At 71.0% G+C, this 113,160-nt stretch carries 103 protein-coding genes, 1 tRNA gene and 2 pseudogenes (2 of these 106 cut by a window edge); 44 read left to right on the top strand and 62 right to left on the bottom strand.

Annotation, left to right across the window (positions count from 1 at the left end):
• The 8 genes from ACWD0F_RS10920 to ACWD0F_RS10885 all read right to left on the bottom strand — a co-directional run.
• A protein-coding gene (locus ACWD0F_RS10920; RefSeq protein WP_449874102.1) for a GTP-binding protein crosses the window boundary here: on the bottom strand, window positions 1–803 show its start. The gene continues 820 nt to the left of window position 1, outside the view; 803 of the gene's 1,623 nt are visible here — the first part of the coding sequence; its start codon is at window positions 801–803; its stop codon lies off the left edge, out of view.
• Window positions 800–3,181 (bottom strand): dynamin family protein, encoded by a 2,382-nt coding sequence (locus tag ACWD0F_RS10915; RefSeq protein ID WP_449874101.1) that lies wholly within the window; start codon window positions 3,179–3,181, stop codon window positions 800–802. The genes ACWD0F_RS10920 and ACWD0F_RS10915 overlap by 4 nt, the downstream gene beginning before the upstream one ends.
• Window positions 3,182–3,705: 524 nt before the next feature.
• A complete protein-coding gene (gene cobA / locus ACWD0F_RS10910) occupies window positions 3,706–4,938 on the bottom strand; it encodes a uroporphyrinogen-III C-methyltransferase (protein WP_449874099.1) in 1,233 nt (410 codons plus the stop codon).
• A 79-nt stretch (window positions 4,939–5,017) separates the two neighbouring features.
• Window positions 5,018–6,031: an agmatinase gene (speB, locus tag ACWD0F_RS10905; protein WP_449874097.1), complete on the bottom strand. Its 1,014-nt coding sequence runs from the start codon at window positions 6,029–6,031 to the stop codon at window positions 5,018–5,020.
• Window positions 6,032–6,057: 26 nt separating this feature from the next.
• Window positions 6,058–7,179 carry a nicotinate-nucleotide--dimethylbenzimidazole phosphoribosyltransferase gene (gene cobT / locus ACWD0F_RS10900; RefSeq protein ID WP_449874095.1) on the bottom strand — a complete coding sequence of 374 codons (1,122 nt, stop codon included), beginning with the start codon at window positions 7,177–7,179 and terminating at the stop codon, window positions 6,058–6,060.
• A complete protein-coding gene (locus tag ACWD0F_RS10895) occupies window positions 7,151–7,996 on the bottom strand; it encodes a sirohydrochlorin chelatase (protein WP_449874093.1) in 846 nt (281 codons plus the stop codon). The genes cobT and ACWD0F_RS10895 overlap by 29 nt, the downstream gene beginning before the upstream one ends.
• Window positions 7,997–8,066: 70 nt before the next feature.
• Complete coding sequence (locus ACWD0F_RS10890) at window positions 8,067–9,242, bottom strand: bifunctional cobalt-precorrin-7 (C(5))-methyltransferase/cobalt-precorrin-6B (C(15))-methyltransferase (RefSeq protein ID WP_449874091.1); 1,176 nt, start codon at window positions 9,240–9,242, stop codon at window positions 8,067–8,069.
• An 80-nt stretch (window positions 9,243–9,322) separates the two neighbouring features.
• Window positions 9,323–10,402 carry a GNAT family N-acetyltransferase gene (locus ACWD0F_RS10885; RefSeq protein WP_449874089.1) on the bottom strand — a complete coding sequence of 360 codons (1,080 nt, stop codon included), beginning with the start codon at window positions 10,400–10,402 and terminating at the stop codon, window positions 9,323–9,325.
• A 76-nt stretch (window positions 10,403–10,478) separates the two neighbouring features.
• Here ACWD0F_RS10885 and ACWD0F_RS10880 point away from each other — a divergent pair, with 76 nt between their 5' ends.
• Both ACWD0F_RS10880 and ACWD0F_RS10875 read left to right on the top strand, forming a co-directional pair.
• Window positions 10,479–10,886: a DUF2795 domain-containing protein gene (locus ACWD0F_RS10880; RefSeq protein WP_449874087.1), complete on the top strand. Its 408-nt coding sequence runs from the start codon at window positions 10,479–10,481 to the stop codon at window positions 10,884–10,886.
• 3 nt (window positions 10,887–10,889) lie between these two features.
• Window positions 10,890–11,921 carry a baeRF2 domain-containing protein gene (locus ACWD0F_RS10875; RefSeq protein ID WP_449874085.1) on the top strand — a complete coding sequence of 344 codons (1,032 nt, stop codon included), beginning with the start codon at window positions 10,890–10,892 and terminating at the stop codon, window positions 11,919–11,921.
• Here ACWD0F_RS10875 and ACWD0F_RS10870 read toward each other — a convergent pair.
• From ACWD0F_RS10870 to ACWD0F_RS10860, 3 genes are read right to left on the bottom strand one after another with little or no spacing between them, the layout of a single operon-like run.
• Window positions 11,911–12,468, bottom strand: coding sequence for a LutC/YkgG family protein (locus ACWD0F_RS10870; RefSeq protein ID WP_449874083.1), 558 nt, complete (start codon window positions 12,466–12,468; stop codon window positions 11,911–11,913). The two genes, ACWD0F_RS10875 and ACWD0F_RS10870, sit on opposite strands and share 11 nt — an antisense overlap.
• Window positions 12,455–13,846 (bottom strand): lactate utilization protein B, encoded by a 1,392-nt coding sequence (locus tag ACWD0F_RS10865; protein ID WP_449874081.1) that lies wholly within the window; start codon window positions 13,844–13,846, stop codon window positions 12,455–12,457. The genes ACWD0F_RS10870 and ACWD0F_RS10865 overlap by 14 nt, the downstream gene beginning before the upstream one ends.
• A complete protein-coding gene (locus ACWD0F_RS10860) occupies window positions 13,843–14,574 on the bottom strand; it encodes a (Fe-S)-binding protein (protein WP_449874079.1) in 732 nt (243 codons plus the stop codon). The genes ACWD0F_RS10865 and ACWD0F_RS10860 overlap by 4 nt, the downstream gene beginning before the upstream one ends.
• 89 nt (window positions 14,575–14,663) lie before the next feature.
• Between ACWD0F_RS10860 and ACWD0F_RS10855 the strand changes: the two genes are divergently transcribed.
• Window positions 14,664–15,365: a FadR/GntR family transcriptional regulator gene (locus ACWD0F_RS10855; protein WP_449874077.1), complete on the top strand. Its 702-nt coding sequence runs from the start codon at window positions 14,664–14,666 to the stop codon at window positions 15,363–15,365.
• Between the two features lie 9 nt (window positions 15,366–15,374).
• On the opposite strand, the gene ACWD0F_RS10850 is transcribed toward ACWD0F_RS10855, so the two are convergent.
• Entirely contained in the window at window positions 15,375–16,805 is a 1,431-nt protein-coding gene (locus ACWD0F_RS10850) for a sulfatase family protein (protein WP_449874076.1), read from the bottom strand.
• An 82-nt stretch (window positions 16,806–16,887) separates the two neighbouring features.
• On the opposite strand from ACWD0F_RS10850, the gene ACWD0F_RS10845 reads away from it, so the two are divergent.
• Window positions 16,888–17,889, top strand: a complete 1,002-nt coding sequence (locus ACWD0F_RS10845) for an LLM class F420-dependent oxidoreductase (protein WP_449874074.1) — start codon at window positions 16,888–16,890, stop codon at window positions 17,887–17,889.
• Between the two features lie 33 nt (window positions 17,890–17,922).
• On the opposite strand, the gene ACWD0F_RS10840 is transcribed toward ACWD0F_RS10845, so the two are convergent.
• Both ACWD0F_RS10840 and ACWD0F_RS10835 read right to left on the bottom strand, forming a co-directional pair.
• Complete coding sequence (locus tag ACWD0F_RS10840) at window positions 17,923–19,464, bottom strand: FtsX-like permease family protein (protein ID WP_449874073.1); 1,542 nt, start codon at window positions 19,462–19,464, stop codon at window positions 17,923–17,925.
• Window positions 19,461–20,141: an ABC transporter ATP-binding protein gene (locus tag ACWD0F_RS10835; protein WP_449874071.1), complete on the bottom strand. Its 681-nt coding sequence runs from the start codon at window positions 20,139–20,141 to the stop codon at window positions 19,461–19,463. The genes ACWD0F_RS10840 and ACWD0F_RS10835 overlap by 4 nt, the downstream gene beginning before the upstream one ends.
• 338 nt (window positions 20,142–20,479) lie before the next feature.
• Here ACWD0F_RS10835 and ACWD0F_RS10830 point away from each other — a divergent pair, with 338 nt between their 5' ends.
• On the top strand, window positions 20,480–20,686 hold the full coding sequence (locus tag ACWD0F_RS10830) for a hypothetical protein (protein WP_449874069.1): 207 nt from the start codon (window positions 20,480–20,482) through the stop codon (window positions 20,684–20,686).
• A gap of 112 nt (window positions 20,687–20,798) precedes the next feature.
• Here the strand turns inward: ACWD0F_RS10830 and ACWD0F_RS10825 are convergent, their stop codons facing one another.
• Window positions 20,799–21,209, bottom strand: a complete 411-nt coding sequence (locus tag ACWD0F_RS10825; protein ID WP_449874067.1) for an ATP-binding protein — start codon at window positions 21,207–21,209, stop codon at window positions 20,799–20,801.
• Window positions 21,210–21,683: 474 nt separating this feature from the next.
• Between ACWD0F_RS10825 and ACWD0F_RS10820 the strand changes: the two genes are divergently transcribed.
• The 4 genes from ACWD0F_RS10820 (at window position 21,684) to ACWD0F_RS10805 (ending at window position 24,369) form a co-directional block, all read left to right on the top strand.
• Window positions 21,684–22,532 (top strand): helix-turn-helix domain-containing protein, encoded by an 849-nt coding sequence (locus tag ACWD0F_RS10820; protein ID WP_449874065.1) that lies wholly within the window; start codon window positions 21,684–21,686, stop codon window positions 22,530–22,532.
• A gap of 12 nt (window positions 22,533–22,544) precedes the next feature.
• A complete protein-coding gene (locus tag ACWD0F_RS10815; RefSeq protein WP_449874064.1) occupies window positions 22,545–22,754 on the top strand; it encodes a DUF397 domain-containing protein in 210 nt (69 codons plus the stop codon).
• A 171-nt stretch (window positions 22,755–22,925) separates the two neighbouring features.
• Window positions 22,926–23,573 carry a response regulator gene (locus ACWD0F_RS10810; protein ID WP_449874062.1) on the top strand — a complete coding sequence of 216 codons (648 nt, stop codon included), beginning with the start codon at window positions 22,926–22,928 and terminating at the stop codon, window positions 23,571–23,573.
• A gap of 46 nt (window positions 23,574–23,619) precedes the next feature.
• Complete coding sequence (locus tag ACWD0F_RS10805) at window positions 23,620–24,369, top strand: DUF4328 domain-containing protein (RefSeq protein WP_449874060.1); 750 nt, start codon at window positions 23,620–23,622, stop codon at window positions 24,367–24,369.
• A gap of 135 nt (window positions 24,370–24,504) precedes the next feature.
• On the opposite strand, the gene ACWD0F_RS10800 is transcribed toward ACWD0F_RS10805, so the two are convergent.
• From ACWD0F_RS10800 to ACWD0F_RS10775, 6 genes are read right to left on the bottom strand one after another with little or no spacing between them, the layout of a single operon-like run.
• Entirely contained in the window at window positions 24,505–26,142 is a 1,638-nt protein-coding gene (locus tag ACWD0F_RS10800) for a serine/threonine-protein kinase (RefSeq protein ID WP_449874058.1), read from the bottom strand.
• Between the two features lie 11 nt (window positions 26,143–26,153).
• On the bottom strand, window positions 26,154–26,816 hold the full coding sequence (locus tag ACWD0F_RS10795) for an HAD family hydrolase (protein ID WP_449874056.1): 663 nt from the start codon (window positions 26,814–26,816) through the stop codon (window positions 26,154–26,156).
• Window positions 26,806–27,879, bottom strand: a complete 1,074-nt coding sequence (locus tag ACWD0F_RS10790; protein ID WP_449874054.1) for an ABC transporter ATP-binding protein — start codon at window positions 27,877–27,879, stop codon at window positions 26,806–26,808. The genes ACWD0F_RS10795 and ACWD0F_RS10790 overlap by 11 nt, the downstream gene beginning before the upstream one ends.
• Window positions 27,876–28,718, bottom strand: a complete 843-nt coding sequence (locus ACWD0F_RS10785; RefSeq protein ID WP_449874052.1) for an ABC transporter permease — start codon at window positions 28,716–28,718, stop codon at window positions 27,876–27,878. Before ACWD0F_RS10785 ends, ACWD0F_RS10790 begins: the two co-directional genes overlap by 4 nt.
• Window positions 28,706–29,530 (bottom strand): ABC transporter permease, encoded by an 825-nt coding sequence (locus ACWD0F_RS10780; RefSeq protein WP_449874050.1) that lies wholly within the window; start codon window positions 29,528–29,530, stop codon window positions 28,706–28,708. Before ACWD0F_RS10780 ends, ACWD0F_RS10785 begins: the two co-directional genes overlap by 13 nt.
• The gene (locus tag ACWD0F_RS10775; protein ID WP_449874048.1) at window positions 29,527–30,681 is read right to left on the bottom strand and encodes an ABC transporter substrate-binding protein; all 1,155 of its coding nucleotides are present in this window, start codon (window positions 30,679–30,681) and stop codon (window positions 29,527–29,529) included. The genes ACWD0F_RS10780 and ACWD0F_RS10775 overlap by 4 nt, the downstream gene beginning before the upstream one ends.
• Window positions 30,682–30,793: 112 nt before the next feature.
• Here ACWD0F_RS10775 and ACWD0F_RS10770 point away from each other — a divergent pair, with 112 nt between their 5' ends.
• The 5 genes from ACWD0F_RS10770 to ACWD0F_RS10750 all read left to right on the top strand — a co-directional run bounded on the left by ACWD0F_RS10770 (window position 30,794) and on the right by ACWD0F_RS10750 (window position 37,187).
• Window positions 30,794–31,540, top strand: a complete 747-nt coding sequence (locus ACWD0F_RS10770; protein ID WP_449874046.1) for a GntR family transcriptional regulator — start codon at window positions 30,794–30,796, stop codon at window positions 31,538–31,540.
• A gap of 78 nt (window positions 31,541–31,618) precedes the next feature.
• Complete coding sequence (locus ACWD0F_RS10765; protein ID WP_449874044.1) at window positions 31,619–31,885, top strand: DUF6504 family protein; 267 nt, start codon at window positions 31,619–31,621, stop codon at window positions 31,883–31,885.
• Window positions 31,885–35,535 (top strand): DNA polymerase III subunit alpha, encoded by a 3,651-nt coding sequence (locus ACWD0F_RS10760; protein WP_449874042.1) that lies wholly within the window; start codon window positions 31,885–31,887, stop codon window positions 35,533–35,535. The genes ACWD0F_RS10765 and ACWD0F_RS10760 overlap by 1 nt, the downstream gene beginning before the upstream one ends.
• Before the next feature lie 78 nt (window positions 35,536–35,613).
• Window positions 35,614–36,561 carry a quinone oxidoreductase family protein gene (locus tag ACWD0F_RS10755; RefSeq protein ID WP_449874040.1) on the top strand — a complete coding sequence of 316 codons (948 nt, stop codon included), beginning with the start codon at window positions 35,614–35,616 and terminating at the stop codon, window positions 36,559–36,561.
• Window positions 36,562–36,566: 5 nt separating this feature from the next.
• Complete coding sequence (locus tag ACWD0F_RS10750) at window positions 36,567–37,187, top strand: LysE family translocator (protein WP_449874038.1); 621 nt, start codon at window positions 36,567–36,569, stop codon at window positions 37,185–37,187.
• An 8-nt stretch (window positions 37,188–37,195) separates the two neighbouring features.
• Here the strand turns inward: ACWD0F_RS10750 and ACWD0F_RS10745 are convergent, their stop codons facing one another.
• Genes ACWD0F_RS10745 through ACWD0F_RS10735 form a run of 3 tightly spaced genes read right to left on the bottom strand, consistent with a single transcriptional unit; the run spans window position 37,196 to window position 39,895 of the window.
• A complete protein-coding gene (locus ACWD0F_RS10745; protein WP_449874036.1) occupies window positions 37,196–38,215 on the bottom strand; it encodes a PucR family transcriptional regulator in 1,020 nt (339 codons plus the stop codon).
• Window positions 38,215–39,006: an ABC transporter permease subunit gene (locus tag ACWD0F_RS10740; RefSeq protein WP_449874034.1), complete on the bottom strand. Its 792-nt coding sequence runs from the start codon at window positions 39,004–39,006 to the stop codon at window positions 38,215–38,217. The genes ACWD0F_RS10745 and ACWD0F_RS10740 overlap by 1 nt, the downstream gene beginning before the upstream one ends.
• Window positions 38,984–39,895 (bottom strand): ABC transporter ATP-binding protein, encoded by a 912-nt coding sequence (locus ACWD0F_RS10735; RefSeq protein WP_449874032.1) that lies wholly within the window; start codon window positions 39,893–39,895, stop codon window positions 38,984–38,986. The genes ACWD0F_RS10740 and ACWD0F_RS10735 overlap by 23 nt, the downstream gene beginning before the upstream one ends.
• 95 nt (window positions 39,896–39,990) lie before the next feature.
• On the opposite strand from ACWD0F_RS10735, the gene ACWD0F_RS10730 reads away from it, so the two are divergent.
• Both ACWD0F_RS10730 and ACWD0F_RS10725 read left to right on the top strand, forming a co-directional pair.
• Window positions 39,991–40,812 (top strand): patatin-like phospholipase family protein, encoded by an 822-nt coding sequence (locus ACWD0F_RS10730; RefSeq protein WP_449874030.1) that lies wholly within the window; start codon window positions 39,991–39,993, stop codon window positions 40,810–40,812.
• A gap of 24 nt (window positions 40,813–40,836) precedes the next feature.
• Window positions 40,837–41,874, top strand: coding sequence for a 1-acyl-sn-glycerol-3-phosphate acyltransferase (locus ACWD0F_RS10725; protein ID WP_449874028.1), 1,038 nt, complete (start codon window positions 40,837–40,839; stop codon window positions 41,872–41,874).
• Here ACWD0F_RS10725 and ACWD0F_RS10720 read toward each other — a convergent pair.
• Window positions 41,813–43,303: a cobyric acid synthase gene (locus ACWD0F_RS10720; protein WP_449874026.1), complete on the bottom strand. Its 1,491-nt coding sequence runs from the start codon at window positions 43,301–43,303 to the stop codon at window positions 41,813–41,815. The genes ACWD0F_RS10725 and ACWD0F_RS10720 overlap by 62 nt on opposite strands.
• A gap of 135 nt (window positions 43,304–43,438) precedes the next feature.
• On the opposite strand from ACWD0F_RS10720, the gene ACWD0F_RS10715 reads away from it, so the two are divergent.
• Complete coding sequence (locus ACWD0F_RS10715; RefSeq protein WP_449874024.1) at window positions 43,439–44,797, top strand: MFS transporter; 1,359 nt, start codon at window positions 43,439–43,441, stop codon at window positions 44,795–44,797.
• A gap of 170 nt (window positions 44,798–44,967) precedes the next feature.
• Here ACWD0F_RS10715 and ACWD0F_RS10710 read toward each other — a convergent pair whose 3' ends face one another.
• Window positions 44,968–45,216, bottom strand: coding sequence for an antitoxin (locus ACWD0F_RS10710; protein ID WP_449874022.1), 249 nt, complete (start codon window positions 45,214–45,216; stop codon window positions 44,968–44,970).
• Between the two features lie 258 nt (window positions 45,217–45,474).
• Here ACWD0F_RS10710 and ACWD0F_RS10705 point away from each other — a divergent pair, with 258 nt between their 5' ends.
• Window positions 45,475–46,356: a DNA-3-methyladenine glycosylase family protein gene (locus tag ACWD0F_RS10705; protein ID WP_449874020.1), complete on the top strand. Its 882-nt coding sequence runs from the start codon at window positions 45,475–45,477 to the stop codon at window positions 46,354–46,356.
• A gap of 107 nt (window positions 46,357–46,463) precedes the next feature.
• On the opposite strand, the gene ACWD0F_RS10700 is transcribed toward ACWD0F_RS10705, so the two are convergent.
• Window positions 46,464–46,643: a hypothetical protein gene (locus ACWD0F_RS10700; RefSeq protein ID WP_449874019.1), complete on the bottom strand. Its 180-nt coding sequence runs from the start codon at window positions 46,641–46,643 to the stop codon at window positions 46,464–46,466.
• Between the two features lie 37 nt (window positions 46,644–46,680).
• Window positions 46,681–47,067 carry a pyridoxamine 5'-phosphate oxidase family protein gene (locus ACWD0F_RS10695; protein ID WP_449874017.1) on the bottom strand — a complete coding sequence of 129 codons (387 nt, stop codon included), beginning with the start codon at window positions 47,065–47,067 and terminating at the stop codon, window positions 46,681–46,683.
• Window positions 47,068–47,369: 302 nt separating this feature from the next.
• Here ACWD0F_RS10695 and ACWD0F_RS10690 point away from each other — a divergent pair, with 302 nt between their 5' ends.
• A complete protein-coding gene (locus ACWD0F_RS10690) occupies window positions 47,370–48,749 on the top strand; it encodes a glycoside hydrolase family 43 protein (protein WP_449874015.1) in 1,380 nt (459 codons plus the stop codon).
• A gap of 8 nt (window positions 48,750–48,757) precedes the next feature.
• On the opposite strand, the gene ACWD0F_RS10685 is transcribed toward ACWD0F_RS10690, so the two are convergent.
• Entirely contained in the window at window positions 48,758–49,447 is a 690-nt protein-coding gene (locus ACWD0F_RS10685; protein ID WP_449874014.1) for a nucleoside/nucleotide kinase family protein, read from the bottom strand.
• A 138-nt stretch (window positions 49,448–49,585) separates the two neighbouring features.
• On the opposite strand from ACWD0F_RS10685, the gene ACWD0F_RS10680 reads away from it, so the two are divergent.
• On the top strand, window positions 49,586–50,422 hold the full coding sequence (locus ACWD0F_RS10680) for an enoyl-CoA hydratase/isomerase family protein (protein WP_449874012.1): 837 nt from the start codon (window positions 49,586–49,588) through the stop codon (window positions 50,420–50,422).
• A gap of 105 nt (window positions 50,423–50,527) precedes the next feature.
• A complete protein-coding gene (locus ACWD0F_RS10675; protein WP_449874010.1) occupies window positions 50,528–50,911 on the top strand; it encodes a DoxX family protein in 384 nt (127 codons plus the stop codon).
• Between the two features lie 27 nt (window positions 50,912–50,938).
• On the opposite strand, the gene ACWD0F_RS10670 is transcribed toward ACWD0F_RS10675, so the two are convergent.
• The 5 genes from ACWD0F_RS10670 to ACWD0F_RS10650 all read right to left on the bottom strand — a co-directional run bounded on the left by ACWD0F_RS10670 (window position 50,939) and on the right by ACWD0F_RS10650 (window position 57,525).
• A complete protein-coding gene (locus tag ACWD0F_RS10670; RefSeq protein WP_449874009.1) occupies window positions 50,939–52,135 on the bottom strand; it encodes a cytochrome P450 in 1,197 nt (398 codons plus the stop codon).
• Between the two features lie 50 nt (window positions 52,136–52,185).
• Window positions 52,186–53,778: an FAD-dependent oxidoreductase gene (locus ACWD0F_RS10665; RefSeq protein ID WP_449874008.1), complete on the bottom strand. Its 1,593-nt coding sequence runs from the start codon at window positions 53,776–53,778 to the stop codon at window positions 52,186–52,188.
• A 186-nt stretch (window positions 53,779–53,964) separates the two neighbouring features.
• Complete coding sequence (locus ACWD0F_RS10660; protein WP_449874007.1) at window positions 53,965–55,353, bottom strand: M6 family metalloprotease domain-containing protein; 1,389 nt, start codon at window positions 55,351–55,353, stop codon at window positions 53,965–53,967.
• Window positions 55,354–55,444: 91 nt separating this feature from the next.
• The gene (locus ACWD0F_RS10655; RefSeq protein WP_449874006.1) at window positions 55,445–56,809 is read right to left on the bottom strand and encodes a sensor histidine kinase; all 1,365 of its coding nucleotides are present in this window, start codon (window positions 56,807–56,809) and stop codon (window positions 55,445–55,447) included.
• 95 nt (window positions 56,810–56,904) lie between these two features.
• Window positions 56,905–57,525, bottom strand: coding sequence for a TetR/AcrR family transcriptional regulator (locus ACWD0F_RS10650; RefSeq protein ID WP_449874004.1), 621 nt, complete (start codon window positions 57,523–57,525; stop codon window positions 56,905–56,907).
• Window positions 57,526–57,603: 78 nt separating this feature from the next.
• Between ACWD0F_RS10650 and ACWD0F_RS10645 the strand changes: the two genes are divergently transcribed.
• The gene (locus ACWD0F_RS10645) at window positions 57,604–58,806 is read left to right on the top strand and encodes a cytochrome P450 (protein ID WP_449874002.1); all 1,203 of its coding nucleotides are present in this window, start codon (window positions 57,604–57,606) and stop codon (window positions 58,804–58,806) included.
• Here the strand turns inward: ACWD0F_RS10645 and ACWD0F_RS10640 are convergent.
• The 3 genes from ACWD0F_RS10640 to ACWD0F_RS10630 form a co-directional block, all read right to left on the bottom strand.
• The gene (locus tag ACWD0F_RS10640) at window positions 58,801–59,919 is read right to left on the bottom strand and encodes a HupE/UreJ family protein (protein ID WP_449874001.1); all 1,119 of its coding nucleotides are present in this window, start codon (window positions 59,917–59,919) and stop codon (window positions 58,801–58,803) included. The two genes, ACWD0F_RS10645 and ACWD0F_RS10640, sit on opposite strands and share 6 nt — an antisense overlap.
• Before the next feature lie 71 nt (window positions 59,920–59,990).
• A complete protein-coding gene (locus ACWD0F_RS10635) occupies window positions 59,991–63,866 on the bottom strand; it encodes a metallophosphoesterase (RefSeq protein ID WP_449874000.1) in 3,876 nt (1,291 codons plus the stop codon).
• A gap of 319 nt (window positions 63,867–64,185) precedes the next feature.
• Window positions 64,186–64,662, bottom strand: coding sequence for a hypothetical protein (locus ACWD0F_RS10630; RefSeq protein ID WP_449873998.1), 477 nt, complete (start codon window positions 64,660–64,662; stop codon window positions 64,186–64,188).
• Between the two features lie 154 nt (window positions 64,663–64,816).
• Between ACWD0F_RS10630 and ACWD0F_RS10625 the strand changes: the two genes are divergently transcribed.
• A complete protein-coding gene (locus tag ACWD0F_RS10625) occupies window positions 64,817–66,484 on the top strand; it encodes a RecQ family ATP-dependent DNA helicase (RefSeq protein ID WP_449873997.1) in 1,668 nt (555 codons plus the stop codon).
• Here ACWD0F_RS10625 and ACWD0F_RS10620 read toward each other — a convergent pair.
• Entirely contained in the window at window positions 66,474–67,928 is a 1,455-nt protein-coding gene (locus ACWD0F_RS10620; RefSeq protein ID WP_449873996.1) for a PucR family transcriptional regulator, read from the bottom strand. The two genes, ACWD0F_RS10625 and ACWD0F_RS10620, sit on opposite strands and share 11 nt — an antisense overlap.
• A 198-nt stretch (window positions 67,929–68,126) precedes the next feature.
• Here ACWD0F_RS10620 and ACWD0F_RS10615 point away from each other — a divergent pair, with 198 nt between their 5' ends.
• Complete coding sequence (locus ACWD0F_RS10615; RefSeq protein WP_449873994.1) at window positions 68,127–68,852, top strand: dienelactone hydrolase family protein; 726 nt, start codon at window positions 68,127–68,129, stop codon at window positions 68,850–68,852.
• A 190-nt stretch (window positions 68,853–69,042) separates the two neighbouring features.
• Window positions 69,043–69,237 (top strand): CsbD family protein, encoded by a 195-nt coding sequence (locus tag ACWD0F_RS10610; RefSeq protein WP_449873993.1) that lies wholly within the window; start codon window positions 69,043–69,045, stop codon window positions 69,235–69,237.
• A 192-nt stretch (window positions 69,238–69,429) separates the two neighbouring features.
• Here the strand turns inward: ACWD0F_RS10610 and ACWD0F_RS10605 are convergent, their stop codons facing one another.
• Window positions 69,430–70,332, bottom strand: coding sequence for a TIGR03564 family F420-dependent LLM class oxidoreductase (locus tag ACWD0F_RS10605; RefSeq protein WP_449873991.1), 903 nt, complete (start codon window positions 70,330–70,332; stop codon window positions 69,430–69,432).
• Window positions 70,333–70,423: 91 nt separating this feature from the next.
• Here ACWD0F_RS10605 and ACWD0F_RS10600 point away from each other — a divergent pair, with 91 nt between their 5' ends.
• Window positions 70,424–70,954: a TetR/AcrR family transcriptional regulator gene (locus ACWD0F_RS10600; RefSeq protein WP_449873989.1), complete on the top strand. Its 531-nt coding sequence runs from the start codon at window positions 70,424–70,426 to the stop codon at window positions 70,952–70,954.
• Window positions 70,955–70,995: 41 nt separating this feature from the next.
• Here the strand turns inward: ACWD0F_RS10600 and ACWD0F_RS10595 are convergent, their stop codons facing one another.
• From ACWD0F_RS10595 to ACWD0F_RS10575, 5 genes are all read right to left on the bottom strand, one after another.
• Window positions 70,996–71,895: a diacylglycerol/lipid kinase family protein gene (locus ACWD0F_RS10595; RefSeq protein ID WP_449873987.1), complete on the bottom strand. Its 900-nt coding sequence runs from the start codon at window positions 71,893–71,895 to the stop codon at window positions 70,996–70,998.
• A gap of 140 nt (window positions 71,896–72,035) precedes the next feature.
• Entirely contained in the window at window positions 72,036–73,436 is a 1,401-nt protein-coding gene (locus ACWD0F_RS10590; RefSeq protein WP_449873985.1) for an RICIN domain-containing protein, read from the bottom strand.
• Window positions 73,437–73,535: 99 nt separating this feature from the next.
• Window positions 73,536–74,870, bottom strand: a complete 1,335-nt coding sequence (locus ACWD0F_RS10585; protein WP_449873983.1) for an ABC transporter substrate-binding protein — start codon at window positions 74,868–74,870, stop codon at window positions 73,536–73,538.
• Window positions 74,871–74,920: 50 nt separating this feature from the next.
• A complete protein-coding gene (locus ACWD0F_RS10580) occupies window positions 74,921–75,823 on the bottom strand; it encodes a carbohydrate ABC transporter permease (protein WP_449873981.1) in 903 nt (300 codons plus the stop codon).
• Window positions 75,824–75,825: 2 nt separating this feature from the next.
• Window positions 75,826–76,701, bottom strand: a complete 876-nt coding sequence (locus ACWD0F_RS10575) for a carbohydrate ABC transporter permease (RefSeq protein WP_449873979.1) — start codon at window positions 76,699–76,701, stop codon at window positions 75,826–75,828.
• A gap of 181 nt (window positions 76,702–76,882) precedes the next feature.
• On the opposite strand from ACWD0F_RS10575, the gene ACWD0F_RS10570 reads away from it, so the two are divergent.
• The 4 genes from ACWD0F_RS10570 (at window position 76,883) to ACWD0F_RS10555 (ending at window position 81,985) form a co-directional block, all read left to right on the top strand.
• A complete protein-coding gene (locus ACWD0F_RS10570; RefSeq protein ID WP_449873977.1) occupies window positions 76,883–77,980 on the top strand; it encodes a LacI family DNA-binding transcriptional regulator in 1,098 nt (365 codons plus the stop codon).
• Between the two features lie 373 nt (window positions 77,981–78,353).
• The gene (locus tag ACWD0F_RS10565) at window positions 78,354–79,448 is read left to right on the top strand and encodes a HesA/MoeB/ThiF family protein (RefSeq protein WP_449873976.1); all 1,095 of its coding nucleotides are present in this window, start codon (window positions 78,354–78,356) and stop codon (window positions 79,446–79,448) included.
• Window positions 79,445–80,701: a hypothetical protein gene (locus ACWD0F_RS10560; protein ID WP_449873974.1), complete on the top strand. Its 1,257-nt coding sequence runs from the start codon at window positions 79,445–79,447 to the stop codon at window positions 80,699–80,701. Before ACWD0F_RS10565 ends, ACWD0F_RS10560 begins: the two co-directional genes overlap by 4 nt.
• A 105-nt stretch (window positions 80,702–80,806) precedes the next feature.
• Window positions 80,807–81,985, top strand: coding sequence for a low temperature requirement protein A (locus tag ACWD0F_RS10555; RefSeq protein WP_449873972.1), 1,179 nt, complete (start codon window positions 80,807–80,809; stop codon window positions 81,983–81,985).
• Here the strand turns inward: ACWD0F_RS10555 and ACWD0F_RS10550 are convergent, their stop codons facing one another.
• Window positions 81,986–84,640, bottom strand: a complete 2,655-nt coding sequence (locus ACWD0F_RS10550) for an AAA family ATPase (protein WP_449873970.1) — start codon at window positions 84,638–84,640, stop codon at window positions 81,986–81,988.
• Window positions 84,641–84,812: 172 nt separating this feature from the next.
• Between ACWD0F_RS10550 and ACWD0F_RS10545 the strand changes: the two genes are divergently transcribed.
• From ACWD0F_RS10545 to ACWD0F_RS10535, 3 genes are all read left to right on the top strand, one after another.
• Window positions 84,813–85,229, top strand: a complete 417-nt coding sequence (locus ACWD0F_RS10545) for a ribonuclease domain-containing protein (RefSeq protein WP_449873968.1) — start codon at window positions 84,813–84,815, stop codon at window positions 85,227–85,229.
• 8 nt (window positions 85,230–85,237) lie between these two features.
• Window positions 85,238–85,597 carry a barstar family protein gene (locus tag ACWD0F_RS10540; RefSeq protein WP_449873966.1) on the top strand — a complete coding sequence of 120 codons (360 nt, stop codon included), beginning with the start codon at window positions 85,238–85,240 and terminating at the stop codon, window positions 85,595–85,597.
• A 106-nt stretch (window positions 85,598–85,703) separates the two neighbouring features.
• Window positions 85,704–87,089 carry an alpha/beta hydrolase domain-containing protein gene (locus ACWD0F_RS10535; protein ID WP_449873964.1) on the top strand — a complete coding sequence of 462 codons (1,386 nt, stop codon included), beginning with the start codon at window positions 85,704–85,706 and terminating at the stop codon, window positions 87,087–87,089.
• Window positions 87,090–87,099: 10 nt separating this feature from the next.
• Here ACWD0F_RS10535 and ACWD0F_RS10530 read toward each other — a convergent pair whose 3' ends face one another.
• The 4 genes from ACWD0F_RS10530 to ACWD0F_RS10515 all read right to left on the bottom strand — a co-directional run bounded on the left by ACWD0F_RS10530 (window position 87,100) and on the right by ACWD0F_RS10515 (window position 92,491).
• Window positions 87,100–88,485 carry a S28 family serine protease gene (locus tag ACWD0F_RS10530; RefSeq protein WP_449873962.1) on the bottom strand — a complete coding sequence of 462 codons (1,386 nt, stop codon included), beginning with the start codon at window positions 88,483–88,485 and terminating at the stop codon, window positions 87,100–87,102.
• A 66-nt stretch (window positions 88,486–88,551) separates the two neighbouring features.
• Window positions 88,552–90,639 (bottom strand): iron ABC transporter permease, encoded by a 2,088-nt coding sequence (locus ACWD0F_RS10525; protein ID WP_449873960.1) that lies wholly within the window; start codon window positions 90,637–90,639, stop codon window positions 88,552–88,554.
• Window positions 90,636–91,622, bottom strand: a complete 987-nt coding sequence (locus ACWD0F_RS10520; RefSeq protein WP_449873958.1) for an ABC transporter substrate-binding protein — start codon at window positions 91,620–91,622, stop codon at window positions 90,636–90,638. The genes ACWD0F_RS10525 and ACWD0F_RS10520 overlap by 4 nt, the downstream gene beginning before the upstream one ends.
• 14 nt (window positions 91,623–91,636) lie before the next feature.
• Window positions 91,637–92,491 (bottom strand): ABC transporter ATP-binding protein, encoded by an 855-nt coding sequence (locus ACWD0F_RS10515; RefSeq protein WP_449873956.1) that lies wholly within the window; start codon window positions 92,489–92,491, stop codon window positions 91,637–91,639.
• A 142-nt stretch (window positions 92,492–92,633) separates the two neighbouring features.
• Here ACWD0F_RS10515 and ACWD0F_RS10510 point away from each other — a divergent pair, with 142 nt between their 5' ends.
• The gene (locus ACWD0F_RS10510) at window positions 92,634–92,960 is read left to right on the top strand and encodes a hypothetical protein (RefSeq protein ID WP_449873954.1); all 327 of its coding nucleotides are present in this window, start codon (window positions 92,634–92,636) and stop codon (window positions 92,958–92,960) included.
• 61 nt (window positions 92,961–93,021) lie between these two features.
• Here ACWD0F_RS10510 and ACWD0F_RS10505 read toward each other — a convergent pair whose 3' ends face one another.
• Entirely contained in the window at window positions 93,022–94,011 is a 990-nt protein-coding gene (locus ACWD0F_RS10505; RefSeq protein ID WP_449873952.1) for a helix-turn-helix transcriptional regulator, read from the bottom strand.
• Here ACWD0F_RS10505 and ACWD0F_RS10500 point away from each other — a divergent pair.
• The 3 genes from ACWD0F_RS10500 (at window position 94,010) to ACWD0F_RS10490 (ending at window position 97,185) form a co-directional block, all read left to right on the top strand.
• Window positions 94,010–94,774, top strand: coding sequence for an NAD(P)H-dependent oxidoreductase (locus tag ACWD0F_RS10500; protein WP_449873950.1), 765 nt, complete (start codon window positions 94,010–94,012; stop codon window positions 94,772–94,774). The genes ACWD0F_RS10505 and ACWD0F_RS10500 overlap by 2 nt on opposite strands.
• An 864-nt stretch (window positions 94,775–95,638) precedes the next feature.
• A tRNA-Ser gene (locus ACWD0F_RS10495) sits at window positions 95,639–95,709 on the top strand.
• A gap of 621 nt (window positions 95,710–96,330) precedes the next feature.
• A complete protein-coding gene (locus tag ACWD0F_RS10490) occupies window positions 96,331–97,185 on the top strand; it encodes a hypothetical protein (RefSeq protein ID WP_449873949.1) in 855 nt (284 codons plus the stop codon).
• Window positions 97,186–97,243: 58 nt separating this feature from the next.
• On the opposite strand, the gene ACWD0F_RS10485 is transcribed toward ACWD0F_RS10490, so the two are convergent.
• The 4 genes and pseudogenes from ACWD0F_RS10485 to ACWD0F_RS10470 all read right to left on the bottom strand — a co-directional run.
• Window positions 97,244–98,335, bottom strand: a complete 1,092-nt coding sequence (locus ACWD0F_RS10485) for a sulfatase-like hydrolase/transferase (protein ID WP_449873947.1) — start codon at window positions 98,333–98,335, stop codon at window positions 97,244–97,246.
• A gap of 60 nt (window positions 98,336–98,395) precedes the next feature.
• Window positions 98,396–98,932 (bottom strand): annotated as a pseudogene (locus ACWD0F_RS10480) (sulfatase-like hydrolase/transferase); the annotation flags it as partial.
• Between the two features lie 147 nt (window positions 98,933–99,079).
• The gene (locus tag ACWD0F_RS10475) at window positions 99,080–99,664 is read right to left on the bottom strand and encodes a GbsR/MarR family transcriptional regulator (RefSeq protein ID WP_449874285.1); all 585 of its coding nucleotides are present in this window, start codon (window positions 99,662–99,664) and stop codon (window positions 99,080–99,082) included.
• Window positions 99,656–99,799 (bottom strand): annotated as a pseudogene (locus ACWD0F_RS10470) (helix-turn-helix domain-containing protein); the annotation flags it as partial. The gene ACWD0F_RS10475 and the pseudogene ACWD0F_RS10470, both read right to left, overlap by 9 nt.
• Window positions 99,800–99,906: 107 nt before the next feature.
• Between ACWD0F_RS10470 and ACWD0F_RS10465 the strand changes: the two are divergent.
• The 4 genes from ACWD0F_RS10465 to ACWD0F_RS10450 all read left to right on the top strand — a co-directional run bounded on the left by ACWD0F_RS10465 (window position 99,907) and on the right by ACWD0F_RS10450 (window position 103,141).
• Window positions 99,907–100,728, top strand: coding sequence for an oxidoreductase (locus ACWD0F_RS10465; protein WP_449873946.1), 822 nt, complete (start codon window positions 99,907–99,909; stop codon window positions 100,726–100,728).
• A gap of 9 nt (window positions 100,729–100,737) precedes the next feature.
• Window positions 100,738–102,213 (top strand): DHA2 family efflux MFS transporter permease subunit, encoded by a 1,476-nt coding sequence (locus ACWD0F_RS10460; protein WP_449873945.1) that lies wholly within the window; start codon window positions 100,738–100,740, stop codon window positions 102,211–102,213.
• A gap of 73 nt (window positions 102,214–102,286) precedes the next feature.
• A complete protein-coding gene (locus ACWD0F_RS10455; protein WP_449873943.1) occupies window positions 102,287–102,817 on the top strand; it encodes a hypothetical protein in 531 nt (176 codons plus the stop codon).
• A 78-nt stretch (window positions 102,818–102,895) separates the two neighbouring features.
• Entirely contained in the window at window positions 102,896–103,141 is a 246-nt protein-coding gene (locus tag ACWD0F_RS10450) for a DUF397 domain-containing protein (protein WP_449873941.1), read from the top strand.
• Between the two features lie 60 nt (window positions 103,142–103,201).
• On the opposite strand, the gene ACWD0F_RS10445 is transcribed toward ACWD0F_RS10450, so the two are convergent.
• The 4 genes from ACWD0F_RS10445 to ACWD0F_RS10430 all read right to left on the bottom strand — a co-directional run bounded on the left by ACWD0F_RS10445 (window position 103,202) and on the right by ACWD0F_RS10430 (window position 106,149).
• Entirely contained in the window at window positions 103,202–103,678 is a 477-nt protein-coding gene (locus ACWD0F_RS10445; RefSeq protein WP_449873940.1) for a hypothetical protein, read from the bottom strand.
• Between the two features lie 80 nt (window positions 103,679–103,758).
• The gene (locus ACWD0F_RS10440; protein ID WP_449873938.1) at window positions 103,759–104,988 is read right to left on the bottom strand and encodes a hypothetical protein; all 1,230 of its coding nucleotides are present in this window, start codon (window positions 104,986–104,988) and stop codon (window positions 103,759–103,761) included.
• Window positions 104,985–105,653 (bottom strand): ABC transporter ATP-binding protein, encoded by a 669-nt coding sequence (locus ACWD0F_RS10435; RefSeq protein ID WP_449873936.1) that lies wholly within the window; start codon window positions 105,651–105,653, stop codon window positions 104,985–104,987. The genes ACWD0F_RS10440 and ACWD0F_RS10435 overlap by 4 nt, the downstream gene beginning before the upstream one ends.
• On the bottom strand, window positions 105,643–106,149 hold the full coding sequence (locus ACWD0F_RS10430; protein ID WP_449873934.1) for a PadR family transcriptional regulator: 507 nt from the start codon (window positions 106,147–106,149) through the stop codon (window positions 105,643–105,645). Before ACWD0F_RS10430 ends, ACWD0F_RS10435 begins: the two co-directional genes overlap by 11 nt.
• 232 nt (window positions 106,150–106,381) lie before the next feature.
• Between ACWD0F_RS10430 and ACWD0F_RS10425 the strand changes: the two genes are divergently transcribed.
• Complete coding sequence (locus ACWD0F_RS10425; protein ID WP_449873932.1) at window positions 106,382–107,965, top strand: RICIN domain-containing protein; 1,584 nt, start codon at window positions 106,382–106,384, stop codon at window positions 107,963–107,965.
• A gap of 90 nt (window positions 107,966–108,055) precedes the next feature.
• Here ACWD0F_RS10425 and kynU read toward each other — a convergent pair whose 3' ends face one another.
• A complete protein-coding gene (gene kynU / locus ACWD0F_RS10420; protein WP_449873931.1) occupies window positions 108,056–109,258 on the bottom strand; it encodes a kynureninase in 1,203 nt (400 codons plus the stop codon).
• 9 nt (window positions 109,259–109,267) lie between these two features.
• Window positions 109,268–110,134 (bottom strand): tryptophan 2,3-dioxygenase, encoded by an 867-nt coding sequence (locus ACWD0F_RS10415; protein WP_449873929.1) that lies wholly within the window; start codon window positions 110,132–110,134, stop codon window positions 109,268–109,270.
• A 149-nt stretch (window positions 110,135–110,283) separates the two neighbouring features.
• On the opposite strand from ACWD0F_RS10415, the gene ACWD0F_RS10410 reads away from it, so the two are divergent.
• Entirely contained in the window at window positions 110,284–110,721 is a 438-nt protein-coding gene (locus ACWD0F_RS10410; RefSeq protein WP_449874283.1) for an Lrp/AsnC family transcriptional regulator, read from the top strand.
• 96 nt (window positions 110,722–110,817) lie between these two features.
• On the opposite strand, the gene ACWD0F_RS10405 is transcribed toward ACWD0F_RS10410, so the two are convergent.
• Together ACWD0F_RS10405 and ACWD0F_RS10400 are read right to left on the bottom strand one after the other, a co-directional pair.
• The gene (locus tag ACWD0F_RS10405; protein ID WP_449873927.1) at window positions 110,818–111,777 is read right to left on the bottom strand and encodes an ornithine cyclodeaminase family protein; all 960 of its coding nucleotides are present in this window, start codon (window positions 111,775–111,777) and stop codon (window positions 110,818–110,820) included.
• Complete coding sequence (locus ACWD0F_RS10400) at window positions 111,770–112,525, bottom strand: IclR family transcriptional regulator (protein ID WP_449873925.1); 756 nt, start codon at window positions 112,523–112,525, stop codon at window positions 111,770–111,772. The genes ACWD0F_RS10405 and ACWD0F_RS10400 overlap by 8 nt, the downstream gene beginning before the upstream one ends.
• Before the next feature lie 153 nt (window positions 112,526–112,678).
• Here ACWD0F_RS10400 and ACWD0F_RS10395 point away from each other — a divergent pair, with 153 nt between their 5' ends.
• Window positions 112,679–113,160: the start of an amidohydrolase family protein gene (locus ACWD0F_RS10395; RefSeq protein WP_449873924.1), read on the top strand. Its footprint extends 871 nt past the window's final position; only the first 482 of its 1,353 coding nucleotides appear in the window; its start codon is at window positions 112,679–112,681; its stop codon lies beyond the right edge, outside the window.

Genomic DNA, 113,160 nt, shown 5'->3' with positions numbered 1-113,160 from the left:
CGCTGCTCCAGCCGGTGGAGGTCGGCCTCCAGCTTCTGGATGGCGGCCCTGCGGCGGGAGACGGAGGTCGCGATGACACTCTTCAGACTCTCGACGCCCCGCCCCGAGACGGCGGAGGTGGGGACGACGCTGGGGTGTTCGACGCCTTCGCGGCGCAGCAGGTCGTTGAGGTCGATGACCAGCTCGGCCAGCTCTTCGGCGGTCAGCCGGTCGGCCTGGTTGAGCGCGAACACGGTCACCGCGTCATGCCCCGCCAGATCCGTCACATAGCGCCGGTGTGTGGAGGCGTCGGCGTACTTCTGCGGGTCGAGCACCCACACCACCAGGTCGGCCAGCCCGATGAGCCGGTCGGCCTCGGTGTCGGTGAGCGCCCTGATCGAGTCGTGGTCGGGCAGGTCGAGCAGGATCAGCCCGTGAAGCTGACTGTCGCCCTTGTCGAGCGCGCTGGCCCGGGAGAAGCGGTGACGCCACTGGATCTGCAGCCAGTCGAGCAGCGGCCCCGCGCCCTCCAGGCCCCACACGCAGGCGTGGGTACGGGCGGTGGTCGGACGGCGTACGCCGGTGGGCGAGAGCTCCAGCCCGGAAAGGGCGTTGAAGAGCGACGACTTGCCGCTGCCGGTGCCGCCCGCGAGCGCGACGACGGTGTGCTCGGACGACAGCTTGAGCCGGTCTCCGGCCTGCATCAGCAGCGCCCCGGCCTCGCCGAGCAGCTTCTTGTCCAGCCGCCCGGGGCCCAGCTCCACCACTTTGGTGAGCGCGGACAGCCGTGCGGCCAGCCCCGGCCTCGTGGTCGTGGTGGTCATCGGGCCACCTCGAGGTTGTATGACGCCTGGTAAAGCCGGGTTGCTACAGACTCGTCGGGGATGCCCGCCGAGTCGAGCGCTTGCACGTAACGCATGGATTCCTCGTCGAAGAGCATGCCGATCCTGGCGCGAAGGTCGCTGAGCGCCTTGGCGCCGATGCCGCGCAGCGACTCCGCGCCGAGCAGCGCGTTCACCAGCCGATGCGGCACCCCTTCGCCGTTGCTTCCACTGAACATCGCGACCGTGAAAATCAGGGACAGCGAATCCGGGTCGAACGAGACGAGCTTCGACACCGACCGCTTGGCCACACCCTCCGTGCGTACGAGCTCACTCAGGTGCTCCTGCCAGGACGCGATGGCGCGGCCGGTGTAGCGTACGAGATCGTCGGAGGGCCGGCCGAGCCCCTCACCGAGCTTGGCGCCCAGCTCCGAACGGTGCCGCCAGCGCGCCACCACCTCCTCGGACGCCCGGTTGGCGGCGGCGACGATCACCGATTCGAGCCCGGTGCGGATCGCCCCCTTGAACGCCGTGACGCGCTCGGGCGCATGCTTGGCCGCCCGGCCGCGTTTGCGCAGGTGAAGCGAGCGCATGAGGTCACCCGAGCCGGCGAAGTCCTGCCAGCGGGCCAGCACCTCGCCGTGCAGCAGCGAGCCGTTCTTGGACGTCTTGTCGATCTCGGCGAGCGCGCCGAGGAAGGCCGCCTCCACGTCGCTGCGCAGCTCCGCCCTGAACGCCACCTGCCCCTCCAGATGCCTGGCCAGCGCGGGCACGCGGGTGCGGAAGCTGTTGAGCACGCCGTTGAACGTCTCGCGGACGGCCTGGGCTCGGCGCCCTTCGTCGACCGAGAGCTCGGCCAGCCAGAGCCGCAGTTCGGTGACCTCGCTGTCGGGCAGCCGGCCGTCAGCGACCTTCGCCTCGTTGATGATGAACCTGTCGACGTCGCCCAGGCCGTATTCGGTGAGCATGCGGACGAAATGCTTCAGCACGACCTCGGCGGATTTGGGCGGCACCCGTGAGAGCACGATGGCGAGCCGGGCCCCGCGTTCCTTGGCGAGCCGCAGCAGGTTCCAGGCGGGAGCGTCGGCGTAGCGGGCGGCCGTGGTCACGAAGATCCACAGGTCGGCGGCGTCGAGCATCCGGTGAGCGATCTCGTGATGCTCCTCGACGACCGAGTCGATGTCGGGGGTGTCGAGCAGCGCGACGCCCTGCGGGAGCTTCTCGGTCGGGATGACGACCATGCTGCGCATACCGGCCTTGGGGGACGGCTTTTCGAGCCGCTCCAGGCCGCCGAGCAGCTCTCCCTCCATGAACCACTTGCGGTCGTCAGGGTGGCAGGCGAGGACGGGGGTGCCGGTGGTCGGACGGCGTACGCCGGTGCGCGAGACGTTCCGCTCGGCGAGGCTGTTGACCAGGGTGGACTTGCCCGCGCCGGTCGAGCCGGCGATCACGATGAGGGCGGGGGCGGCGCTGGTCCTGACTCTGGGGAGTACGTAGTCCTGCAACTGGGTCAGGAGGTCGGCCTGCGCTTGCCGGGCTTCCTCGGCACCGGGGAGGTCGACGCCGAAGCGCAGGTCGGCGACGCTTTCGCGGAGGGTGTCGAGGGCCGCCATGAGTGCCTTGGCGGCCTCCGCGGGCAGTGCCTCTGTCCTCGTCGGCGGCTTCTGCCGGGATTCCCGCAGCTCACCGGACTCCGCCACGCCGCCAGACTCGTCCGCGCCGGACTCCGCCACGCCGCCGGACTCCGCCGCGCCGCCAGGCTCGTTCGCGTGGGACTCCGCCTGGGTGCCGGGCTCCTCACCGGACTCGTACGCGTCGTCGCCAGACTGGTACGCGTCGTCGCCGGGCTCGTGCGCGACGTCCTCCAGCCCGTCGGCATCTTCGTGGGCCTGGGCAGCTTCGTGAGCCTCGGGCTCCTCGGAGACCGCCGGAGCAGCGGTTTCCACCGGCTCGTCGGCGTCACTCGAATCGGCCGCGTCCTCAGGCTCTTGATCGAGCGGGAGCTCCTCATCCGACGGCTCCCCGGATGAGGGCTGCTCGTCGCCGGTGTCCGCCGCCACATCGTTCCAAGCCGCCGGCTCGGCGGCCTCCTCGGGAGCGGCCTGCTCGGCGGGGGCGGCGACATCGTCCTGCTCGGCACGCGTGGGGGACGTCTGATCGTCATCCTGACCACCGAGCGCGGCCGGCTTGACGAAGAGGGAGGGCCCGTTGAACGTCGGCTGCTCTTCCGGGGCGGCGGCGGGCTGGCGCAGCGCGGCGCGATCCGTGGTGGGGTCCGGCTTCTTTCTGGCCGCGAAGAAGTCCACCGGCCCGGCGGACGCGGAACGGTCCGCATCGGCCGCTGCGGACGGCTCATCGAGCTGCCTCGCCGCAGGAGCCACGGACCGCTCATCGAACAGGCTCGCCTCGGGAGCCGCAGACGGCCTCTCGAACAGGCTCGCCGACGGAGCTGCGGGCGGCTTCTCGAAGAGGCTCGTCTCAGGAGCCGCGGACGGCTTCTCGAACAAGCTCGCCGACGGAGGCGCAGACGGCCTCTCGAAGAGACTCGGCCCAGGAGAAGCCTCGAACAAGCTCGTATCGGGAGCCTCGAACAAGCCCGTCTCAGGAGCCGCAGACCGCTTCTCGAAGAGACTCGGCCCAGGAGGATCCTCATACGAGCTCGGCTCAGGAGCCTCGAACAGGCTCGTCTCAGGGGCCGCAGACGCCCGGCCGCCCGAATACTCCGAGCCCGCATCCTCAGGCCCCTCACGCGACCCCGCGTCTGGCTCGCCGGACGCGGCCGCGGGCCCGTCCCGGTCGAGGGCGTCGTCGTCCCGGACCTCGTCGAGGTCCTCGTCCGTCACCGGGCGGAAGCTCAACGTCTGCTCCCCAGGCGACTCGGGCCACCCGTCATCCATAGCCGTGTTCACGGCAAGCGCTCCGCTCGAACCATCTCGACCTCCTGGCCGACCCTCACGACGTCACCGACGATCACGATCGCCGGCGGCCGTATCCCAGCCGCGGACACGCGGTCGGCCACGGTGGAAAGCGAAGCGGTAACCGCCCGCTGGGTCGGAAGGGTACCGTCCTGTACCACCATTACGGGAGTCTCCGGGGAACGTCCGTCTCGAACGAGTGCCTCGGCCACCTTCGCCAGCCGCTCGACGGCCATCATCAGCACCAGCGTGCCCTGGGAACGGGCCAGGCCGGGCCAGTCGACGGTGGACTTGGGATCGTCGGGCGCCACGTGCACGGAGATCACGTGGAACTCCTGGCTGACGCCTCGATGCGTCACCGGCACCCCGGCGGCGGCGGGCACCGCGACAGCGCTGGTGAGGCCGGGCACCACCAGCACGGGAATGCCGGCCTCCGCGCAGGCGATCATCTCCTCGCCCCCGCGCCCGAACACGAACGAGTCGCCGCCCTTGAGCCGCACCACGAACTTGCCCTGCCGCGCGCGGTCCACCAGCAGCTCGTTGATCGTGTCCTGGGACAACGACCGGCCGTAGGGCACCTTGGCGGCGTCGATGAGCTCGACGTCGGGGGCGAGCTCGTCGAGCAGCGCACGCGGCGCGAGCCGGTCGGCGACCACCACGTCGGCCTGCGCCAGAAGCTGGCGGCCGCGTACGGTGATGAGGCCCGGATCGCCGGGCCCGCCGCCCACCAGCGCCACGCCGACCGGTTTGGTGCGGCTGCGCCGGGCGTCGACCGTGCCGTCGCGCAGCGCGCCGACGACGGCGTCCCTGATGCCCGCGGCCCTGCGCGGATCGCCACCCGCGGTGATGGCCACGCTGATCTCCTCGACCCGCCCGGAAGCCGGCGTCCAGGCGGCGGAGGCGTCCTTGTCGTCGGCTCGCACACACCACACGCGCTTGGCCTCCGCCTCGGCGGCGACCGCCGTGTTGACGGATCTGTCGTCGGTGCAGGCCTGCACGAGCCAGGCGCCGTCGCAGTCGCCGACCTCGTAGGGCCGGGCGTGCCAGGTGACCCGGCCGGTGGCGATCAGGTCATCGAGGGCCGGAGTCACGCCGGGCGAGACCACCGTGACCTCCGCACCGGCCTCTAGCAGCGCGGGCACCCGCCGCTGCGCGACGCGTCCGCCGCCCACGACCAGCACCCGGCGGCCGGAAAGCCGCAGGCCGAGGAGGTAGGGACCCATGAGGGGAATCTCCCGTTCGCGAAGGTTGTGTTAGGAGGTAAACCTACCGGCTTCGCATGCGTCATTTGCTGCGCTCGGGTTAACGCCCGTCAAGAAGAGGCTGCCGGGGATCCCAGCGAGGCCCGCCCTGCTCGTCCTTGCGGCGCCTGGCCATCGCTGACAAGGCCTCCAGGATAACGCGGTTCCCGAGGAACGCGGTGATGTCCGCGTGATCGTACGGCGGCGCCACCTCGACCAGCTCCATGCCCGCCACGGGCAGCTCGTAGCAGATCCGGCGGACGGCGTCGAGCAGTTGCCTGGCGGTGAGCCCGCCGGGCTCGGGTGTTCCGGTGCCGGGCGCGTGGCCGGGGTCGCAGACGTCGATGTCCACGGACAGGAAGATCTGGTCGCAGTCGTCGAGGGCGATCCGGAACGACTCCGTCAGGCATTCCTCCAGCCCGCGCGTCACGATCTCGGTCATCTCGTACGAGCGCATGTTCTGGGCGGCCATCCAGCCCAGCGTCTCCGGCTCCGGCCAGTAGCCGCGCAGCCCGATCTGCAGGAACCTGTCGCCCCGGATGGCGCCCGACTCGATGAGCCGCCGCATCGGCTGGCCGTGGCCGTACAGGTGGCCGAACGCGATGTCGCCGGTGTCGGCGTGCGCGTCGAAGTGGATCATCGACGTGCGGCCGGCCGCGTACGCCCTGGCCGTGCCCCTGGCGTCGGGCAGCGCGACCGTGTGGTCACCGCCGAGCACCAGCGGAACGGCCCCGGAGGCGGCCACCCGGTGCACCGCCTCCTCGATCGCGGCCAGGGAGCCTTCGACGTCGCCCGAGTAGCACTCGACGTCACCCGCGTCCAGCACCCGCAGGTCGCGCAGGGCGTCCACGCGCAGGGCCAGGCTCGGCCTGGAGCCGTCGTGCGGCAGGTAGCACGCCTGGCGCAGCGCCATCGGGCCGAACCTGGCGCCGGGCCGGTTGCTGGTGCCGCCGTCGAAGGGCGCACCGATGATCACCACATCGGCGCCCTCGTAACTGGCGGGATCGCCCACATCGCAACGTTCCACGCCCAGGAACGTGATGTCCGGGCCGAACATGGGGCCGTAACGGGACACTGCCTCACCTCCACGTGCCCCCATCATCACACGGGCTTTTCCGTCACTCCCGCCGAGTCGAACGTGGCCACGTCGTGCATCACGCGGACGGCCGCGCGGACCAGCGGGTGCGCCAGCAGCCCGCCGGTGCCCTCGCCGAGCCGCAGCTCCAGCTCCACCACCGGGCGCAGGCCGAGGTGGGCGAGCGCGGCGGCGTGGCCCGGCTCGGCGGAGCGGTGGCCCGCGACGCAGTGGTCGATCGCGGCCGGGTCGAGCGCGGCGGCCACGAGGGCGGCGGCGCCGGCGATGACGCCGTCGAGGATCACCGGCACGCGGGCGGCCGCGCCGCCCAGGATGAAGCCCGCGATGGCCGCGTGCTCGAACCCGCCGATCGCGGCGAGCGCCCGCAACGCCTCGCTGGGCTGCTGGAACGCGCCGGCGACGTCCTGGAGGGCGTTCACGCGGATGCCCTCGCGGATGATCGCGACCTTCCGCTCGTACGTCTCGTCGTCGATCCCCGTGCCCCTGCCGGTCACGTCGGCCGGGTCCTTGCCGGTGAACACGGAGATCAGCGCGGCGGAGGCGGTGGTGTTGGCGATGCCCATGTCGCCGGTGATCAGGCAGCGCGCCCCGGCCGCCACCAGGTCGCGGGCCACCACGATCCCGGCCTCCAGCGCCCTGACGGCCTGGTCGACGGTCATGGCGGGGCCCTGCGACAGGTCGGCGGTGCCGTACGCGATCTTGTGCTTGAGCAGGGTGGGCGCGTCGGGCAGGTCGGCGGCGACGCCGACGTCCACCACGGTCACGGTGGCCCCGGCCTCGGCGGCGAAGGCGTTGGCGACCGCGCCGCCGGCCAGGAAGTTGGCCACCATCTGCACGGTGACCTCCTGCGGCCAGGGCGTGACGCCCTGGGCGTGCACGCCGTGGTCGGCGGCGAAGATGGCCAGCGCGGCGGGGACCGGCATCGGCGGCGGGCAGAGGCCGGCCGCGCCGGCCAGCCGGATCGCGAGGTCTTCCAGCGCGCCGAGCGAGCCACGGGGTTTGGTGAGGCGATCCTGATGATCTCGGGCCTCGGCGAGTGCCCGCCGGTCGGCGGGTCGGATCGCGGCTAGCGTCTCAGCGAGCACGGCTGACCTCCACTTACGGAACGAGTTGAAGGGCTTCCTCATAGCGGTCGATGACGACGTCCGCCAGGATCTCGCAGTCGCCGATCACCTCGGCGCAGCGGATGTCGAGGTCGGGGTGCCCGGCGCCGTAGGCCAGGGCCTGCGCCCACACGCGCTCCAGCAGGCCGCCCGCGAACAGCAGGTACGGCACCACGATCACGCGCTTGGCCCCCAGGCGGCGGCAACGTTCGAGCCCGCCGGGCACGCCGGGCGGCGTGACCGACACGAAGGCGGTCTCGACGGTCATGAAGTCGTAGGCGTGCGTCTCCCAGAACAGCCGCGAGACCCGGTGGACCTCGGCGTTGGCGGCCGCGTCCGTCGAGCCCTCGCCGACCAGCACGACCGCGGTCTCACCCGGCTCGACGTGCAGCGGGTATTCCTCGACGGGCAGCGCGCCGACGGCGCGCAGCCGGGGCCGGGCGCCGGCGAGCTCCAGCGGGCGCGGCTTGGCCAGCTCCGCGGCGGCCTCGTTGAGCCGCTCGGCCAGCAGCGCGAGCACCCGCGGGTCGGGCCCGAGCGGGCGGCCGTGGTCGTACATCAGCGTGGGATGCCGCAGTTGCTCCACCGCCAGCGCGGCGGAGGACTCCTCGGCCATCCGGCTGAGACTCAGCGGCAGCGCCACGAGGCGGTGGTGCCCCCTGGCGACCAGGGAGGCGACCGAGTCGCTCAGCCGGGGCGTGGCGCGCTCCAGATAGCCGCCGGAGACGTCGGCGCCCGTCTGGTCGAGGCGGCAGCGGAGCCGGTGGACGAATCTGCCGAACTCCGCAGCGTAGGCATCATCCTGTGAGCCCTGCCCGATCAGCAGGAGCGGCGGCTTCATGGTGAGGGATTCTCCGGTGCGCTAGACAAAGTCACGCGAGGATAACCGATGCGCACCGGTAGGGAACAGGTCACCCTGCGTGCGCGGGGGTCGCGTGCACCACGAAAACGGGGTCGGAGGCGGTCAGGCGGTGCGATCCGTCGGGGCCGAGCGTCAGCCTGGAGGCCAGGATCTGGGTGCCTTCGCCGTGGTAGCCCTGCTCACGCAGCAGGTCGAGGACGGCCGTGACCTGCTCGACCTTGCTGAGCGCGCACACCAGCGAACGCGGGCGGCGGGCGACGCACGCGACGACCACGTCGGGGCCGCCGCCACCCACGTAGACGGCGTCGGGGTCGGGCAGCGGCTCCAGCGCCGGAGGGGCCTGTCCCCTGGTCAGAGCCACTTTGACACCGTGCTTGAGCACGTTGGCGCGCAGCTTGGCGCAGGTGTCCTCGTCACGTTCGACCGCCACGACCGCCGCGCCCATCCTGGCGCACTCGACGGCGATCTCGCCGGCCCCGGCGCCCACGTCCCACACCAGGTCGCCGAGCCGGGGCCCCAGCTTGGCCAGGATGAACGCCCTGACCTCCGCGGGCAGCCTGGTCTCGAACGGCAGCGCCCACTCGGCGGGACCGGGCCGGGCGCCCGCCACCCAGCTCGGCTCCTTGGGCTTGTGCAGCGGGTCGACGACGAGCACGACGTCGGGGTCCTTCCACGGCCGGGTGGTGGCCTCGCCCATGCGGCTGTGCGTGATCCGCTCGTCGGGGCCGCCGAGGTCCTCGCAGACGATGAGCGCACGGGGGGTGGTCGGCGCCAGCTCCCTGGCGATCTCTCCGGGACCGACGCCGGGCGCGACGATCAGCGCGACCTTGGGGTGGGCGCGGCAGGCGTTCACGGCGCGGTTGAGCTGCTCCGGGCCCGAAGGGGCGACGACCAGCGCGTCCTCCCAGTTGAGGCCGGCGCAGGCGAAGGCGCGGGTGACCAGCGGGACGGCCGGCAACACGTCCGGTTTGAGGCCGTGGGCCCGTAAGGTGCGGACGACGCCGAAGAATCCGGGATCGCCCTCCGCGATCACGACGGCGGGACCCTCGCCGTGCTCCAGGTGGCCGTCGAGGACGTCGAGCAGCGACCCGTCCGCCGCGGTCTGCGCGGTGAGCCTGAGCCGCCCGATGACGGCGTCGGGCCCCACGACGAGCCCGGCCTCGTGCAGCTTGTCCACCGCTCTGGCCGAGAGCTCGGAACCGTCCCAGCCGACCACCGTGATCATTGCGCCTCACCGTCCTCACCTCAAGGGTGACGGGTGCGGAGGGGTTTCACAAAGGGTACGAGGGTCAGTCCGGTGTGCCCTCAGTCCAGGTCGGACGGGACGAGGCTGTAGACGACGGCGTCACGACCGTCCAGTCCGGCCCGGGCCACGCCCTCCCTGACGAAGCCGGCCTTCTCCGCCACCCGCTGCGAGGCCGCGTTGGTGACCAGCACCTGGAGCTGGAGCCGCCGGAAGCCGTGCTGGTCGAACAGCCAGCGCGCGACCGCCGTCACGGCCTCGCCCGCGTACCCCATGCCGCGCGCCCACGGGGCGATCGCGTAGCCGATCTCGGCCTTCCGGTGCTCCCAGTCGAGGTCGCGGAGATCCAGGTCGCCGGCGTAGCGGCCGGTGCCCGGCTCCTCGATCGTCCAGACGACGCGCGCGCCCTGGATGCGCATCCGTTCGGCGTGGCCGATGTAGGCCCTGGCGTGCCCTTCGGTGTATTCGCGCGGCGTGCCCCAGCCGGCCTGGGTGAGCGGGTCGGCCCACACGGCGGTCAGGTGCGGGGCGTCCGCCGGGACGTGCGGCCGCAGGAGCAGCCGCGGGGTGCGCAGCTCCGTCCTGGGCAGGGCGCTGGAGGGGACGCCGCTGTCCTCGCGCAGCAGCCCGAAGACGACGACGTCGTGCGGGACGTCGCCTTCCATGACCGCGCTCCGCAGCACGCCTTCCCAGGTGAAGCCCGCTTTGTGGGCCACGCGGAGCGAGGCCAGATTGTCCACGTCGGCCGTCAGGTCGATCCTGCGCAGCCCGATCGTCCCGAACGCCCAGCCGGCCAGCCCGCGCACCGCCTCGGTGGCGAAGCCGCGCCCGCGGTAGAGGGGGTGGACGCCGTACCCGACCTCGGCCGTGCCCGTGCTCCACGAGGTCTTGAACAGGCTGATGGAGCCCACGATCAGCCGGTCGGCGTCGATCATGGCCAGGTGCACGCCCTGCCCGGAGCGGCGCAGCTCGTGCACGCCGCGTAACAACCACTGCGCGATGCCGGAGACCCTGGCCGGGGCGCCCGGCGGGAGGAACTGGACGCCGGACTTCACGATGGAACGGATCCGGCGGGCGTCCCGGGGGCCGAAAGGCCGGAGCGTGAGCCGTTCCGTGACGATGTTCACCTCGGGATCGAACACGCTCGGCAGGCTACACAGCCTGGATGTTTGCCCACGAAAGCGGGGGTAGGGCGCAATTGAGAGGAGTGAGGGACATATGGAACGTGGGAGCGACAAGCACAACCCCCGGCTTGACGACCAGCAGAAACACGAAACCGAGGGTCTGATCCGCGGCGGGGGGACCACGCATGCCGAGGAATGGAAGGATCCCGAGGGCATGCCGGCGGCGGGCGAGGGGCCGGCGCAGTCGTACTCCCCGGGTCACGAGCCCGGCACCGCGTCCGGCATCACCGCTCAAGGCGTTGACATTCGCAGCAATCTGGCCAAATGGCTCAGCGACGCGCAGTGGCCCGCTCGCCGGAGCGGGCTGATCCACCACGCCGAACGCGCGGACGCGCCGGACCCGATCGTGGACCTGGTCCGCTCCCTCCCGGAAGGCCGCTACAGCAACGTGGCCGAAGTGGCCGAGGCCCTCGGGCTCGGTGTGGAAAAGCGGAGGTGGTGACCGGTGCGGCTCGACTTCATCCGGCCGCTGTACGAGCGGCGCGGCCCGTACGCGTCGGTGTACCTCGGCGCGCTCACCGGACCGGAGCGAAGGTCGCACTGGCACGGCGTGCGTGACCGGCTCGAAGGTCTGATGGACCTTGACGGCCGGGCAGGCCAGGCGACCCTGGACGCTCTGGAGCCGGAGGCCCTGGCACCCGCGCCGGGGCGGGCGCTGTTCGGCAGGCACGGGGAGGTGGCGCTGGCCGAGACGCTGCCGGGCGTGCCGTACGAGCTGGCGGCGTGGTCCGCGCTGCCGCAGATCACCCCCATGCTCATGCGGCGCGGCGAGAACGTGCCGCATCTGCGGGTGATCGTGGACCACGCGGGGGCCGAGCTGACGGTGTTCGGCGGCGGAGCGCCGCGCACGGCCATCGTCGAGGCCGCCTCGTGGCCGCTGCAGAAGACCGCGCAGGGCGGCTGGTCGCAGAAACGGTATGAGCGGGCGGTCGACGAGACGTGGGAGAAGAACGCGGTCGCCGTCGCCCACGAGGTCGACGAGCAGGTACGCCGGACCGGCGCGGAGCTGATCCTGGTGGCCGGCGAGCCGAAGTCGCGCTCGTACCTGCTGCAGCATCTCGGCACCAAGTCCGCCGACCGGGTGATGATGGTCGAGCACGGCAGCCGCTCCGACCACGGGCAGTTCGAGGAGGACGTGGAGCGGGCCCTCGACGACTGGCTCGACCGCAGGCGCGCCGAGCTGCTGGAGCGGCATCAGGAGTCCTCGGGGCCCGCCGGGCTGGCCCGGGTCGCGCACGCCCTGTGCGAGGGCCGGGTGCAGGCGGTGCTCATGCCCGGTGAGCTGCCGCACCCCATCTGGATCGGCGAGGGCGGCACGCAGCTCGCCACCGACGCCGGCGAGCTGCACCGCTGGGGCGTGGCCGAGCCGGTCCAGGAGCGCGCCGACTCCGCGCTGGTCAGGGCGGCCGCGATGACCGACGCGGAGTTGTGGTTCACCGACGACGTCAAGGACGTGGCCGCGGTGCTCAGGTACTGATGATCACTTCCAGGGTTCGGGGGCCGTGGACGCCCTCGACCCGGTTCAGCTCGATGTCGCTGGTGGCCGACGGGCCGCTGATCCAGGTGAGGGGGCGGGCCGGATCGAGCCTGGCGAGGGCCTCCGGCACCCCGGCCACGATCTGGTCGGCCCTGACCACGCACAGGTGGTAGTCGGGGACCAGCGTCTGCGCGCGGGCGCCCTGGCCGGGGCCGTGGTCGAGGACGATCGTGCCGGTCTCCGCGATGGCCACGGCGCAGCCGGTGATCACGCCGTCGGCCGTGCCGAGGTCGTCCCAGCCGCCTGCGCGGTCGAAGCCGTCGGGGACGATCATGCGGCGTCCGGCGACGCTCGCCTCGATCCTGCCGGGCACCTCCGCGGCCGGCAGCACGTGCACGATCGCCCGGTAGTCGTCCACCCGCTCGGCGAACAACCGCACGAGATCCGTTCCCTCCTGCGTCATGCGGTAGTGGCGGGGAATCTCCACGTCCGCCGCACCGGCGACGGCCCGGCCGATCTTGGCGAGAATCTCCTCACGCGCGCTCATTCCGCTCCCACCAGTCTCTGAAGGATTCTTCCGGAATCTCCGGCACGTCCCTGGTGTCGGTCCACGCCGACAGCGGCCCCGGCAGCCGCTTGGGCACCAGCTTGCGCAGCCGCATGGCCGCGCGCTGGGCCTTGGCCAGCCGTTCGTGGTCGTTGAGTATCCAGCCGGCCACCTTCATGCCGGCGCGCTCCGCCGCCGCGTGCGGGGCCTTGGCCCGCAGGTCCACCAGGACCTCCGGGATGTCGATGGCGACCGGGCAGACGTCGTAGCAGGCCCCGCACAGACTGGACGCGAACGGCAGCGAGGCGTCCAGGTCGGAGGTCATGCCTCTGAGCTGCGGGGTCAGGATCGCGCCGATCGGGCCCGGATAGACCGAGCCGTACGCGTGGCCGCCCGCGCGCTCGTACACGGGGCACACGTTCAGGCAGGCCGAGCAGCGGATGCAGCGCAGCGCCTGGCGGCCGACCTCGTCCGCGAGCACGTCCGTGCGGCCGTTGTCGAGCAGGACCAGGTGGAAGTCCTGACCTTCGACGGCGCCCGTCCACATGCTCGTATAGGGATTCATCCGCTCGCCCGTGGAGCTTCTGGGCAGGAGCTGGAGGAACACCTCCAGGTCCCGCCAGGAGGGCAGAAGCTTCTCGATCCCGACGACGCTGATGAGCGTCTCCGGGAGCGTCAGGCACATGCGGCCGTTGCCCTCCGACTCCAGCACCACGAGCGTGCCGGTCTCGGCCACCATGAAGTTGGCGCCGGAGATGGCGACCTTGCTCCTCAGGAAGCGTTCGCGCAGGTGGAGCCGGGCGGCTTCGGCGAGCGCGGGCGGGTCGTCGGTCAGGCCGGCCGGGACGTCGGGCATCTTGTCCAGGAAGATCTCGCGGATCTCCGACCGGTTGCGGTGGATCGCGGGGACCAGGATGTGGCTGGGGAAGTCGTCGCCGAGCTGGACGATCAGCTCGGCAAGGTCCGTCTCGTACGCGGTGATGCCCTGCTCGGCCAGCGCCTCGTTGAGCTCGATCTCCTGGGTGGCCATCGACTTGACCTTGACCACCTCGGTCTCGCCGGTGGCCTTGACCAGGCCCGCGACGATGCGGTTGGCCTCGGCGGCGTCCCTCGCCCAGTGGACGGTGCCGCCCGCCCCGGTCACGGCCGCTTCGAGCTGGACCAGGTAGCGGTCGAGGTGGCGGAGGGTGTGGTCCTTGATCGCCTTTCCGGCGGCGCGGAGCTCCTGCCAGTCGGGCAGCTCGCCGACGACCGTGGCTCGCTTGCCGCGGATGGTGTGCGTGGCTTTGCGGAGGTTGTAGCGAAGCTGCGAGTTCTGTACGGCTTTCGCGGCGTTCTCCGGGAAATTTCCTGGCATGCCAAGGAAGGTGGCGCTCATTGGGCCTCCTCCGTCGCTGCGAGGATCTCGGCCAGGTGCATGGTCCTGACGCCCGTCTGCTGCCGGCGCAAGGTGCCCCCGATGTGCATCAGGCAGGAGTTGTCCGCCGCGCAGAGCACCTCGGCGCCCGTGTCGAGGATGCCCCTGACCTTGTCGGCGCCCATCGCCGCGGAGACGGCCGGGTTCTTGACCGCGAACGTGCCGCCGAAGCCGCAACACTCCTCGGCGCCCGGCAGCGGCACCAGCTCCAGGCCCCGGACGTTGTTCAGCAGCCGGGTGGGACGGTCGCCCAGGCGGAGCCCGCGAAGCGAGTGGCACGTCGGGTGATAGGTAACCCGGTGCGGGAAATATGCGCCTACGTCGTCTGTCTTCAGGACGTCGATCAGGAACTCGGACAGCTCGTAGACCTTCGGCGTGATCTCCGCGATGGCCGCCGCACCCTTGCTGCCCGGGCGGGCCAGCTTCGGATACTGCTCGCGCACCATCGCGGCGCACGACCCCGAGGGCGCGACCACGGCGTCGTACCCGGCGAAGACCTCCGTGAAGTGGCGCGCCAGCCGCACCCCCTCCTCGCGGTATCCCGTGTTGACGTGCATCTGGCCGCAGCACGTCTGGGCGGCGGGAAACTCCACGTCGCAGCCGAGCCGGCGCAGCAGCGACACGACGGCCTTGCCGGTGCCGGGAAAGAGCGTGTCGTTCACACAGGTGATGAACAGGGCGACTCGCACGACTCTCCTTCCAAGGTATGGTCCGACCACAGTATGGTCAGACCATACCCAACCACATTCATTCCGGCCACCACGAGGGAGGGGCTTCGTTGGAGGGCAGCGGCTGGCGTCCCGTCAAGCGGACGCGGACGTTCGAGGACGTCATCGCTCAGATCGAGCGGCGGATCGCCGAGGACGGCCTCACGGCGGGCGACCGCCTGCCCGCCGAGCGCCAGCTCGCCGAGCAGCTCGGCGTCAGCCGTTCCTCAGTCCGGGAGGCCATGCGCGTGCTGGAGACCCTCGGCGTGGTCTCCTCCCAGGTGGGCCGGGGCCCCGACGCCGGGGCCGTGCTCATCGCGCGTCCCGACTCGGCGCTGACGGACCTGCTCCGGCTGCACCTCGGCCTGGCCAGCCTGGAGATGCGCGAGGTGATCGACACCCGGCACATGATCGAGCAATGGGCGGCCTCCCTCGCTGCCACCGGCCGCGCCGACACCTCCGCCCTCTCCGCCGCCCTCGCCGGGATGGACGAGGCGCGGACGGCGGAGGAGTTCGTGGAGCACGACACCGCCTTCCACTGCGCGATCGCGGACGCGTCGGGCAACCGGCTCATCGCCGCCATCATGCGGTCGTTGCGCGACTCGATGCGGAGATACTCGGTCGAAGCGGTGCAACGCCTCGGCGACACCTCGATCCTGCGCGCCGACCACGTGCGCATCCTGGCGTCCATCGAAGCCGGTGACGCCGAGGAGGCCGGGCGAGCGGTGTCGGAGCATCTGGCGCACGCGTACCCGGCACTCTTCCCTAGCTGACCCCGGCGGTCACCCGCGGGCGTCAGCGATCCGGCACGAGGCCCCCGAGCAGGACGCCATCGCCTGCAACCGCTCCTCAAGGTCACGCAGTAACCCGGGATCGGCACTCCCCACCAGATTGTGGAGCTGGTACGGATCCGTGTTCAGGTCGTAGAGCTGCGTCTCCCCCGTCTCATACCGGACATAGGTATGCCGCTCCGTGCGCAACGCTCGATAGGCCGGCACCGGCGTCTGGGCGGCCGACGCGCGGTTGGCCGGCCTGGTGAACTCGATCAGCGCGTTCCTGCGCCACTGCGGCGGCGGCTTGCCGCGCAGCAGCGGCGTCAGGGACCGGCCCTCCACGAACGGCGGCGTGGCCACCCCGCCCAGGGCGGCGAAGGTCGGGGCGAGATCCACCGTGGCGCCCATGTGGCCGATCGTGGAGCCGGGCCGCACGTCGGGGCCGCGCACGACGAGCGGGATCCTGATCGCCTCCTCGAACGGCGTGGTCTTGCCCTGCTTGAGCCGGTGCGTGCCGAGATGGAAGCCGTTGTCGGAGGTGAAGAAGACGTAGGTGTTGTTGAGCTTGCCCGCCTCGCTCAGGGCGGTCATCACGGAGCCGACGAGGTCGTCGACGCCCAGCATGGAGCGCAACCTGGCGCGGTAGCGCTGGTCGACGTCGTCGAGGGCCGGCTGGAGGAGCTTGGGGCGGCTGCGCAGCCAGAGCGGCTCGTCGCTCACGTCGTCCTGGTTGAACGACGGCGTGCGCGGCGCCATCGCCAGGGGGAAGGCGTTGGCGTGCCGGACGGCGGGGTTGGCCGGGTTGTGCGGGCCGACCGGCGCCAGATAGAGGAAGAACGGGTCCCGCGCGCCGGTGATGAAGTCGTGGGCCTTGCGGGCCAGCACGTCCGACAGGTAGTCCTCGTCGGACCAGCCGTAGTCCGACAGGCTGCCGTTCTCGTTGAGCCGGTAGCCGTACTCCTCGTAGAGGGCGCGCACCGGCACGTCCCACTCGTCCCAGCCCGCCGGCACGAACGTCTCCTCGGCCGTGCGGCCCGGATAGTGGTTGAGGAACTTGCCCATCAGCCCCGTGCGGTATCCGGCCTGCTGCATCCACGAGCCGATCGTGGAACGTTCCAGACCCAGGTTGTGGAAGCGGTCGAAGCCCCCTTCCGGGGCGGTGTTGGTCAGGACGCCATGACTGTGGACGTACTGACTGCGCAGGATCGATGCCCTGGAGGGGCAGCACCAGGAGTTCGTCACGAAGAAGCGGTCGAACGAGGCCCCCTGGCGGACGAGATGCTCGTTGATGTTCGGGAAATACTGCAGGGTGCCGGCTTCGAGATCGTCGGCCATCACGAGCACGATGTTCGGCCGGGAGACGCCTTCGGCCAGCGTCGGCTCTGCCGCCGGCAGCAGAAGAAGCAGCAGGCAGGCGAGACGAAGGAGAGCCTTGCGCACAGAGTGTGACTACCCCGGATGATCCTCCATTGACACCAAGGGCCGGGCGAGCCGTAATAGAACTTAATTCCGGAGGTGTCCTATGAAGCTTGGCCTGAATCTCGGCTACTGGCAGCGCAACGCCTACGACGCGACCGAAGCGGTGCTGGCCGCCGAGCGCCTCGGCTACGACTCGGTGTGGACGGCGGAGGCGTACGGGAGTGATGTGTTCACCCCGCTCGCCTGGTACGGCGCGCGGACGACCCGCATCAAGCTGGGCACCTCGATCGCCCAGATCTCGGCCCGGCCGCCCGTCACGACGGCGATGACCGCGATGACCCTCGACCACCTCACCGGCGGCCGGCTGCTGCTCGGCGTGGGCGCCTCGGGGCCGCAGGTCGTGGAGGGCTGGTACGGCCAGCCGTTCGCCAAACCCCTGGCCAGGACCCGCGAGTACGTCGAGATCATGCGCAAGGTGTGGCGCCGCGAGGAGCCCGTGATGAACGACGGCCCGCACTACCCGCTGCCGCTGCCGGGCGAGCTGGGCAAACCCCTCAAGCTCATCACGCACCCGCTCCGCCCGGACATTCCCGTCTATCTCGGCGCGGAAGGTCCGAAGAACGTCGCGCTGGCCGCTGAGCTGACCCAGGGCTGGCTGCCGCTGTTCGCGTTCCCCAGCAAGATCGAGGAGATGTACGGCTCGGCGCTGTCGGGGGCTTCCGAGGACTTCGACGTGGCCGCCATGGTGATGGTGGTGATCTCCGACGACATCCGGGCCGCGCTGGACGGCGTGAAGATGATGCTGACGCTGTACATCGGCGGCATGGGCGCCAGGCATCGCAACTTCCACGCCGACATCATCGGCCGGATGGGGTACGCCGAGGCCGCCGAGCACATCCAGTCGCTCTATCTGGCGGGGAAGAAGGATGAGGCGTTCCGGGCGATCCCGGACGAGCTGGCCGACGGCATCTCGCTCGTGGGGCCGCCTGGGCGGATCAAAGAACGGCTGGAGTTGTGGCACAAGAGCCCGGTCACGAGCCTGCTGGTCATGGGGCCACGCGACGAGCCCTCCCTGAAGCAGGTCCGCGACCTGGTCCTCGGCTGATCGCATCGAAGGCCCGGGGCCTCGGCACGGCGGTCAGTCCGGGCGTGGGGCCGGGTCTTCGGTGACCGTTCTCAGCAGCGGCCGGCTCAGGGCGCCCGCCCCGATCACGCCCGCGAAGCCGGCCACCACGCAGCCCACCAGCGTGATCACCCCGACCGTGCTCACCCCGCCGATCATGAAGGGCACCGCGCAGAACACCCCGGCCAGGATCGCCCCGCCGCCCATGACCGTGAGCGGGATGAGTGTCTCCGCGCGCCGGGCCTGGTCGAGCACCTCCAGCGGCGTGCCCGCGAGCCGCAGCAACCCGTACGTCTGCCGCCGGTCCAGGATCGACGACGCGGCCGTGATGCCCGCGCTGGCGATGGCCACGAGGAACGACGCGGAGAGCACCACCACGGTGCCCACGCGGATGTCGGCCAGGATCTGGCTGCCGAAGCGCTGGTCGTCGGCCTCGGTCGTGGGGGTGCGGCCGGGAACGAGCCCGGCGAGCGCGGTGCGCGCCCGGTCCATGGTGGCCGCGTCGGCGTCGCTGCCCAGGGCGGTCACCACGACGGCCAGCGCGGCCAGCAGCACGAGCACCCGTACGAACCGCAGGGCGGGCGGCGTCTGCCGCTTGGCCACGCCGAGCGGGCTCACCACGACGCGCCGCAGCCCGGCCACCGCCGAGAGCCCCACCAGCAGCGGCACCGCGACCAGCACCCCCGCCAGCACCAGCGGATCGGGGAACAGGTCGGAGACGAACCACGGTCCGCCCTGTATCTCGACCCCGGCCAGCAGCGGCGCGGCCACGGCGAAGACGACGGCGCCGGCGAGGGCGCCGGCCAGCGCGACGATCACCGCCTCCGCCACGGTCATGCCCACCACCTGGCCGGGCGTCGCTCCGATGAGCCTGAGCGCCGCCAGTCGCTGATCGCGTCTGGCCACCGTGAGCCGGGCCGCCGCGCCGCCGAAGACCAGCAGCGGCACCGCCATGAGCACGCTCGCGACGAGCGAGAGCATGCGGTACGCCTCCGCGTCCTCGCTCGTCGCGCCCGCCAGCGTGGCCACCTTGGTCGGCGGCTTGGCCACGACCCAGTCGTCGGCGCGGGACGCGGTCACCTCAGGGGCGTCCGGCCCGTGGCCGACGACCGCCACCAGCTCGTCCGGATGGACCAGCGCCTCGTCGCCGAGCACGCCCTTGGGTTCGGGATAGCGCTTGGCCAGTTCGCCGGCGGGCAGCCGCTCGGCGAGCGCGGCGAGGGCCGGGGACAGCCATACCTCGCCCGGCTGGGGGAAACGCGGCATTCCGGGCGGCGCGGGCGCGTCCCTGCCGAGCGCGGCCAGGTCGACGACGGTGATCGCCTGGTCGCGTACGTAGTCGTAGCGGGAGGCCTCGATCGCCACCGCGCCCGCCGTGGCCGGGACCGGGTTGCGCCAGGCGCCGCGTTCGGCCCTGGCGTCGAAGGCGAAGTTCACCGCCACGGCGAACAGCAACAACGCCGTGGACACGGCCACCGCGCCCAGCGTGAGCCAGGTGCCCAGCAGGCCCCTGCGACCGGCTCCCCTGAGCAGCCGCCAGGTCAGGCCGAGGTTCATCCGCGCACCCCGCCCACGGCCAGGAGGCGGCCGTCGCGGACCTCGACCGTGCGGTCGCACCAGGCGGCCACGTTCGGGTCGTGGGTGACGACGATCAGCGAGGCGTCGTTGTGCCGGGTCGCCTCCACCAGCAGCCGCATGGTGTCCTGCCCGGTCTGCTGGTCGAGCGCCCCCGTGGGCTCGTCGGCGAACACCACGGCCGGCTTGCTCACCAGCGCCCTGGCGATGGCCACACGCTGGGCCTGGCCGCCGGACAACTCCCCCGGCCGCCGGCCCTCCATGGCGTGCAGGCCGAGGGGCGCGAACCACTCGCGCGCCTGCCGTACCGCCTGGGCCCTGGCCACCCCGCCCAGCATCAGCGGGAGCGCCACGTTCTCCTCGGCGGGCAACTCCGGCAGAAGCTGGCCGAACTGGAAGACGAAGCCGAAGCGGGTGCGGCGCAGCGCGCTGCGCCGGCGCTCGCCCATGGTGTCGATGCGCTGCCCGAGCAGGTGTACCTCGCCCCCGTCCGGTTTCATGATCCCGGCCAGGCAGTGCAGGAGCGTCGACTTGCCGGAGCCGCTCGGGCCCATGATCGCCACCGCTTCACCGGCTCGTACGGCGATGTCCACGCCGCCCAAGGCCACCGTCTGCCCGAACCGCTTGGTCAGGGCCCGTCCAACAAGTACGTCGTTCATGACGTACAGGCTCCCGGCGGAGCGGGGTGCGGCGGATCGGCCGTGCGTCCATCCCGCCTCGTCCGAACGGCTGATCCTGCTGACGAACGCCGTACGGCAAGACGCTCGGCGGTGCCGCCTTCGGCCTCCAGGTCGGGGATACCGGATGAAGCGGACAAGGTGCTGGCGCGGATCCAGGTCGCGAAGTACGACCTGGCCGCCTAAATCCACAGCAAGGGTGTGTGCGGGCTCGCCGACCAGGGGTCCTCCAGCGCCGCCTTCAACCTGAGCGAAGACCTGAGAAGTCCGAGGGGAACGTCATCACCTCGGAGGAGGGTTTCGCGGGGCCCAAGGAACCCATGGCCGGAGTCAGCTCGGAGAGCACGGTGACGCTGTGGTGCACCCCCACCCGGATGTTCGTCACCGTCGAGGCCGAGGACCTGGGAAAGGCGCGGGTTTTCGGTAACGCGGCGGCCAAGCAGACCAAGGAGGAGCTGACGGTCGTGGTGGGCACGCCGGAGGCGGTTGAACAGTCACTCCCCGACGCGACCATGAACGGCCGCTAACCCCGTTTCCGCAGGTGACCCGCACCCCGGTCTTGAAGTGCATGAGCCCGCGTGTGCGCGGGGCCGTGCTCCGGGCCATGAATCACGACCTCCGCCGCTATCGCCTGCCACCTCAAGGAGGGACATCCGCGTACGTGACGGCGGCCTTCTCCGTGGTCAAGACCTCCGCCTTCTTGGCCTCTACCGGCACCTGCGCCCAGACCACGGACTGGTCCTGACCGAACCGCCGCACTCCCCACTTCTCGGTCAGATCATCGACCAGCCACAGCCCCCTCCCATCCGTCCGGTCCTCGCCTGGCTTGCACGGATAGGGCACAACCGCAGACCCGTCATCGATCACCTCGACACCGATCACGTCATCCGCGACCAGTTCGATCACGACCCGGACCCGACCCCCAGAAACCCCTGAGCGGGTGTGCCTGACCGCGTTCGAGACCAACTCGCTGACCACCAGCAGCACGTCATCGAAGTCGCAGCACACCCCCGCCAGGACCGCCTTGACGCACTGCCGCGCCACGGGCACCGATGCCGCAACCCCTGGCAACCAGAACCCGCCTAGTTCCCGGACCCTGCCCATTACGGCACCATCCGCTCAAGAATCGCGATGGGCGCATCACGCACCGCCACACCAACTCGCGTCCAAGGCCATAGCCCCCACGAAAAGACGTCATCGTCCTTATATTTCACAATTCTTACCCGATACCTTTTACGCCCTGAATAAGGTCTCACGAGAAAATCCGGGCACCCTTCTACCGAGCCCTGCGCCACGCTCACCCTCGCCCCCAAAACGACCAAATCTTCCGCCAGTTGCAGAATGTGGCTCATTCGTTGCGCTTCGTGAGCACTAGCAGGCATGGCGAAACTTCCCTGAATGTGGGGGGATGCGGCAGATTCTGCTGGTGCACGCTCTGCCTTCGAAGCTATCGTGCATGAGCAGTAGCCCAAATGCAATAGCGCATTTGCGATTACAGCTATGGAATCCGCTAAGCTGTCCGGCGTGGCACGTCACAAGGCCCCAACGACCCGTCTTCGTCGGCTTGCTTATGAATTGCGCCAACTCAGGAGCAACGCCGATCTAACCTCTCAGCAAGTAGCCGAAGCGACAGGTCTCGTCCCGTCCACGCTGTTCCGCCTTGAATCCGCCAAAGTGAAGCCACAAGCCCGCACATTGCGGACACTTTTGGATCTATATGGCGTAACGGACGATCAGCGGCAGGAACTGGAGGCGCTTCTCAAAGCTGCGTCTGATCAGACTTGGTTGCAGCCCGCATCGGAGCATCTGCCCGGCCCTTACGCGGCCTATATCGGTTTCGAGCATGAGGCAGAGAGCTTGCTCAACTACGAGTCTTCGTTCATGCCCGGCCTTGTCCAGACCGAAGACTACGCGAGAGCTGTAATCATTGGATCATCGCCACAGGTGCCAGAAGGCGAAGTCGAGAACCGAGTGTCAGCGCGACTGGAACGGCAAACACGTTTGACACGGGATCAACCGCTGGTGCTCAACGCCGTGATAGACGAGGCCGTACTGCGACGGATCGTCGGCGGCAGGGCTGTTATGCGCGCTCAGATTCAGAAGCTCAGAGATTCGATTCAGCAGCCCAACATCACCTTGCAACTGATCCCAAATGAAAGCGGATCGCATCCTGGCATGTACGGAGCTTTCGCGATCCTTCGCTTCTCCGAGGCTCAGGATGTGGTCTACATGGAATCCAGCGCGAACGACCTCTTTCTGGAAAGTCCAGAAGATGTCAAGAGGTTTAACCTGATGTTTGAGCACCTTCAGGCCGTGGCTGCCAGCCCGGAGGCGACAGACACCTTCTTGGCCACCGTGCTCGACGAAACCTGAGAGGAGGATCTGATGGAAAAAGTCGATCTTACTGCGGCGGTCTGGCGCACCAGCAGCCTCAGCGGCGGCAACGGCCAATGCGTGGAGGTTGCCGTGGTCGGCGAGCGTATCGCCGTGCGAGACAGCAAGAACCGCGCGGGTAGCGTCCTGCTCTTCACCCCCGATGAGTGGCGAGCTTTCACCGGCGGTGTTCGCTTGGGTGAGTTCGACCTGCTTAGCTGACTCAATAGCGCGTGCCCGGCTGCTTGGAATGGTGGCCGGGCACTGCTCCGTCAGATCAGGGACGACCCTCTAGGCGATTCGTCAGCTTGATCGGTCTCGGAACGATCAGCAGGAACCAGGCGTGCCGGCCGTGCCCGCCTCGTCCGGACGGCTGATCCTTAGAGTTGGGCCGTGACTATTCGGGTTCTCATCGCGGACGACCAACAGTTGGTACGCACCGGCTTTCAGATGATTTTGGACGCCCAGCCGGACATGGAGGTCGTGGCCGCCGTGGCCGACGGCGCCGAGGCGGTGGCCGAGGCCAGGCGGCTCAGGCCGGACGTGTGCCTGCTGGACATCAGGATGCCCAAGCTGGACGGTCTGGAGGTGACCAGGGCGCTGGCGGGGCCCGGCGTGGACCATCCGCTGCGGGTGGTCATCGTGACCACGTTCGACCTGGACGAGTACGTCTATGGCGCGCTCCGCGCGGGCGCCACCGGTTTCCTGCTCAAGGACAGCGGGCCCACCCTGCTGATCGAGGCGGTCAAGGCGGCCGCGGCGGGTGACGCGCTGGTGTCGCCCTCGGTGACCGTACGGCTGCTGCGGCACCTGGCCCAGCCGAAGCGGGCCCCGCAGGCCGCGAACGACCCGCTGACCGATCGCGAGCTGGACGTGGTGCGGCTGGTGGCGCGAGGGCGGACCAATCAGGAGATGGCGGCGGAGTTGTTCGTGTCGCTCTCGACGGTCAAGACGCACCTCGGCAGCATCCAGGCCAAGCTCGGTGTCCGCAATCGGGTAGAAATCGCTGCTTGGGCGTGGGAATCCGGCGTGGTGAGCTGATTAACAGCGGGGCTCGCGGGATACAAGTGAATCAGAACCTCAGCGCATGGCCCGGGGGGAGAACAACGTGCGCTACACCCAGGCATCGCCCGCGAAAGCCGCTTTTGCCGTATACGTGACGCTAGCCGCCCAGGTCTTCTCCCTCGGCGCCCTCGTGCTCTTCGAACAGCTCCGCGGGCGTGAGCTCGCCACCCGGCTCGCCACGTTCGGCGGCCGGCCTCAGGGGGCCGACGCGGAGGCGGTGGTGGGCGAGGTGACGACGTTCGCGGTCTTGATGATGCTGGTCGCGGGCACCACCGTGGCCGCCGCCGCCGCTTACGTGACCTGGCTCGTGCGGGCCAGACAGGCCAACGACCGCTCCGCCGCCTCGGGTCCGGTGGCCGCCTCCTGGCTGCTCCCGGGTCTCAACCTGGTGGCGCCCGCGGTGCTCGTCGACGAGGTGTGGCGCGGCGCCAGGCCACCGGCCGGGCAGCGCGGGCGGTGGCTGACGCTGCTGCTGGGATGGTGGGTGAGCTGGCTGGCCATGCTCGCGCTCATCACGATCCGGCTGCCGCTCGGCTCCTCGGCAGGGGATCTGACGGGGGTGGGGCTGCCCGAGCTGAGCTGCGCCGCGGTGGCCGCCCTGCTGTGCGCGGCCACGGTACGCGAGCTGACCCGCCTGCAGCGGGCCTCCCGCTCCACCCGGGCCGCCGAGCCCGCCACGGTGCGCACCTTCTCCCCGCCGCCGCAGCAGCCGGCCACGGGCGCCACCCCGATCGGGCACGAGGTGGGGGCCGCCGGGGGCAGTACGACATAGCGGACGCCGCAGTCCGCTCGGCCTTGCGCACGCCGCCGCTTTCCGGCGCCGTGAGGCCGAGCGCACGCCGCCGCCTTCCGGCGCCGTGAGGCCGAGCGCACGCCGCCGCCTTCCGGCGCCATGAAGCTTCGGTGGCTACCGCCGCCCGAGCCCCTGCGGCGCCTTCTCGCCGCGGAGCTCGAAGTCGTCGAACGTCGTCTTCAGCAGCGACCGGTCGTCCTTGGGCGTCCGCGCGAACAGCCCGACGAATCCGTTCCCGATCCCGTTCGGATCGTCCACCTGGTGCACGCGCTTGTCGTTCACCCACAACGTCAGCCGCACGGTCGCCCCGCGCTGCTCGCAGGAGGCCACCATCCGCGCCTTGCCGGCCGGCTCGTCGAGCTGGACGGGCTGGGCCAGCGTGCTGCCGGACCCGTCGTAGACGCGCCGGATCCTGGCCTTCCCCGTCGTGTCGAGCGCGAACTCGTAGTAGGAGCCGTCGTCGGCGTTGTGGCAGTAGACGCCGTACTCGCCGGTCCCGGTCGACCTCTTGACCTCGGCGGTGACGCCGACGAGCACGGTGGTGGGCAACATCGGCGTGGGCGTGGCCGACGGCTCGGGCGTGGTGGTCGGCGTGGCGACGATGAAGGGGGCGGGCGCCTTGGCCCGCCGCTCCTCCCAGGTTCCCCCCACGTCCAGCCCGTACGTGCCGTCGGTGCGGTAGCCGTAGCTGGAGGCGGCGGCGGGGTCGTAGGTGCCCTCCCAGCCGCCGGAGGTCTGGGTGAAGTCCTCGGCGTACAGGACGCCCAGGTCGCCGGGCGGCCCACCGGGGGTGAGCACCGCCCACGCGCCCACGGCGACGGCCGCCACCACGGCCACGACGGCCGCGATCACGGCGATCAGCTTGCCACGCGGCCGGTCCGGCAGGCTCTGCGTCAACGACGTGGTGGCGGCCTGCTGCCAGGCCACCTGCACGGTCCGCGCCGCCTGCTCCGGCGCGGCCGACCGCCCGACGAGGTGGTCGAGGAGCTGCTGGGCCGTGGGCCGCTGGGCCGGGTCCTTCAGCAGCGCCGCCCCGACCAGCTCGCGCAGGCCGGGCTCGACCTCGCTGAGGTCGGGCTCGGTGTTGAGCACCTGGTAGAGGATCGCGGGCAGCGTGTCGCCGCCGAAGGGCGCCCGCCCGCTGGCCGCGTACGCCACCAGGCAGCCCCACGAGAACACGTCGCAGGCCGGGGAGACCGGATCGCCCCGCAGCACCTCAGGAGCCATGTAGCGGGGCGTGCCCACCAATTCGCCGGTGCCCGTGAGGCCGCCGAGCGTGTCGAGCGCCCGCGCGATGCCGAAGTCGATCACGCGCGGCCCGACGGGCGACAACAACACGTTGGACGGCTTGAGGTCCCTGTGCACCACCCCGGCCCCGTGGATGGCGGTGAGCGCGGTGGCCACGCTGACGGCCAGCGCGTCGAGGCTGGAGCCGCGCAGGGGGCCGGACCGGCGGACGGCCTCTTCGAGGTTGGGCCCTGGCACGTATTCGGTGACCACGTAGAGCTGGCCGCCGTCGAGCGCGGCCTCGATCACCGCGGCCGTGCAGAAGCGGCGGACTCGCTGAGCGGCGTCGGCCTCCCTGCGAAAGCGCATGCGGAACTGCTCGTGCTGGCTGAGCTCCGGGTTGATCACCTTGACGGCGACCCGTTGCCCAGCCGGGTCCTCGGCCAGGTGGACCGTGCCCATGCCGCCGCGTCCCAGCACGCTGAGTAACCTGTAGCGCCCGATGTGGGAGGTTTCACCGCTCACGCCGCGTTAGCTTACCCACATGGGGCATCCTCCGCAGGTGACGCGGGTCCCCATCCGCGAAAGACCTCGCGTACGCGGCCCAGCGAGGGCAGTCCCTTCGCCGGCCCGGCGACCAGAACGCGGCAGCCGGCCGCCGTGGCCGCCGCGATGCCCGCCGGGCTGTCCTCGATGGCGACGCACCGCGCGGGCACCGTCCCGAGCCGCCGCGCCGCCTCCAGATAGGGATCGGGGTACGGCTTGCCGCGCTCGGTGTCCTCATCCGCGATCACCAGGTCGAACGTGTGCCCCAGCCGCGGCAGCACCAGCTCCACGATGCTCCGGGGGGAGGCGCTGACCAGGGCGGTCCTGATGGCGGTGGCGGCGAGCCCGGCCAGGAGCTCCGGCGCTCCCCGCACGACCGTCAGGCCCCGCCCGATGCGGTCGGCGAAGGCGTCGGTGAGCCGCCCGGCCAGTGCCGGCTCGCCCAGGTGCGCGGCCACGTCCCCGATCGTCCGCCCGTGGACGTGCGGGACGTCGGCGGCCCCCAGCGGGCGGCCGAGTGACGCCGCGACGGCGGCGGCCGCCTGCCACCACAGCCCCTCGGTGTCGACCAGCGTGCCGTCCATGTCGAGCAGGACGGCGTCGGGCCCGTCGAGGTCGGGGCCGAGCAGGACGCCGCCGGGGTCAGACGGCATCGGCGGCCACGACGGGCGCGGGGACCGTGACCGTGCGGGCCGCGACCAGGACGGGCCGCTCCACCAGCCGCACGACCACGCGGGTCCCGGGCGCGAGCCGTACCGCCTCGTGTCCCGGCACGTCGGCGAGTACCTCCCCGCCATCGACCGCCAGCCGGAGCCGGACGGAGGCTCCGCGGAAGGACGCGGCGAGCACTTCGGCGGGGCCGTCCACGGTCGCGGTGACCTGGACGGCTTCCGGACGGATCAGCACGTCGACGGACGGATCAGCGGGAACGGGACCGTCCACGGGCAGGAGCTGCCCGAGCACCGTGACGTGGTCCCCGGAGACCTGCCCGGCCAGGTGGTTCATGGCGCCGACGAACTCGGCCACGAACGGCGTGGCCGGCCGGTCGTAGATCTCGGCGGGCGCGCCGGCCTGTTCGAGCCGCCCGTCGCGCAGCACCGCCACCCGGTCGGCGATCGACAGGGCCTCCTCCTGGTCGTGGGTGACGAAGATGGTGGTGATGCCCAGGTCGAGCTGCAGGCGGCGGATCTCCTCGCGCAGCGCCACCCGCACCTTGGCGTCCAGGGCCGACAGCGGCTCGTCCAGCAGCAGCACGCGCGGCTCCAGGGCGAGCGCGCGGGCCAGGGCGACGCGCTGCTGCTGGCCGCCGGAGAGCTCGTGCGGATAGCGGCCGGCGTGGGCAGGCAGCCCGACGCGTTCGAGGAGCTCGTCCGCCTTCGCCCGCCTCGTGGCCACGGGCACCTTGCGGACGCGCAGGCCGAAGGCGACGTTGTCGCGGGCGGTCAGGTTGGGGAAGAGCGAGTAGGACTGGAAGACCATGCCCGCGTCGCGCTTGTTGGCCGGAACGTTCGTGACGTCCTTGCCGTCCACCAGCACCGCGCCGGAGTCCGGCCGTTCGAACCCGGCCACGCACCGCAGCGCCGTCGTCTTGCCGCAGCCCGAGGGGCCGAGCAGCGCGACGAGCTCGCCGGGCGCCACGATCAGGTCGAACCCGTCCAGCGCGACCGTCTTGCCGAACACCCGGCGCAGCCCGCGGAACTCCACCGATGCGGTCATTTCCGCTTCTCCTTACCGAACGCCCTCGACACGGCCAGCAACAACAACCAGATGAGGAGGAGGCTAAGGATCGAGACGGCCACCGAGAGCTGGCCCTTGGACCCGGAGACGGTCACGATCCACACCGCGAACGGCTCGTAGCCGAGCAGGCTCGCGACGGTGTACTCCCCCAGCACCAGGGCCAGGGTCAGGAACGACGCGCTGGCCAGGGCCGAGCGCAGGTTGGGCACGACCACCCGGAGCAGCACGTACGGCCACGAGGCCCCCAGGTTGCGGGCCGCCTCCACCAGCGTCCGCACGTCCATGGTGTGCAGCCCGGCGTCCAGCGACCGGTACACGAAGGGCAGCACGAGCACCACGTACGCCAGCACCAGCACCACGGGGAAGCCCGGATCCTGCATCGCGATCACCGTGCCCCAGAACGGCGTCGGCGCCAGCACCTCGGTCCCGGTGCGCAGCGACGTGCCGATCCCGGCCACGAACGTGATCGGCGGCACCACCAGCGGCAATGTGCACAACACCTCCATCACCGGGCGCAACCGCGGCGCGAAGAGGCGGACGGCCAGCATCGCGGGCAGCGCCAGCAGCAGGACCAGCACGATCGTGGCGACCGCCAGCGCCAGCGACATCGTCAGCGACCGCACGAACCCGTCGGCCGTCAGCAGCTCGCCGTAGGCGGAGAACGACACCCCGGCGGTGGGCGTGTAGATCGTGTACCAGAGCGAGGCGCCGAGCGGGATCAGGAAGTAGGCCGCGGCCAGCAGGAAGACCGCCCCGCGCCACACCCGCGGCCGGGACGCCCGCCCGGAGACGCGCTCCAGGCCGGTCAGTGCAACCATCGGGAGCTCCTCCTCTGCAGCGGCAGGTAGATCGCCATCACCAGGCCGGCCACCAGGACCATGTCGAGGCTGAGGGCCAGCGCGATGTTCTCGTAGCCGATGAGCACGTCGCCGGTGAGCGCGCTGGCGATCTTCAACGTGACCAGCGGGACGACGGTCCCGACCATGGCGTTCGCGGTCGCGTACGCGGAGAAGGCCGAGCCGAACAGCAGCACCACCCCGCCCAGCATCGCCGGCGCGAGCACGGGCAGCGCGACGAAGCGCCAGTAGTGCCAGGCGGTGGCCCCGCTGTTGGCCGCGGCCTCGCGCCACTGCGGGCGCAGCCCGTCCAGCGCCGGAGCCATGACCAGCACCATCAGCGGGACCGCGAAGTAGAGGTAGACCACGGCGAGCCCCCAGAAGGTGTACAGCGCGCCCGAGGGCAGCCCGACGAGGCCGCTGATCACGCCGGAGTTGCCGAGCGTGGCGATCCAGAAGAACGCCAGCGGCACCCCGCCGAAGTTGGCCAGCACGCCGGAGGCCGTCAGCACCGACTCGCGCAGCCACCTGGAGCGGGAGGTCACGACGGCGTAGGCGAGGAACGTCCCCAGGGCGGCTCCCGCCAGCGCGACCACGGCCGACAGCTTGACGCTGCCGATCATGGCGGTGAGGTAGCCGCCCCGCAGGCTCTGCGCCAGGTTCGCCGTGCTCGGCCGGCCGTCGGCCGTGAAGGCCCCCGCCACCAGCGCGATGGCGGGGACGCCGAACACGAACGCGTAGAACGCCAGCAGCGGCAGCGCGCCCAGCCAGCCCCTCGAACGGGTGCGGCTCATCCCGAGATCGCGGTGTCCCAGCCGCCGGCCAGCTTGGCCTTGGCCGCGTCCACCTGCTCGCTCGTGGGGAACGCGGGCGTGCCATCCACCGCGGGCAGCTTCGCCGCCAGCGCCTGGTCCACGGTGCCGTCGGAGGTCATGACCGGCAGCAGGACCGGGCGGGCGAAGCCCTTGAGGTAGAGGTTCTGGCCCTCGGCGCTGTAGAGGTACTCCTGCCAGAGCCGGGCGGCGGCCGGGTGGGGCGCGTCCTTGTTGATGGCCTGGGCGTACATCTGGAAGTACTTGCCGTCCGTGGGGATGTTCACCTTCCAGTCGAGGCCCTTGGCCGCCATCTGGGGCGCGTAGGCGGCGTTGTTGTAGTCCCAGTCGATACTGATCTGGGTCTCGCCCTTCTCGATGGTCGCGGGCGTGGTCTCGACCGGGTTGTAGTTGCCGGCGTCCTTGAGCTTCTTGAAGAAGTCGATGCCGGGCTGGATGTCGTCGAAGGAGCCGCCGCTCGCGATGGCGGCCGCGTACACGCCGGCGAAGGCCGAGCCGGACTTGGTCGGGTTGCCGTTCATCGCGACCTTGCCCTTGTACTCGGGCTTGAGCAGGTCGGCGAAGCTCAGCGGGCAGGTGGTGATCTTCTTGGCGTCGCAGCCGATGGACACGTAGCCGCCGTAGTCGTTGACCCAGAGCCCGGTGGCCTCCTTCTGGCCCTCGGGGATCTTGTCGAACACCTGCACCTGGTAGGGCGCGAACAGGCCCTCCTTGGCGCCGCTGATCGCGAACGACTGGCCGAGGTCGAGCACGTCGGGGGCGCGGTCCTGACCCTTGCGGGTCTTGACGGCGTTGATCTCGTCGGCGCTGGCCGCGTCGGGGGTCTCGCTCTCGATCTTGATGCCGTACTTGGCCTGGAACTTCTCGATGATCTCGCCGTAGTTGGCCCAGTCGGGCGGCAGGGCGATGACGTGCAGGCTGCCCTCCTTCTTGGCCGCCTCGACGAGCTTGTCGAGGCCGCCGAAGGCGGCGGCCGAGGCGGCCGTGGCCGCGTTCGTCCCGCCTTGGGAGGCTTGAGTGGTCTGCTGGGTGCCAGGAGCGGCTCCGCACGCCGCTGTTACTAGGGTGATGGCCGCGGCTACGCCGGCCGCACGGGCGCGAGGTGTGAACACGACGCCTCCACTTTGCTGGGGGTGTGGAAAGAACCTAAGGGAACTTGTACAAACAAGCGAGCACCAGTAAGTCGCATGAACGTTGCTCTTTCGTGAATGACAGGGAGCGGGGATGGTTGCGCGTTATGAACTGATCGCCGATGAGCTGCGCGGGGAGATCATCGGCGGCGCGCATCCCGTCGGCTCCCAGCTCCCCAGCGAGTCCGAGCTGGCCGCACGGTACGGCGCGGCGCGCGGCACGGTGCGCCAGGCGGTGGCCGTGCTCGCGGCGGAGGGCCTGGTCGGCTCCCGTCAGGGCGCCCGGCGCATCGTGCTCGGCACCGCGCGCAGCCAGAGCTTCGCCGAGTTGCACAGCTTCGCGCAGTGGGCGCGCGGCAACGGCCACCGCTTCGGCGGCCAGGTGATCGAGCAGCGCCGCAGGGCGGCCGACGCCGCCGAGGCGGCCCGGCTCGGCACCGAGGAGGTGCTGGAGGTGCTGCGCCTGCGCTCGCTGGAGGACGAGCCCGTGCTGCTCGAGCGGACGGTGTACGCCAGATGGGTGGCCGCCGCCGTCGAGCGGCTCCCGGCCGGCTGCGAGTCCGTCACGGAGGCGCTCTACGACGCGATCGGGCTCGTGTTCGCCTACGGCGAGCACCTCATCGACGCGGTCTCCGCCGGCTCACGGGACGCCAGGCTCCTGGGGGTGCGCCGGGGCAGCCCGCTGCTGCGCCAGCGCAGGACCACGACCACCCATGAGGGCAGGCCGGTGGAGTCGTCGGACGACCGCTACCGGCCGGGCAGCGTGACCTTCAGCATCCGCAACTCGATCGGCGCGAACCCGCTCGCACGGCAGGCAGGCGACTTGCGCTTGAGGCCGTGAGAACATATGTTCGACTCGTAAGCGCCCGTCTTCCCCCGGGTGGCTCAGCAACCGACCAGAGCCGCGGGGAGAAGCGTCTTGAGCAGACTCTATGGCGATCCGATAGAGGTGTGGACCAGAGACGGGGAGCCGACCCAGTTCGTCTGGCGCGACCGGCTCTATCTCGTCCGCCGTGTCCTCGACCACTGGGTGGTCGCGCGCGAGTGGTGGAAGACCGGCGAGGGCGATCCCGGCGAGCGCCAGTTCTGGCGGGTGGAGGCCAGCCCCGGGCGTGAGGTGGGCTCCTACGAGCTGCGCTACGACACCGCCGGCGACGGCTGGCTGCTGCTGCGGGCGTGGGACTGATGGCGCCCCCGTTCCCGCACCTCAACGTCTGCTCCTCCTACTCCATGCGCTACGGGACCGCCTTCCCGCGGGCGCTGGTCAGCCGGGCGGCCGAGCACGGGATGGACATCCTGGCGCTGACCGACCGCGACGGGCTCTACGGCGCGATCAAGCACGCCCAGGCGTGCGCGGAGGCCGGGATCGCCCCGGTCCTGGGCGTGAACCTGGCGCTCGACGTCCCCGCCCCGGCCTTCGCACCGGTGCCGGGGATCCATCCGCCCCGCCCGAGGACGGGGCCGAACGCCGAGGACCGCGTCACGGTGCTGGCCCGCTCCGGCGGCTGGTCGCGCCTGTGCCGCCTCGTCACGGCCGCCCACCACACCGGCGAGCGCGGCGCGCCCAAGGTGACCAGGGAGCTGGCCGGCGAGTGGGCGGGCGGTCCCGGCGAGCACGGGTTCGGCGCCGATGACGGGCTCGTGGTGCTGCTCGGCCCCAGGTCCGACGTGGGCCGCGCGGTGGCCGAGCGCCGCGACGAGCACGCCAGGACGCTGCTCGGCCTGTGGCGCGCCGCGGTGCCCGGCGTGGTGATCGAGCTGGTCGACCAGTACGGCTTCCGCGACGCCATCACCGCCGTGCGCATGCTCGGCCTGGCCGAGTCCATGGGCGTGCCGGCCGTGCTGACCAACGCCGCGCGCTACCTGGACCCGGCCGACCACCAGGTCGGCGACGTGCTCGACGCGGCCCGCCAGCTCGTCCCGCTGCACCCGCGCCATCTCGACCGGACGACCTCCCACGCCTACCTCAAGAGCACCAAGGAGATGTGGCAGGTGGCGGCCAAGGTCTGCGGCGCGGACCAGGAGCGGGTGGCGCGGCTGCTGCGCACGACCAGGCGGCTGGCCGAGGCCTGCTCGATGGATCCGCTCAGCCTGCTCGCGCTCCGCAACAACCCGCCCGACCTGCACCTGCCCGAGATCGGCCGCGATCCGGTGCCGCTGCTGCGCCACCGGGTCGAGGACGGGCTGGCCACCCGCGGGCTCGACCGCTCGGACGGCGCCAGGGAGCGCCTGCGGGCGGAGATGGCCATCATCGAAAGCAAGCGCCTGTCCGGATATTTCATCGCCGTGGCCGGCATCACCGACATGATCCGCGGGATGGGCATCCGCTGCGCCATCCGCGGCTCGGGCGCGGGCAGCCTGGTCAACTACCTCATCGGCATCGGCGAGGTGGATCCGCTCGAACACGGCCTGCTCATGGAGCGCTTCCTGTCCGAGGGCCGCATCGGGCTGCCCGACATCGACATGGACGTGGAGTCGGCCCGCCGGCTCGACTGCTACAAGGCCATCTTCGACCGCTACGGCGAGTCCCGCGTGGCCTGCGTGTCCATGATGGAGACCTACCGGGCGCGCAGCGCCATCCGCGACGTCGCGGGGGCGATGGGCCTGCCGCCGCACGAGATCGACGCCATCGCCAAGGCGTTCCCGCACGTCAGGGCCAGGCAGATCACCGCCTCCCTGAGCGACCTGCCCGAGTTGCGCGACAGCCGGCTCGGCGAGGCGGGGCTCGACCGGGTGTTCCGGCTGGCGGAGCGGCTCGACGGCCTGCCCCGGCACATCGCGCTGCACCCGTGCGGCGTGCTGATCGGCAACTCGGGGCTGCGCGACAGGACACCGGTGGAACGCAGCCTGCTGGAGTTCCCGATGTCGCAGTTCGACAAGGACGACGTGGAGGAGGCGGGGCTGCTCAAGCTCGACGTGCTGGGCGTGCGGATGCAGTCCGCGATGGCGTACACGCTGGGCGAGATCAGGCGCGTGGACGACGTCGTGGTCGAGCTGGACACCCAGCGGGGCGACGATCAGGAGGTCCAGTACGTGCCGCACGACGACCAGGACACCTACGACATGATCTGCGCCTCCCGGACCCTCGGCTGCTTCCAGATCGAGTCGCCGGGCCAGCGCGAGCTGGTGGCCAAGCTGGAGCCGCGCCGGATGCACGACCTGATCGTGGACATCTCGCTGTTCCGGCCGGGGCCGGTCAACTCCGACATGGTGACGCCCTATCTGGAGGCCAGGCACGGGTGGCGGCAGCCGTACTATCCGCACGAGCGGCTGCGCGCGGCGCTGAAGGAGACGCACGGCGTCGTGGTCTTCCACGAGCAGGTGCTCAAGATCATCTCGGTGATGACCGGGCGCGACCTGTCGTTCGCCGAGCAGCTCAGGCGCACGCTGGGCACGCCGGAGGGGCGGGACCGGGTGCGCCGGGCGTTCGTCCCCCTGGCCAGGGCCAACGGGTTCGGCGACGCGGCCGTCGAGCGGGCCTGGAAGGTGCTGGACGCGTTCGGGGCCTTCGGGTTCTGCAAGGCGCACGCGGCGGCGTTCGCGCTGCCCACCTACCAGTCGGCCTGGCTGAAGCGGCACCACGCGGCGGCGTTCTTCGCCGGGGTGCTCACGCACGAGCCCGGCATGTACCCCTCGCGGGTCATCATCGACGAGGCCCGGCAGTGCGGCGTCAAGATCCTGCCGCTCGACATCAACAAGTCGGGCAAGGACTGGCGGGTGGAGCGGCTCGGGCCACGCGTTCAGGTGCGGGTGCGGCCGGCCGCCCTGGAGGCCGGTTCCGGGGACGACGCGCGGCGCCGGGTCAGGGACTTCAAGATCGAGGAGATCGGCAAGGGGTACGCGCTGCGGGTGCCGTTCTCGGCGATCAAGGGGGTGAGCGAGGCGGAGGTCGAGCGCATGGTCGCCGGGCAGCCGTACACGTCGCTGGCCGACTTCTGGGACCGGGCTCGCCCTTCGCGGCCCACGATCGAGCGGATCGTCCAGGTCGGCGGCCTGGACGCGCTGCACGAGCTGCGTCCTGGCGGCCCGCGCTGGCGGCCGGGCGAGCTGACCAGGCGCGACCTGATCGCCCAGATCGGCGCGCTCGACCGGTCCTCGTCGATCGGCGTCCGGGCGGGCCCCCGCGCGTCCAAGCGCTACACCTCCGCCCGCCCCGCCCGCCCCGAGCCGCAACCGTCCACCCAGCTCCCGCTGGGGTTCACCGAGCACCTCCCGCCCGGCGAGCTGCCCGAGATGACGGAGTCGGAGATGGTGGAGGCGGAGCTGGAGATCCTCGGCATCGACGTCAGCCGCCACGTCATCAGCTTCCACCGCGAGCTGCTCGACGCCCTCGGGGTGGTGCGTTCCCGAGATCTTCTCGCCCAGCGCAACGGGGCGGAGATCCTGGTGGCGGGGGTCAAGGTGGCGACGCAGACGCCTGCCGTCCGCTCGGGCCAGCGGGTCATCTTCACCACGCTGGACGACTCGACGGGGCCGATCGACCTGACGTTCTTCGAGTCGGTGCAGGGCCGGTGCGCGGCGACGGTGTTCGGCTCGTGGCTCATGCTGGCCAGGGGGGTGGTCCGGCGCACGGGCACGCGGGCGGTGTCGATGCGCGCGGTCGACTGCTGGGACCTGGCGGACCTGGACGCGCTCTGGCGCGCCGAGGGCGCCGACGCGGTCCGCGCCGTCCTCGGCCGGGCGCCGCAGGAGCAGGCCGGGGTCGGCGGACGCCAGATCGAGTACGCCAACGGCTTCCGCCTGTCCCCCTACTCCGACCTGGCCCCGGCCGTCGCCGGCCCGCCCCGGCGGCTCTGGCACGCCAGCCAGGGCAGCTCGGGACCGACGGCCGCATAAGCCCCCGGGCGGCACGGGGCCGACGGCGGCGTGAGCCCCGGGTGGCACGGGTGGCCCGAAGCGGAGTTGACTAGGGGCATGCATGCCATCATCGTCTCCGCCCAGGGCGGCCCAGAGGTTCTCGAATACGTCGAGCGTCCCGACCCGTCACCGGGTGACGGGCAGGTCGTGGTCGACGTGGCGGCCAGCGGCGTCAACTTCATCGACATCTACCACCGCTCCGGCGCCTACCCGCTCGATCTGCCGACGGCCATCGGCTCCGAGGGCGCCGGCACCGTCTCGGCCGTCGGCCCGGGCGTGCGCGACGTCGCCGTCGGCGACACCGTGGCCTGGGCCGGGGTGATGGGCAGCTACGCCGAGAAGGCGGTGGTCCCGGCCGATCGCGTGGTGCCCGTGCCCGAGGGCGTGTCCGCCGAGCTGGCGGCCGCGACGATGTTGCAGGGCATGACCGCCCACTACCTGACCCACTCCACCCACGAGGTGCGCCAGGGCGACGACGTGCTCATCCACGCCGGGGCCGGCGGCATGGGCCAGTTGCTGATCCAGCTCGCCAAGCTCAGGGGCGCCAAGGTCTGCACCACGGTCTCCAGCGCGGAGAAGGAGAAGCAGGCGCGCGCGGCCGGCGCCGACGAGGTGCTGCGCTACGACGACTTCGCCGAGACCCTGGGCCGGTCGATCGACGTGGTCTACGACGGGGTCGGCGCGGCCACGTTCGACGGCGGGCTAGCCGTGCTGCGCCCGCGCGGCCTCATGGCCCTGTACGGCGCCGCCAGCGGCCCCGTCCCCCCGCTCGACCCCCAGACGCTCAACCGGCATGGCTCGCTCTTCCTCACCAGGCCCACGCTCGTCAACTACATCGCCGACCGCGCGGAGCTGCTCCAGCGCGCCTCCGACCTGTTCGGCTGGATCGCCGGGGGACAACTCGCCATCAACGTCTCCCGTCGTTATCCGCTGGCCGACGCCCGCCAGGCCCACGAGGACCTGGCCGGCCGCCGTACCACCGGAAAGCTCCTCCTCATACCCTGACGAACATGGACATCGCTGGATCGATCTGGTCGTTCGCCGCCGTGGTGGCGCTGCTCACCATCACCCCGGGGCTCGACACGGCCCTCGTCCTGCGCACGTCGTTGCTGGCGGGCCGGCGCCCGGCATGGGGGGTGACGCTGGGCATCCAGCTCGGCACGCTGATCTGGGGCGTGCTCACCGCGGCCGGGTTGTCGGCGCTGCTGGCCGCCTCCCAGCCGGCCTACGACGTCCTGCGCTGGGCCGGGGCGGCGTACCTGGTGTGGATGGGCCTGCGCCTGCTCCTGACGAGGTCCGCCGCCGCGGAGGCCGCGGAGCGGCCGGAGGAGGTGCGCTTCAGGAAGGGGTTCACCCGCGGCCTGGTCACGAACCTGCTCAACCCCAAGGTGGGCGCGTTCTACGTGGCCATGTTGCCGCAGTTCATCCCGGCCGGCGCGCCCCACGCGGTGATGGGGCTGGCGCTGGCGGGCGTGCACGTGGCCGAGGGGCTGCTGTGGTGCGCGCTGCTCATCGGGTTCGCCGCGCTGATGGGCGGGTTCCTGCGGGCGCCGTGGGTGCGGCGCCTGCTCGACCGCCTGACCGGCGTCGTCATCGTCGGCTTCGGCATCCGCCTGGCCGTCAGCGACTGAAGACCGCCTCAATGACCGGGCCCGGCGGGCCAGCCGAGCAGCCGGGCGCCCAGCACCGCGGTCTCCAGGGTGAAGCGCTGCGTCGGGTCGTCGGGCGCGAAACCGGTCAGGCGGCGGATACGTTCCAGCCGGTACGTGACCGCCCGCGGGCTGAGCCCCAGCCGCCTGGCCGCGGCCGTCTGGTTGCCGTGCGAGGCGAAGACGGCCTCCAGCGTCTCCAGCAGCGGCCCGTGCCCGCCCCGCGCCGCCAGCAGCGGGCCGAGCACGCTCGTGACCAGGTCCTCCATGGCGCTCCTGTCGCGCAGCAGCACGGGGAAGACCAGCAGGTCGGCCGCCTTGACCACGTCGATCCGCAACCCCAGCCCGTCGGCCACCTCCAACGCCTGCGCCGCCTCCCGGTAGGAGGAGACCACCCCGCTGGGCCCCCGGTGCGCCCGGCCGACGCCGGCCCGCCATCCGGCCGGGAAGCGGGCGCGTACGTGGTGGGTGAACTCCCCCACGGCGGCCGGCAACGTCGCCGGGGTCACGCACACCAGCAGCCCGTCGCGCACGGCCACCAGCACGTTGTGGGAGCCGAACCTGGCGATCAGGTCCCGCTCGATCCGGTCCTGGTCGCCGTCGCGCAGGCCGCGCGCCACCGCCACCACGTACGACTCCGCCAGCCGCAGCCCGAAGTGCTCCGCCCGCTCGGCCAGCCGCTCGGCCCGCCCCTGCAGCAGGTCGTCCACGAACTCCCTGCGCGCGTCCTCCTCGTTCCTGATGGCCGCGCGCTGCGCCTGCTCGTAGCCCTCCATCAGCGCGGACACCGCCTTGCGCAGCGCGGGCAGCACCCCGGCCAGGCCATCCCCGGCGGCGAGCGCCCCGTCCACCAGCGACCGCAGCGGGATCCCGAGCTCGGCGGCCCGCGTGCCCGCCGCCCGGTAGGAGTCGAGCGCGTCGCGGCCCGGCAGACGCCCGGTCGCGGCATGCTCGGCCAGCACCTGCCGATGCCCGCCGAGCAGGCCGGCGGGCATCTCCGAGATCGCCATCACACTCCTACGTCACGCCTGTCGAAGGCGAGCACGGCGGTGAGCGCGAGCACGGCCGTCGCTCCCGCCAGCACAAGGTAGTCCCCGACCGGCAGCCCCTCATAGAGCGGCCGGCCCTCGGCGTAGTAGTGGAACGGCGAGGCCCACTTCAGCCAGGCGATGGCGTCGACGTTCCGGCCGACCGTGACGACCATGTAGCCCGCCACCACCCACACTCCGGCGACGGCCGCGGCGACCGCCCTGCGCCCGGTGGCGGCGCCGACGGCCAGTGTCACGCTGCCGAAGAAGAGCCCGAGCAGGAGCACGCCCAGGTGCGCCGCCAGGATCCGGCCGAACGGGACGCCCATCTCGACGGACTCGCTGACCGCCCACGCGACCACCACCGTCACCAGGGCCACCACCGCCAGGAGCACGACCAGCGCCGCGAACCTGTCCAGCACCAGCCGCCGCCGGTCGACGGGCAGCGTGACGACGAGCTCCAGCGTGCCCGCCTCCTCCGGCTGCGCGATGGCGCGGTTGGCCAGCAGCACCGCGCACACGATGAACAACATGGGGATGAAGAGCTGGTAGACCACCGTCTGCAGGTAGCCGACGCCGGAGGTGAAGTCCTGGATGCCGCCCAGCAGGTCGCGCAGCGGGCCGGGGAACTTGTCCATCATCACCGGGCCGTACGTCTCCGGGCTCTGCCTGACGCTGGCGTACGTGCCCAGGTAGACGCTGATGAAGGCGCTGATGCCGGCGCACCACCAGATGAGCGCCCGCCGGCTGTCACGCAGACTCTTGGCGATCATGGTGCCGCTCCTCGTCGCTGTAGTAGGTCAGGAAGATCTCTTCGAGGTCGGGCTCCGCGCTCACCAGGTGCACGACGGTGAAGCGCGCCGCCGCCTTGATCAGGGCGTCCGGGCGTCCGTCGATCGTGCAGCGCACGCCGGCGCCCTCGACGCGCAGGTCGCGTACGCCGGGCAGGTTCTCGAAGGCCGCGCGCGGCACGGGCGCGTCGAAGTGCAGCTCGACCCGGCGCACCGCCTTCTCGCGCAGCGCCGCGACGTTCTCGATGGCGACCAGCCGGCCGGCGCGGACGATGCCGACCCGGTCGGAGACGCTCTCGACCTCGGCCAGCACGTGCGAGGACATGAGCACGGTCCGCCCGGAGGCGCGCACCTCCCGCACCATGGCCAGGAACTCCTGCTGCACCAGCGGATCGAGCCCGCCGGTCGGCTCGTCGAGTATGAGGAACTCCGGCTCGTGCATGAACGCCTGGATCAGGCCGACCTTCTGCTTGTTGCCCTTGGAGAGCTTGCGCATCTGCACCGTCAGGTCGGCCTCGAACCGCTCCGCCAGCGCGTCGATGCGGGCGTCGGGCACGCCGCCGCGGATCCGCCCGAGGAAGCGCAGGTAGTCCTTGGCCCGCTCGCGGCCCTCCAGCGCCAGCTCGCCCGGCAGATAGCCGATCCGGCCGCGCACGGCGGCGTCGCGCGGTTCGGCGCCGAGCACGCGTACCGTGCCCCGGGTCGGCCTGATCACGTCGAGCAGCAACCTGAGCGTGGTGGTCTTGCCGGCGCCGTTCGGCCCGAGGTAGCCGAAGATCTCACCCGGCTGGATCTCCAGCGTCAGATCCTCCAGCCCCCGGCGTTTCCCGTAATACTTGGTCAGCCTTTCGGCCTGCACCACTGCTGTCATGGCCGAATGGTCTCGCTCGCCGGGCCGCTCCGTCATGGGCGGATCCGGCAGCTTTGTTGCCTGCTTCGTTTCCGGGGCACGGCAAGGAGAGGGGGGTGAGCGGTGTGGAGACCGCGTTCGTACTCGGTGGTGGTGGCGTGCTCGGCGCGCACGAGGTCGGCATGCTCCAGGCGCTGGACGAGGCGGACATCCGCCCCGACCTCGTGGTGGGCACGTCCGTCGGGGCGCTGAACGGGGCGCTCATCGCCGCCGACCCGGCCGAGGCGGTCACCAGGCTGACGGCCCTGTGGCGTTCCGACGTCGTGCGCACGGCTTTCGCGGGCTCCTGGGTGACCCGGTTGTCCACACTGGCCAGGACCGGCACCCATCTGCACCCGAACGGGCCCCTTCGGGAGGTGCTGGCCAGGACCGTGCAGGTTGAGCGGATCGAGGAGCTGAGCGTCCCGTTCCAGTGCGTGGCGGCCTCGGTGGAGCGGGCCGCGGCCCACTGGTTCACGCAGGGGCCGCTGGTCGACGCGGTGCTGGCCTCGTGCGCGGTGCCGGGGCTGCTGCCGCCCGTCGTCATCGGCGGCGAGCACTTCTACGACGGCGGGCTGGTGCACAGCATCCCGATCGGGCGGGCCGTGCAGCTCGGGGCCAAGCGTGTGTATGTCCTGCACGTCGGGCGCATCGAACGGCCCCTCACGCCGCCCCGGCGCTTCTGGGAGGTGGGCATGGTGGCGTTCGAGATCGCCCGCCGCCACCGGTTCGCCGAGGACCTGGCCACGCTGCCGCCGGGCGTCGAGGTGCACGTGCTGCCCGCCGGGGTCACCGAGCCGCTGTCGCTCATGCGCTACCGCGACGTGTCCCAGGTCTCCGCCGCCATCGACCGGGCCCACGAGGCGTCTTCCCGGTATTTGCGGAACAGGGCAGGATAGGGGAGACCGCTGAGGGAGGCCCTGTTGCTCCCACCACGTATCCTGCGCCGGCTCGTGCTGGCCCCGCTGGTCATCGTCATGACCGTGTTCATGGTCGTGACGCTGCCGTTCTGGCTGGTCGTCACGGCCGCCGCCTCGCTGCGCCTGCCGCCGCCGCAGCGCAGGGGGGCGAGGTTCGTCTGGTTCGCGGTCGCGTGGCTGACGCTGGAGTCTGCCGTGCTGATGGCGTGCCTGTGGTTGTGGGTGGTGGGCGGGAGCCGGCGCGAGGAGCGGCACTATGCCCTGATCGGATGGTTCCTGGCGAAGGTGTACGCGGCGGCGGTGCGGATCTTCCGGCTGGTCGTGAGCGTGGAGGAGCCGGAGCTCACCGAGGACGAGCGGGCCGCGCGGCTGACCCGGCCGGTCATCGTGTTGTCCCGGCACGCGGGACCCGGCGACTCCTTCCTGCTGATCCACCAGCTCCTGGCCGTCTACCGGCGGCGGCCCAGGATCGTCATGAAGGCGGCGCTGCAGTTCGACCCCTCGCTGGACGTGGTGATCAACCGGCTGCCGAACGCGTTCGTGCCCCGCGGATCGGGACAGCAGGGGGTGATCAAGGAGATCCGGCGGCTGGCCGCGACCATGGACGACCGGGACGCCCTGGTGATCTTCCCGGAGGGCGGGAACTTCACGCCGCGCCGCCGCCGGCTGGCGATCAAGCGGCTGGAGGACAAGGGGCTGGAGGAGGAGGCCGAGCGGGCCCGCGGCCTGGACCACCTGCTGCCGCCCCGCCCGAACGGCGCCATCGCCGCCATCTCGGCCTGCCCGGCGGCCGACGTGATCTTCGTGGCGCACACCGGGCTCGACCATCTCATCACGCTCGGGGACGTCTGGCGCAAGCTGCCCTTCAGCGCTCAGATCACCGCGAAGTGGTGGCGGGTGCCCGCCACCGAGGTGCCGCGCGAGCGCGAGGAGCAGATCCGCTGGTTGTACGACCACTGGGAGGAGATCGACGCCTGGATCACCGCCCAGCGGCTGCGCCCGGGGGCAGGAGCGGAACCTCCGGGGGGCCGTGCTCGATGAGCCGGAGCAGCGCGTCCGTGTCGAGATGCCGCTCCACCAGGTCGCCGAGCGCGTCGAGCCGCTCCTCCCGCAACCGGGCGAAGTCCGTGTCCGGCGCCGGGACGAACCCGCGCCCCGCCCGCCCGGCCACGTCGGCCAGGAAGGCCCGGCGGAAGCCGTCGTTCTCCAGGGCGCCGTGCCAGGCGGTGCCCCAGACGTTCCCCATCCGGCACCCGTCGAGGAACGGCTCCCCGCCCTCCACCGTCGCCCTGCCGTGGTGGATCTCGTACGCGCGCACCGGCTGCCCGTAGGCCGTGCCCTCGGGCCGGGTCAGCCGCTTCTCCCGCTCGAACACCACCCGCACCGGCAGCCTGCCGAGCCCCTCGACCTCGCCCCGCCCCGACTCGACCGTGTCGGTGATCTTCCGCCCGAGCATCTGGAAGCCGCCGCAGATGCCCAGCACGGGCCCCTGCCGCTCGGTGATGGCCGCCGCCAGGCCCGTGCGGCGCAACCAGGCCAGGTCGTCGACCGTGGCCCGTGAGCCCGGCAGCACCACCAGGTCGGCGTCGTCCAGCTCGGCCGGATCGGTGATGAAACGCACCAGCACACCGGGCTCGGCCGCCAGCGCGTCGAGGTCGGTGAAGTTCGAGATCCGCGGCAGGCGCACGACGGCCACGCGCAGGGTCTGCCGGCCGTACGGCGCCCGTACCGGGACGGTGCGGTTGTCCAGGGCCAGGGAGTCCTCGACGTCCAGCCAGAGGCCGTCGAGCCAGGGCAGCACGCCGTACACCTCGCGGCCGGTCAGTTGCCGGAGCAGGTCGAGACCTGGCTCCAGCAGCTCGCGGGCACCCCGGAACTTGTTCACGACAAATCCGGAAATGTGGGATTGGTCGGCGGCGTCCAGGAGGCCCACCGTGCCGTAGAACGCGGCGAACACCCCTCCCCGGTCGATGTCGCCGACCACGATCACCGGCAGGTTCGCGGCCCTGGCCAGGCCCATGTTGGCGATGTCGCCGCGGCGCAGGTTGATCTCGGCCGGGCTGCCCGCGCCCTCGCAGACCACCACGTCGTACCGCTTCCTGAGCCGGTCGAACGCCTCCAGCGCCGTGGTGCGCAGCAGATCCCTGAGCGCGCCGTACTCCATCGCGTCCACGTCGGCGACCGGGGTGCCCATGAGGACGACCTGGCTGCGGCGGTCGCTGCCCGGCTTGAGCAGGATCGGGTTCATGTCCGCCACGGGCTCGATACCGGCGGCCTGCGCCTGCATCGCCTGCGCGCGGCCGATCTCGGCGCCTTCCGCGGTGACGTACGAGTTGAGCGACATGTTCTGGGCCTTGAAAGGCGCGACGCGGACGCCCTGGCGGGCCAGCCAGCGGCAGATTCCGGCGGTGACCACGCTCTTTCCCGCGTCCGATGTGGTGCCCGCCACCAGCAGCGCCCCGTTGACCATCCGAACACCGTAGCGGAGCGGCATACCGCGAAAATCGCCCGTAACCCCCCATTTACGAATCCTGTGACTTATGCCACTCTGACTGGAACATGACCCTAGAACGAAATTCTAGATTTTCCTACTGGAAGGGTGGGCATGCTCGGGACGTTGGGTTCGCCGCGCGCCGGCGCCATCGACGGAGGATCGCGCGCGCCGTTCGGCTGGGCGCCGCTGGTCGTGCTCTTCATCGTCGGACTCGTTGACCGCATCGAGAGCAACCTGCTGGCGGGAGTGCTCCCGGCGATTCAGGCGGAATGGGGCTTCAGCGACACCGCGGCCGGCTCCATCCCGACCGCCGCCGCCCTGGCCGCCGCCATCGTGGCGCTGCCGGCGGGCTATCTGGCGGACCGGGTCAGCCGCACCCGGATCATCGCGGTGGTGGTCTTCCTCTGGGCCATCGCCACGCTCGGCTCCGGGCTGGCCACCGGGTTCGCGCTGTTCTACCTGATGCGGGTGCTGCTCGCGGCGGCCGAGAACATCGACAACCCGGCCGCGGGCAGCCTGCTCGCCGACTACTACCCGCCCGTCAGCCGGGCCAAGGCGTACGGGCTCACGCGGGTCACCACGTACCTCGGCGGTGTCGGGACGCTGCTCGGCGGCGTGCTGGCCGAGGCGTTCTCGTGGCGTACGGCGTTCCTGATCATGGTCGTGCCCGGGGTGCTCACGGCGCTGCTCGTCTGGTTCCTGCGCGAGCCGCGACGCGGCGAGCTGGACCGGCTGGTCGCCACCGGCGAAGCCGCCCCCGCCGCTTCCATGGCTTCCGGGTCGCCCGCGTCCGCTCCCCTTGTTTCCGAGCCTGCGGCGAAGGTGCCGTTCTGGCAGCAGTTCCGGCAGGTCATCCGCATTCCCACCCTGGTGTTCGTCTGTGTCGGCCTGTCTCTCCTCACCCTCGGCCTGGCCGGGATCTTCTACTGGCTGCCCACGCTCATGGTGCGCGGCTTCGGCGTCAGCGTGGGCACGGCCGGCTCGCTGAGCGGCCTGATCACGATCGCGGGCACCCTCACCGGCACCCTCGTCGGCTCGTGGCTCGGCCGGAAGTGGCACGGGACCCGTCCGGGCGGCCGTCTGCTCGCGGGCGGCGGCGGCATCACGGCCGGATCCGCGGTGCTGGCGCTGGCGCTGTCCATGGAGTCCGTCTGGGCGCTCACGGTCCTGGTGCTGGTCGCCTGCTCGCTGATGTCCATCGCGATCCCCAACATGACGGCGTGCCTGGCGGACGTGGTGCCCGCCGCCGCGCGCGGCCTCGGCTTCGCCGTCCTGCAACTGCTGATCACCGCCGGGGCCGCCTTCGGCTCGCTGGTGGTGGGCATCGCCTCGGATCAGCTCGGCTCGCTGCTGGGCGGCATGTACATCCTGGTGCTCCCCATGGTCGTGGGCGGTCTGGTCACGCTCGGGGCCCGGGCCTCGTTCGAGCGGGACTCCCGCAAGGTCATGGAGGCGGCGGCGCGCGGCTGACCCTCCGGCGCACACGACGACGCCCGCCCAGCCCCCACGCTCGGCGGGCGTCGCCCTGTCGCAGCCGGGCCCCGGCGGGCGTCGCTTTCGCCGCCGGGTTTCCGACGCTCGGCGGGCGTCGCCCTTTCGCCGACGGGCCCCCGCCGTGGCGCCCCTGCTCCGGCTCGGGGTCAGCCCTGCCAGTCCTGCCGTCTGGACGGCTCCTGCCGGGGCTGTTCAGGGGTGGCAGGCGTGTCCGAGGTCTGGCCGCCGTAGCGGCGCTGCACCGAGTCGGCGCCTTTCTCGATCTGGTCGTCGTACTTGTGGCCGGTCCGCTCCTTCGCGAACCGCTCGGCGCGATCCACCAGCTGGTCGGCCTGCTTGGAATGCCCTCTGGCGAGGTTCTCGATCTTCCTCAGCCATTCCCCGATAAGGCTCATGGCGCTCTCCCCGTTCTTCCGACTACGCCCGCCCCTACCCCCGCGTCACCGGATGATGTGGCAGGCTCCGGGGCCTGCCACGGGCCGAGACCTCCCGGGCGCGTCACGCCCAGCGGTGGTGCTCCGGCAGGAGGACGGAGGTCAGGTCCGGCTCGCGCCAGCCGTCCCGGACGACGGGCTTTCGGCTGGTCAGCGAGGCTGAGTGACTCCAGGCTCGACGGGTCCGGGCTTGTCGGTCAGGTCTCCTAACATACGGGCATGACCACGCACGGCTTCACGCTCACCGCCGAAGGCCCGTTCGACTTCGGCGCCGGCCTGCGATTCGTCGAAGACTGGCCGGCCACCAGCGCGCTGCCGTCCGACGGCCGCGCGCTGCGCTTCGCCTACAACGCGGAGTCCGACTGGCTGCCGATCGGCGTGACCGTGACCGCCGCGCCCGGCGGGGTGTCCGTCGCCACGACGCGAGCCCCGGGTCCCGGGATCCGGGGCGAGGTGGCGCGGATCCTCTCCCTCGACGTCGACGGCGCCGGCTTCGCCAAGCTCGGCGAGAGCGATCCGGTGCTCGGCGATCTCCAGCGCCGCAGCCCGGGTCTGCGGCCGGTGTGCTTCTGGAGCCCGTGGGAGGCGGCCTGCTGGGCGGTGATCGTGCAGCGCTCCTCGATGCTCATCGCCTCCCGGATCAAGCAGCGCATCGCCGACCGCCACGGCGCCGAGGTCACCGTGGACGGGCAGACCTACACCGCCTTCCCCCCGCCGGTGTCACTGCTGGACGCCGGCGGCCTGGGGCTGCCCGCCCAGAAGGAGGAGTGGCTGCGCGGGCTGGCCAGGGCGGCGCTCGACGGCGTGCTCACCACCGAGCACCTGCGCGCCCTGGCACCGGAAGAGGCTCTGGCGGAGTTGCGGGCCCTGCCCGGGGTGGGGCCGTTCTCGGCGGGGTTGATCCTGATTCGGGGCGCGGGCGCGCCGGACGCGTTCCCCGGCGACGAGCCGCGCCTGTTCGGGATCCTGCGCGAGGCGTACGGGCTGCCCGAGGACGCGCCGCCCACCGCCTATCGGAAGCTGGCCGAGGTGTGGCGGCCCTACCGGTCCTGGGCCTCGTTCCTGTTCCGGGCGTCCACTTACGGCGTCAAGGACGACTGAACGGTACCGACGCTCCCAAAGAGGAGGGACGCGCCTCATTTCCTGGTCCGCTCCACGAGGAAGAACGCACCTCACGTCCTGGTCCGTCCCGTGAGGAGGGACGCGCCTCACGTCCTCGTTCGCTCCGCGCGGTAGAGGTGACCGTCGGGGAACTGCGACGCCGTCAGCACCCGCCCGACGACGATCACCGCCGTTCGCCGGATCCCGGCCTCGTGGACCAGGGCGGCGATGTCGGCCGGCGTGCCGCGCAGGACGACCTCGTCCGGCAGGCCGGCCCCCGCCACCACCGCGCCCAGCCGTCCGCGCCGATGCCGACGACGGTGCTCACACGTTGCCCAGCACGCGCGTCACCTGGATCTCCACGACGACCCTGGACGGGTTCGGGCGAGGGGGCTTGTAACGGACGGTGTAGCGGCGCTCGGCGTCGGCCACCTCCGCCGGCTCCGTCCGCAACACGGCCCGGCCCTCCAGTGTCGACCACCGGCGGCCGTCCACCTGGCACAGCGCGACCAGGGCACCGGACGCGCCGATGAGCCGGGCCTTGTACGACGAACCCGAGGTGATCACGCGGGCGATCCCGGTCGCCAGGTCCAGGGTGGCGCCCACCGGCACCACGTGCGGAGGCCGGTCAGGGCGCGTGGTGGCGAGCGTGCACAGGTGCCTCTCCTCCCAGAACGCGGCGAAGGCGGTGCCCTGCTCGACCAGATTCACGATGCTCCTCGGGCGCGTGCTCGGGTGAATTGCGAGCGATATCGTATATCGCCCGCTCTGGCACACCGCTACGTGCGGCGGCTCCTCATGATCGGCATCCGCGAGCTGCGCGCCGGGGCCCTCGCCCGCCCGCTACGGCTGGATCATGGACACATATCCGCGGTACGACGCCTGAAACTTTCACCTGGAGCGGGCCGCCCAGGTGCGGGTTCCCCGGCGGCACGCTTCCGGCCGTTGACAGGAGCCGGTGCGGCCCCCAGCATCCCGAAATGTTAGCGATAACATGATTCTGGAGCGTGGACATGCGCGGCATCCCTGTACGGCTGTCCGCGGTGATGCTCATGATCGCCGCGATGCTGGGCGTCACCCGGCCGGGCACGGCCTCCGCGGCCGTCTACTCGGGGTACGCCATGGCGTACTTCACCGAGTCGCCCAGCACCACCGGCGCGAACTACGGCCTGCACCTGGCGGTGAGCTCCGACGGCCTGAACTGGACGCCGCTGAACCAGAACAACCCGGTGACCACCCCCACCCAGGGCACCGGCGGCCTGCGCGACCCGTTCATCCTGCGCAAGCAGGACGGCGCGTTCGTGGTCCTGGCCACCGACCTGAAGGGCACCGACTTCACGCAGAACAACCAGTACATCCACGTGTGGGACTCCCCCGACCTGCGGACGTTCGCCAACTACCGGCGGCTGAAGCTGCACTCGCTGGCGACGCACAGCTGGGCGCCGGAGGCGTTCTGGGACGCCTCGCGCGGCCAGTACGCGATCATCTACTCGGCCGTCAGCGGTGGCCGCGGCGTCATCATGGCCGACTACACGACCGACTTCGTGACCGCCACCGGCCCCCAGACGTTCTTCGACCCCGGCTACACCGTGATCGACGGGAACCTCAACTCCGACGGCTCATCCCACTATCTCTACTTCAAGAGCACCGCCAACGACTCCCTGGTGGGAGCCCGGGCCGGCTCGCTGAACCCGGGCGGCTTCAGCACGTACACCGGCGGGATCTCGCCGGGGCGGGGCGTGGAGGCGCCCGAGGCGTACAAGTCGCTGACCTCCAGCGCCTGGTACCTGTGGGGCGACACCTACAACCCCAACGGGCGCTTCTTCGCCTGGCAGAGCAGCAGCCTCAGCGGCGGCTCGTGGACGCGGCTCAACGATCGGGACTACACCCAGCCGCTCAACTCCAAGCACCCCGGCATCACCCCGATCACCGCGGCCGAGATGAGCAACCTGATCGCCCGATGGGGCACACCGGCCTGGAACCGGCTGAAGTCCTACAACTTCCCCGACCGCTACGTGCGCCACCAGAACAACGTGGCCCGCATCGACGTCTACCCGTTCGACCCGTACCAGGACCAGCAGTGGAAGCTGGTGCCGGGACTGGCCGACCCGGCCGGGGTGTCGTTCCAGTCGGTGAACTTCCCGAGCATGTATCTGCGGCACTCCGGCTACGCCCTGGTGCTCAACACCAACGACAACTCGACCGCGTTCAAGGCGGACGCGACCTTCTACCGCGCGTCCGGGCTGGCCGACTCCTCGTGGACGTCGTTCCGCTCCTACAACTACCCGGACCGCTACATCAGGCACTCCGGCTACGTGTTGCGCATCGATCCGCTCAGCTCGAGCTCGCCCGCCGCCGACAGGCAGGACGCGACCTTCCGCGTCGTCCACTGACAAGCGGATCAGGCGGGCGGGGCAGGTGACAAGGCGTTGAGGTCGACCAGGAGGTCGGCGTGCTCGCGGGTGGCGCGGATGGCGGCGGCGTTGGGCTCGTCGACCTCCGCGACCCACCGGGCGGCCTCCTCGGGAGCCTTGCCGAACCGTACGTGCCGCTTGACGAGGCGGTCCAGCCGTACGCGGTCGTCGAGGTCGGCGTACCAGACCTCGGTCATGGCCGCCCGCACCCGCCGCCACGGCTCCTCCCCCATGAGCAGGTAGTTGCCCTCGCTCACGGCGACCCGCACCTGCGGCAGGACCGGGATGGCGCCGGCGATGGGCTGCTCGATCTCGCGGTCGAAGGAAGGGGCGTAGACGACGTTCGAGGTCTCGGCGCGGATGCGGCGCAGCAGCGCGAGGTAGCCGTGCGCGTCGAAGGTGTCGGCGGCGCCCTTGCGGCCCCGGCGGCCGAGGCGTTCGAGCTCGACGTCGGCCAGGTGGAAGCCGTCCATCGGCACCCACACCGCCGGCAGTCCCGCCGAGGTGAGGCGGCCGACCAGCCAGCTCGCCAGCGTCGACTTGCCCGCGCCCGGGCAGCCCGCGATGCCGAGCACGACGCGGTCGCCCCCGGAGGCGAGCCCGCGTACCCGCTCGACCAGGTCCGCCCCCTCGCGGAGAGCCCGGTCGCCCGGGGGGCGTGCTGCGAAGGGAGTCACGGATCTCCTCGGGTCGGGCGGCCCCATCGGCACCCAGTTTGACAGGCGTGAACGTATGCCGATGCGGGGGTTGCACAATCGGAGCAGTGCTCCATATTATTCGGAGCACTGCTCCGCTAACTCTTGAGGTGGCTCGAGATGACCAAGGAAATGGACGACTGGCATGCCCGCGAAGGCGGCTACGTGCGGCGCCCGAGCTTCGAGGAGTACGCCGAGAAGTACGCCGACTACTTCGTCATGACGCGGCGTTCGGGGATCATCGAGCTCAGGATGCACACCGGCGGCGGCCCCGCCCGGTTCGACTTCGCCGTGCACAATGCCTGGGCCCAGGCCTGGCAGGAGATCGGCAACGATCCGGACAACGAGGTTCTCATCCTCACCGGCACCGGCGACGTCTGGCTCAGCGCCGAGGGCGCCGACGCCAAGGAGGCGTCCACGAAGCTCATCGAGCAGCCGCGGCCCCGCGACTTCGGCTACGAGCACACCTACTACGACGCGATCAAGCTGCTGGAGAACTTCGTCTTCGGCATCGACATCCCCACCATCGCGGCGATCAACGGGCCCAGCGTCGCGCACACCGAGTTCGCGCTGCTGTGCGACATCACGCTGGCCGCCGAGAGCGCCACCATCGTGGACCCGCACCTGCTGGCCGGGGTCGCGCCGGGTGACGGCCAGCAGCTGACCCTGCAGGAGTTGATCGGCACCAAGCGGGCCGCCTACCACCTCTACACCGGCAAGCCGATCGGAGCCCAGGAGGCGCTGACCCTCGGGCTGGTGAACGAGGTCCTGGCCGGCGACCGGCTGCTCCCCCGAGCCTGGGAGCTCGCCGAGACCATCGCACAGAGCCCGCGCACCACCCGGCGGCTCACCCACGCCATCGCCCAGCGGCCATGGAAGCGGCGGCTTGTGCACGACCTCGGATTCGGGGTCGCGCACGAGATGTTCGGCATCGCGACCGGCATGGGCCCCGCCTAGCCGTCGCGCGAGCGCGCCTGGTCGGCCCGGTGTTCGGAGATGTCACAGACGGGGCTTCCGTCTCGTCTACACAGGGCAGGCAATCTCCGATCTAGGAGCTGGACGATGAACCTCGCGCTGTGGATAGCTGCCGGGCTGCTGGCCGCGGTAGCCCTGGGCGGCGGCATCAGCAAGACATTCGTGCCAAAAGAGAAACTGGCCGCGGCCCATGGCGGGGGATGGACCGCGAACGCGGGCGTCGGCTTCGTCAAGACTCTCGGCATCCTCGAGCTCTTGGCCGCGGCGGGCCTGATCCTGCCCGCCGCGCTCGGCATCGCACCGGTTCTGGTGCCGGTGACCGCCGTCTGCTGGGTCTTGCTGATGGTCGGCGCGATGATCACCCATGGCCGCCGCGGCGAATTCGCGTTCGTGGCGCTGAACCTGGGCTATCTCGCGCTCGCCGCATTCATCGCGTGGGGCCGCTTCGCCCTTGAGCCCTTCATCGGCTGACCGGCGCCGGCCCTGTCTTGCTCAGGTTCAGGCCGGATCGACGCCGTCGTAGTCGACCAGCAGGTGGCGCGGCCCGCGCAGGACCGCGCTCGGCCGGTAGGGCGGCGGGTCCGTGACGAGCCGGGGATCGCGCAGCCTGCGGACCAGCTCCGCCAGGACGATCTGGGCTTCGAGCCGGGCCAGCGGCGCGCCGAAGCAGTAGTGCACTCCGCCACCGAAGCCCAGGTGCTCGTTGCGCTGCCGGCCGGGCTCGAACCGGCCGGGATCGTCCAGATGGGCGGGGTCACGGCTGCCCGCGGCCAGGGCCAGGACGATGGGCGAACCGGCCGGGATGGTGGTGCCGGCGATGGTGATGTCGGCGAGCGCGACCCGCGAGGACACCAGGTGCACGGGCGGCTCGTAGCGCAGCAGCTCCTCGACGGCGGGGATGATCAGGCCGGGGTCGGTGCGGACCCGGGCCAGCAGCTCCGGTTCGCGCAGGAAGGTGAGCATGCCGTTGGCGATGAGGTTGATCGTGGTCTCGTGGCCGGCGATCAGCAGCAGCACGGCGGTGGCGACGACGTCCGCGGGTGTCATGCCCGCCTCGGTCACCAGCCCGGAGAGCATGTCGTCCCCGGGCTGACGGCGGCGGGCGTCGGCGAGCCCGCCGAGATAGCGCTCCAGCTCCCCCGCCACGGCCTGGCGTTCCCGCTCGCGCTCGGCGCGGTCCTCCTCGCCGGGGCCGAGCGTCTCGATGATCTGGTCGGCCCAGGCGTGGAACTGCGGCTCGTCCTCCTCGGGAACGCCGAGCAGCCGGCAGATCACCGCGACGGGCAGCGGGTAGGCGACCTCGTCGACGATGTCGGCCCGGCTCTTGCCCGCGATGCCGTCGATCAGCTCGGTCGCGATGGTCAGCATCCGGGGGCGCAGGCCGTCGACCGTGCCGGGCGAGTGCGGGGGGCCGAAGTGGCGCATGGTCAGGCGGCGCAGCCGGTCGTGCTCGGGCGGGTCGAGCCCGATGAAGGAGGGCATCAGGTCCGGATGCGCCGACGGGACGAGGTTGCGGCGGTCGGAGCTGATGCGCGGATCGTGCAGCAGCGCGACGATCTCGCGGTACGTGCTGACGACGTACGTGCCGTCCGCCTGCCGCGCCACCGGCGTCTTGCGGAGCTCGTCGTAGAGCGGGTACGGGTCGGCGCGGCGCGCGGGGTCGAGGATCTGCTCGAAGACACTGGGCGATGACATGACCTTTTGCTCCTAGCAGGTCGATACAGCACGTCGAAACGGTCGTACGGTCAGCGCGGCCGCCCGTGCAGCAGCGAGGCGCGGCGTTCCGCCGGATCGTGGCCGGTCACCACGACGGTCGCGCCCGCGGCGGCGACCAGCCGCTCGGGGACCCGGGCGGGCCTGGGCTGCGCGCTCTCGCGCTGGTCGACGTGGCGGAAGTCGGGCGGGAACGGCGCGGCCCGCTCGATCAGGCTCTGATAGAAGTCCAGCCAGATGCCCTGGTCGAAGGTGACCGCCGCGGTGACGCGGCCCTGGTAGCCGTAGACGGCGACGAAACGGCGCTCGGCCGTCGACCCCTGCGTGATGACGATCTCGTCGGCGAACGTGGGCACGCCGACCGACTTGATGTTGACGCCGAACTGGCTGGACCAGAAGACCGGCGCCGACAGGTGCGGCCAGCGGTGCGCCTGGTCGCTGACCATGTTGTGCGCGGCGACCTCGGCCTGGGCGACCGCGTTCCCCCAGTGCTCCAGCGTCATGAACTGGTACTGGTAGAGCGGGTGCGGGAAGCGCGCGATGTCGCCGGCGACGAAGATGTCGTCGGTGACCAGGCCGTTGGTGTCCACCACGCGGCAGCCCGCGTCGCAGGCCACCCCCCACGGTCCCGCGGCCAGCCCCGAGTCGTGCAGCCATTCGACGTTGCGGATGGAGCCGAGCGCGACGACGGCCACCTCGGCCTCCACCGTGCTCCCGTCCGACAGGCGCGCCCGGCGCAGCCGCCCGTCCGCGTCGCCTTCCAGGGCCGTGACCGTCGTGTCGCACCGCAGGTCCACGCCGTGGTCGCGGTGCATCTGGGCCGCCACGTCGCCGATGACGCCGCCCAGGGCGCCGATGAGCGGGGCGGGGCCGCGTTCGACGACGGTCACCGGCAGGTCCAGCTCGCGGCAGGCCGAGGCGATCTCGCAGCCGGTGAACCCGGCGCCGAGGATCAGCACCCGGCTCGGGCGGGCGGCCAGCGCCCGCCGCAGCGCGGCGGCGTCCGCCACGGTGCGCAGCGTGTGGACGCCGTCCAGCGCCGCCTCCGCCTCGTCCGGCCAGGACCGCGCGCGGGTGCCGGTGGCCAGCAGGACCCGGTCGAAGCCGACCGCCCGGCCGTCGGCCAGCAGCACCCGCTTGCCGGCCACGTCCAGCCCGGTGGCGGGCGTGCCGGACAACCATTCGGCCTCGACCTCGCGCAGGCGCGGCAGCGCGGTGTGCTCGGCCGGCACCTGCCCGGTGAGGACCTGCTTGGACAGGGGAGGCCGGTCGTACGGCTCGCTCCGCTCGTCGCCGATCATCGTCAGCGACCCGGCGAAGCCCTCCCGCCTGAGCACCTCGGCGGCCCGCGCCCCGGCCAGGGAGGCCCCGACGATGACGATGCGGGCTTTTCGCCCGATGGCGGCGGACGCTCGCGCGCCGCCGCCGGGTCGCATCGCCGTCCAGTCGAGGTGGATGGCCTGGACCGGGCAGGCGGCCGCGGCCCGCAGCACGTGCTCGCGCCGCTCGTCATCGGGCGCGAGGTCGTACCGGAGTGCCTCTTCGTGCATGGTGAAGACGTCCGGCGCCAGGAACGCGCACTGCCCGTATCCCTGGCAGCGCGTCAGATCGACGACGACTCTCACAGGTCACTCCCCCGTTGAGTGAGCACGCGCGCCCGCTCGTCGGTGGCGGGCCCGGCCGGTCGGGGACCTACCCCGCCCACCGGCCGCCGTAGCCGCATCCCCGTGATCATGCCCGGTTCTTTGCGCTTCAGGGCGGTCCGGTCCCGGGCGGGGGAAGCGGGCGGCGGCCGGGCGGATGACGCGGGCTCATTCGTCGAAGACGACGTCCACGGTCATGTCGTCGTCCCCCGGGGTGCCGGAGACGCTCAGCATCACGCCGGTGTCGCCGCCGCCGGGCAGCCGGAGCGCCGGGCGCGTGCGCACGCTCAGCGTCGCGTTGCCGTTCGAGGGGTACAGGTCGCCCACGTCGCCCCGGTTGCCGGCGATCTTGGCCAGGTCGCGGCGGCCGTCGGCCTGGATGAGCTCGACCGCGAGCGCGTTCTCGTCGTCGTTGTCCTCGATGGCCTCGTCCACCATGTAGACGGCGACGCCCTCGTCGGGCAGGAACTCGTCCTGGCCCTGCTTGCGGCGGTACTCCACGACGACGTACTGGGTGTCCTTCATCGTGGCCGGATTGCGGACCTGCAGGAAGTCGCCTCCCTCGGCCACGGGCCGGAGCACCAGGCCGCGGGCGGTCCCGGTGATCACCCGCGGGGTGCTCCACCCGTGGAACATGCGGAGCATGCTGTTGGGGAAGACCGGGGTGTCGCCGTCGTTGCCCCAGCTTCCCGAGGCCATGAGGCAGTAGTCGCCCAGGCCCTGCGACTTGAGCCGGGTGTCGCGCCGATCGGTGTCGTAGTAGTCGGCCCAGCGCGGGACCAGGTGACCCCATTCGTGCGCGCAGACGCCGACCTTGCAGTCCTCGGGCAGGGTGAGGAAGGTGGTCACGTTCAGCTCCGGGGCGACGGCGATGGGCAGCCGGCCGACGTTCCACTTCATGCTCCAGATGAACCCCAGCCGCTCGGGACCGGCGAAGTCCTCCGCGCCGGGCCCGGCGTGCACGACGACGAGCGCGGTCACGCGGTGCTCGCCGAGCACGTCGAACGAGGTGAAGTCGACGCCCGCCGCGAGCGCCGCCCGGACCGCGTCCTGGCCCATGCCCTGGACGTTGCGCGGCTCCCTGCCCCGGCCCGACTGGTTGTCGGTGTAGAAGGAGAGCGGTTGCGGCAGGCGCAGCCAGCCGAACACCTCGCCCTCGACGTCGACGGCGTTCGGCCCGGCGCTGATCTTGCGGTAGTAGTCGCGCATGCTGCCGGGCTCGGCGCCGAACAACAGTTTGCGGAAGTGGGCGGCGTCGTGCTCGGGCCGGTGCGGCCGGTCGGGGAAGTCGACGAGCAGCACCAAGGTCCTGATCTTCCCTTTGAGCTTCTTCGGCGGCCGGACGATGAGCTGGGCGTCGCCCGGGGCCGGGGCCGGGGCGGTGCCGGCGCCGCCGTCGTCCCGGCCCGCTGTGCGGGGCGGGCTCTGGTCCGAGCGCCAGACCGCGTAGTAGTCCTCGAACGTCATGTGCGCGGGCAGCAGCCCGGCCTCCCGCAACTCCTGGAACCGGCTCTCCAACGCGGCCAGCGCCTTGGGCGACGGCGGAACGAGATGCATGGTGTCCCCCTCAATCCTGTCTGTTCGCCCTGACCCTAAGGACGCGGACGCGGGTGGGCCTGAGTAGCCCATACTCAGGTCGCGTTCCCGCTCAGCACCCTTGGATCGGCAGCAGTAGGACGAACCGGGCGCCGGAGTCGGAGTCCTCGATGGTCAGCGCGCCGCCGTGGTTTCTCGCGATCTCCCGGGCGATGGGCAGCCCGAGCCCGGTTCCGCCGGCGTCGCGGCTGCGCGAGGCGTCCAGGCGGGTGAAGCGCTGGAAGACGACGTCGCGCTGGTCGGGCGCGATGCCGGCGCCGTCGTCGAGGACCTCCAGCACGGCGTCGCAGTCCCGCCGCCGCACCGACACGGTGATCTGTGTCTCGGCGTGCCGTTCGGCGTTGTCCAGCAGGTTCGTCAGCAGGCGGGCCAGTTGCAGCCGGTCCCCGACGACGACCACGCCGGACTCCAGGTCGGTCACGACGCGTTTGGTACGCGGCCGCGCGGTCTCGCCGGCGGCCAGCTCGCCCAGGTCCACGGGCTCGCGATCGCCCTGGGCGCCGGCGTCGAGCTTGGTGAGCGTGAGCAGATCGGTGACGATGGCCTGCAGCCGGTCCAGGCTGGCGAGCACCTCGCCGCCCGTCTCCCGCCAGTCGGTGTCCTCGGGGTGCAGCATGGCGTCCTCGACCTGGGTGCGCATGGCGGTGATCGGGCTGCGCAGGTCGTGTGAGGCGTCGCCGGCGAACCTGCGCTGCCGCTCCATCACGGCCTCCTGCTGCTCCAGCGCCACCTCCAGCCGCTCCAGCGTCTGGTTGGCGGTCTCGGCCAGGGCCCTGATCTCGTCGTCGTTCTCCGGCACGGGGACGCGCAGCCCGCCGCCGCCCGCGGTGATCTGGGCCAGCTTCCTGGTGATGTCGTCGACGGGCGCGAGCGTCCTGGCCACGATGCGCGACACCCCGAACCAGGCCAGCGCGACCAGCAACGTCGTCAAGCCGAGCTGGAACAGGATCACGTGCGGGCCGACGTACCAGGGCACGGCCGGCGCGTAGGCGTAGATCACCCACTCGCCGTCCGCCTGGTAGGCGCGCAGGGCCACCACGATCTCGCACCGGTCCGGGTAGGCGGGCAGGCCGCAGATCTCGCCGGACTCGTTGGCCTGGTCGGGGCGGGGGAGCACGATCGTCTGGCGGGGCCGGCCGGCCAGGCTGGGCGACCAGGCGACCACGCGCCCGGCCGCGTCGACGACCTGGAGGCCGTCGAGGTCACCGGCGTCCAGCACCTGGGGCAAGTGGTGCCGCTTGACCATGAGAAGCACGCGCAGGGCCCGGCTCGACACCTGGTGCGCCCGGGCTTCGGTGGCCTCGCTTCTGATGCCGTACAGCACGACCGTGCTGACGACCACGTTCAGCAGCAACATGGCGATGCTGGCGAACAGCGCCAGCCGCGTCCGCAGCGAGTGGACCCACCGTTTGCTCACGCCTTCCCCCGGTGCTCAGAAGATCACAGCGAGCACGTTCGCGGCTAATCCAGGGAGATTCCGCGACAAATACGGTTAGGGGCAGTTGACGGGGATCAGGAGTCACCTCGGTAGAGGGCCCTCAGCAGTGGCCAGGTCAGGGCGGCCATCTCGGCGGGCGTGCGCGGGCAGTCGCGCTGCAGCCAATCGGTCGCGACGCCGATGAGCGCGCCCGCGGTGAACGCGGCGGGCACGTCGTGCGGGGTGGTCATCGTGCTTCCGGCCGGCGAGGGGGCGTCCGCGCCGGTGGCGGGCGGGCGCGCGCCGACGTAGCCCGCCACGGTGGCCCGGCGGCGTACGTGGTCGATGACGCGCGCGCTGCCCTGGGGCCCGAGCACGCTGCGGTAGAGCCCGGCGTGCTCAGCGAGGTGGGAGAAGAAGGTCAGCAGGGTGTCGGCGGGCTCCCGCGGGATCTCGCCCGGCCCCTGGCTGGGGATGGCCTCGATCAGCTCGTCGATCATCCTGGTGCAGGCCGCCTCGGCCAGCTCGTGCACGTCTCGGTAGTGGTCGTAGAACGTCGAGCGGCTCACTCCGGCGCGCTCGGCGACGTCGGCCACGCTGATCCGGGACAGGTCACGGTCGTGGACGAGGTCGATCAGGGTGCGCTGCAGGGCCGCCTGCGTGCGGCGGACCCGGGGGTCGCCGGCGTCGCTGTTTCCGTCTCTGGTGAGGGCCACGCTTAAGTGTACTTATCCCTACATCTGTAGGTTAGCCTGCATATGTAGGGAAGATGGCTGGAATGAATGGGGACGATCATGACCGCTGACTCCGCCGAGACGCTCCAGATCACGCGTGCCTGTCCGTACGCGCCGCCCGAGCAGCACCTTCGTCTCCTGCGTGAGCAGCCTGTCACCAAGGTCACGCTGCCCAGCGGTTCGGACGCCTGGGTCGCCGCCCGCTATGAGGACATCCGGACCATCCTGAGCGATCCGCGCTTCAGCGCCGACCGCCGCCATCCCAACGCCCCCAGGTTGAGCGGCGAGCGTCCCGGCTCCTCACCGTTGCCGAAGATGATGCTGGAGATGGACCCGCCCGAGCACGGCCCGGCCCGCCGCGCGGTGGTCGGGGAGTTCACCGTCCGGCGCATGGCGGCGCTGCGCCCGCGCATCCAGCAGATCGTGGACGAGCACCTCGACGCCATGCTGGCGGGCCCGCGCCCGGCCGACCTGGTGACCGCGCTGGCGCTGCCGGTGCCCTCGCTGGTGATCTGCGAGCTGCTGGGCGTGCCGTACGGCGACCACGACCTCTTCCAGACCCACTCCGCGCGGCTGCTCGACCGCACCGCCACGCCCGAGCAGCGTAGGCACGCCTCCTTCGAGCTGGCCGTCTACCTGGACAAGCTGATCAAGGCCAAGGAGGAGGACCCGACCGACGACCTGCTCGGCCGCCAGGTGCTCAAGCAGCGCCAGAACGGCGGGGTGGACCACGGGGCGCTGCTCAGCCTGGCGTTCCTGCTGCTGATCGCCGGTCACGAGACCACCGCCAACATGATCTCGCTGGGCACGTACATGTTGTTGCGGCACCCCGAGTCGCTCGCCGCGCTGCGCGCCGACCCGGACAAGACGGCGGGCGCGGTCGAGGAGTTGTTGCGGCACTTCACCATCGCCGAGTTCGCCATCGCGCGGGTGGCCGTCGAGGACGTGGAGCTCGGCGGGGCCGTCATCCCGGCCGGCGCGGGCGTGCTGACGCTGGCCAACACCGGCAACCGCGACCCGGAGGTGTTCGAGGACGCCGACCGGTTCGACATCGAGCGCGACGCCCGCAGCCACCTGGCCTTCGGCTTCGGCCCGCACCAGTGCCTGGGCCAGAGCCTGGCCCGGGTGGAGCTGGAGATCGTCTTCAACAGCCTGTTCCAGCGGATCCCCGGCCTGCGGCTGGCCGTCCCCGCCGAGGAGCTCTCGTTCAAGGACGACGCCACCGTCTACGGCATGCACGAGCTGCCCGTCACCTGGTCATAGGGGAAGCGGGACGCGCTCGACGAACCAGTACACGCTGACCGCGACGATCGGGATCGAGAGGGCGGCCACGGCCCAGCGGGCCGCGGCCGTCCGGCGCAGCAGCACCAGCAGCGGGAAGAGCACGGCGATGATCGCGAGCTGGGTCGCCTCGATGCCGGCGTTGAAGCTCAGCAGCGACAACAACAACTCCCACGACCCGCTCTCGTCGATGTCGAGCGCGCCCGCGAACCCCAGCCCGTGCACCAGGCCGAAGGCGAAGACGATCGGCAGCCGCCACCGTCCCAGGCGGTCCTCGCCGCGGCCCAGGAGGTTCGCCAGCGCCACGACGACGATCGACGCCGCGATGATCGGCTCGACGATCGCGCCGGGAACGTCCACGACGCCCATCGCGGCCAGCAGGAACGTGATGCTGTGGGCCGCTGTGAAGGCCGAGGCCGTGATGACGACGTCGCGCAGCCGGCGCGCGCCGATGAGCAGGGCGAGCAGGAAGAGGATGTGGTCGAGGCCGAGCAGCAGATGCTCGGCGCCGAGCAGGAAGAACTCGCCGATCTGGTGCGACGCCTGGCGCTCGCCGATCCGCAGCGTGGGGCTCTTCGCGACCAGGACCGCCGCGCCCTTCCTGCCGTCGAGGTCGTAGCGCAGGAGCGTCTCCGTGTTGTGCACGAAGCTCTCGGCGTCGGGGAACAGCGCGCTGGAGATCGCGTGCGCTCCCCCGGGCTCGCCCTGGCAGTCGTAGGCGAGGGTCAGCACCGCGAACGACTTCTTGTCGCGGACGCGCACGTCCGCGTCGCCGACGGACTTGGGCACGCACGAGGTGTCGTCGTAGGCCACGTCGAAGCGGCGCGTGACGTACGCGATCACCGCGTCGTGATTGATCTTGAGCTGGCGAAGCTGCTCGGTCCGCTCCTTCGCCTCGTAGGACTCCGCGTAGAGCCAGGCCGACTTCATGAGCAGGTCGTATTCGAGGTCGAGCACCACCTTGACGTCCGGGCCCGTGCCGCTCACCTCGGCATGGGCCTCGGTGGTCGCGTCGTGCGCCGACGCCGGGGCGGCCGGCCCGCAGCAGATCAGGGCGGCGAGGAGGAAGGCGGACAGCCTGCTCCAGCGGGACATGTCAGGTCTCTCCCGATCGAGGGAAGGCCGCCCCGGACCGGAGTCCGGGGCGGCGACTGGTCAGGGCCGGATCAGTGCTTGAACCAGCGGTACATGGGCGAGTCAGGACCCCACTTGCCGGGGCGTCCGTGCTCGTCCTCGGTGACGAAGACGCTCGGCTCGGAGGCGGTCACGCCGCCGCCGGCGGAGCGGGCCGTGACGAACCAGGCGTACGCCGTGTCGTCCTTGAGGCGGTCCCAGGTGACCGAGGCGACCTGGCCCGAGGCGACCGTGCTCTTGCCGATGATCCGCGTCGGCTTGTAGAGCGCCAGCGCGTCGGTCTGGAACGTGGTCGTGCGGGAGGTGAGGTCGACCGGCAGGACCATGTTGTCCTCGCGCCCGTCGTAGCGGTGCAGCGGATCGAACTCGGCGGCGCCGAAGTCGTTGAGCAGCGGGGAGTAGGTGTCCACGCTCAGCTCCGCCCGCTTGACGTTGAACTGCAGCAGCCGGAAGAAGCTCGCGCCGAACTGGAGCTGGTCCTGCGGGTTGTATCCGCCGATCTCGGTGAGCCCGAGCCGGTCGGCCGACACCGTGTAGAACTGGTAGTCCGCCAGCAGCTCGACGACGCCGTTGCCGACCTGGCCGACCTTCGGCTTGACGTTGGTGCCGACACCGTGCTCGTGCCCGGCCAGGATCAGGAAGACGTTGGCGTTCTTCTCGACCACGGTCTTGTACAACATCGAGCCGTCGGGTGCGGAGAATCCGGCGCCGCGCCCGTCGGGGTTGGTGCTCGGCACGAGATAGTCGTGGGAGAGCAGGATGCCGTTGCGGCCCGGGAACTTCTTGAAGACGGAGTCGGCCCATTCGGCCTCCTCCCTCGTCACGCCGTACGACAGGCCGACCACGACGAAGTCCAGCCCGCCCGCGGAGAACAGGTCGTAGTGGTTCTGGTTGTCGCCCTCTCTCCACGGGCCGCCGTACTCGGCGTGCTGCCAGCCCTGCGAACCCTCCTGGTAGCGGCTGGGGCCGTAGTACTTGTTGTAGAGGGCGTCCGGCCCGTCCTCGGTGCCCGACTGGTTGTCGTGGTTGCCGGCGATCACACCGTTCGGGATCTTCGCGTCGTCGAGCACGCGCTGCTGCTTCGACGACACCTCGAACTCGCCGGTGATCTGCCGCTGCGTGGCCTCGTCGGCCGGCTTGCGGATGTTGTTCTCGATGATGTCGCCGGTGTGCGCGACGTAGGAGATCTTGCGCTGGTCCTTGTTGGCGGTGATCCAGTTGACGACGCCGGCGTAGGCGGACTCCCACACCGCGCGCTCCTCGGCGCTCTCCTGCTCCACCGCGCCCTCGGAGATGTACTGCGTGTCGGTGTAGTGCACGATCGAGAAGTCGTAGTCGGCCGGGTCGGCGAAGCCGTTCGGGTCACCCGGGTCGATGTCGTCGGCGAACGGGTCCTCGCCCGTCACCATGACGTGCACCTGCTGCTTGTCGATGTAGTCGCCGTCGACGACGGCCGTGAGCACGGTCTTGCCCTGCGCGGCGCCGCGGGCGCTCGTCAGCAGCTCCCACGCCTTGGCCTTGGTGCTCCACACCCGCAGCGACACCAGCCGCTCGGGGTCGATGGCGCCCTCCCAGCGCAGGACCGGGGCGTCCACGTGCCCCTTCACCTGGACGTCGTAGCGCTGGTAGGTGATGTCCTGGGCGGACGGCGCGTCGAGCGTCCTGCCGTCGGCGGGGTCGAGCCCCTCGGCCTTGACCCGCTTCTCGCCCGGAACCTGCAGGGTCGTGGGGATGGCCTGGGTCGTGCCCTGGAACACCTGGTCCGGCGTCAGGATCTGGGCCTCGGAGAACGTGGCCGTCACCTTGCCGCCGTCGGGTTCGGCCACCTTCGCCGAGAGCTTGGCGGGGTCGGACACGTCGACGGCGCCCAGTGCCGGGCTCAGCTCGGCGGGCACGTCGGGGATGCCGGCGGAGGTGAACACGATCTCGCGGGTCGCGGTGTTGCCGAGCCCGTCGGCGCCGGTCACGGTCAGCGTGTGCGCGCCGGCCTTGAGCCCCGGGCCCACCTGGGCGCCCAGCTCGATCGCCTGGCCGTCGAGCTTGACGTCCGGCCCGGACACGACGGCCGAGGCGTCCTCGACCTTGACGTCCAGGATGACCGAGGCGGTGATCTTCTGCCCCGCCGCCGGGACGCTCCTGGCGACCTTCGGCGCGGAGTTGTCGCTGGTCAGCGTGCGGGTGGCGGTCTCGCCCGTGCTCGACACCGCGGCCAGGGTGTGCTTGCCGTCCTTGATCGCGGTGGTGTCGAGGTCGGCGCGCAGGCCGCGGGCCGGCGCGTCCACGAGGAATTCGAGGTCGATCTCGGTCAGCGGGTTCACCGTGTCGCCGCAGTTGCCGTCGCCCATGCCGTACGAGGCCTTGACGAGCCGGCCGGCGGCCGTGCCCTGCGCGGGGGTGAGGGCGATGTTCGACAGGACGAAGTCGTCGCGGTTGGCGCCGCAGGACGTCGGGTAGGTGCCGGCCACGAAGTCGATCGTGTTCCAGCCGGGCGCCAGGAACTCGTTCGGGATCGTGAGGTCGACCCGGCGGCTCACGAAGTCGCCGTCGAGCACCACCTTCTGGCCGTTGACCAGCACGAAGTTCTGGTAGCGCGCCTCGATCGAGTTGCTGCCCACGTTGAAGCTGAGGGTCGCGTCACCCGAGCCGAGCGTCTCGGCCACGTGCACCGCCGGGGCGTCGAAGGTGTAGCGCAGCTCGGCCTCGCGCAGCGCGGTCTGGCTGCTGCCGCAGGTGCCGTCGCCCAGCTCGTACGACGCCTTGATGTCCTGTCCTGTCACGGTGGCGCCGTCGAGGGCGAGGGTGAGGTTCGCGATGGTGAAGTCGTCGCGGCCGTTGCCGCAGGTCTCCTTGTAGTCCCCGGTGACGACCTTGATCGTGTTGTCACCCGGCACCAGGAACCTGGCCGGCACGTCGACGGTCACGCGCTGGCTCACCCAGGAGCCGCCCAGGTCGATGCGCTTGCCGTTGACGAGCAGGAAGTTGTCGAACTTGTCGTCGATCGAGTCCGCGCCCACGTCGAAGGCGAGCTGCGCGGCGCCGTTGCCGAGCGTGGCCTTCGTGGCGGGTTCGGCGCCGTCGACGGTGAGGGACTTGACGCCGCCTCCGCCGGCGGCCGGGACCGTCGCGAAGACCGGCTTGGTGCCCGCCACGAGCGTGCCGTCGGTGGGCAGCAGCCGGGGGGCGCCGGCCGGGGAGTTGTTCACGGTCACGGTGTTCTTGACGGTCGCGCCGGCCGCGGTCGTGGCGGTGATGGCGTGCTCGCCGTTGGCCAGCTTCGTCGTGTCCAGGTCGGCGGACAGGCCCGTGGTGCCCTGCGGGTCGCCCTGGACGAAGAACTTGAGCGTGGCGCGCTTCAGCAGCGTGGTGTTCGTGCCGCAACTGCCGTCGCCGAAGGAGAAGGTGTACGGGTTGTCCTCGCCGTCCGCGACCTCGCCGAGGAGTTCGAGGCCCACGTCGGACAGCACGAAGTCGTCGTAGTTGGTGCCGCACGAGGACTGGATCGTGCCGACCACGATCTCGACGGTGTTCTCGCCCTTGACGAGCTGCTCGTTCGGGATCTCGATGGTCGCCCGCTCGTTCACGTGGTCGCCGATGTCGGTGCGGTGAGCGCCGTTGACGAGCACGTGGCTGTGGTACTGCGCCTCCGTCGAGTTCGAGCCGACGTCGAAGCGGAGCTTGGACGTGCCCACCGTCTTGGTGGCCTCGATCGCGGCGTCGCCGACGGTGAGCTTCGTGACGCTGTCACCCGCGGTCGTCGGGACCGCCGCGATCTTCGCGGTGCCCTCGAGGTACGAGCCGGCGGCCGGGGTGAGCGTCGGAGGGGTGGTCGAGCTGGTCGGCGTCGGGGTGGGCCGGCCGCGTTGTTGCTCTGCCGGGTCGGCGTAGGCCGCCGTCGCGAGGGTGCTCACGAGCACTGCCGCGAGCGCGGCGGCGGTGGCCAGACGTCCTCGTCTTCTGAGCCCGCCCCTTAACCATGGTCCTGCCATTGGCCGCATCGGTATGCGTCCCTTCTTCCACGTTCTTCAGCGCTGATCAAGCGACTTGCCCTCGGGCACGTTGGAGCCCGAGAGTGAACGATGGAAAGGAAGAGAATGAACGGGAGGTGAACTATCGCCTCATTCTGCTCATTCATCACGAGACAGGACCGAATAGATCACAAGTCGACAATGGCCCTAAAAGCCCACAACTGACGCGCGGGACGTCCGGCCTGTCAGGTGAGCGGCCGGGCTACCAGAAGAACTGCGCGATCCTGAATCTGCGCACCTCCAGCGGGACCGAGCAGCGGCTGATCACGTCGATCTTCCTGATCCGGGTCTTCTGGTTCATCGTGACGTTCACGCACGTCATCCGGACCTCGTGGTCGCCGGGGAGCGCGAAGTAGGAGATGGAGACGGAGCGACGGAACAGGCCCCGGTCGGACGGCGACGCGCCCACCTCACGGTAGAGCCGCCTCGACCCCTTGAGGTTGAACGCGGTGGACCCGATGATGGCGTGATCGGCGGTGGTGGGACAGTGCCCGAGCAGGCGCACGTTGCTGTTCTGGCGGGGCCGCCCGGGCAGGACCCGGAGCGTGGTGCGCTTGCGCCACTCGGCCGGGATGCCGTCGCCGGCGCCCTTCGGAACGCCTTCAGCCGGCGCGCGGGAGACCGGCGCGCGGGAGACCGGTGCCCCCGCGACGAGAGCGGCCACCACTGCCATTGCCAAGACGGAAAGCACAGGCTCCTCCTGCCGGACGGACAGGCCGTACGCCTCATTATGTCGATCAAGCCCTGCGGCGAAGAGCGCCACGCCGGGCCGGAGCGCATGGGGCCGGCCAGGGTGGGTACTGGCCGCCCACCGCATGAAGGGTGAGTAACACATGGGTTTAGGGATGAAGCTGAAGGCCCGGTTCGGGCGGCGGGGCCGGCGGTTGCGGGCCACGGCCCAGCACCGCTTCGGCTGGGAGCGGCTGCGGCCGGGCCAGCAGGAGGCGATGGAGCACCTGCTGGCCGGGCGCGACGTGCTGCTCGTCATGCCGACCGGGGCCGGCAAGTCGGCCGTCTACCAGGTGCCCGCGCAGCTCCTCGACGGGCCCACGATCGTCGTCTCGCCGCTCATCGCGCTCCAGCGTGACCAGGTGACCGGCCTGCTCAAGGCCGACGCGGGCGGCGCCGTGGCGGTGAACTCGACCTCGTCCGTCTCAGCCGGGCTGGAGAAGGTGACGGCGGGGGAGGCGGAGTTCGTGTTCCTGTCCCCCGAGCAGCTCGCCAAGCCCGACGTCGTCGAACGGCTCGCGCAGGCCGGGCCGTCGCTGATCGTGATCGACGAGGCCCACTGCGTCTCGTCGTGGGGGCACGACTTCCGCCCCGACTACCTGCGGCTCGGGAAGGTCATCGAACGGCTCGGGCATCCGCCGGTGATCGCGATGACCGCCACGGCGGCGCCGAACGTGCGCGAGGAGATCGTCCGCTCGCTCGGCCTGGTCCGCCCGGCGGAGATCGTCCGGGGGTTCGACCGGCCGAACATCTCGCTGGAGGTCCGCCGGTTCGTGCGGGCGGAGGACAAGAGGGAGGCGCTGATCGAGGACGCGGCCGCCCGTGACGGTCTCGGCCTGGTGTACGTGGCCACCCGCAAGGAGACCGAGGAGTACGCGGCGGCGCTGGCCGGCCTGGGCCGCCGGGCCGAGGCGTACCACGGGGGCATGCGGACCGCCGAGCGCACCCGCGTGCAGGAGTTGTTCACCGAGGGCGAGGTGGACACCGTAGTGGCGACGTCGGCGTTCGGGATGGGAATCGACCGGCCGGACGTGCGTTACGTGCTGCACGCCGGGCCGCCGGAGTCGCCCGACTCCTACTACCAGGAGATCGGCCGGGCGGGCCGGGACGGCGCGCCCGCCTCGGCCGTGCTGTTCTACCGGCAGGAGGACCTGGGCCTGCGCCGCTTCTTCACCGGCGGACGGGCCGACGCCGACGCGCTGCTGCGCGTGGCGACGCTGACGCGCGAGCACGCCGGCACGGTGCCCGCCGGCGAGCTGGCCGCGCTGCTCAAGGTGAGGGCCTCCCACCTGACCAGGCTCGTCAACCTGCTGGAGCAGGCGGGCGCGCTGACCGTGACGGACACCGGCGACCTGCGCTACACCTCGCGCGAGCTGACGCCGGAGCGGGCCGCCGAGCGGGCGGTCGAGATCGACGAGGCGCGGCACCGCGTCGACGACTCGCGGATCGACATGATGCGCGGCTACGCGGAGACCAGGGGGTGCCGCCGCCGGTTCCTGCTCGCCTACTTCGGAGAGCCCTACGAAAGCGCCTGCGGCACCTGCGACACCTGCCGCGACGGCACCGCGGCCGAGCCGGCGGACGAGCCCGCGCCCGCCTCCGGCCAGGAGCCGTTCCCGTTGCAGGCGAAGGTGACGCACAAGATGTGGGGACAGGGGACGGTCATGAGCCGCGAGCCGGACCGGATCACCGTGCTGTTCGACTCGGTCGGCTACAAGACCCTGTCGCTGGCCGCGGTGCGGGACGTGCTCCGCCTTGAGGTCAGTCCATGAGACCGAGCTGACGGCCGGCCCGCAAAGCCAGCCAGACCTCGGCGAACGCGGCGGTGGACGACAGGTCGCGGCCGCTCAGGTCGGCGAACCTGCGCAGGCGGTAGGCCAGGGTGTTGGGATGGATGTGCAGCGCCGCCGCGGCCTCCTCGGTGTGCCGGTCGCGCTCCATCCAGGTCCGTACGGAGGCCAGAAGCTGGGAGCCGTGCGCCGAGTCGTAGGCCAGCACCTGGCCGAGCACGTTCTCGACCAGCGCGGTGAGCGCCCACGGGTCGTCGGGCAGCCATCTGCCGGTGGTGTCGTCGCCGTAGTGGATCAGCGGGCGCCCCGACTCCGACGCCGTGGACGCCGCCCACACCGCCTCCCGCTTGGGGATCCGCATGGACTCCCCCGGCGGGAACGGCCTGCTCACGCCCGCCGCGACCCCCGGCAGCCCGGCGACCACCGCGCTCAGGGCGGGCCGGCCCAGCACGTAGCGGTCGTCGCCCCTGCGCAGCATGAGATGCGGCCGGTCGTCGAGCGCGCGGTGGACGGCCTCGTCGGGCACGCCCCTGATCACGAGCAGGACCAGCTCGTCGGCCGCCGGCAGGCCCAGCCTGACCAGGCGCCGCCGTGCCGTCTCGGGGTCGAGGACGTCCTGGAGCAGCTCGGACAGGGTCTCCGCGCCCTGACGGCGCAGCGTCTCGCGCTCGTGGCGGGCCATGGCCACCTTCAGGGCGGCCACCGTGGCGATGTGCTGCACCACGGCCAGACCGGCGGGCCTGGCCCCCTGACGCTCGAAGGCGACGAGGAAACCGGCGGGGCCGCCGGGCGCCGGCACCGGCAGGACGAAGCCGCCGGGAATGGTGGGCGGCGCGTCCGGCTCGAAGGGCAACATGGCGGGATCCGGCACCGGCACCCCCGGCAACAACGGCCGCCCCTGCGGGGTGCAGAGGTAGACCTCGTAGCCCGACAGCCGCTCCAGCCGCTTGAACAAGGTCGCGGTGTCGAGGTCCTCGGTCGTCAGCCAGCGCAGCGCGCCGAACACCTGGAGCTGCGCGCCGAGCCGCTGCCTGGAGTCCTCCTGCACGGCGGCGGCCACCTCCTGGGCGATGGCGATGAACGGCACCGCCAGCGGCACCTCCAGCACCGGCATCCCCCGCTCCTCGGCGGCCTCGAAGAAGGCCTCGTGCAGGGGCGGCACGTGCAACTGCGCCGACAGGGCCAGCGCGGACACGCCCGCGTCGTCGAGCCGTTCGAGGTAGGCGCGCTGGGCGGCCGCCTGGCGCGGGACGGCGATGCCCGTCGTCATGATGACCTCGGCGCCGAGCAGCCACGGCGTGGGGTCGTCGAGCTCGCTGACGTGCGCCCACGACACCGAACGGCCCAGACCCGCCTCGCCGGCCAGCAGCCGCAACTGCAGGGCGGGAGAGCGCAGCAGGTCCTCCACCGACACCTTTGTGGTCACCCACAAAGAGTACGACCCACCTTGGGGCTGCCCCCAGGGAGACGTCCGTGCTATCTTCGTCCTCGCCGTGCGGCAGTACGACTTGAGGAGGTGAGACCCATCAACGCTGTGATGACAGATCGGGGCTCCCTCCTTCGCATGGTCTAGGGAGCGCCCGAAGGCACCCCCGAAAGGCTTTGAAACGCTATGCGCTTCAGCTTGACCTCTCAGACGTCGGCCGGCGGCGTCACCGAACAGTCCTTCACCCTCGGCGAGATCACCGGTGTGCTGTTCACCCCGCAGGACGCCACCGGCCCCCGCCCGCTGATCCTGATGGGACACGGCGGCGGCCAGCACAAGAAGGCCCCCGGCGTCCTGGCCGGCGCACACCGGTTCGTCGCCGAGGGGGGTTACGCCGTCGCCGCCATCGACGCCCCCAACCACGGCGACCGGCCGAAGGATGAGCGGTTCATCCAGTTCGCGGGCGGCATGCGGGCCCGCATGGGCGCCGGAGAGGATCCGGCCGGGCTGGTCGCGGCCATGCACGCCCTGCTGGCCGAGCAGGCCGTCGCCGACTGGCAGGCCGTGCTGACCGCGGTCCAGGAGCTCGGCCACGTGGGCACCGGCCCGGTCGGCTACTGGGGGGTGTCGATGGGCTGCGGGCTCGGTGTGCCGCTGCTCGCCGCCGAACCCCGGATCCGCGCCGCCGTCCTCGGTCTGCTCGGCGTGCACGGGCTGGCCGCACCCGCCGCCGAGGTCACCGTGCCGGTGCAGTTCCTCCTCCAATGGGACGATGCGCGGGTGCCCAGGGATCAGGCCCTGGCGCTGTTCGACGCCCTGGGTTCCGCCGACAAGACGCTGCACGCCAACCCCGGCGACCACGGGGGGATCCCCGCGTTCGAGACCGGCGACGCGCTGCGGTTCTTCGCCCGCCACCTCGGCTGAGACCGCTGCCTCGGCTGAGACCGCTGCCTCATAGCCGTCGCCGTGCCGGCCGGGTCCGTTCCCGGCCGGCGCGGCGACGATCGGTGATCCGCGGCTGCCGTCTATGGCGGCTCTTTGCCGGCCTCGTGTTTCCGGTCTCTCGGCTCGGACAGAGGGAGTACTTCCGGGCACACACGAGAGAGGGATGAAGATGAGCACCAACGACAAGATCCGTAACAAGGCCGAAGAGCTCAAGGGCCGGACGAAGGAGAACGTGGGCGAGGCCACCGGCGACGAGAACCTGCGGGCCGAAGGCCGCGCCGACCGGGCCGAGGGCAACGTCAGGCAGGCCGGCGAGAAGGTCAAGGACGCCGGCAAGAAAGTGAAGGACGCCTTCAAGAAGTGACGGCCGCTCAGCCCGCGCAGTACGCCGCGGGCGCCGGTCCGTTCCGCGTCTCATCACGGCGGACCACCCCATACGCCGTCGGCGCCGGTCCGCCCTCGCGTCTCATCACGCGAGGGCCGGACGCGCCGCCGACCGCCAGGACCGGCGCCGTCATCACGACGCCGCCGCCCATCACCACAGCGCCGCCGACCATCACCCCTTTTCGCGGCCGAGGAGGGCGAGGGTGCGGGCCTGGGCCCGCGCGTCGCCGACCGCGCTGACCAGGAAGTCGGTCACCCCCGCGGCGGCGAACAGCCCGATCTCCTTCTCGACGGCGCTCTCGTCCCCCGCGATGACCGTCTCGTGAACGCCCGACATGCCCTGGCGATCCAGCACGGCACGGTAGCTGGCGAAGTCGCCGGCGAAGCCGAAGCGGGCGCCGATCTCACTCCGCACCGCCTCCGGATCGTCCGTGACCGCCACCATGGCGCTGGCGACGACGCGCGGCGCCGGGCGTCCCGCCGCCCGCGCGGCCTCCGTGATGCGCGGGACGATGTGCTCGCCGATGACCTGGGCGCCGGTCCAGACGGTGACCGTGCCGTCGGTCAGCTCACCGGCGATCCGCAACATCGCAGGACCCAGCGCCGACAACAACACGGGCGGCGCGCCCGCAAGGGGGACGTCGACCTGGCCGGCGGCCGACAGCGTCTCGCCGCGATAGTCGACCGCCTCGCCGCGCAGGAGCGGCATCAGCGCGGTGAGGTACTCACGGATGTGGCGGGCCGGGCGCTCGTAGGACAGCCCGAAGGAGCCCTCGATGACCTCCCGGTGGCTCGGGCCGATGCCGAGCGTGAACGCGTTCCCGCTGATCGCCTGCGCGGTCCGCGCCTGTACGGCCAGCGCCAGCGGATGCCTCGGATACGTCTGGACCACGGCGGTGCCGACCTCGATCCCCGGCGTGTGCCGTGCGGCCAGCGCGGCCAGGCTGATCGCGTCCCATGACGTCATCTGGCTGAAGAAGACGCTCGCGAACCCGGCCTGCCGGGCGGCACGCACCTGCTCCAGCAGGGTGTCGATGTCCGCGCCGCCGCTGTGGAGGTAGAGGCCGACTCTCATCACACGCTCCTAACATGAATCGGAAATTCCGCTTCCGGTACGCCACGGTACAGTAACCTGAAGGTGGAATTCCGGTTAGGGGGTGGACCTCATGCGGGCCGACGCGCGGCGCAACCGCGAACGCATCGTGACGGCGGCGCTCGACCTGTTCACCGAGCGCGGGCCGGGCGTCTCGATGGACGAGATCGCCCAGGCGGCCGGGCTCGGTGTGGGCACCCTCTACCGCCACTTCCCCGATCGCCGCGCCCTCGTGGACGACCTCGCCGCCGGCACGCTCACCGACCTGCGGGCCCACCTCCGCGCCCGGATCGGCGAGCCCGGCCCTAGCTGGGACGTGCTGCTCAGCGTCGTGCGCTACTGCACGGGGCAGCCGCTGGCGCTGATCACCTCGCTGGCCGGCTCGCCGCCGGTGCCGCCGTCCCGGGCGGAGCTCGTACGGGAGATCGACGAGCTGCTCGCGGGCATCGCCCGGCGGGCGCAGCAGGAGGGGTCGATCCGCAGCGACATCACGCCGGAACAGATCGTCGCCCTGCTCAACGTGATGGTCTGCCGCCCCGGCGCCCGGTTCGGCGACCCGCTCACCACCGTGATGCTCGACGGCCTCAGAACCGCCTCCGCCTGAGGCGCGCGCGACTCAGCCGCCTGACGCGCCGGGCGCGCCGCTCAGCCGCCTGATCCGCTGGGCGCGATGACTCGCCAGGCGCCAGGGCGCAGTGTCCAGGCCCGGTGGGGCGCGGGCGGCAGCAGCTCGCCGTCGGCGTTGGCGGGCACCGGCTCGCCCTCGACCACGACCGAGCGCGCCCTGAGGCTCACGACGTCGTGGCGCTCGCGATGCCGGCCGAGCCGCAACAACACCCCGTAGGCGGCACGGGCCCAGGGCGAGACCGCGAAGGAGACGACGACGTCGGCCAGCCCGTCGTCGGGCCGCGCGCCGGGGGCCAGCGGGGTGCCGCCGCCGATCGAGCTGCCGTTGCCGATGCCCACCATGAGGACCCGCCGGCGGCCGTCGGCGACGAGGGTGCCGTCCACCCGCACCTTCGAGTGCCATCCCTGGCTGCGCATCCCGGCGAGCAGGGCGCCCACCGCGTAGGCGGCCCGGCGCAGGACCGGCTTCAGCGCGGTCGCCTGCTGCGAGGCCACCGCTCCGACGCCGACGTGCACGGCGTTCAGCACGATGCCGCCGTCGTCGTCGACGAGCAGGTCCAGCCGCCGCTCGGCGCCGTGCAGCACGACCAGGGCGGCCTCCCGCGGATCCAGCGGGATGCCGAGCGCGCGGGCCAGGTCGTTGCCGGTGCCCATCGGGATCAGGCCCACCGGCCGGGCGGCGAGCTCGTCGCGGCCGAGCAGCGCCGCCACCACCCGGTGCAGCGTGCCGTCCCCGCCGAGGACGACGGGGACGCGGCCGGGGTGCTCGGCCAGGACCCGGTCGAGGTCGGCCGGCCCTTCCACCACGCGGTCCACGACGTCGGCCTCGGCTCCGAGCGTGCGCAGCACCGTACGCCGGGTCTCCTCGTCGTCCCCGCCCGCGGCCGGGTTCGCTATCGCCAGCAGTTTGCGTGCCACGGCATCCCCTTCGATCGCCTGGCCGCTCGGTGCCCGTGATCGGCCGGGCCAAACCTGCTGCTCCCCCGGCCGTGGACCAGGTGAACATCGCGCCTGACGTGTGCTGACAAGTGATGCCGTCCGCGCCGGCCGGGTAGGGGTCAGGAGGTCCGCCAGCGCTGATGGCTGCCGCCCGTGCAGGTGTAGAGCTGCACCAGGGAGCCGTTGGCGGTGGCCGCCTGGTTCACGTCCAGGCAGAGGCCGGACTGCGCGCCGCGGATCGTCCCGTCGGCGTTGAGGGTCCACCGCTGGTTGGCGCCGTTGTTGCAGTCCCAGATGTCGACCTTGGTGCTGTTCGTGGTGCCCTGGCCGTAGGCGTCCAGGCACTTGTCGCCGTACACGGTGATCTGGCCGGTCGCGGTCCTCGTCCACTGCTGGTTGGCGCCGCCGTTGCAGTCGTGGATGGTGAGTTGCGTGCCGTTGACGCGGGTCGCGCCGGGCACGTCCAGGCAGCGGCCGGAGCCCACGCCGCGCAACACCGTGGCGCCGGCCGTCACGCCCCAGGCGTGCTTGAGGCGGTCGACGCCACTGCTGTTGGGGGTGGCGAGCGTCAGGTTGACGCCGCTGCCGCCGAGGGTCTGGAGCGTGTACGGGTCCCCGCTGCGCAGGCCCGGCCAGTAGATCGCGCCCATCCCGAGGGCCCGGACGGTGTCGGTGTCGGCACGCAGGTACCGGACGAAGTTGTCGGCGCTGCCCGCGTCGTTGTAGTCGAGACCCGTGGTCATCGGCGCGCCGAACTCGTCCAGGACGGTGCGCGCGGCGCACGAGCCGATCCGGTTCCGCAGGTCGGTGACCCAGTCGGCGTAGGTGTGGGTGCCCCAGAAGCCGTAGTGGTGCAGGGACAGGAAGGTCCCGTTGAGCCGGCTGTCGGCGCAGACGGTGGTGACGTCGTCGTTGTAGCCGCTGCCGCTGACGAAGATCCGGTTCGCGGGCACCGAGGGATGGGCGGCGATCCAGCCCGCCGCGGTGTCCGCCCAGCCGCTCGCCGAGTAGCCGAACGGCTCGTTCATGGGCTCGAAGTAGACCAGGCCGTTGGCGCCGTACTTGGTGATGATGGTGTTCCACATCGTGGTCCAGGCGGCCGGATCGTCGATCCGGCCGTCCTTGGCCGCGGTGCCCTCCCAGTAGCTGAGGACGACCTTGAAGCCCTTGGCGGTCGCGGCGTCGACGGCCCCCGTGTACGCGTTCCACCAGCTTGTGCCGACGGAGTACGGATTGACCGGCAGCCTGACCGTGTTGGCGCCGAGGTTCGCCTGGAAGCCGGCGATGACGGCGTCGGCCTTGGCCCGGACCGTGGCATAGCCGTCGGAGACCGACAACCCGGAGGGGATGACGGGGTCGTCGGCGTAGTTGTCTCTGGGGTCGGCCCAGTTCACGCCCCTGAACTGGGCCGTGTCGGCGGCGGCCGGGGCGGCGCCGGTCAGCGCGGCGATCGGCACGCTGACCAGCGCGGCGGCCAGCGCGGCGAGCGAGCGGCGTAAGGTGCGAGATGAGTGCGGCATCGTGCTCCTTCGGTGGAGGGCGACAGCGCCGCTGATCCCGGTGCGGCCGCCGGGGGTGCGAGCCCTGCCGGGGCCGGCAGGGCTGGGCACTGCGTGGGCTCACTGCATGCTGAAGCCCTGCTCCTGGCCGTACTTGATGGAGGCGTCCTGCCACGCCCGCAGGCCGTCCTGCAGCGTGGTGTCGCCGATGTAGGCCTTGCCGACCAGGTCGTTGAAGACGCTGTTGGCGTAGACCTGGTAGGGCAGGTAGGACCAGCCGCCGACGACCTGGCTCGCCGACTCGGCGAGGACCTGGTTGACCTGCTGGTCGCCGAAGTACGGGAACTTCTTGTCCTTGAAGGCCGCGGAGTTGAGATGGGCGGTGGTGGCCGGGAAGGCGCCGCCGTCCAGGCGGGTCTGCACGCCTTCGTCGACGCCGGCGTACTTGAGGAAGGCGTAGGCGAGCGTCTTGCCGGCGGCGGCCTCGGGGACGGCCAGCGAGCTGCCGCCGTTCTCGGCGGTGGCCTTGCCGCCGCTCTCCCACTGCGGCATGGGGGCGACCCGCCACTTGCCGGCCGCGGCCTTGACGCCGGTCTCCAGGTTGGCGGGCATCCAGGCCCCGATCACGAGCGTGGCGATGGTGCCGTCGCCCAGGCCCTTGTACCAGGCGTCGCTCCACCCGATGATCGGCGCGACCAGCTTCTCGCTGACGAGCTGCTGCCAGGCCGCGGTGAACTTCCGCGTGCCCGGGTCGCCGAAGTTGACGCTCACCTTGGTGCCGTCGACCGTGTAGGGCTTGCCGCCGGCCTGCCAGATCATGCTGGTGGTGAAGCCGGCGTCGCCGGTGTCGCTGGTGATGTACGCCTTGGGGTCGGCGGCGTGCAGCTTCTTGGCCGCCGCGATGTACTCCTCCCAGGTGGCCGGCACTTCGATCTTGTGCTTGTCGAAGACCTCCTTGTTGTAGAACAGGGCCATCGGGCCGGAGTCCATGGGCAGGCCGTAGATCCCGGCGCCGGTGTGGACGGAGTTCCAGGGGCCGGGGGTGAAGGTGCCTTCGAGCCCGCCCGCGCCGTAGGGCGTCAGGTCGGTGACCGACTTGGCGAGGGCGAACTGCGGCAGGGCGTAATACTCGATCTGGGCGACGTCGGGCACGCCGGAGCCGGCCTTGATCGCGTTCTGCAGGGCGGTGTACTGGTCGTCGCCGCTGCCGGCGTTGACCAGGTTGACCTTCACCTTCGGATATTTGGCCTGGAAGTCGGCGACCACCTGCTTCAGGGTCGGCTCCCACGCCCAGACCGTGATGCTGCCGCCGGCGTTCAGCGCGGCCTGCAGGTCGGTGGCGGACGGGACGGCGGGAGCGGCGGCCCCGCCACCCGGAGAGCCACAGGCGGTGGCGATCAGCGATATCGACAGTGCGGCGCCCACGGCGAGGGCGTGTCGGCGGTTTATCGTCATGGATGTCCCTTTCATGGGTGTACCTAGGGGACGGTCGGTCGCGGCGCCGGTTACTCCTTGACGCTCCCGGCGGCCAGGCCCGACTGCCAGTACCGCTGGAGCAGCAGGAACGCCGCGATCAGCGGGACGATGGTGAGCAGTGAACCGGTGATCACGAGGTTGAAGATGGCCTCGCCGCCCGTGGTGGAGGCCTGGGCGTTCCAGTTGTTGAGGCCGAGCGTGAGCGGATACCAGGCCGGGTCCTTCAGCATGATCAGGGGCAGGAAGTAGTTGTTCCAGGTCGCGACGACGGTGAACAGCAGGACCGTGACGATCCCGGGCGCCAGCAGGGGCAGGCTGATGCGGAAGAACGTCTGGAACTCCCGCGCCCCGTCCACCCGCGCCGATTCGAGGATCTCGTCCGGCACGGCGTCGGCGGCGAACGTCCACATGAGGTAGAGCCCGAACGGCGAGACCAGCGACGGGATGATGATCGCCCACGGGGAGTTGGTCAGGCCCATGCTGGAGAACATCAGGAACGTCGGCACGGCCAGCGCCGTGCCGGGCACCGCGACGGCGCCGATGACGACGGCGAACACGGCCCTCTTGCCGGGAAAGTCGAACTTGGCCAGCCCGTAGCCGGCGATCGTGGCCAGCAGGGTCGCACCGCCCGCGCCCACGACCACGTACAGCAGGGTGTTGAGCAGCCAGCGGGTGAAGATGCCGCCGTCGTAGGTGAAGGTGCCGGCGATGTTGCGCAGCAGCGCGAAGTCGGTGTCGAACCACAACCCGAACGAGCCGAACAGCCCCTCCTGCGTCTTGGTCGCGTTGATCAGCAGCCAGGCCAGCGGAAGCAGCGCGTAGAGGAGCATGATCGCGGTCAGGACGGTCAGCGTGACACTGCGCCGGCGCCGCGGTGACGGGGGGCGCCGGCGGATCACCAGCGGGCGGCGCGCGCGGGCGGTGGCGGTCATGATCAGGGCCCCTTCCGCATGCCGCGGAGCTGGACGACGTAGGCGATGATCATCGTGATCACGCCCATGACGATGGCGACGGTCGCCGAGTAGTTGAACTGCTGGCCGCTGAAGGAGAGCGAGGCGGCGTAGAGGTTCGGGGTGAAGTAGGTCGTGATCGTGTTCGGCGCCAGGTTCTTGAGGATGCTGGGCTCGTTGAAGAGCTGGAAGCTGCCGATGATGGAGAAGATCGTGGCGATCAGCAGGGCGCCGCGCAGGGCGGGCAGCTTGATCGCGTAGACGATGCGGAGCTGGCTCGCGCCGTCGATCTCCGCGGCCTCGTACAGGGAAGGATTGACCACGCGCAGCGCCGAGTACAGGATCAGCATGTTGTAGCCGACGAACTCCCAGGTCACGATGTTGCCGATCGCGGCCAGGATCAGATCGGCCGACAGGGGGTCGGGCAGCGAGAATCCGAACGCGTCGTTGAGGTTGCCGACCAGGCCGAACCGGGTGCCGTACATGAAGCCCCACATGAGCGTGGCGACCACGGCGGGCACGGCGTAGGGCAGGAACACCGAGATGCGGAAGAAGCTCGTGCCGTACAGCCGGCCGCTGTCGATCGCGAGCGCCGCCAGCAGCGCCAGGAACAACATGATCGGGACCTGCACGATCAGCAGGAGCGCCACGTTGCCGGCGGCCGACCAGAACTGCGGGTCGCCCACCGCCTTGAGGTAGTTGTCGGCGCCGACGAAGGTGGTCCCGCCGATCAACTGGGTGCGGAACAGGCTCAGATAGATCGAGTACGCGATCGGCGCCAGGAAGACGAGCGCGAACGCCGCCAGGAAGGGCCCGACGAACCGCCAGCCCGTCCACGATCGCCGCCTCGTTGCCGGCACCGGTTGACTCCCTCCGCCGCGATGTTTACGTAAACATCCCGCTCGAAAGGTGCCCACCGAGAGTCGCCGGCGATGATCCCACCGTTATGTTTACGTAAACGTTCGTGCGGTATCGTGGCACCGGCCACACAGGCCGTCAAGGTTTCCCCGACGTTAACGGGCCGCTTCGAAGGTAGGCACGGTGGACGCGATCAGCGGGGGCGACGGACGGCAGCGGCACGACGCCGTCGGCGTCGCGCCGCGCGGCGGATCGAGCGTCCCTGGCGGGCGCCGCAAGCAGCGCGTCTCCATGGCCGACGTCGCCAAGCTGGCGGGCGTCTCGTCGCAGACCGTGTCCCGGGTCTCCAACGGTCATCCCGGCGTGATCGACTCGACCCGCGAGCACGTGCTGGCCGCCATGAGCGAGCTGGGCTACCGGCCCAACAGCGCCGCCCGCGCGCTGCGCTACGGCCGGTTCAACACCATCGGCGTCATCCTGTTCAGCCTGGCCTCCACCGGCAACAGCCGCACCGTGGAGGCCATCGCCACCCACGCCGCCGCCGAGGGGTACGCCATCACGCTGATCCCCATCGACGTGCCGACCCAGGACAACGTGCTGGGGGCGTTCACCCGGATGGGCGAGCTGGCCGTGGACGCGGTCATCGTCATCATCGAGATCCACCTGCTCGACGCGGGCACCGTGACCCTGCCGCCCGGGGTGCACGTCGTGGTCGTCGACTCCGACGCCGGCGACCGCTACAGCGTCGTCGACACCGACCAGGCCGACGGGGCCCGGCGGGCCGTCCATCACCTGCTCGACCTGGGACATCAGACCGTCTGGCACGTGACCGGGCCGCCGGCGTCCTTCGCCGGCCAGCGCCGCGCCCAAGCCTGGCGCACCACGCTCGAAGCGGCCGGCCGCCCGGTGCCGCCGCCCCTGCACGGTGACTGGTCGGCCGAGTCCGGCTACGCCGCCGGTCTGGTGCTGGCGGGCGAGCCGGGGTGTACGGCGGTGTTCGCCTCCAACGACCAGATGGCCCTCGGCCTGCTGCGAGCCTTCCACGAACGCCGGCGGCCGGTGCCGGACGAGATCAGCGTGGTGGGGTTCGACGACATCCCCGACGCCGCCTTCTTCGTCCCGCCCCTGACCACCGTGCACCAGGATTTCGCGGAGGTGGGGCGCAGGTGCGTGCAGCGCGTGCTGCTCCAGATCCGCGAGCACCAGACCTCGCGGCCGGGCACCGACCTCGTCCCGGCCCGCCTGGTCGTACGGAGCAGCACCGCCGCCCCGAAGCGCTGAACCTGCTCGTTCGGAGCACCGCGCTCAAAATGTGCCCGCCGACCTGCGGATGGCTGCATTCCCCCCAAACTATCCTTGATCCACTCTTTCATCACCGAACCGGACTGGTTAAGATCCACGATCAAGCGCGCAGCCCGCCGCGCCGCAGCCTCATAGGCACGGGAGGCATTATGCAGAACCAGGAACAGACCGTCGAGAACACCCAGGCGACCAAGAAGGTCAAGCTGCAGATCAAGCGGCTGGAGAAGGTCGAGACGACCGTCCTCCGCGAGGCTGGCTGACCCATGGAGCAGCGGCCGGTCAGGCATCGCCTGACCGGCCGCTGCGCTTTCCTCACCGCTCCTGTTCCAAGGTTCCACGTGAAGAGGCCGCTGTGCGTCTACCTCGCATCAAGAGTGTTCACCAGCCCCTGGCCATGCCGGGGGACCGCATCATCATCGGCCTCATGCAGCAGGGCATCTCCTCCGAGATCCAGGACGACGCGGACGGCTCGATCGCCAGGCTGATCGTCCTCATGGACGGCACCCGGACCATCGACCAGATCTGCGCCGCCTTCGCCGAGACGCATCCCGACGTCGACCCGCAGGACGCCCGTGACGTCGTCGAGGGCCTGATCGACAACGGGTTCGCGGAGGACGCGGGCGCGCCCCTGCCCGCGGCGCTCACCGAGCGCGAGGCCGCCCGTTACGAGCCGGCCAGGCACTTCTTCTCCTGGATCGACCCCACCGCGCGCGAGTCGCCGTACGACGTCCAGGCCGGCATCAAGGGCGCGACCGTGGGCCTGCTGGGCCTCGGCGGCACGGGCTCGGCGGTGGCCGCCGCGCTGGTCTCCAGCGGCATCGGCGCGCTGCGCGTCGCCGACTTCGACGCGGTGGAGGAGCCGAACCTGACGCGCCAGCTCATCTACAGCGAGGGCGACATCGGCCGGCCCAAGGTGGACAGCACGGTGGAGCGGCTGCGCGCCATGAACAGCCTGGTCGACGTGACCGGCATCACGATGAAGGCCGGTTCGTCCGGCGACATCGCCGAGCTGATGGAGGGATGCGACGTGTTGGTGCTCTGTGCCGACGAACCGCATCCGGACATCATGTACTGGACGAACGAGGCGGCGCTGCGTACCGGCACGCCGTGGTTCGTCAGCTTCTACACCGGCCCCATGGCCGTCGTCGGCTCGCTGATCCCGCACCAGACCGGCTGCTGGGTCTGCCTGCGCCGCCAGGAGGACCAGCGCGAGCTCAACGCGCACGGCCGCCCGCTCACCCCCGACCGCCCGAACGCCGTGATCGCCGCCAGCGCCAACATCAGCGGCCACCTGTGCGCCCTGGAGGTCATGTACCACCTCGGCGGCCTGCCCACCCAGGCCCGCGGCCGCATCTTCCACTGGAACTACGCCATGTGGGACCACTCCTACTTCATCGACATCCCCCGCTACGACGACTGCCCCACCTGCGGCGCCGCGCCATCATGACCACCACGCTGATCACCGCCGAGAGCCGCGTCGGCTTCCACCGGCTGATCACCCGTCCGGACGACGACGATCCGGACGTCATGGTGGTCGGCCGCGCCGAGATCGGCGAGTTCGTCGAGCTGCCCGCCGTGTACAGCGAGGCGATCCGGCTGCTGAGCGAGGGCCACACGGTCGGCTCGGCCGAGGAACGCGTGGCGGCCGAGCAGGGCGTGGAGATCGACGTCGCGGAGCTGGTCGAGGCCGTGACCGAGCTGGGCTTCGTCCGCTCGCTCGACGAGCGGCCGGTGCCCGATCCCGCCGCCGGCGCGGCGCGCAGCCACTTCCCGTGGCTGACCGAGCGGCACGTGGCCTGGCTGTTCAGCCGGCCGATGAAGCTCGTGTGGCTGCTGATCGTCGGCGCGGCGCTGGTCACCTTCGCCGTCCAGCCCCAGATGTTGCCGCACTACGAGGACTTCTTCTGGGGCGACTACGTCGGCCTCACGGTGCTGGTCAACACGGTGCTGATGTCGGCGGCCATCAGCGTGCACGAGCTCATGCACCTGACGGCGGCCCGCTCGCTGGGCGCGCCGGGGCGCATCGGGTTCGGCACCCGGCTGCACAACCTGGTCGTGCAGACCGACGTCACCGGCGTGTGGGGGGTGCCCAGGCGGTCCCGCTACCGCGTCTATCTGGCGGGGCTGGCGTGGGACCTGCTCCTCGTGGCCGTCATCACCCTCCTGGTCGCCTACGCTCCGCTCCCGGCCCTGGCCGCGGCCGTGCTCAAGGCGCTGGTCGTGTCGGTGCTCATGACCATCCCGTTCCAGCTCCAGGTCTACATGCGCACCGATCTGTACTACGTGCTGCGCGACCTGCTGCGCACCCGCAACCTCTTCGACGACGGGCTGGCCTTCGCCGGGCACCTGCGGGCGAAGCTCTGGGCGGCACTCAGGCGGCGTCCCGGGCCGCAGGAGGACCCGACGGCCGGGCTCCCGCAGCACGAGCGGCGGGCGACCCGGATCTACGCGGTGTTCCTCGTCGGGGGAGCGGTCATCAGCCTCGGCAGCTACGCCCTGTTCACCGTGCCGATCGCCGTGGTGGCGGTGCTGCGCGCGCTCACGGCGGTCACGGACGCCTTCGCGGGCGGGGCACTGCTGCCGGCGCTGGACTCAGGGCTGCTGATCCTCGTCGAAGGCGGCATCCAGATCATCTTCTTGAAGACCTTCGTCCGCAACCACCCGCACTGGTTCCGCCGGAGGCGCGCGGCACCTGCCTGATGTCGTGAGCCGGGCCGGGCCGGGTTCCCGCGTCATGTCCGCCACAAGGGGTTTCTTGACCGATGGCGTGAGAAGATCGCAGGTCCGGCTCCGGAGGGAAGGCTCATGGCGTTGGCGGATTCGCACGACGGCGGCAGGCGGACGCCGTTGTGGCGCGGGATGACCGGGCGCGATCCGCGCGAGCCGCACCGGGCCGCCACCTCGCTGGAGCTGCTGTCCGACCTCTGTTTCGTGGTCGCCGTGGCGCAGGCCGCCGCCGGCCTTCATCACGCGCTGTCGGAGGGGCACGCGGGCACCGGCGTGCTCGGCTACGCCATGGTCTTCTTCTCCATCTGGTGGGCGTGGATGAACTTCACCTGGTTCGCCTCCGCCTATGACACCGACGACACGGCGTACCGGGTGCTGATCTTCACGCAGATGGCGGGGGTGCTCATCCTCGCCGCCGGCGTGCCGCGCGCCTTCCTGGACAAGGACTTCGGGCTGGTCACGCTCGGCTACGTCGTCATGCGCATGGCGCTCGTCCTCCTGTGGCTGCGCGCCGCGCACGGACATCCCGACGGCCGCCGGAGCGCGCTGCGGTACGCCTTCGGCGTCACCCTGGTCCAGGTCGGCTGGATCGCCCGGCTGGCCGTCGCCGACCGGTTCGGCGTGGCCTCGTTCGCCGTGCTCGTGGTCGCGGAGCTGGCGGTGCCCATCTGGGCGGAGCGCTTCCGCTCCATCACCTGGCATCCGCATCACATCGCCGAGCGCTACGGACTGTTCACGATCATCGTCCTCGGCGAGTCCATCCTCGCCGCGACCGTCGCCATCCAGTCCGGGCTCGAACGGCGGATCCACACGGCGGCGCTGCTGTCGGTGGCCGTCAGCGGCATGATCATCGTCTTCGCGATGTGGTGGCTGTACTTCACCCATCCCGCGCACCTGCTGCTGACGTCGAACAAGACCGCCTTTCCCTGGGGTTACGGCCACTACTTCGTCTTCGCCTCGGCCGCCGCCGTCGGGGCCGGCCTGGCGGTGAACGTCGACCACGACAGCGGCGAGGCGCACATCGGCGCGTTCGGGGCCGGAGCCGCGGTCGCCGTGCCGGTGGCCGTCTTCCTGGCGGCCCTGTGGCTGGTGCACGTGCGGCCACACCGTCCCGGCGCCCTGGTGCGGACCGCCTATCTCGCGGGCATCGCCGTGGTGCTGGCGACGCCGTTCACCGGGCTGCCGCTGCCGCTGATCGCGGCGGCACTGATCCTGCTCGTCGCAGCCGGTCAACTCCCCTCATCCCGGCGCGGCTGATCACGGCTCGGTCGGGGGTCGCGGCGATCGGGGGTCGTTCGCCGGCGGGTCCGCGGGGGTGATGTCGAGCAGGGCGGCGAGCTGGGCCCGGCTGCCGACGCCGAGCTTGCCGTACACCCTGGCCAGATTGTTGTTCACCGTCGCCACCGACAGCCCGAGACGCTGGGCGATGGCCCGGCTGCTGTGCCGTACGGCGAGCAGGGCCACTTCGCGCTCGCGGCGGGTGAGAACGGCGGAGACGTGGTCGTGATGGAGCAGCGGGGTGACGGCGCCCTCGCAGCAGGTGCGCAGCGTGTCCGCCCACTCCATCATCAGCGCCGCCTTGCCCGGCAGACCGGCCTGGCGGCAGGCGCGGACCGCGCACGTCGCCAGCTCGGCGGCGAGCAGATGCTGGCCGAGCGCGGTCAGGGCGGTGGCGGCGCCGGACAGTGCCTTGCCGTCGGCCTGTTTGAGCGCACGGGCGGCGCCGGCCAGCACTTGGCTCAGCGGCGTGCCGAGGACGGCGTCGAGCTGGTCGAGCCGGCGGCACTCACCCTCGCCGCCGAGGCGGAGCGTGTCGTAGCGGGCCGTCGCCTCCACCGTGGGGAGGCCGAGGCCGCGGGCCAGGTCGGCCGCGTACCGGGCGGTGTCCGCCGCGTCGGTGAGACGGCCCTCCGCCGCCAGCGTCCAGGCACCGGCGAGGGCCGTCCACGGGGCGAAGATCCGGTTGGCCGCGCCGGCGGCCTGATCGGCCTGGTCCAGCCAGGCCCGCGCGGTTGACGCCTCGCCGCCCAGGGCGGTGGCCGCCGCCAGTCCCGCCGTGAACAGGCGGGTGAGCCGGAGGGTGTCCCTGCCGTCCAGCGCGTTGACGGCCTCCCCCAGCGACGTGCCGGCGCCGGCCACTCTGCCCTGAGCGCACTCCACGAGCCCGCGGACTCCGATGTGCCCGGCCGACATCATCGGGCTCTGGCCGGACACCAGCAGCCGGTATCCCTCGTCCGCGACCGTCCAGGCCGACCGCAGGTCGCCCAGGGCCAGGAACGCCAGGCATCGCGCGACGCCGAGCTCGACCACGCCCCACGGCAGCTCCGCCTCACGCTCGCGCGCCACGGCCAGGCCGTGCTCGTGGTAGCGGGTGCTGTCGTCGGCCCGCCCGAGGAAGCCGGCGGCCGCCGTGGCCGCCGCCGTGGCCCAGATGACCGCCTGGGCGCTCGCGGACTCGGAGGCGAGGAGCCGGTCGGCGACGTCCAGGGCCGCCGCGCACCGGCCGTCGAACAGCAGGATCCACGTCCTGATCCCCTCGGCCAGGTCCTCCCCCGGCCGGCCGCGGAGCAGATCCAGCGTGCGCTCGGCCGCGGGGGCGTCGCCTTCGCCCCAGTACATCGTCTCGGCGCGGACGAGGGCCCACGGGAGCAGCTCGTCGCCGGACGGGGGCGCCTCCGGCAGCACGGCCGTCGCCTCGGCGCTGCGGCCACGGTATTCGAGCACCTCGGCGAGGAGCGCGTCGGCCTCCACCGACGGCTCGGCGTCGCGGGCGGCCCGCGCGAGCCGCTCGGCCAGCGCGAGATCCGCCCGGTCGATGGCCTGGCCGGCGCCGATCCGCACGAGGTCCGGCCGGACCACCGCCCCGCCTTCGACCTGCCAGAGCGAGGCGCGCAGCAGGTCGTCGCGACGCCGGAGCGGGGTGCCGAGCAGCGCGTCGGCGAGTTGCCACCAGAGCTGCCGCGCGCGGCCGGCCGGCAGACCGGCGCGGAGCACCTCGCCGTAGAGCGGATGCGCCAGCCGCACCTGAACGCGGTTGCCCGCGCGCTCGGACACGGCCAGCCCGTGGGCTTCGGCCTCGTCGATCGCCTCCTGGCTCGCCAGCCGCGCCAGCAGCGCCGGGGGCAGCGGCTCGCCGCACGCCAGTAATTCCAGCACCAGCCGGGCCGGCCGGCCGAGCGGGCGCAGGCGGTCGGTGAGAACGCTGCGGATCGCGCCCCTGGGGCGGTAGCCACCCGTGAGGCACCACACGCCGTGCCGCCGCCGCAGGGTGTGGTCGGTGATGGCCGACGACAACGTCTCGCGGAGCGCGAGCGGGTTGCCCGCGGCGAGGTCGCGCAGCCTGCGGCGGGTGACCCCGTCGACCTCGCCGCCGAGCGTGTGGTCGAGGAGCAGGTCCACGACGGCGCCCGGCAGGCTCGTGAGGTCCAGCCAGGGCGCCTGACCGTCCTTCCACAACGAGGTGATCGTGTCGGGTACGGGAGCCCCCGCGCGGCACGTCGCCACCACGAAGGCCAGCTCGCGCGCCGCGAGGTGACCGATCAGCGCCGCCGAGCCCGGATCCAGCAGGTGGGCGTCGTCGACGCCGACGACCACCGGCCTCGACCCGCCGTGCTCCCGCATCCGCGCGGCCGCCGCCGCCAGCACCGACAGCCCCAGACCGTCGGCGATCGGGTCCGCCGGCAGCAGGCCGGCCACCGCGCCGAACGGGATCGACGCCAGTGCGCCCGTGGCCGCCACCCAGGCGGTACGGCAGCCCTGCGCCTCCGCGAGCGCGAGGATCTCCCGGGCCAGCCGGGTCTTGCCGATGCCCGCGTCGCCCGAGATGACCACGCCCTTCGCGTCACCCCGCCGCAGGCACGCCCGGACCGTGCTCAGCTCGTCGTCCCGTCCCACGAATGGCCAGCCCCGCATGAACGCTCCCCTCCACGCGCCGGTGCGGGCTATTCGTCACACGATGGCGGACGGATGATCCGGTGGTCTCCCCGGCGAAATGTTCACCCTCTCTTGGGGAGATCCGTCGTTATTCGACTGCGGTGACTGGTAATCAGTTCGGTAACCGGCACATCGGCCGTGAGGAGGCCCCGTGCACGCTCCACAGCGCTCCCGACGACCTTCCTGGACGGTACGGCTCGCCGTCGTCCTCACCGCCGTCACCTCACTCATCGGCCTGGCCGGCGTCACCCCCGCCACCGCCACGGTCTACGACACCTGCACGATCTCCCGCTGCGCCGACGCCCGGGCGGCCACGGCGGTCTGGGCCTCCTACGACTACCCCACCACCGCCGGCTGGTACGCCTGGCCGGACAGCAGGCACAACTACACCGGCGGCCGCTTCTACAACCGCGAGGGCCAGCTTCCCAGCGGGGCCACCTACAACGAGTACGACGTCTATTCCCGGGCGCGCGGGGAGAGGCGGGACGCGTACCGGATCGTCGTCAACCGCAGCACCGGCGTGACCTGGTTCTCGCCCAACCACTACACCGACTTCCACCGGCTCTAGGGAGTCTCATGACGCGCCCTTTGCCGCCCTGGATGACGGTGTCCGCCCACCCGGCGCCGGCGGTGGTGGACGGGCGGGTCTGCCTGACCCGCGCCGCCTTCTTCGAGGAGGTGGCGCGGGCCCTGCGGCTTCCCGCATACTTCGGCCGCAACTGGGACGCGCTGACCGACTCCCTGCGCGACGCCGGCGCGGTCCACCTGGTCGTGGCGCACGCCGGCGAGCTGCTCGGCGAGGAGCCTCCCGAGCAGTTCGCCACCCTGCTGGCCGTCCTGGCCGACGCCGCCCGGGACGGCCTGACGGCGACGCTCTGCACCGACCCCGGAGACGAGACGACGCTCCAGCAGCGGGTGACCGCCGCCCTGCCCTGAAACCGCCACACCCCGGAGGGCGCCGGTGATTGTGCCGATGACGGGCGGGCGCGGAAAGGGGATCATCGGGGATGGCCGCCCGCGCGGCCCGGAAGGAGATCGCGCCATGGCGCCATTCCCCAGATCGGCACGGATCCCGGCCGCGGCACTGATCGCCGTGAGCCTGCTGCCTGCCACGGCCGCCGAGGCGGTGACCCAGGACCCGCCGGCCGTGGTCCCCATCGCGACGCCCCGGATCGAGGGCCCCCTGCCCGGGGCGCCGCCGGGCGACCCCGCCTCGCCGGACGTGGCGCAGACCTACCCGTGGCTGGCCACGGACGCCGACCTGGCCGCCGTCGGTTACGTCGAGCAGGAGTTCCATCTGTCCGGAGAGGCCGACGCCTACAGCGTGACCGGGGAACTCCTGGCTTCCGACGTGCCGTACAAGACCCGGGTCCTCGTGCGCCGGCCGGTCAGTCCCGCCCGGTTCAACGGAACCGTGCTGGCCGAGTGGCAGAACGTCACCGCCGGATACGACCTGGACGCCCTGTGGAGCCCCGACCTGGTGACGCGGGCCGGGTACGTCTGGGTGGGGATCTCCGCCCAGCGTGTCGGCGTGAACCAGTTACGCCAGTGGAGCCCCGCCCGGTACGGCGGCTTCGACGTCACCGGCGGCGGCCGCTTCATGGCCGACGAGCTCTCCTACGACGTGTTCTCCCAGGCGGCCAAGGCGATCAGGACGCCGGTGCGGCCGGACGGCGTGGCGCTGCTCGGCCGGTTGCGCGCCGGCACGGTCCTGGCCATCGGCGCCTCGCAGTCGGCCGGGCGGCTGACCGTCTACTACGACGCCGTACTGCCCAAGATCGAGAGCGTCTTCGACGCGTACGGCCAGATCGTGGGCAGCGCCCCCATCCGGGCCGGCGCCGAGCCGGTCTTCCAGGTGTTGTCCGAGACGGACGTGCGCTCGCCCGTGCGGCCTGCGGACACCGAGCGCTTCCGCCGCTGGGAGGTGGCCGGCAGCGCCCACTCCGGCTGGTTCGGCTACAGCAACCGGGTCCCGCTGCTGGCCCGCGACCTCGGCGCCGCGCCCACGTACACCTGCACCAGGCCGCCGTTCAGCCGCGTCCCGCTGCATCACGTCCTCGCCGCCGCCTACGGCCACCTGGCCCGCTGGGCGCGGCGCGGCGCCGCTCCGCCGACCGCGCCGCCGCTGGAGTTCGCCGCCGACGGGACGAAGGCGCGCGACGAGCTGGGCCTGGCCCGCGGCGGCATCCGGCTGTCGCAGGTGGAGGCGCCCACCGCGCTGAACACCGGCGACAACTCGGGAGAGACCTTCTGCGTGTTGTTCGGCACCCACATCCCGTTCGACCAGGCGCAGCTCGACCGGCTGTATCCCAGCCACGGCCGCTACGTCTCGGCCGTGGCGCGCGCCGACGCCCGCAACCTCAAGGCGGGCTACCTGCTCCCCGCCGACGCCCGCCAGAACCTGCTGGACGCCGGCGGCAAACCGTGACCTGAGCCCGTCAGCGGGTGCGGCGGTCGGGCAGCATGTCGTCGTCCGGGATGGCCGCCATCCCGGGCGACCGCTGTGCCGCCGGCGCCTCCGCCCAGCGGCGCAGCGTGGCGGTGGCCGCCGCGCGATCCGCTTCGGACAGGCGGGCGATGTTGGCGCCGTGGTTGGCGCCGGGCGCCACGTAGAGGGAGGAGTCGCGCCTGGACGGGGTGAAGCGCTCGGCACTCCACGGATCGTTCTCGCCGTAGACGAACAGCATCCGCTCCGACCGGGTACGCACCCACAGGTCCACGTCCAGCATGGGCCGCGCGTCGTGCCGGGAGCGCAGCTCGGCGGGGAGCACCGAGTTGGGCTGGTAGAGCCCGCGGTGGCGGGTCAGCCCGCGCAGGTGCTTGAAGGCCAGGTCGGGCCAGCCGAGCTGGGTGGCCGCCTGGTAGTAGTACGGCGTGTAGTACGCCAGGCCCTGGTCGGTGTAGAACCCGAAGAAGGCGATGGCGTCGATCCAGGCGTACAACTCCGCGTCCGTGGCCGTCACGGGCGGCACGCCGGCGCAGTCCGCCGCGCCGGCGTACTGCCAGAACGCCCACACCGTGTCCAGGACCGTCATCTCGAACGACCGGTCCGCGGTGCCGAGCGTCCCGGCGAAGGTGTAGCCGTTGCGCGCGGCGTCCGCCTCCAGGAGCGGGACCAGCCGGTCACGCCGCTTGAGCGCCTCACGCTGCAGGCCGTCCAGCGCGGCCCGGCAGTCCGCGGGTCCGACGCGGGCGAAGAACCGGTCGTACGCGTGGTCGAGGGGGTTGAGGTGGTCGTTCGGCGCGACGTAGGCGACCACGCCGTCCACGTCGCCGGGGTAGAAGCGCCGGTGGTAGACGGAGGTCATGCCGCCCTTGCTGGCGCCCGTCTGGATCCAGTTGCCCGCGTACACGGACTTGAGCGCCTGGACGATCCGGTGCTCGTCCGTCGCCTCCTGCCAGATGGTCAGATCGTCCCAGTCGGCCGGGTCCGGGCGTGAGGAGCGGAAGAAGCGGTGCTCGACGGAGACCTGGTTGCCGTCGAGCAACTGCGTCGGCTCGGTACGCGAGGCAGCCGGGTTCACGGCCAGCCCGTACCCGCCGGTGTACAGGACGACGGGCGCCCCGGCCGCGCGGTGCAGCAGGGTGAGCCGCTGCTGGAAGGTCGCCCCGCCCGGGTCCCGATGGTCGACCGGCTGGGTGAGGGCCAGCACGAAGAACCGGTATCCGGCCGGCTGGGTCTCCGACACGACGGTGAGCCCCGGGATGGCGTTGAGCCGGTCCAGCAGGTCGTCCTGCGCGGCGGCGGCGGGGAGGGCGTTGCAGGTGAGGGCCGTCACGACGGCCATCGAGGCCGCCAGCGCGGCCAGGAACCGGGATCGCACGGTCGCGTCTCCTTACGGCGGCTGTACCGCCAGACGCTATACCGATCATTCCCCGCCGAACAGGCGTCAGGGGCCGTCGTTGTGAGCGCGGGCGCGCCACAGCAGGTAGACGAAGTACGGCGTGCCGATCAGCGCCGTCACCAGGCCGGCGGGGACCTGCGCCGGGGCGATGACGGTACGGCCCAGCGTGTCGGCGAGGCTGACCAGGACCGCGCCGAGCAGCGCGGCCACCGGCAGCACCCTGGTGTGATGGGCGCCGACCAGGGCGCGGGCGGCATGCGGGGCCACCAGGCCGACGAAACCGATGACGCCCACCGCCGCCACCGCCGTGGAGGTGAGGAGCACCGAGCCGGCCAGCGCGCCCAGCCGTACCGGCTCCAGGGGGACGCCCAGGATGCGGGGGGTGTCCTCGTCGAGCGAGAGCAGGTCAAGGTCGCGGCGCAGCCAGGCCAGCAGCGGGACGACGAGCAGGAGCGCCAGCGCGACGGGGATGAGCTGGGCCGGCATGCGGCCGTACGTGGAGCCGGACAGCCAGGTCAGGGCCTTGGCGGTGTTCCAGGGGTCGGACAGCACGATGATCAGGACGGTGATGGACGTGCAGGCCGCCTGCATGGCGACCCCGATCAGGACCAGCCGGTCGGAGCTGAGCCCGCCCCGCCAGGCCAGCAGGTACACCACCGCGAACGCGATCAGCGCCCCCACGCCCGCCACCGCCGACATCGTCCAGATCCCGGCCATCGGCACCAGGGTGAGCAACGAGATCGCGCCGACGCCCGCGCCCGCGGTGACGCCCAGCACGCCCGGCTCGGCGAGCGGGTTGCGGCACACGGCCTGCACGGCCGCGCCGGAGACGGCCAGCGCCGCGCCGGCCAGCACCGCGGCGAACACCCGCGGCCAGCGCTGGTCGAGCACGAACGTCAGGGCCCGCCCGCTACGGCCCTGCACCCAATTGACCACGTCACCTGTCAGCAGCCACCTGTCCCCGCCCAGCATGCCCATGATCACCGCGCCCACCAGCAGGACCGCGCAGACGGCCACCACGGTCAGGAAGGCGGCCCGTGAGCGGACCGCACCCATGCGCACGGCCGGCGGCCGGCGGGTCGGGCCCGCGTCACGGTAGCGCCGGGCCAGCCACACCATCACCACCGCGCCGAGCACCGTGGTCACCACGCCGGGGGGCACCTCGACGCCGGCCTGGGCGCCGAGCACGGCACGCAGCACGACGTCGGAGCCGAGCACGACGATCACGCCGGCCAGCCCCGACAGGGGCAGCAGCGTGCGGTTGCGGTGCAGCCCGGGGATGGACTTGGGCAGCAGGCGCACGATCACCGGCGCGCACAGCCCGACGAACCCGATCGGGCCCGCGATCGTCACCGCGGCGGCGGACAGCAGCACGGCCAGCAGGGTGAGCCAGAGGCGCAACCGCCGCACGTTCACGCCGAGCACCGTGGCGGTGTCGTCGCCGAGGCCGAGGATGTCCAGCCGGGGCCCGGCCAGCATCCCCGCGACCAGCGCCACGGCGATCACCGGGCCGAGCTGGGCGACGGCGTTCAGGTCGCTCTGCACGAGCGAGCCGCTGCCCCAGGCGAACAGTCCGGTGGTCTCCTGCGCGAAGAGGATCATGAACAGGTTCGTCAGCGAGCTGAGCGCCAGAGCGGTGGCCGAGCCGGCCAGGATCAGCCGCGTCGTCCCGTTGCGCCCGCCCGCCGACAACGCCAACACCAGCGCGGCGGCGGCCAGCCCGCCGATCAGGGCGAGCCCGCCCGACACCGGCACCGGCAGGACCAGCCCGAACGCGGCCGCGACGGCGACCGCCAGGTAGGCCCCCGAGCTGACCGCCAGCGTGTCCGGCGAGGCCATCGCGTTGCGGGCGACCGCCTGCAGCAGCGAGCCCGCCGCGCCCAGCGCGACGCCGACGCAGACGCCGGCCAGCAGCCGGGGCAGCCGCGAGGCCAGCAGGACGCGGGCGGCCTCGTCATTGCCGCCGAACGGCAGCGCCAGCAGGTCGAGCGCGCCGACCGACGAGGTGCCCTGCGTCATGTGCACGGCGGCCAGCAGGACCGTCGCGGCCAGCGCGATCAGGATGATCCCCGCGGCGCCCAGCCGCCGCAGCGGCGTCTCGGGCGGCGCGGGGGTCAGGACCTCCGTGCTCAACCCGTGTACGCCTTCACCAGCGCGTCGGCGTACTGCTGGCACGACAGGGGCCCGCCGAAGGTCCAGATGCCGTCAGGCAGCTTGGTGACCTGCTGCTGCTTCACGAACGGCAACGACTTCCAGATGGCGTTGCTCGCCAGCCCGTCCGCGAACACGTCCTCCCCGTCGGAGGCGTTGTAGAAGAAGCGGAGGTCCGGGTCCTTGAGCACGGTCAGGCCCTCGACGTCCGTGGTGCCCAGGCCCCACGCCTCGTCGACCTTGCCCTTCCAGGCGTTCACCAGCCCGAGCTGCGTGGCGACCTCGGAGACCAGCGAGCCCTTCCCGAACGGACGTACCGAGATCGTGCTGCCCTGCTTCCATCCGTCGGCCATGACGAACGGCTTGCCGGCGCCGCCGGCCGCGGCGATCTTCGCCTTGCCGTCGGCCAGCGCCGCGTCGAAGGCGGTCAGCAGCTTGGCGGCCTCGTCGGTCTTGCCGACCGCCGTGGCGATCAGGTTGAGGTCGTCGCGCATACGCTTGAGGTTGTCGCTCGCGTCGCTGCCCTTGGCCACGATCACCGGCACGAACTTCTCCAGCTGCACCGCCAGCGCGGCGTCGTCGGACTCCATGATCACCAGGTCGGGCTGGAGCGCGGAGATGGAGTCGACGCTGGGCTCCTGCCGGTCGCCGACGTCCTTGACCGAGGCGTCGAGCTTGACGGCGGTGTCCCAGGTGGCGTACCCCTTCACGTCGGCCGCGCCGACCGGCATGACGCCGAGACTGGCCAGCATCTCGGTCTCGCCCCACTCCAGGCTGACGACCCGGGTGGCCGGGCGGTCGAGCTTGACCTCCTTGCCGCGGCTGTCGGTCACCGTCACGGGTGCCGGAGCCGCGGACGTCGACGGCGCGCCGGACGGGGCGGCCTGCTCGGCGACGGGCGCCTCGGTGGTGCCGCAGGCGGCGAGGACGACGATGGCCGAGACGGCCGTCAGGGCACTGCGCATGCTGGTTGTTCCTGTCATGTCGTAGCGGTCACGTTGGTGTTGTGGCGGCCGATCGGCCGGGTCGTCACGTCGGTGTTGTGGCGGCCGATCGGCCGGGTGGTCACGGTGCCCGTGCCGGGGTCGTGGCTGACCTCGACCCGGATGCCGTAGGCGTCGCTGAGCAGGCTCTCGGTGAGGACCTGCGCGGGCGGGCCCTCCGCCCGGATCCGGCCCTCGTGCAGCAGCACGACGTGGTCAGCGATCTCGGCCGCCTGGTTGAGGTCGTGCAGCACGACGCCGATCGCGACGTCATGCTCGTCGGCCAGGTCGCGGACGAGCTCCAGCAGCTCGACCTGGTAACGCAGGTCGAGGAAGGTGGTGGGCTCGTCCAGCAGCAGCACCGAGGTGTCCTGCGCCAGGCAGGTGGCCAGCCAGACGCGCTGCAGCTCGCCGCCGGACAGCTCGTCGACCGGCCGGTCGGCCATCGGCGTCACGCCGGTCAGCTCCATCGCCCTGGCCACGGCGGCGGCGCCCTCGGGGTCGGCGGCCTTCCAGCGCCGGCGGTAGGGGTGGCGGCCGTACTCGACGACGTCGCGCACCCGCACGCCGCCCGGGGTGGGGCGGCTCTGCGCCAGCAGCGTCACCCGCCGGGCGAAGTCGCGCGCCGGCAGCGCCAGCGCGTCGCCGCCGTCGGCCAGCGTCACGGTGCCGCTGTCGGGGCGGTGCAGTCTGGCCAGCGCGCGCAGCAGCGTCGACTTGCCGCTGCCGTTCGGGCCCACCAGCGCGGTCACGTAGCCGGGCCGCAGGGTGATGCGGCCGTCCTCGACCACGGACTTGCCGTGGTAGCCGAGGCACAGCTCCGCGCCGCGGAGAGCGATCTCCTCGGTCATGGCATAAGGTTAGGCTAGCCTTACCAAAAGCGCCATGGCGGGGGTCATAATCACCCAATTGAGTACGGCCTACTCATGCATCCGCCGCCCGGCCACCCGACCCTGGTCTTCAACACGACCGCAGGGGAAGGAACCCGGAACGATGACGAAGAAGATCGACCGGCGCTATCTGGACGAGCATCGCCCGGCGGTGCACACCCTCGAATCGTTCGGCGCGTTCGTCGCCGACTACGCCATCCGCGAGGCGATGGACCAGCTCGACGGCGGCCAGGCGGAGGTCATCGACGTGACCGTGCCGCTCCGCATCATGTCGCGGACCGTACGCAGGACGTTGTCACGCGCGGACGCCCTGGCCCTGGGCGAGACCGAGGCGGAGGCGGCCGACCGGCTCGGCGCGGTCGAGGCCGACTGCCTCATCATCGAAGGCTCCCTGGGCCCCGTCACCGTCACGGTCCACCTGGCGATCTAGCTTCACCCGGCGTCGGCTGCGGGCTCGTTTCCCCGTCGGACAGCACCCCCCTGCGCTTCCGTCAGCCGATCGTCTCGTGGCTCCGGTGGGGGACGCCCAGGTTGGCGAGCAAGCGAAGATTGTCCGCATCGACGCCGCCCGGTTCGGGAGTCAAGGTGATCAGCTCCTGGCCGGAACCGTCCGGCAGCACGAAGCGTTCCTGATGCAACGTGATCATGCCGACCATCGGGTGCCGCAGGCGTTGCGATCCGTGACCGCGCACGCTGACCTCGGCGGCGGCCCACAGTTCGCTGAACCGGCGGCTGCCGATGGACAGCTCACCGATGAGCGCGACCAGCTCCGGGTCATCGGGGAACTCGCCGGCGGCGTGGCGCAGGTGGGCCACGGTGTCGGCGGTGCACGACGCTCGATCGGCGTACAGGTCGAAGCGGCCGGCGTCGAGAAAGATCATCCTGGCCAGATTGCGCTCCTCGACCGGCACCTGATCCAGATCGCAGTACAGCAGACCAGCCAGCCGGTTGTACGCCAGCACGTCGATGCGGTGGTTGATGATCATCGCTGGGTATTCCGACATCGTGTCGAGGATCTGCCGCAGTTGCGGCCGCGTCGTGGCCGGATATCCGGTCGGCCGCGGCCGGTGGTTACGCCGTCTGGCCAGCTTGTGCAGGTACTCGCGGGCCACGTCGTCGAGTTGCAGCGCCCGCGACAATGCGTCCAGCACCTGCTCCGACGGTTGCGTCGCCCGGCCCTGTTCGAGCCGGGTGTAGTAATCGACGCTCACGCCGGCCAGCTGCGCCAGCTCCTCGCGACGCAAACCGGCCACCCGGCGGCGGCCACCGACGGTGACGCCGACCGACTCCGGCGGCACGTGCGCTCGCCGCGACTGCAGGAACGCGCCGAGATCGCCGAATTTATCCATAAATCCCAGTATGCACCTGGGCCACTCGGGCTGGTCACGACGATGGTGGCCCTGCCAGACCCAGGAACCCGCGTCCGGTGGACAAGGCGGTCTCTGGTTGCCGCCCGGCGTCGGGCGCAGGATCGCTGACATGAACGTACTGATCGTCTACGCACACCCCGACCCGAACTCGCTGACCGGCTCCCTGAAGGACCACGCCGTCAACACCTTGCGAGCGGATGGCCACGACGTCGTGGTCACCGACCTGTACGCGATGAAATGGCAGGCAGCGGCCGACTACACCGACTTCGACGACATCACCGGCCCGGATCTGATGCATGCCTCGGGAGAGGCATACCGATCCGGCCGGCTCACTGAGGACATCCGCGCCGAACAACAGAAGCTGCTCGACGCCGACCTGGTCATCCTGCAGTTCCCGCTGTGGTGGTTCACCATGCCCGCGATCCTCAAGGGGTGGATCGACCGGGTGTTCACCTACGACTTCGCGTACGGCGCGGCGATTCCGCGTTATGGCGCCGGCCCGTTCGTCGGCAAGCGCGCCATGGTCGCCACCACCGCGGGCGGCAGGATCGGGCACTACACCGAGCGGGGGGTCAACGGCCCCATCGACGACTTGCTGTTCCCGATCAACCACGGCGTGTTGTCCTTCACCGGATTCGACGTGTTGCCGCCGTTCGTCGAGCACAGTGCCGTCCACCTTGACGACCAGGGCTATGCCGAGGTCGCCGAACGTTTCCGGCAACGACTCGCGACCGCCTTCACCGCCGACCCGATCCCCTACCGCGCGGAGTCCGGCGGCGACTACACCGGCCTGACCCACCAGGACGGTTCGGAGCTGGTCCCGGGCCGGGAAGCCCCGGGCACCAGCGGATTCACACTGCACACCCGCGCCTGACCCGAAGTGACGCTGACGCTGCGCTGAGCTGGGTCAGCTCAGGTCTCGGCTCACCCGGCATTACCTGGCGGGTAATCGCGGTGGTCAGGCTTCCATGTCACGGACCCGCACGTCAGAGCCTTCACCACCCTCATTGCCGCCCCTTGAAGCGATCACGAGGAGTGACCAACTGAGTGACTACCCCTCCCTGTGCTCCCTCGGAAAGATTCGGTCCATCGCTTCCGCACCTTCCAGAATCACGGGCTTGATCTGGTGGCGGTACACGGTCTCCGTGATGGCCGATCCACGATGGCCTACCAGGCGGGCGATGTTCTCTGAGGGACCCGGTGTGACCAACGTGCCGTGCGGCCTTTTACAGGTCCCAGTGTGCCCGCAGCGTTTCCACGCAGCGCAGTGGAAGCGCCAGAGTCCGGCGTGACTTCCTGGTCTTGGTATCGCCGCACGCACTGAGCGCCACACCATGACCGACGGGGGAATCGGCGGAGTTGCTTCGGACTTGCCGTCCAAGTCGACATGCGACCAGGTCAGCGCCCGTGGCTCGTCACCGTGCGGGCACCGATCAGCAGAGACAGCACGATGTAGGCGTACAGGGTGCTCGTCTCCGCAGCGTTCAGCACAGCGTCAGCTTGCTCGAACGTGAGCGCCTTGGACGGCCGCCCTGCCTGGCCGGTCGGCACTTTGCATAGTTCGACTACGTTGCGGTGTACCTTGTCCCGAGCCTTTTCCCTACCGAGGTAAGCATGTTTTCTCATGCCCCATTCCCCACTTTCTGTCAGCCGATAACGCTTCTTCTGTGATCATGGAGTACCTCCGGAATGATCAATTGATCATCACGTGATCCCGACATCACCTCTGCAGGTCACGGCCGTAGTGCACAGGAAACCGCTAACGCTCTCCTAAAGCGGGTGCCGCAGGTTCGAATCCTGCCGGGGGCACACATCTAGATCGGCATTTCAGGCCCCTGACCTGCGGTTTCATAGCCGCAGGTCTTTTATTTTGCGCCCTTGATAGGCAACCGACGGTGCCCACATGCAGCCGTAAGACCATGATCAGGGGATATACGTGGGATGATCTTGATAGCGTTTCCCCAGCTCAGGCCCTAGATCCCCGCCATCCCGGCCTCCGGCAGCCACTGCGGCCGCACCAAATATCGGACGACCGCCACGAGGGATCGTGCCAAATACGTGCGCAATCCCCCACCGGAGGCACGTTCATCGCCGCACTACCGCCGTCAGGAGCGCATCCCCGCCGACCTCGGCACACTGCCCATCCACAAAGCTCGCACGGTCTCCCCCTCCCTCACCGCGCCCGCCCGCGTACATCCTGCGCTTCCGCGCGAGGCGGGATTTGCGGCACCATGATCGCATCATTCCGACGAAGGAGGCTGCTTGGTCGGTTTCGCCTGTGCAGAGTGCGGCGCCGTGGTGACCGTGAGGGTGTCGCGAGTGGCGCTTCCCGACCACTCTGCCCAGAAGTACGGGCATGACCTGCTCCCCGGTCTTCTGGAACCAGGAACCTACGCCGTGGACCCCGGAGACAGCCGACCCTGGCAACCCTTGCAGCCCGAACCGGAAGGGCATGGCATCCGGCTACAGACGTACTGCATCACGGGACCACCGAACAGGATCGCGATCGCGCCGGGCGACGTCCGCGGAACCGTCTTCATCCCGGAGCGGCTGGGCGGCTGCTGTTGCGGCTGGGACGGCCAGTACGGCCCCAACCTCGCGTGCGCGGAGTGCGGCTGCCCGGTGGCGACCCGCGTCGACGACTGCGGGTTCTGGCAGGTGGTGTGGCTGGAACCGGACGCCGTGCGCCCCGTCGCCGTCGATGGCCCCGTCCAGCGGGTGATGGAGTGGGAGGAACTGCCGAGCACGCCGCCCGTTGATCCGCGTGGTTTCTGGAGCCCACGGTGGGAGGCCGCGGTCGCGGTGGCGCTGGCGCACCTGCTGGCGGTATCGGGTGGTAAGCGGGTGTCCGTCCCTGAGGGGCCTGTCGCAGAGGCGTTTCGCCGGGCGATCGACACTCTGCTCCCTCCGGGGCCACCGGAACGACACCTCGTCCTGGCCGGGCCCGGCCTGTCCGCCGCGATCACAGACATCGCCCTGGTACCGCGGCATCCGCAGACCGGTGAGGTATGGCCGTGCGACGCAGGAGCGGTGGTGCCGCTGGCCGCGGACGTGTGGACGTACCTGGCCTTCAACGATGATCGGCGGCTCGTGCCGGCGGCGTACGGGATGCCCGCCGGCGTTCGCCGCGACGATCCGCCCCCGCTGCTGCCGAACTCCCTTTTCGGTCCTGATGGGCGGGTGTTCCTCGGCACGCTGGAGCGGCTGACAGCGGTTCGGCAGCCGTGGTTGCGCCGCATCCATGACCGGGTCAATGACCGTCCGTACATGAACCCGTTCTCGTAGACGTCAGACCTCGTCGAGAGACCACATCGCGGCCTTCGGAGGATCTGCGCTGAGGCCGTCACGAGCGTTGACTTCGGCGCTCACTACATAAGCCGAGGCGGTCAGGGCCGCAAGGCCCTCCCGCCCGCCCGCAGACCTTTCTGCTCGCGATCGTGGCCCAGAGCGCGCCCGGAACGGCCTCGACTTTGCTGTACGCGCTGACGGGCGGCGCGGTGCGCGAATTCGGTCTGGCCGGAACGTCTGTGGCCGGCAGTATCAAGGCCGGGCTCGACCGGATGACCGCGCCCGAGGAGAAGTGGCGGCCCGGGAAGGTCCTCATCGGCGCGTCGATCATCGTCGCCGTCGCGGCGGCCATCGCTCTGTGGCTGTGGCTCTGATTCAGCGCAGGTGAGCGGCCGTCCAGCAGTCCACCGCGCCGGGTTTGCCGCACCCCGTCAGAGCATCGAGCACCCTTGCTCAGGGCCGCCTTCCTGGCGTTGCCGGGCTGGTTGGACTGCTGGTGCGGGTCGGTGACGGTGTTGTAGTACTCGGGTTTCGGATCGCCCTCGTACTCCACATAGAGCGCCCCGGCCGTGCGAACGGCGTTGTACGAGGGCGGCTGCGCGTTGCCCGTCTTGAGGCGGTCGGCGTCGGGTCGGGCCGTGGCCCGGAGTTCGGCTTGAACGTGCTCGATCAGCGCCGCATCGCGCCAATCCGTGACCTTCTGGCCCTGGATGAGAGGCAGGAGGCTGCTGCGTCCGTCGCGGCTGTCCGCGTCGATTCCGGCCATGTCGAGGAAGGTCTCGAACAGGTCCACGTTCTGGGCGATGGCGTTGGTCACGACGCGGTCCTGCCGGCCTGTGGCGGGGCGCTTGACCAGCAGCGGCACCCGTACGTCGTGGTCGTAGGCGGTGGACTTCCCGCGTACGAGGCGGTGCTGCCCGAGGTGGAAGCCGTTGTCGCTGGCGAACACGACGTAGGTGCTCCGCTTCTCGGCGTCGGTCAGCGTGGACAGGACCCGCCCCACCATGTCGTCGACCGACTGCACCATGCGGATCCGGTCGCGGAAGTCCTCGCGAAGCTGCTGGACGCGCTTCGCGCCGATCGGCTCCCGGCGTACCCTTGAGGGCTTGTCGGTGGTGTCCTCGTTGAACGCGGGCAGGCTCGCCACGTCGATGTCGTCGCAGTCGGGGGCGCCGCAGTCTCCGTGGGGAGCCGTTCCTGAGGGCGGTCACGCCGCGCGGGCGGGAAGCGCGGCTCCTTGTCGCCGGGCTTGAAGTCGACCCTGTTGTGCGGTGAGAAGGACGAGATCTGGAGGAAGAACGGCTCGTCGGGGGCGTACTTCCTGGACCGCTCGATGAAGCCCGCCGCGCGCCGGCCCAGCTCGTCCACCGGGTACTTGCCCCCAGAGATCGACCGCTGGCCCTTTTCCTTGATGTAGCGGGTGAGCCGGTAGTTGATCTCGCCGTATCCGCCGCCGGCGGAAACGTGCCACTCGTCCCAGCCGGTTCGTTGATGTATTTGCCGAGGTAGCCCGGCGATATCCGGCTTGGTGGAGTGAGCGGGCATAGGTTCTGCTCTCGTGCTTCGCGAACGCCAGGTAGCCGCCTCGGTCGTAGCCCTGGTTGGTGCGTACGCCCGTGTTGTGCGGGAACTCGCCGGTGAACATCGAGGCCCGGGACGGGCAGCAGAGCGAGTCGGAGACGTAGTAGTCGGTGAACGTGGTGCCGCCGTCGGCCAGGCCGCCGACGGTGTCCATGTACGGGAGGCGCTCACCCTGCGCAGGCTGGGCACTCTCACCCTGGCCGGGCGGATGCGGCGGTTCCGCCCCTGCACCGCCGCCATGACCGCCGCACTCGTCCTGCTCGTCGGCACGGGGGTTACGCTGCGCGCGGCTGCCGCTCTCGTATGACGTTCACCGCTGACGTTGCAGGGAAAGGGCCTGCCGCCAGTGCTCGGCCGCCTGCCCCATGTCGTGGCCGAGCAGTGCGAAGAACTGGCTGGTGGTGCGGAGCCGGTCGCCGGTGGGGGTGTCGGTGCCGAAGATCCCGGCGCCGTGCCGGGCGGTGTCGGCCCAGATCGCGATCGACCTGGCGCTGGCCGCCCAGGTGCGGTACCAGACGTCGACGTCGACCAGGTATCGCACCCGGCGCGCTTCGTGCTCGCGGGCGATCATCCCCCGCTGCTCCAGCCATTTGGTGGCGTTGGAGATCGTCGCCGGGCTGACGTGCAGTTGCTGGACGAGCTCCGTGGCGGTCAGGCTGCCGCCCTCGCTGAGGAACAGCGCCGCGAACACCCTGGCGGTCATGGGCGCCATCCCGCCCGCGATCATCATCGCGACGAACTGTTCCTCGAACTCCCGGACCGTACGGACGTCACGGTCGCCGGTGGTATGCGGAACGCCGGCGTGGGGAGCGCGCTTGCGGCGGCGGGCGCGCCAGTTCGTCGCATGTTGCGCGCGGGCCGCCCGGTAGTCGTGCGCCCCGCCGTTCCTGGCGATCTCGCGGGTGACGGTGGACCTGGACCGTCCCAGCCGGCGGGCGATCTCCGCGTACGCCAGGCCGACCGCCAGCCCTTCGGCGATGCGGCGACGATCCTCGGCGGTCAACCGGTCTCCCGGCATGTCATCCTCCATCTGTTGCACTCATCTACAAGCTTGTTGCACCAATCTATGGCCCTGGACCTGCACAGATACTTTCTGCGAGTTGTCTCAGCTTATAAGCTAAACCTAGCGTCTCCCCTATGGAAAAGGTCATTCTCGTCACGGGCGCCTCCGCCGGCATCGGCAAGGCCACCGCCCTCGAACTCATCCGCGCCGGCCACATCGTGTACGGCGCCGCGCGACGCGTACAGAAGATGGACGACCTCCGCGAAGCCGGTGGCCACGCCCTGGCACTGGACGCACGCCGGCCGGAAGACCTGGAACGCGCCGTCGCCGCCGTCGTCGAGGAGCAGGGCCGCATCGACGTGCTGGTCAACAACGCCGGCACCGTCCTGCACGGCGCGGCCGAGGACATCCCCATCGACCTGGCACGCGACCAGTTCGAGGTAAACGTCTTCGCACCGGCCCGGCTGACTCAGCTCGTCCTGCCGTACATGCGCGAACAGGGCTCCGGCACGATCGTCAACGTCTCCTCCATCGGCGGCGAGATCGCGCTCCCGCTCGGCTGCTGGTACTACGCGAGCAAGCACGCGCTGGAGGCCTACTCCGACTCGCTGCGGATGGAGGTGGAGCCGTTCGGCATCGACGTCGTGATCATTCAGCCGGGCATCATCAAGACCGAGTTCGAAGACCGTACGGCACAGGATCTTCGTGAGATCTCCGGCGCGACCGCGTACGGCAAGATGGCCGAGACCATGGCCAGACAGGCTGAGACGCAGCTCGGCGAGAACAGCCAGGGCAGCGACCCCGGCGTCGTCGCCACCGCCATCCGGCAGGCCATCGAGGCCGCCAAGCCCGAGACGCGGTACGCGGTCGGCTGGACGGCCGAGCAACTCCTGGAGCTCAACAGGACGCTGCCGGACCGCGAGTTCGACAAGCTCGTCATGAACGCCATGAAGTAGGCCCCCGCCATGTCACAACGTAGATGGTGGGCACTCACCGCGCTCGTCCTCACGTCGCTGGCCGTGGGCTTCGACGTGACCATCCTGAATCTGGCCCTGCCGAGCATGGCCAGGGACCTGCACGCCGATAACGCCCAATTGCAGTGGTTCGCCACCGTCTACACGCTGGTGCTCGCCGCCGGCATGATCCCGGCGGGAATGCTGGGCGACCGTTTGGGACGGAAAAGGACGCTCCTGGTCGCGCTGGTCATCTTCGGCGTCAGCTCACTGACCGCCGCCTACGCCCCCTCGACCGGGATCTTTATCGCGGCGCGTGCCGTGCTGGGCCTGGGCGCGGCGCTCATCATGCCCACGATGCTGGCGCTGATCCCGACGATGTTCACCGCTGAGGAGCGGCCGAAGGCGATCGGGACGCTGGCGGGCGCCTCGCTGCTGGCCTTTCCCATCGGCCCGATCCTGGGCGGCTGGCTGCTGAACCACTTCTGGTGGGGCTCGGTCTTCCTGATCAACATCCCTGTGGTCGTGCTGGCGTTCCTCGCGGTCGCCGCGTGGCTGCCCGAATCGGCGCGGGAGCGCGGCCGGCGGATCGACGTGGGCGGCATCGTGCTGTCGAGCGCGGCGCTGACGGCGTTGACGTACGGCCTCATCGAGATCGGTGAGCGAGGCTGGACCGATGCCGCCGTGTTCGGGCCGATTCTTGGCGGGATGGCCGCGCTGGTGCTGTTCGTGGTCTGGGAGCGACGGGTCGACGCACCGCTGGTGGACCTCGCGCTGTTCGCCAACGCGCGCTTCACCGTCGGCACCGTGCTGGCCACGCTCGTCACCTTCACCATGTTCGGTGTTCTGTTCGCGCTGCCGCAGTACTTCCAGGCCAACCTGGGGACGGACGCGATGGGCAGCAGCCTGCGCCTGCTGCCCCTCATCGCCGGACTGCTCGCCGGGATGGGGACGGCGGGCAGGCTGAGCGGGCTGATCGGGCCCAAACTCGCGGTCGGCCTGGGGTTCGTCCTGCTCACCGGGGGTCTGTTCTGGGGTTCCACCACTGGTACGGACAGCGGCACCGTGCTGGCGGCCTTGTGGACCGCCATGTACGGACTTGGGCTCGGCGGTGTCCTGCCCACGGTCATGGACGCGGCGCTGGGCACCCTGTCGCCCGGCAACGCCGGCGTCGGCGCCGCGGTGAACCAGTCCATCCGTACCCTGGGCGGCAGTTTCGGCGCGGCCGTGCTGGGTTCGATCCTGACGTCCGCCTACCGGGCCGGGGTGCCGGAACAGGCCCGCGAGAGCGTCTTCGCGGGGCTGGCCGCCGCCCGATCCACCGGGTCCGCGACCTTGGAAGGTACGGTCCGCGCCGCCTTCGTCCATGGCCTGGACCTCGTCCTGGCCGTCAGCGGCGGCCTCGGCGTCGTCGGCGTCCTCCTCACTCTGGCTTGGCTGCCTGGTAGGGCATCTCCGGTTCGTGATGAGGTCATGGGCCTTCGGTGACACGGTCTCTGGTTGCGGGATTCCGCCGGGGTGTGCTGCTGATCATCCCCGGCGGACCGGGCAGCCCCGGCCGATGGGGATCTCCGGCTTCGAACCGACCTTTCTCGTCGGACTTGAAGCCGTCCGCGAGGAACATGGACCGGGCCTGGCCGCGCTTGGTGGCCGGCGTCTGACGAGATTCGCCCTCGTGCGTTTCGTCGAGGACGGGGACTGGTTCGCTGACTGCCCCGTCGTCTTGCACTTCGACGGCATCCAGGTGGAGATCTGCCACTGGAAGTTCGATGAGCTGTCGATCGGCTGGAACACCATCGACACGACGACCACGATCAGCGGCTGGGAGTACGGCGAGCAGACGCCGGCGTGGTCCGACGCCGACGAGCGCCTTGAGCCGTTCGTCGGCCAGGAACTCCGCGAGGTCGCTCTGCTTGAGTGGCGGCCATCCTCACGTCACGACCTGGCGGACGGCACCCTCGCTGTGGAGTTCGTCTTCGATATCGGTCGTTTCCACATCGCCAACGCTCTTGATGAGAACAGCATCGATGTCGGCGAAGCCCATCCGGATTTCGTGCGACACCGGCTGGGCCGGTGCACACAGCCCAACTAGTACTCGAATTCTCTCTGGGCGTAGACGGCGATCTCTTCGTCGGTGACTCGTGCCGCGTGTTCCAGCAGCGAGCGATTCATGAAGTGCACCCCGCTTGGCAGCGGCCGCGGCGAAAGCCGACCGTCCGGAATCTGCTGGGCACCTCACGGGGGCAACGGTTGTGTAGAAGTTACACGTGCCGACGTCGCTCCGGGAAGCGCTCCACACAAAGCCAACCGTGGACCATTGGTGCTCTTTCGTGACAGCGAGAACCCTGAGGGAGCCGTTTTGGCCTTTACCCGTGGAGAGCTGCAAGCGTTCTTCGCAGGCGTCAAGGCCGGCTAGTTCGACGATCTGTTCTCCTGATCCGATGTTTTGCCTTGGATGGCGTCGCAGGCCCGGCCATCACCGTTGAGTTTTGCGATCCCGTCGGGTGAGCAGAGCCCAGTGACTCAATCCGAGGACACCGGACACCAGCGGCTGCACGATCAAGGCAATCAGAAGCCACTCAGGCCAGGTTGTAACAGGACCGTCGCTCTCTACGGCCATCAAAGCGAATCCCAGACAGGTGAAGCCGAGCACCAACAAGCCCAGGGTCATGCGAAGGTAGTGGGGACGAGGAATCAAGCGGCCTACGCGCCATAAGAGCGGGGGAAGAGCAACCAGGACGAGATAGCTAATCGCCCCACCGGCTAGGGTGCCCACGATCTGACCTGTGGAGGCGTCGAAGAGCCCTTGGTTGCTCCAGTCACTTATCTTGCGAACCCATGATCCGGTCGTCCAGACCAGCACGAGCACTGCGAAGAGGATCAGAAATCCTCCGGCAGTCACCGGGAACGCATCGTCATTCTTCCCGTTCACACCGTTCGGCGTGTTGCTCACCGGGCCTCCACTGCGCCGCGCCGACTATCCCCGGAATGATCTCAGCACACGGTCGCACTAATCCACCCGCGATCGGCCCCTCAGGCGCGCAACCGGTCCAGGCGGAGCGCGCCGCGCAGCAGCGGGCGCGCCGCGAGGGCCACCAGTACGGCGGCGAGAACCCCGATGCCCGCCATGCCCACCGCCCTTCCGACCGCCCAGCCGAGCCACTCGACCCGATAGACGTCCGCCAGCGTCAGGACCACCACCGCCGTGCCCGAAGCCGCCGCCACGACGCAGACCGGCAGCGCGGCGATGACCGCCTGCCGGACGAGCACGCCGCCCAGCGCCCGCTCCGGCACCCCTGAGGCGGCCAGCGAGGCGAACGAGCGACGGTGGTCGATCATCTCCTCCGCCTGGTGCACCACGAGCGCGACCGCCGAGGTGACCAGGGCGACCAGGAGCGCGGCGTCCACGAGCGCGTGGGCCTGGGAGTAGCCGATGCCCGCCTGCTGGGCTCCGGCCGCGGCGCCGAAGAACACGGTCAGGCTCACCACGGACAGGGCTCTGGCCCACGCCCTCGGGTCCGCCTCGACCAGCCGGGCCGCGAGCAGCGTCTCCGGGGATCTGGCGAAGCGCCCGGCCCGGCGGGCGTACGCCCTGATCAGCCAGGTCGCGGCCAGGGTCACGCCGAACAGCAGGAGCACCAGCCCGGCGGCCACGGACAGCGCCGTCCCGTAGGCCCCAGCGATCGGGAAGTCGCCCTTCAGCAACCAGCCGAGAACGATGAGACCGGCGCCCGTCACGCCGAGAAGCAGGTCACGCACTCGCGGCCCCCGCAGGCGCGAACGGCGGACCACACCGAGCGGCGAGGCGATGACATGCCGACCGGCCTGCGCCCCTGACAGGACCCCGCCGGACACCGCCACGGCGATGACCACCGGCACCTGGACGAGCGGCCCTGACAGGTGGGTGACCACGTAGGCCACCGCGCCGGCCAGCGAGCCGAGCAGGGCCAGCCAGCCACCTTCCAGGGCGCCGAGCCGGCGCACGTCGCCCGGCGTGGCACCGGCCAGGCGCAGGGCCGCCAGACGTCGTTCCCTGGTGGCCGAGGCCAGCCGGTTGGCCTGGTGCAGCAGGCCGGCGACCGGCACGGCCAGCAGCGCCAGCGCGAGCCCGGTCAGCGAGCCGCCCTCGTCGTCGAAGTCCGCCAGGCGTACGGCCGTGCAGATCAGGAACGTCGCCGCTCCCGCGCCGGCGGCGACCAGCCAGGCGCGTGTCTGCTCGGCCCGCGACCGCCCCCTGTTGAGCATCCGCATGACAGTGATCACGGGTTCACCCCCGCCGGCACGGCCCCGTCGCGCAGGGCGATCTCCCGGTCGGCATAGGCCGCCACCCGGTTGTCGTGGGTGACCAGGACCACGGTCGTACGGGCGGCGCGGGCCGCGTTCAGCAGCGCGCTCATCACCTGTTCGCCGCCGAGCGTGTCCAGGGCCCCGGTGGGCTCGTCGGCGAAGACCACGCGCGGGCCGGTGGCCAGCGCCCGTGCGAGCGCCACCCGTTGCGTCTGTCCTCCGGACAACTCACCGGGCCGCTGATCGGCGCAGTCGGACACCCCCAGCCGGGCCAGCCAGTCGAGCGCGACACTCATGGACTCCTGCCTGCCGTGCCGGTTGAACAGCATGGGCAGCGCGACGTTCTCCGCCGCGGTGAGCTCGGGCACCAGCTCGCCGAACTGGAAGACGACGCCGAAGCTCTCGCGGCGCAGCCTGGTCAGCTCCGCCTCGGCCAGCGTGTCGATCCGCCGGCCGTCCAGGACCACCTCTCCTGACTCCGGGCGCAGGATCCCGGCCAGGCAGTGCAGCAACGTCGACTTGCCCAATCCGCTCGGGCCGGTGATCGCCAGGATCTCTCCCTCCGCGATCTCAAGGGAGACGCCCGTCAGTGCCCTGGTCTTGCCGTACGACTTCACCAGTCCTCTGGCCTCAAGCATCATTGTCCTTCTGTATGCGGGAGAGTGCGGTCTCGATCCAGCGCAGGTCGGCGTCGAGGTGCTGCAGCGCGTAGTCGGCGGCCAGCACCTCGGCGGGCGCGCCGGCCGCCTTCACGGCGGTCAGCTCTCGCATGCGGGCCAGATGCGCCTCCCGCTGCCGCAGGAGATATCCGTCGGCGCTCCTGCCCGCGACGGCGACGCGGGCGAACAACGAGCCGGCGACGTAGGGGGCCGGCGGCTCCACGGTGTCCAGCCAGCGCGCCAGCTCGGCCCGGCCGTCGTCGGTGATCGCGTACATCGTGCGCTCGGGGCCGCCCTCCTGCTGCGTCTCCGCGACCTCCGCGAAGCCGTCGCGCTCCAGCCGCTGCAGCGTGGCGTAGACCTGCCCGTACGCCAGGGGCTTGGCGCCTGCCAGGCGGTGATCGTGCTCCTTCTTGAGCTCGTAACCGTGCTTCGGGCGCTCGGCGAGGAGTCCGAGCAGCACATGACCGGTTGACATGATCGCGACTATACATCGAATGAATAGCTAGCAAGCCGGTCAATCCGGTGGAAACAAAGGCTTAATGATGCGTTGACAGGAGGAAAGCGCTTTCCTATGGTGAGGGCATCCACTTCGATGGACGGATGCTTCATGGGTGAAGAGTGTCCATTGATGTGAATACGTTCACATCTGTGAACAGCGCGCGCTCGCTGGGGGGATCCCGCAGGTCAGGACCAGCAAGGAGCTAGCTGTGAAGAACGGATTCGACAGGAAGGCCGCCACGATCGCGGTCGTGGGCGCGCTCGCGTTAGGCGGATGGGCGGTCGGCACCTCCGCGGCCGCGGCCGATCCGGCGCCCGGCGCGTACACGATCGTCAACGCGGGCAGCGGGCTGTGCCTCGGCGTGCCCGGCGCGAGCACCTCCGACAACGTGCAACTCGTCCAGGCCGGATGCGACGGCTCCGCCCCGCAGACCTGGAACCTGACCGCGGCCGGCAGCGCGTTCCAGCTCAAAGCCGCGCACAGCGGCAAGTGCGCGGGCGTCGAAGGCGCGAGCACGTCGGCGGGTAAGGCCGTGCGGCAGGAGACCTGTTCAAGCGGCACCTCCCAGACCTGGCAGCTGACCGCGTCCGGGTCCGATCTCCGGGTGATCAACGTCAACAGCGCCAAGTGCCTCAACACCAAGGACAACGCCACCTCGTCCGGCGCGCTGGTCCAGCAGAACTCCTGCGACTCGGTCGCGACCAAGCAGTGGCGGCTGGCCCCGGCCGGATCGGTCACCCCCGGCCCCAGCACCAGCCCCACGCCGACAGTGACGCCGACGGTGCCCCCGACCACTCCCCCGACCACGCCTCCGGGCAGCGCCTCGGGTCTGGTGGGCTTCGCGACCATGACCGGGTACGGCCGCGTCGGCACCAACGGCGGCACCGGCGGTGCCACCGTGAACGTCAGCACGTACGCGCAGCTCGCCGCGGCCGTCGCCGACGACACGCCGCGCATCGTCCGGGTGTCGGGCACGATCAGCGGCGCCGGCGCCGACATGCTGGACGTCGGCTCGAACAAGACCATCATCGGCGCGGGTTCGAACGCGACGCTCAGCGGGTTCGGGCTCGACGTGAACGGGTGGGGCCCGGACGAGGTCGCCTGGGGCGGCGACATCTGCGACCCGGCCGAGAAGGACCGGTTCCAGCACGTCAACAACGTGATCATCCGCAACCTGACGTTCACGAACTCCGCGGACGACTCGGTGAACGTGCAGTGCTACTCCCACCACGTGTGGATCGACCACAACACCTTCCGCGCGGCCGCCGACGGCTCGGTCGACGTCAAGCGCGGGTCTGACCTGGTGACCGTCTCGTACAACCGGTACATCGCCACGGACAAGTCGATGTTGCTGGGCCACAGCGACAACAACGGCGCCCAGGACACCGGCTACCTGCGGGTCACGTACCACCACAACTGGTTCGACGGCTCCAACACCCGGCACCCGCGCGTGCGCTTCGGGTACGCCCACGTGTACGCCAACTACGTGGACGTCGACGACTACTTCATCGGCCTGGGCGTGAGCGGCAAGATCTACGCCGAGAGCAACCACGTGAAGGGCGCGAAGACGATCACGCAGGACTTCGGCGACGCGAAGCTGACCTGGACGGGCAGCAACTTCTACGACATCGCCACGATCACCAGGGCCAACAGCAGCGGCAGCACCATGAGCGACTGGCTGCGCGCCGACGGCAGCGTCTCACCGCCGCCGTACTCCTACTCGGCCGGATCCGCCTCCGCCACCCCGCCGGCCGCGGGCGCCGGGGTCGGCGGCGCGGAGATCATCCCGTAACCGTCAGCGGCGCGGAGATCATCCCCTGACACGCACGGACCGCCCCGGTTTCCAGAGGTCTCCGACGAGACGGCGAGACCGGGGCGGCCCTCAGCTCTCCTTCCTGAGGGCTTCGGCGGCGCGCCAGCAGTCGTGGTAGCTGGAGTAGAGCGGCGTCGGGGCCAGCCGCAGGATGTCGGGGTTGCGGGAGTCGGCGATCACGCCGTGGCCCCGGCTCAGCCGCTTCGACAGGCCGTCCGCGTCGACCACGCGCAAGGAGAGCTGGCAACCACGACGCTCCGGGTCGGTCGGGGTGACCACGGTGAAGCCGTCGAGCAGGCTCTCCAGGTAGGCGGTCAGGCGGATGCTGCGGGCGCGCAGCTCGGCCATGCCGATCCGGTCGAAGAGTTCGAGCGAGGCGCGGATCGGGCTCATGGCGTAGATGGGCGGGCAGGAGATCTGCCAGGCGTACGCGCTCTTGGGCGGGGTGGAGACGGGATCCATGCGGAAGCGCGTCTCCGGCTCGGTGCCCCACCAGCCGTCGAAGCGCTGGATCGCCGGGTCGTCCAGGTGGCGCTGGTGGACGAAGACGCCGCCGAGGGCGCCCGGACCGGAGTTGAGGTACTTGTAGGTGCACCAGGCCGCGAAGTCCGGCCCCCATTCGTGCAGCTTGAGCGGGATGTTTCCGGCGGCGTGCGCCAGGTCCCAGCCGACCTTCGCGCCGGCGGCGTGCCCGGCCCGGGTGATCCCCGGGATGTCCAGCAGCTCGCCGGTCAGGTAGTTGACGCCGCCGAGCAGGACCAAAGCGACCTTGTCGCCCTCGGCGGCGAGGTAGGCGAGCGGGTCGGCCGTCCTGATCACGTCGCGGTCCGGGTCGAGGCCGTGGAAGCGCACCTGGCTGCGGACCGCGTAGCTGTCGGAGGGGAACGCGGACTCCTCGATGAGGATGCGGGTGCGCTCGCCGCTCGGCCGGTAGAACGAGACCATCAGCAGGTGCAGGTTGACGGTCAGCGTGTTCATGACGACCGTCTCCTCGGGCAGCGCGCCGACCAGCCGGGCGGCGGGCCCGGTGAGGAGCTCGTTGTAGCGCACCCAGGGACGGTCGCCGTCCATGTGCCCCTCGACGCCGAGCCTGGACCAGGCGTCCAGGTCGCTCAGCAGCTCGTCGCGGACGACCCGGGGCTGCAGCCCGAGCGAGTTCCCCGCGAAGTAGGCGCTCTCCTGATACTGCCCGCCCGGGGCGGGCGGGATCAGGAACAGGGAGCGATGCCCAGGATCGTCGGCGTCCCGCCGCCGCGCATCGTCTTCAGACATGATCTTTCCTTACATATAGGTACGAGCCGACCAGAGCTCGGGGAAGACGACTCTCGCCATGCTGCGTTCGAGCCAGGCCAGGCCGTTGGAGCCGCCGCTGCCCGGCTTCGCGCCCATCGACCTGCGCACCGCCGCGACGTGCTGGTAGCGCCAGTCGCCGAACAGCTCGGAGACCTCGGTCAGCGCGTCGCCGAGCGCGCGCAGGTCGTTGCCGGCCGAGTCGTCGCGGTAGACCTCCACCCAGGCGCGTTCGATCGCCTCGTGCGGCTCGTACTCGCCGGCGAAGTCCCGCTTGAGCACCTCGCCGGGAATGTCGTGGCCGTGCCGGGCGAGCAGCGCGGCGGCGTCGTCCCAGACACTCGGCTCGGCGAACGCGCGATGCACGTCGCCCTGCTTCTTGAACGGCCGCAACAACGCCGCGTTCTTCAGCCCCAGCCGGAACTCCAGCACCCGGTACATGCCCGACTGCAGCCCTGAAGCCTCCCCGAGCAGGTCACGGAACTTGTTGAAGTCCGAAGGCGTCATCCAGCGCAGGCCGCGCCAGGCCGCGTTCAGTCCCTCCAGATGCAGGGCCGTACGGCGCAGCGCCGCCAGCGCGTCCCGCACCCGGTCCTCGCGCAGCGCCTCCTGGGCGGCGAGCAACTCGTAGGCGATGAGCTTGAAGTAGAGCTCCATCACCTGGGTGATCACCAAGAAGGACATCTCGCCAGGAGCGTCGCTCAGTGGTCGCTGCAGGTCATGGAGGATGTCGGTACGGACGTAGGCGTCGTAGGGGATCTCCCGCTCGAAGGCGAGAGTCGGCGCCCCGCCCTGCGCCTCGGCCCGCTCGGCCCGCTCGGCGGCCGTGATCGGGCGAACCCGTCCTGTCGTTTCCATGTGCCACGCTCCTTTTCAGCACCTCATGATGATGCGGTGAGGCCCAAAAAATGAATGTCAGTTGAACGGCCTTTTTCGTGCTAGGCCTCTTGTTTGGTATGAATATCGGTCATACCGTTTTCAGGTGAAAGGATCCGCTGGTGGACGCCATGGACTGGGAGCTGCTGCGCGAGCTCCAGGAGAACGCCCGGCTCTCCTTCAACGAGCTGTCGCGCCGGGTCCACCTGTCACCCCCGGCGGTGGCCGAGCGCGTGCGGCGCCTGGAGGAGACCGGGGTGATCACCGGCTATCACGCCGCCGTGGATCCCGTGCGGGCCGGCTGGCCGGTGTCCGCCATCGTGGAGCTGACCTGCTACGGGCCGTCCTGCGTGCTCCGTGATCCGGAGGTGCCGACCTGGCCGGAGATCCGGGAGATCCACCGGGTCACCGGTGACGTGTGCAGCATCCTCAAGATCGCGGTGCCGTCCATGATGGCGTTCGAGTCGCTGATCGACCGCCTGGCCGCGTACGGCAAGCCGTCGAGCACGATGATCTTCTCCAGCCCGCTGCCCCACCGGCCGGTCACCGCGGCGCCGCCCGTCGCGTGACGGAAGACGCGCCGCGGCCCCAGGCCGGCGCAGCCCGCGGGCGCGACCCTGGACCGCCCTCGCGGGCCCGGCCCCAGACCGCCCTCGCGGGCCCGGCTACAGGTCGACGCTGAGCCCGAGCCCGCGCTCGCGGGCCACCTGGTAGGCCACCGACGCCGCCGCGACGTCGAGCGCGGCGTGCCCGGTGGACTTGAAGACCGTCAGCTCCCCTGCCGAGCGCCGGCCCGGATGCACTCCGTCGAGCACCGCGCCGACCAGGGCGGCCGCCGCCGGGTCGGTGCCCTGGAGCTCCCAGGCGCCGGCGGGTGGCGGCTCGGTCACGGCGCCCGGCCACTCCACGAACAACGACGACGCCCCCAGGGTGTCGGCGTCGAACTCGGGGCCGTCCGAGCCGCCGACCGAGCTGAGGTGCACGCCGTCGGCGAGCCAGGACCGGCGCACCACCGGCTCCCGGCTGGAGGTGCAGCAGAAGACGACGTCCGCCTGCTTGACCGCCGCCTCGATGCTGGACGCGACGGCTTCCTTTGTCAGCCGGCCAACGAGGCGCTCGGCGTTGCCCACGTCGCGCGCGCCCACCACCAGCTCCGCGGCGTCCATCGCCGCGATGAGGTCGATCTGGGCGCGCGCCTGCGTCCCGGTGCCGATCACGGCGATCCGGTTGGCGCCGGGCCGCGCGAGCGCCCGCATGGCGACGGTCGCGGTGGCCGCCGTGCGGACCGCGGTGATCGCCTCGGCGTCCATGACCGCCAGCGGGCGGCCGTTCTCCTCGTCGAAGTAGGCGACGATGCCGCGGTGGGCGCCGTGGCCCCCGGCCGCGACGGCGGAGAAGACGCTCACGAGCTTGGCGGCCAGCCCGAGCCGGGGCACGTAGCCGGGCATCGCGCCCAGCAGTCCGTGCGGCGAGCGGGCCGCGACGCGCGGCGGGGCCGAGGCGTCGCCGCGGCTGATGGCGATGAGCGCGGTGCGCACCGCCGCGAGGAGCTCGTCAGGCGGTAATGCCGCCCGGGTCTGGTCCCGGTCGAGTACGAGCACTCCGCCCACTGCGGTGTCAGTCAAGGTCTTCTCCGGGGGTCGTGCCGCTCAGGGTGCGTTGCAGCTCGTCCGTGGCGCTGGTGAGGCGATCCTTCAGCTTCACCAGCGTGGCATCGTCGAATTCGCTGTCCAGGCCGACGATCGTGAGCGCGCAGATCGGCCGGCTGTTGCCGGTGACCACCGCGCGGCTCAGCGAGGCGATCACCTCTTCGTTGCGCCCGCGCTCCAGCGCGAAGCCGGTGCTCCTGGCCACGTCGATGTCCTGGAGCAGCTCGGCCCTGGCCGCCTGCGGGTGGCCCTGCTGCTCGGCGACCCGCAGGTAGGGAACCCGGGCGGCGTCGTCGAGCGCGGACACCAGCGCCATGGGGCCGGCGAACTTGTGCACGGGCAGCAGCTCCCCCAGCAGGTCGGTGATCATCGCCAGGCGCGGTGGGCGCACGACGTCGATCACCCGCCCGCCCTCCGGCTCCAGAACCTGCAGGTTCACCATCATCGCCGTCTCGTCGGACAGGGTCTGGAGCACGGGGCGGCTCAGGACCACGAGCGAGTTGGCGGCCGCGGCCTGGGAGAACTGCAACACGATGGTGCCGGGCAGATAGTGATCCTGGCTGCGCATGATCCAGCCGCGGCGGACCAGGTCCACCAGGATGCGGTAGGCGGTGGCGCGGTGCATCCCCGCCTGGCTCGCCAGCTCACTGAGGCGCAGCGGGCGGTCCGCCTGGACGACGGTCTCAATGAGGTCCAGGGCCTTGTCCACGGCAGAGCTGGGCAACTCGCCCTCCACGTCGTCGAGGTCATCATTCCATGCTTGACGCAATATAACAGACGTTGCTACTGTTGCAACAGTTGTTACGCTGTATGTAACAGACTAACTCGGGGGATCCCCCACCCGAGGAGGTTCCGGAACGGAGACCGAGCGATCGCCATGACCGACAAAGCAGAACAACCGATCGCGGGCACTGACGCGGCCCCCACACCGTTCGCGGCCGCCGCGCCGGGACAGGTGACGGTCTACCGCGACGTGTCCTTGATCGACGGCACGGGTTCGCCCGTGCAACCCGGCATGGCGGTGGTGACCGACGGGCCGCTGATCAAGTCAGTAGTCCCGGACGCCGAGCTGAGCGCGTCGGATCTGTCCGGCGCCGAGGTGGTCGACCTGGCGGGAGCGTTCCTCCTGCCGGGCCTCATCGACACCCATCAGCATCTCTCCACCCCGCCCAACCGCGGGCAGGCGGAGGAGACGATGCGCCGCCAGCTGTACGGCGGCGTCACCGCGATCCGCGAGATGGCCGGAGACCTGCGGCAGATGGCGGACCTGGAGCGCGCCGCGCTGATCGGCGAGATCGCCGGCCCCGACATCTACTCCGCCGCGCTGATGGCCGGCCCGGGCTTCTTCGACGACCCGCG

The sequence above is a fragment of the Nonomuraea sp. NPDC002799 genome, from assembly GCF_053592075.1.
Note: the sequence above shows the minus strand (reverse complement) of the source record. Positions and strands in the feature narration are given on the sequence as shown.

Bases quoted from the DNA above. Each gene is read 5' to 3' on its own strand.
- ACWD0F_RS10640 (WP_449874001.1), bottom strand. From the start codon at position 59,919: ATGTCCCGCTGGAGCAGGCTGTCCGCCTTCCTCCTCGCCGCCCTGATC.
- ACWD0F_RS10770 (WP_449874046.1), top strand. From the start codon at position 30,794: ATGGTTGCGCGTTATGAACTGATCGCCGATGAGCTGCGCGGGGAGATC.
- ACWD0F_RS10520 (WP_449873958.1), bottom strand. From the start codon at position 91,622: ATGCGCAGTGCCCTGACGGCCGTCTCGGCCATCGTCGTCCTCGCCGCC.
- ACWD0F_RS10610 (WP_449873993.1), top strand. From the start codon at position 69,043: ATGAGCACCAACGACAAGATCCGTAACAAGGCCGAAGAGCTCAAGGGC.
- ACWD0F_RS10560 (WP_449873974.1), top strand. From the start codon at position 79,445: ATGACCACCACGCTGATCACCGCCGAGAGCCGCGTCGGCTTCCACCGG.
- ACWD0F_RS10415 (WP_449873929.1), bottom strand. From the start codon at position 110,134: ATGGAAACGACAGGACGGGTTCGCCCGATCACGGCCGCCGAGCGGGCC.
- ACWD0F_RS10680 (WP_449874012.1), top strand. From the start codon at position 49,586: ATGACCAAGGAAATGGACGACTGGCATGCCCGCGAAGGCGGCTACGTG.
- ACWD0F_RS10715 (WP_449874024.1), top strand. From the start codon at position 43,439: ATGCTCGGGACGTTGGGTTCGCCGCGCGCCGGCGCCATCGACGGAGGA.
- ACWD0F_RS10435 (WP_449873936.1), bottom strand. From the start codon at position 105,653: ATGATGCTTGAGGCCAGAGGACTGGTGAAGTCGTACGGCAAGACCAGG.
- ACWD0F_RS10430 (WP_449873934.1), bottom strand. From the start codon at position 106,149: ATGTCAACCGGTCATGTGCTGCTCGGACTCCTCGCCGAGCGCCCGAAG.
- ACWD0F_RS10815 (WP_449874064.1), top strand. From the start codon at position 22,545: ATGGAAAAAGTCGATCTTACTGCGGCGGTCTGGCGCACCAGCAGCCTC.
- ACWD0F_RS10720 (WP_449874026.1), bottom strand. From the start codon at position 43,303: ATGGTCAACGGGGCGCTGCTGGTGGCGGGCACCACATCGGACGCGGGA.
- ACWD0F_RS10710 (WP_449874022.1), bottom strand. From the start codon at position 45,216: ATGAGCCTTATCGGGGAATGGCTGAGGAAGATCGAGAACCTCGCCAGA.
- ACWD0F_RS10740 (WP_449874034.1), bottom strand. From the start codon at position 39,006: ATGATCGCCAAGAGTCTGCGTGACAGCCGGCGGGCGCTCATCTGGTGG.
- ACWD0F_RS10510 (WP_449873954.1), top strand. From the start codon at position 92,634: ATGACGAAGAAGATCGACCGGCGCTATCTGGACGAGCATCGCCCGGCG.
- cobA (WP_449874099.1), bottom strand. From the start codon at position 4,938: ATGGGTCCCTACCTCCTCGGCCTGCGGCTTTCCGGCCGCCGGGTGCTG.
- ACWD0F_RS10455 (WP_449873943.1), top strand. From the start codon at position 102,287: ATGGGGATCTCCGGCTTCGAACCGACCTTTCTCGTCGGACTTGAAGCC.
- ACWD0F_RS10870 (WP_449874083.1), bottom strand. From the start codon at position 12,468: ATGAGCGCGCGTGAGGAGATTCTCGCCAAGATCGGCCGGGCCGTCGCC.
- ACWD0F_RS10735 (WP_449874032.1), bottom strand. From the start codon at position 39,895: ATGACAGCAGTGGTGCAGGCCGAAAGGCTGACCAAGTATTACGGGAAA.
- ACWD0F_RS10790 (WP_449874054.1), bottom strand. From the start codon at position 27,879: ATGACCGCATCGGTGGAGTTCCGCGGGCTGCGCCGGGTGTTCGGCAAG.
- ACWD0F_RS10540 (WP_449873966.1), top strand. From the start codon at position 85,238: ATGACGCGCCCTTTGCCGCCCTGGATGACGGTGTCCGCCCACCCGGCG.
- ACWD0F_RS10535 (WP_449873964.1), top strand. From the start codon at position 85,704: ATGGCGCCATTCCCCAGATCGGCACGGATCCCGGCCGCGGCACTGATC.
- ACWD0F_RS10515 (WP_449873956.1), bottom strand. From the start codon at position 92,491: ATGACCGAGGAGATCGCTCTCCGCGGCGCGGAGCTGTGCCTCGGCTAC.
- cobT (WP_449874095.1), bottom strand. From the start codon at position 7,179: ATGAGGAAGCCCTTCAACTCGTTCCGTAAGTGGAGGTCAGCCGTGCTC.
- ACWD0F_RS10660 (WP_449874007.1), bottom strand. From the start codon at position 55,353: ATGCATCTCGTTCCGCCGTCGCCCAAGGCGCTGGCCGCGTTGGAGAGC.
- ACWD0F_RS10760 (WP_449874042.1), top strand. From the start codon at position 31,885: ATGGCGCCCCCGTTCCCGCACCTCAACGTCTGCTCCTCCTACTCCATG.
- ACWD0F_RS10600 (WP_449873989.1), top strand. From the start codon at position 70,424: ATGCGGGCCGACGCGCGGCGCAACCGCGAACGCATCGTGACGGCGGCG.
- ACWD0F_RS10590 (WP_449873985.1), bottom strand. From the start codon at position 73,436: ATGCCGCACTCATCTCGCACCTTACGCCGCTCGCTCGCCGCGCTGGCC.
- ACWD0F_RS10465 (WP_449873946.1), top strand. From the start codon at position 99,907: ATGGAAAAGGTCATTCTCGTCACGGGCGCCTCCGCCGGCATCGGCAAG.
- ACWD0F_RS10745 (WP_449874036.1), bottom strand. From the start codon at position 38,215: ATGGCGATCTCGGAGATGCCCGCCGGCCTGCTCGGCGGGCATCGGCAG.
- ACWD0F_RS10755 (WP_449874040.1), top strand. From the start codon at position 35,614: ATGCATGCCATCATCGTCTCCGCCCAGGGCGGCCCAGAGGTTCTCGAA.
- ACWD0F_RS10890 (WP_449874091.1), bottom strand. From the start codon at position 9,242: ATGATCACGGTGGTCGGCTGGGACGGTTCCGAGCTCTCGGCCAGAGCG.
- ACWD0F_RS10675 (WP_449874010.1), top strand. From the start codon at position 50,528: ATGAACCTCGCGCTGTGGATAGCTGCCGGGCTGCTGGCCGCGGTAGCC.
- ACWD0F_RS10895 (WP_449874093.1), bottom strand. From the start codon at position 7,996: ATGAAGCCGCCGCTCCTGCTGATCGGGCAGGGCTCACAGGATGATGCC.
- ACWD0F_RS10585 (WP_449873983.1), bottom strand. From the start codon at position 74,870: ATGACGATAAACCGCCGACACGCCCTCGCCGTGGGCGCCGCACTGTCG.
- ACWD0F_RS10550 (WP_449873970.1), bottom strand. From the start codon at position 84,640: ATGCGGGGCTGGCCATTCGTGGGACGGGACGACGAGCTGAGCACGGTC.
- ACWD0F_RS10605 (WP_449873991.1), bottom strand. From the start codon at position 70,332: ATGAGAGTCGGCCTCTACCTCCACAGCGGCGGCGCGGACATCGACACC.
- ACWD0F_RS10450 (WP_449873941.1), top strand. From the start codon at position 102,896: ATGAAGTGCACCCCGCTTGGCAGCGGCCGCGGCGAAAGCCGACCGTCC.
- ACWD0F_RS10785 (WP_449874052.1), bottom strand. From the start codon at position 28,718: ATGGTTGCACTGACCGGCCTGGAGCGCGTCTCCGGGCGGGCGTCCCGG.
- ACWD0F_RS10645 (WP_449874002.1), top strand. From the start codon at position 57,604: ATGACCGCTGACTCCGCCGAGACGCTCCAGATCACGCGTGCCTGTCCG.
- kynU (WP_449873931.1), bottom strand. From the start codon at position 109,258: ATGTCTGAAGACGATGCGCGGCGGCGGGACGCCGACGATCCTGGGCAT.
- ACWD0F_RS10880 (WP_449874087.1), top strand. From the start codon at position 10,479: ATGGAACGTGGGAGCGACAAGCACAACCCCCGGCTTGACGACCAGCAG.
- ACWD0F_RS10750 (WP_449874038.1), top strand. From the start codon at position 36,567: ATGGACATCGCTGGATCGATCTGGTCGTTCGCCGCCGTGGTGGCGCTG.
- ACWD0F_RS10705 (WP_449874020.1), top strand. From the start codon at position 45,475: ATGACCACGCACGGCTTCACGCTCACCGCCGAAGGCCCGTTCGACTTC.
- ACWD0F_RS10865 (WP_449874081.1), bottom strand. From the start codon at position 13,846: ATGAGCGCCACCTTCCTTGGCATGCCAGGAAATTTCCCGGAGAACGCC.
- ACWD0F_RS10780 (WP_449874050.1), bottom strand. From the start codon at position 29,530: ATGAGCCGCACCCGTTCGAGGGGCTGGCTGGGCGCGCTGCCGCTGCTG.
- ACWD0F_RS10845 (WP_449874074.1), top strand. From the start codon at position 16,888: ATGAAGCTTGGCCTGAATCTCGGCTACTGGCAGCGCAACGCCTACGAC.
- ACWD0F_RS10555 (WP_449873972.1), top strand. From the start codon at position 80,807: ATGGCGTTGGCGGATTCGCACGACGGCGGCAGGCGGACGCCGTTGTGG.
- ACWD0F_RS10580 (WP_449873981.1), bottom strand. From the start codon at position 75,823: ATGACCGCCACCGCCCGCGCGCGCCGCCCGCTGGTGATCCGCCGGCGC.
- ACWD0F_RS10830 (WP_449874069.1), top strand. From the start codon at position 20,480: ATGGCCGGAGTCAGCTCGGAGAGCACGGTGACGCTGTGGTGCACCCCC.
- ACWD0F_RS10460 (WP_449873945.1), top strand. From the start codon at position 100,738: ATGTCACAACGTAGATGGTGGGCACTCACCGCGCTCGTCCTCACGTCG.
- ACWD0F_RS10625 (WP_449873997.1), top strand. From the start codon at position 64,817: ATGGGTTTAGGGATGAAGCTGAAGGCCCGGTTCGGGCGGCGGGGCCGG.
- ACWD0F_RS10690 (WP_449874015.1), top strand. From the start codon at position 47,370: ATGCGCGGCATCCCTGTACGGCTGTCCGCGGTGATGCTCATGATCGCC.
- ACWD0F_RS10410 (WP_449874283.1), top strand. From the start codon at position 110,284: ATGGACTGGGAGCTGCTGCGCGAGCTCCAGGAGAACGCCCGGCTCTCC.
- ACWD0F_RS10505 (WP_449873952.1), bottom strand. From the start codon at position 94,011: ATGTCAGCGATCCTGCGCCCGACGCCGGGCGGCAACCAGAGACCGCCT.
- ACWD0F_RS10670 (WP_449874009.1), bottom strand. From the start codon at position 52,135: ATGTCATCGCCCAGTGTCTTCGAGCAGATCCTCGACCCCGCGCGCCGC.
- ACWD0F_RS10795 (WP_449874056.1), bottom strand. From the start codon at position 26,816: ATGCCGTCTGACCCCGGCGGCGTCCTGCTCGGCCCCGACCTCGACGGG.
- ACWD0F_RS10500 (WP_449873950.1), top strand. From the start codon at position 94,010: ATGAACGTACTGATCGTCTACGCACACCCCGACCCGAACTCGCTGACC.
- ACWD0F_RS10835 (WP_449874071.1), bottom strand. From the start codon at position 20,141: ATGAACGACGTACTTGTTGGACGGGCCCTGACCAAGCGGTTCGGGCAG.
- ACWD0F_RS10840 (WP_449874073.1), bottom strand. From the start codon at position 19,464: ATGAACCTCGGCCTGACCTGGCGGCTGCTCAGGGGAGCCGGTCGCAGG.
- ACWD0F_RS10805 (WP_449874060.1), top strand. From the start codon at position 23,620: ATGGCCCGGGGGGAGAACAACGTGCGCTACACCCAGGCATCGCCCGCG.